At 65.7% G+C, this 111,515-nt stretch carries 114 protein-coding genes, 1 tRNA gene and 4 pseudogenes (2 of these 119 cut by a window edge); 40 read left to right on the top strand and 79 right to left on the bottom strand.

All coding sequences use genetic code 11. The features are described from left to right. The 3 genes from ACWV14_RS04315 to ACWV14_RS04305 all read right to left on the bottom strand — a co-directional run. Positions 1-249 carry the 5' portion of a beta strand repeat-containing protein gene (locus tag ACWV14_RS04315; RefSeq protein ID WP_454906471.1) on the bottom strand. Its footprint begins 4,224 nt before the window's first position, so 249 of the gene's 4,473 nt are visible here — the first part of the coding sequence; its start codon is at positions 247-249; the stop codon falls past the left edge of the window. Between the two features lie 91 nt (positions 250-340). After that, positions 341-1,729, bottom strand: coding sequence for a CsgG/HfaB family protein (locus tag ACWV14_RS04310; RefSeq protein ID WP_454906473.1), 1,389 nt, complete (start codon positions 1,727-1,729; stop codon positions 341-343). 17 nt (positions 1,730-1,746) lie between these two features. Then, the gene (locus ACWV14_RS04305) at positions 1,747-2,328 is read right to left on the bottom strand and encodes a hypothetical protein (protein WP_422084805.1); all 582 of its coding nucleotides are present in this window, start codon (positions 2,326-2,328) and stop codon (positions 1,747-1,749) included. 173 nt (positions 2,329-2,501) lie between these two features. Between ACWV14_RS04305 and ACWV14_RS04300 the strand changes: the two genes are divergently transcribed. After that, positions 2,502-2,870, top strand: a complete 369-nt coding sequence (locus tag ACWV14_RS04300; RefSeq protein ID WP_454906475.1) for a hypothetical protein — start codon at positions 2,502-2,504, stop codon at positions 2,868-2,870. A gap of 53 nt (positions 2,871-2,923) precedes the next feature. On the opposite strand, the gene ACWV14_RS04295 is transcribed toward ACWV14_RS04300, so the two are convergent. After that, positions 2,924-4,258 (bottom strand): aminotransferase class III-fold pyridoxal phosphate-dependent enzyme, encoded by a 1,335-nt coding sequence (locus ACWV14_RS04295; RefSeq protein ID WP_454906476.1) that lies wholly within the window; start codon positions 4,256-4,258, stop codon positions 2,924-2,926. A gap of 70 nt (positions 4,259-4,328) precedes the next feature. Here ACWV14_RS04295 and purU point away from each other — a divergent pair, with 70 nt between their 5' ends. Next, complete coding sequence (gene purU, locus ACWV14_RS04290) at positions 4,329-5,195, top strand: formyltetrahydrofolate deformylase (RefSeq protein ID WP_422084802.1); 867 nt, start codon at positions 4,329-4,331, stop codon at positions 5,193-5,195. Between the two features lies 1 nt (position 5,196). Here purU and ACWV14_RS04285 read toward each other — a convergent pair whose 3' ends face one another. The 4 genes from ACWV14_RS04285 to ACWV14_RS04270 form a co-directional block, all read right to left on the bottom strand. Further along, on the bottom strand, positions 5,197-5,571 hold the full coding sequence (locus tag ACWV14_RS04285) for a YXWGXW repeat-containing protein (protein ID WP_454906478.1): 375 nt from the start codon (positions 5,569-5,571) through the stop codon (positions 5,197-5,199). 124 nt (positions 5,572-5,695) lie between these two features. After that, positions 5,696-6,961, bottom strand: coding sequence for a GDSL-type esterase/lipase family protein (locus ACWV14_RS04280; RefSeq protein ID WP_454906480.1), 1,266 nt, complete (start codon positions 6,959-6,961; stop codon positions 5,696-5,698). Positions 6,962-7,083: 122 nt separating this feature from the next. Then, entirely contained in the window at positions 7,084-10,377 is a 3,294-nt protein-coding gene (locus tag ACWV14_RS04275) for a carboxyl transferase domain-containing protein (RefSeq protein ID WP_454907827.1), read from the bottom strand. Between the two features lie 13 nt (positions 10,378-10,390). Continuing rightward, on the bottom strand, positions 10,391-12,004 hold the full coding sequence (locus ACWV14_RS04270) for an AMP-binding protein (RefSeq protein WP_454906482.1): 1,614 nt from the start codon (positions 12,002-12,004) through the stop codon (positions 10,391-10,393). Between the two features lie 85 nt (positions 12,005-12,089). On the opposite strand from ACWV14_RS04270, the gene ACWV14_RS04265 reads away from it, so the two are divergent. The 3 genes from ACWV14_RS04265 (at position 12,090) to ACWV14_RS04255 (ending at position 17,601) form a co-directional block, all read left to right on the top strand. Further along, positions 12,090-12,782 carry a TetR family transcriptional regulator gene (locus tag ACWV14_RS04265; protein ID WP_454906484.1) on the top strand — a complete coding sequence of 231 codons (693 nt, stop codon included), beginning with the start codon at positions 12,090-12,092 and terminating at the stop codon, positions 12,780-12,782. Positions 12,783-12,807: 25 nt separating this feature from the next. Then, positions 12,808-14,067, top strand: coding sequence for a branched-chain amino acid ABC transporter substrate-binding protein (locus ACWV14_RS04260; protein WP_454906486.1), 1,260 nt, complete (start codon positions 12,808-12,810; stop codon positions 14,065-14,067). A gap of 303 nt (positions 14,068-14,370) precedes the next feature. Then, positions 14,371-17,601: a bifunctional cytochrome P450/NADPH--P450 reductase gene (locus tag ACWV14_RS04255; protein ID WP_454906488.1), complete on the top strand. Its 3,231-nt coding sequence runs from the start codon at positions 14,371-14,373 to the stop codon at positions 17,599-17,601. Positions 17,602-17,655: 54 nt separating this feature from the next. Here the strand turns inward: ACWV14_RS04255 and ACWV14_RS04250 are convergent, their stop codons facing one another. From ACWV14_RS04250 to ACWV14_RS04230, 5 genes are all read right to left on the bottom strand, one after another. Further along, positions 17,656-18,441 (bottom strand): esterase/lipase family protein, encoded by a 786-nt coding sequence (locus tag ACWV14_RS04250; RefSeq protein ID WP_454906490.1) that lies wholly within the window; start codon positions 18,439-18,441, stop codon positions 17,656-17,658. 87 nt (positions 18,442-18,528) lie between these two features. After that, entirely contained in the window at positions 18,529-19,164 is a 636-nt protein-coding gene (locus ACWV14_RS04245) for a TetR/AcrR family transcriptional regulator (protein WP_422084794.1), read from the bottom strand. 25 nt (positions 19,165-19,189) lie between these two features. Then, positions 19,190-19,567, bottom strand: coding sequence for a phasin family protein (locus tag ACWV14_RS04240; RefSeq protein WP_454906492.1), 378 nt, complete (start codon positions 19,565-19,567; stop codon positions 19,190-19,192). 127 nt (positions 19,568-19,694) lie between these two features. Continuing rightward, the gene (locus ACWV14_RS04235; protein ID WP_454906494.1) at positions 19,695-20,252 is read right to left on the bottom strand and encodes a hypothetical protein; all 558 of its coding nucleotides are present in this window, start codon (positions 20,250-20,252) and stop codon (positions 19,695-19,697) included. A gap of 137 nt (positions 20,253-20,389) precedes the next feature. Beyond that, a complete protein-coding gene (locus ACWV14_RS04230; RefSeq protein WP_454906496.1) occupies positions 20,390-22,105 on the bottom strand; it encodes a WS/DGAT/MGAT family O-acyltransferase in 1,716 nt (571 codons plus the stop codon). Positions 22,106-22,323: 218 nt separating this feature from the next. Here ACWV14_RS04230 and ACWV14_RS04225 point away from each other — a divergent pair, with 218 nt between their 5' ends. Beyond that, positions 22,324-24,387, top strand: coding sequence for a prolyl oligopeptidase family serine peptidase (locus tag ACWV14_RS04225; RefSeq protein WP_454906498.1), 2,064 nt, complete (start codon positions 22,324-22,326; stop codon positions 24,385-24,387). After that, complete coding sequence (rocF, locus tag ACWV14_RS04220) at positions 24,384-25,307, top strand: arginase (RefSeq protein ID WP_454906499.1); 924 nt, start codon at positions 24,384-24,386, stop codon at positions 25,305-25,307. Before ACWV14_RS04225 ends, rocF begins: the two co-directional genes overlap by 4 nt. Here the strand turns inward: rocF and ACWV14_RS04215 are convergent. The 15 genes from ACWV14_RS04215 to ACWV14_RS04145 all read right to left on the bottom strand — a co-directional run bounded on the left by ACWV14_RS04215 (position 25,304) and on the right by ACWV14_RS04145 (position 38,305). Next, the gene (locus ACWV14_RS04215) at positions 25,304-25,834 is read right to left on the bottom strand and encodes a DUF805 domain-containing protein (protein WP_454906501.1); all 531 of its coding nucleotides are present in this window, start codon (positions 25,832-25,834) and stop codon (positions 25,304-25,306) included. The two genes, rocF and ACWV14_RS04215, sit on opposite strands and share 4 nt — an antisense overlap. 69 nt (positions 25,835-25,903) lie before the next feature. Next, positions 25,904-27,268 carry a DUF58 domain-containing protein gene (locus ACWV14_RS04210; protein ID WP_454906503.1) on the bottom strand — a complete coding sequence of 455 codons (1,365 nt, stop codon included), beginning with the start codon at positions 27,266-27,268 and terminating at the stop codon, positions 25,904-25,906. A gap of 115 nt (positions 27,269-27,383) precedes the next feature. Beyond that, complete coding sequence (locus ACWV14_RS04205) at positions 27,384-28,379, bottom strand: AAA family ATPase (protein WP_454906505.1); 996 nt, start codon at positions 28,377-28,379, stop codon at positions 27,384-27,386. Between the two features lie 17 nt (positions 28,380-28,396). After that, positions 28,397-29,647, bottom strand: a complete 1,251-nt coding sequence (locus tag ACWV14_RS04200) for a DUF4350 domain-containing protein (protein ID WP_454906507.1) — start codon at positions 29,645-29,647, stop codon at positions 28,397-28,399. Continuing rightward, positions 29,644-30,420, bottom strand: coding sequence for a DUF4129 domain-containing protein (locus ACWV14_RS04195; protein ID WP_454906509.1), 777 nt, complete (start codon positions 30,418-30,420; stop codon positions 29,644-29,646). The genes ACWV14_RS04200 and ACWV14_RS04195 overlap by 4 nt, the downstream gene beginning before the upstream one ends. Then, positions 30,407-31,138, bottom strand: a complete 732-nt coding sequence (locus tag ACWV14_RS04190) for a hypothetical protein (RefSeq protein ID WP_454906511.1) — start codon at positions 31,136-31,138, stop codon at positions 30,407-30,409. The genes ACWV14_RS04195 and ACWV14_RS04190 overlap by 14 nt, the downstream gene beginning before the upstream one ends. Further along, positions 31,128-32,129 carry a stage II sporulation protein M gene (locus ACWV14_RS04185; RefSeq protein WP_454906513.1) on the bottom strand — a complete coding sequence of 334 codons (1,002 nt, stop codon included), beginning with the start codon at positions 32,127-32,129 and terminating at the stop codon, positions 31,128-31,130. Before ACWV14_RS04185 ends, ACWV14_RS04190 begins: the two co-directional genes overlap by 11 nt. Beyond that, a complete protein-coding gene (locus ACWV14_RS04180) occupies positions 32,126-32,869 on the bottom strand; it encodes an RDD family protein (protein ID WP_454906515.1) in 744 nt (247 codons plus the stop codon). Before ACWV14_RS04180 ends, ACWV14_RS04185 begins: the two co-directional genes overlap by 4 nt. 6 nt (positions 32,870-32,875) lie before the next feature. Then, positions 32,876-33,394, bottom strand: coding sequence for an RDD family protein (locus tag ACWV14_RS04175; protein ID WP_454906517.1), 519 nt, complete (start codon positions 33,392-33,394; stop codon positions 32,876-32,878). 56 nt (positions 33,395-33,450) lie between these two features. Beyond that, entirely contained in the window at positions 33,451-34,485 is a 1,035-nt protein-coding gene (locus ACWV14_RS04170) for an FUSC family protein (protein ID WP_454906519.1), read from the bottom strand. Further along, positions 34,482-34,958, bottom strand: a complete 477-nt coding sequence (locus ACWV14_RS04165) for a MarR family winged helix-turn-helix transcriptional regulator (RefSeq protein ID WP_454906521.1) — start codon at positions 34,956-34,958, stop codon at positions 34,482-34,484. The genes ACWV14_RS04170 and ACWV14_RS04165 overlap by 4 nt, the downstream gene beginning before the upstream one ends. 41 nt (positions 34,959-34,999) lie before the next feature. Next, entirely contained in the window at positions 35,000-35,689 is a 690-nt protein-coding gene (locus ACWV14_RS04160) for a DUF2242 domain-containing protein (RefSeq protein ID WP_454906523.1), read from the bottom strand. Between the two features lie 97 nt (positions 35,690-35,786). Continuing rightward, a complete protein-coding gene (locus ACWV14_RS04155) occupies positions 35,787-36,440 on the bottom strand; it encodes a nucleoside/nucleotide kinase family protein (RefSeq protein ID WP_454906525.1) in 654 nt (217 codons plus the stop codon). A 25-nt stretch (positions 36,441-36,465) separates the two neighbouring features. Next, the gene (locus tag ACWV14_RS04150; protein ID WP_454906527.1) at positions 36,466-36,987 is read right to left on the bottom strand and encodes an alpha-ketoglutarate-dependent dioxygenase AlkB family protein; all 522 of its coding nucleotides are present in this window, start codon (positions 36,985-36,987) and stop codon (positions 36,466-36,468) included. A gap of 43 nt (positions 36,988-37,030) precedes the next feature. Then, positions 37,031-38,305 (bottom strand): Glu/Leu/Phe/Val family dehydrogenase, encoded by a 1,275-nt coding sequence (locus ACWV14_RS04145; protein ID WP_409194383.1) that lies wholly within the window; start codon positions 38,303-38,305, stop codon positions 37,031-37,033. A 230-nt stretch (positions 38,306-38,535) separates the two neighbouring features. On the opposite strand from ACWV14_RS04145, the gene ACWV14_RS04140 reads away from it, so the two are divergent. Together ACWV14_RS04140 and ACWV14_RS04135 are read left to right on the top strand one after the other, a co-directional pair. Beyond that, positions 38,536-38,958, top strand: coding sequence for a hypothetical protein (locus tag ACWV14_RS04140; protein ID WP_454906529.1), 423 nt, complete (start codon positions 38,536-38,538; stop codon positions 38,956-38,958). A 143-nt stretch (positions 38,959-39,101) separates the two neighbouring features. Further along, the gene (locus ACWV14_RS04135; protein ID WP_081266040.1) at positions 39,102-39,569 is read left to right on the top strand and encodes an Lrp/AsnC ligand binding domain-containing protein; all 468 of its coding nucleotides are present in this window, start codon (positions 39,102-39,104) and stop codon (positions 39,567-39,569) included. Between the two features lie 4 nt (positions 39,570-39,573). Here the strand turns inward: ACWV14_RS04135 and ACWV14_RS04130 are convergent, their stop codons facing one another. Next, positions 39,574-40,284 (bottom strand): YggS family pyridoxal phosphate-dependent enzyme, encoded by a 711-nt coding sequence (locus ACWV14_RS04130; RefSeq protein ID WP_454906531.1) that lies wholly within the window; start codon positions 40,282-40,284, stop codon positions 39,574-39,576. A gap of 51 nt (positions 40,285-40,335) precedes the next feature. On the opposite strand from ACWV14_RS04130, the gene ACWV14_RS04125 reads away from it, so the two are divergent. Beyond that, positions 40,336-41,379, top strand: coding sequence for a type IV pilus twitching motility protein PilT (locus ACWV14_RS04125; RefSeq protein ID WP_081266042.1), 1,044 nt, complete (start codon positions 40,336-40,338; stop codon positions 41,377-41,379). Between the two features lie 136 nt (positions 41,380-41,515). Continuing rightward, entirely contained in the window at positions 41,516-42,652 is a 1,137-nt protein-coding gene (locus tag ACWV14_RS04120; protein ID WP_454906533.1) for a PilT/PilU family type 4a pilus ATPase, read from the top strand. On the opposite strand, the gene ACWV14_RS04115 is transcribed toward ACWV14_RS04120, so the two are convergent. Together ACWV14_RS04115 and ACWV14_RS04110 are read right to left on the bottom strand one after the other, a co-directional pair. Further along, entirely contained in the window at positions 42,649-44,199 is a 1,551-nt protein-coding gene (locus tag ACWV14_RS04115) for an MFS transporter (RefSeq protein ID WP_454906535.1), read from the bottom strand. The two genes, ACWV14_RS04120 and ACWV14_RS04115, sit on opposite strands and share 4 nt — an antisense overlap. Then, positions 44,196-44,678, bottom strand: coding sequence for a MerR family transcriptional regulator (locus ACWV14_RS04110; RefSeq protein WP_422084771.1), 483 nt, complete (start codon positions 44,676-44,678; stop codon positions 44,196-44,198). The genes ACWV14_RS04115 and ACWV14_RS04110 overlap by 4 nt, the downstream gene beginning before the upstream one ends. A gap of 87 nt (positions 44,679-44,765) precedes the next feature. On the opposite strand from ACWV14_RS04110, the gene ACWV14_RS04105 reads away from it, so the two are divergent. Beyond that, positions 44,766-45,674: an NAD(P)-dependent oxidoreductase gene (locus tag ACWV14_RS04105; RefSeq protein WP_454906537.1), complete on the top strand. Its 909-nt coding sequence runs from the start codon at positions 44,766-44,768 to the stop codon at positions 45,672-45,674. Positions 45,675-45,716: 42 nt separating this feature from the next. Here ACWV14_RS04105 and ACWV14_RS04100 read toward each other — a convergent pair whose 3' ends face one another. The 3 genes from ACWV14_RS04100 to ACWV14_RS04090 form a co-directional block, all read right to left on the bottom strand. Then, positions 45,717-46,505: a BON domain-containing protein gene (locus tag ACWV14_RS04100; RefSeq protein WP_454906539.1), complete on the bottom strand. Its 789-nt coding sequence runs from the start codon at positions 46,503-46,505 to the stop codon at positions 45,717-45,719. Next, complete coding sequence (locus ACWV14_RS04095; RefSeq protein ID WP_081266048.1) at positions 46,502-47,146, bottom strand: SIS domain-containing protein; 645 nt, start codon at positions 47,144-47,146, stop codon at positions 46,502-46,504. The genes ACWV14_RS04100 and ACWV14_RS04095 overlap by 4 nt, the downstream gene beginning before the upstream one ends. 86 nt (positions 47,147-47,232) lie before the next feature. Further along, positions 47,233-47,601 (bottom strand): YraN family protein, encoded by a 369-nt coding sequence (locus ACWV14_RS04090; protein WP_422084768.1) that lies wholly within the window; start codon positions 47,599-47,601, stop codon positions 47,233-47,235. Between the two features lie 46 nt (positions 47,602-47,647). Here ACWV14_RS04090 and rsmI point away from each other — a divergent pair, with 46 nt between their 5' ends. Beyond that, positions 47,648-48,595, top strand: coding sequence for a 16S rRNA (cytidine(1402)-2'-O)-methyltransferase (gene rsmI, locus ACWV14_RS04085; protein WP_454906541.1), 948 nt, complete (start codon positions 47,648-47,650; stop codon positions 48,593-48,595). Here the strand turns inward: rsmI and ACWV14_RS04080 are convergent. Together ACWV14_RS04080 and ACWV14_RS04075 are read right to left on the bottom strand one after the other, a co-directional pair. After that, on the bottom strand, positions 48,592-49,128 hold the full coding sequence (locus ACWV14_RS04080; RefSeq protein ID WP_454906543.1) for an RNA 2'-phosphotransferase: 537 nt from the start codon (positions 49,126-49,128) through the stop codon (positions 48,592-48,594). The two genes, rsmI and ACWV14_RS04080, sit on opposite strands and share 4 nt — an antisense overlap. Further along, positions 49,125-50,021: a LysR family transcriptional regulator gene (locus tag ACWV14_RS04075; protein WP_454906545.1), complete on the bottom strand. Its 897-nt coding sequence runs from the start codon at positions 50,019-50,021 to the stop codon at positions 49,125-49,127. The genes ACWV14_RS04080 and ACWV14_RS04075 overlap by 4 nt, the downstream gene beginning before the upstream one ends. Positions 50,022-50,118: 97 nt before the next feature. Here ACWV14_RS04075 and ACWV14_RS04070 point away from each other — a divergent pair, with 97 nt between their 5' ends. Next, on the top strand, positions 50,119-50,616 hold the full coding sequence (locus tag ACWV14_RS04070; protein WP_454906547.1) for a hypothetical protein: 498 nt from the start codon (positions 50,119-50,121) through the stop codon (positions 50,614-50,616). A gap of 15 nt (positions 50,617-50,631) precedes the next feature. On the opposite strand, the gene ACWV14_RS04065 is transcribed toward ACWV14_RS04070, so the two are convergent. Both ACWV14_RS04065 and ACWV14_RS04060 read right to left on the bottom strand, forming a co-directional pair. Then, positions 50,632-51,360 (bottom strand): glutathione S-transferase, encoded by a 729-nt coding sequence (locus ACWV14_RS04065; RefSeq protein ID WP_454906549.1) that lies wholly within the window; start codon positions 51,358-51,360, stop codon positions 50,632-50,634. 90 nt (positions 51,361-51,450) lie between these two features. Continuing rightward, on the bottom strand, positions 51,451-52,254 hold the full coding sequence (locus tag ACWV14_RS04060; RefSeq protein ID WP_454907828.1) for a sulfite exporter TauE/SafE family protein: 804 nt from the start codon (positions 52,252-52,254) through the stop codon (positions 51,451-51,453). Positions 52,255-52,389: 135 nt separating this feature from the next. Here ACWV14_RS04060 and ACWV14_RS04055 point away from each other — a divergent pair, with 135 nt between their 5' ends. After that, a complete protein-coding gene (locus tag ACWV14_RS04055) occupies positions 52,390-53,157 on the top strand; it encodes an AraC family transcriptional regulator (protein WP_454906551.1) in 768 nt (255 codons plus the stop codon). A 27-nt stretch (positions 53,158-53,184) separates the two neighbouring features. Here the strand turns inward: ACWV14_RS04055 and ACWV14_RS04050 are convergent, their stop codons facing one another. Next, a complete protein-coding gene (locus ACWV14_RS04050) occupies positions 53,185-53,412 on the bottom strand; it encodes a hypothetical protein (protein WP_454906553.1) in 228 nt (75 codons plus the stop codon). A 254-nt stretch (positions 53,413-53,666) separates the two neighbouring features. On the opposite strand from ACWV14_RS04050, the gene istA (ACWV14_RS04045) reads away from it, so the two are divergent. Further along, on the top strand, positions 53,667-55,256 hold the full coding sequence (gene istA / locus ACWV14_RS04045; RefSeq protein WP_454901620.1) for an IS21 family transposase: 1,590 nt from the start codon (positions 53,667-53,669) through the stop codon (positions 55,254-55,256). Further along, the gene (istB, locus tag ACWV14_RS04040; protein WP_454901618.1) at positions 55,246-56,049 is read left to right on the top strand and encodes an IS21-like element helper ATPase IstB; all 804 of its coding nucleotides are present in this window, start codon (positions 55,246-55,248) and stop codon (positions 56,047-56,049) included. The genes istA (ACWV14_RS04045) and istB (ACWV14_RS04040) overlap by 11 nt, the downstream gene beginning before the upstream one ends. A 71-nt stretch (positions 56,050-56,120) precedes the next feature. Here the strand turns inward: istB (ACWV14_RS04040) and ACWV14_RS04035 are convergent. The 11 genes and pseudogenes from ACWV14_RS04035 to ACWV14_RS03985 form a co-directional block, all read right to left on the bottom strand. Further along, positions 56,121-56,270, bottom strand: a pseudogene (locus tag ACWV14_RS04035) (endonuclease); the annotation flags it as partial. A gap of 135 nt (positions 56,271-56,405) precedes the next feature. Continuing rightward, positions 56,406-57,371: a DUF932 domain-containing protein gene (locus ACWV14_RS04030; RefSeq protein WP_454906555.1), complete on the bottom strand. Its 966-nt coding sequence runs from the start codon at positions 57,369-57,371 to the stop codon at positions 56,406-56,408. A 121-nt stretch (positions 57,372-57,492) separates the two neighbouring features. Beyond that, complete coding sequence (locus ACWV14_RS04025; protein WP_454906556.1) at positions 57,493-57,840, bottom strand: DUF2958 domain-containing protein; 348 nt, start codon at positions 57,838-57,840, stop codon at positions 57,493-57,495. Positions 57,841-57,891: 51 nt separating this feature from the next. Beyond that, positions 57,892-58,308 (bottom strand): hypothetical protein, encoded by a 417-nt coding sequence (locus tag ACWV14_RS04020; RefSeq protein WP_454906558.1) that lies wholly within the window; start codon positions 58,306-58,308, stop codon positions 57,892-57,894. Between the two features lie 894 nt (positions 58,309-59,202). Beyond that, positions 59,203-59,703 (bottom strand): cupredoxin domain-containing protein, encoded by a 501-nt coding sequence (locus tag ACWV14_RS04015; protein WP_454906560.1) that lies wholly within the window; start codon positions 59,701-59,703, stop codon positions 59,203-59,205. Positions 59,704-59,762: 59 nt separating this feature from the next. Next, positions 59,763-60,497 carry an amino acid ABC transporter ATP-binding protein gene (locus ACWV14_RS04010; protein WP_454906562.1) on the bottom strand — a complete coding sequence of 245 codons (735 nt, stop codon included), beginning with the start codon at positions 60,495-60,497 and terminating at the stop codon, positions 59,763-59,765. 9 nt (positions 60,498-60,506) lie between these two features. Further along, positions 60,507-61,196, bottom strand: a complete 690-nt coding sequence (locus tag ACWV14_RS04005; protein ID WP_454906564.1) for an amino acid ABC transporter permease — start codon at positions 61,194-61,196, stop codon at positions 60,507-60,509. After that, positions 61,196-61,933 carry an amino acid ABC transporter permease gene (locus ACWV14_RS04000; RefSeq protein WP_455342648.1) on the bottom strand — a complete coding sequence of 246 codons (738 nt, stop codon included), beginning with the start codon at positions 61,931-61,933 and terminating at the stop codon, positions 61,196-61,198. Before ACWV14_RS04000 ends, ACWV14_RS04005 begins: the two co-directional genes overlap by 1 nt. Positions 61,934-61,990: 57 nt before the next feature. After that, entirely contained in the window at positions 61,991-62,917 is a 927-nt protein-coding gene (locus tag ACWV14_RS03995) for a transporter substrate-binding domain-containing protein (protein ID WP_454906568.1), read from the bottom strand. A gap of 22 nt (positions 62,918-62,939) precedes the next feature. Then, positions 62,940-64,039, bottom strand: a pseudogene (locus tag ACWV14_RS03990) (trans-sulfuration enzyme family protein). A 99-nt stretch (positions 64,040-64,138) separates the two neighbouring features. Then, entirely contained in the window at positions 64,139-64,591 is a 453-nt protein-coding gene (locus ACWV14_RS03985) for a hypothetical protein (protein WP_454906572.1), read from the bottom strand. Positions 64,592-64,687: 96 nt separating this feature from the next. Here ACWV14_RS03985 and ACWV14_RS03980 point away from each other — a divergent pair, with 96 nt between their 5' ends. The 16 genes and pseudogenes from ACWV14_RS03980 (at position 64,688) to ACWV14_RS03905 (ending at position 77,143) form a co-directional block, all read left to right on the top strand. Continuing rightward, positions 64,688-65,626, top strand: a complete 939-nt coding sequence (locus ACWV14_RS03980) for a LysR substrate-binding domain-containing protein (protein ID WP_455342647.1) — start codon at positions 64,688-64,690, stop codon at positions 65,624-65,626. Positions 65,627-66,074: 448 nt separating this feature from the next. Then, a pseudogene (locus ACWV14_RS03975) lies at positions 66,075-66,307 on the top strand (IS630-like element ISCARN39 family transposase); the annotation flags it as partial. Between the two features lie 288 nt (positions 66,308-66,595). Then, entirely contained in the window at positions 66,596-67,042 is a 447-nt protein-coding gene (locus tag ACWV14_RS03970; protein ID WP_454906576.1) for a hypothetical protein, read from the top strand. 114 nt (positions 67,043-67,156) lie between these two features. After that, positions 67,157-67,639, top strand: coding sequence for a hypothetical protein (locus ACWV14_RS03965; protein WP_455342646.1), 483 nt, complete (start codon positions 67,157-67,159; stop codon positions 67,637-67,639). A 13-nt stretch (positions 67,640-67,652) separates the two neighbouring features. After that, the gene (locus ACWV14_RS03960) at positions 67,653-67,925 is read left to right on the top strand and encodes a DUF5676 family membrane protein (RefSeq protein ID WP_455240255.1); all 273 of its coding nucleotides are present in this window, start codon (positions 67,653-67,655) and stop codon (positions 67,923-67,925) included. Positions 67,926-67,951: 26 nt separating this feature from the next. Then, a complete protein-coding gene (locus tag ACWV14_RS03955; protein ID WP_454906582.1) occupies positions 67,952-68,248 on the top strand; it encodes a DUF2933 domain-containing protein in 297 nt (98 codons plus the stop codon). Further along, complete coding sequence (locus tag ACWV14_RS03950) at positions 68,245-68,907, top strand: methyltransferase family protein (protein ID WP_455342645.1); 663 nt, start codon at positions 68,245-68,247, stop codon at positions 68,905-68,907. Before ACWV14_RS03955 ends, ACWV14_RS03950 begins: the two co-directional genes overlap by 4 nt. 25 nt (positions 68,908-68,932) lie before the next feature. After that, positions 68,933-69,175, top strand: coding sequence for a heavy-metal-associated domain-containing protein (locus ACWV14_RS03945; RefSeq protein WP_455342644.1), 243 nt, complete (start codon positions 68,933-68,935; stop codon positions 69,173-69,175). Next, positions 69,172-70,041 carry a polyphosphate kinase 2 gene (gene ppk2, locus ACWV14_RS03940; RefSeq protein WP_455342643.1) on the top strand — a complete coding sequence of 290 codons (870 nt, stop codon included), beginning with the start codon at positions 69,172-69,174 and terminating at the stop codon, positions 70,039-70,041. Before ACWV14_RS03945 ends, ppk2 begins: the two co-directional genes overlap by 4 nt. Before the next feature lie 23 nt (positions 70,042-70,064). Continuing rightward, positions 70,065-72,551 (top strand): heavy metal translocating P-type ATPase, encoded by a 2,487-nt coding sequence (locus tag ACWV14_RS03935; RefSeq protein ID WP_455342642.1) that lies wholly within the window; start codon positions 70,065-70,067, stop codon positions 72,549-72,551. 83 nt (positions 72,552-72,634) lie between these two features. Then, positions 72,635-73,330, top strand: a complete 696-nt coding sequence (locus tag ACWV14_RS03930; protein WP_455342641.1) for a DUF6629 family protein — start codon at positions 72,635-72,637, stop codon at positions 73,328-73,330. Beyond that, entirely contained in the window at positions 73,327-73,959 is a 633-nt protein-coding gene (locus ACWV14_RS03925) for a LemA family protein (protein ID WP_455342640.1), read from the top strand. Before ACWV14_RS03930 ends, ACWV14_RS03925 begins: the two co-directional genes overlap by 4 nt. Before the next feature lie 23 nt (positions 73,960-73,982). Then, complete coding sequence (locus ACWV14_RS03920) at positions 73,983-74,828, top strand: TPM domain-containing protein (RefSeq protein ID WP_455342729.1); 846 nt, start codon at positions 73,983-73,985, stop codon at positions 74,826-74,828. Between the two features lie 2 nt (positions 74,829-74,830). After that, entirely contained in the window at positions 74,831-75,325 is a 495-nt protein-coding gene (locus ACWV14_RS03915) for a TPM domain-containing protein (protein ID WP_454906595.1), read from the top strand. A 44-nt stretch (positions 75,326-75,369) separates the two neighbouring features. Next, a complete protein-coding gene (locus tag ACWV14_RS03910; RefSeq protein WP_454912746.1) occupies positions 75,370-75,816 on the top strand; it encodes a hypothetical protein in 447 nt (148 codons plus the stop codon). 91 nt (positions 75,817-75,907) lie between these two features. Further along, complete coding sequence (locus tag ACWV14_RS03905) at positions 75,908-77,143, top strand: MFS transporter (RefSeq protein ID WP_455342639.1); 1,236 nt, start codon at positions 75,908-75,910, stop codon at positions 77,141-77,143. 427 nt (positions 77,144-77,570) lie between these two features. On the opposite strand, the gene ACWV14_RS03900 is transcribed toward ACWV14_RS03905, so the two are convergent. The 16 genes from ACWV14_RS03900 to ACWV14_RS03825 all read right to left on the bottom strand — a co-directional run bounded on the left by ACWV14_RS03900 (position 77,571) and on the right by ACWV14_RS03825 (position 91,133). Beyond that, the gene (locus ACWV14_RS03900; protein ID WP_455342638.1) at positions 77,571-79,745 is read right to left on the bottom strand and encodes a copper-transporting P-type ATPase; all 2,175 of its coding nucleotides are present in this window, start codon (positions 79,743-79,745) and stop codon (positions 77,571-77,573) included. Further along, entirely contained in the window at positions 79,706-79,885 is a 180-nt protein-coding gene (locus ACWV14_RS03895; protein ID WP_455342728.1) for a YHS domain-containing protein, read from the bottom strand. Before ACWV14_RS03895 ends, ACWV14_RS03900 begins: the two co-directional genes overlap by 40 nt. 230 nt (positions 79,886-80,115) lie before the next feature. Then, complete coding sequence (locus ACWV14_RS03890) at positions 80,116-80,307, bottom strand: heavy-metal-associated domain-containing protein (RefSeq protein WP_454902675.1); 192 nt, start codon at positions 80,305-80,307, stop codon at positions 80,116-80,118. 100 nt (positions 80,308-80,407) lie between these two features. After that, on the bottom strand, positions 80,408-82,411 hold the full coding sequence (locus ACWV14_RS03885) for a DUF4396 domain-containing protein (protein WP_455342637.1): 2,004 nt from the start codon (positions 82,409-82,411) through the stop codon (positions 80,408-80,410). A 123-nt stretch (positions 82,412-82,534) separates the two neighbouring features. Beyond that, positions 82,535-82,921, bottom strand: a complete 387-nt coding sequence (locus tag ACWV14_RS03880; protein WP_454902673.1) for a DUF305 domain-containing protein — start codon at positions 82,919-82,921, stop codon at positions 82,535-82,537. Positions 82,922-82,943: 22 nt separating this feature from the next. Then, positions 82,944-83,273, bottom strand: a complete 330-nt coding sequence (locus tag ACWV14_RS03875; RefSeq protein WP_454902672.1) for a four-helix bundle copper-binding protein — start codon at positions 83,271-83,273, stop codon at positions 82,944-82,946. A gap of 565 nt (positions 83,274-83,838) precedes the next feature. Continuing rightward, on the bottom strand, positions 83,839-84,498 hold the full coding sequence (locus ACWV14_RS03870; RefSeq protein ID WP_454902671.1) for a c-type cytochrome: 660 nt from the start codon (positions 84,496-84,498) through the stop codon (positions 83,839-83,841). Between the two features lie 62 nt (positions 84,499-84,560). Further along, the gene (locus ACWV14_RS03865) at positions 84,561-84,977 is read right to left on the bottom strand and encodes a hypothetical protein (protein WP_454902670.1); all 417 of its coding nucleotides are present in this window, start codon (positions 84,975-84,977) and stop codon (positions 84,561-84,563) included. A 58-nt stretch (positions 84,978-85,035) separates the two neighbouring features. Continuing rightward, positions 85,036-85,848 (bottom strand): methyltransferase, TIGR04325 family, encoded by an 813-nt coding sequence (locus ACWV14_RS03860; protein WP_454902669.1) that lies wholly within the window; start codon positions 85,846-85,848, stop codon positions 85,036-85,038. Positions 85,849-85,897: 49 nt separating this feature from the next. Beyond that, positions 85,898-86,272, bottom strand: coding sequence for a copper-binding protein (locus ACWV14_RS03855; protein ID WP_454902668.1), 375 nt, complete (start codon positions 86,270-86,272; stop codon positions 85,898-85,900). 75 nt (positions 86,273-86,347) lie between these two features. After that, the gene (locus ACWV14_RS03850; protein ID WP_454902667.1) at positions 86,348-86,839 is read right to left on the bottom strand and encodes a cupredoxin domain-containing protein; all 492 of its coding nucleotides are present in this window, start codon (positions 86,837-86,839) and stop codon (positions 86,348-86,350) included. A 45-nt stretch (positions 86,840-86,884) separates the two neighbouring features. Then, on the bottom strand, positions 86,885-88,300 hold the full coding sequence (locus ACWV14_RS03845; protein WP_454902666.1) for a multicopper oxidase family protein: 1,416 nt from the start codon (positions 88,298-88,300) through the stop codon (positions 86,885-86,887). Positions 88,301-88,336: 36 nt separating this feature from the next. Further along, positions 88,337-89,761 carry a TolC family protein gene (locus ACWV14_RS03840; protein WP_454902665.1) on the bottom strand — a complete coding sequence of 475 codons (1,425 nt, stop codon included), beginning with the start codon at positions 89,759-89,761 and terminating at the stop codon, positions 88,337-88,339. Continuing rightward, positions 89,758-90,084, bottom strand: coding sequence for a hypothetical protein (locus ACWV14_RS03835; protein ID WP_454902664.1), 327 nt, complete (start codon positions 90,082-90,084; stop codon positions 89,758-89,760). The genes ACWV14_RS03840 and ACWV14_RS03835 overlap by 4 nt, the downstream gene beginning before the upstream one ends. A gap of 161 nt (positions 90,085-90,245) precedes the next feature. After that, positions 90,246-90,671 (bottom strand): hypothetical protein, encoded by a 426-nt coding sequence (locus ACWV14_RS03830; protein WP_454902663.1) that lies wholly within the window; start codon positions 90,669-90,671, stop codon positions 90,246-90,248. 66 nt (positions 90,672-90,737) lie between these two features. Further along, the gene (locus ACWV14_RS03825) at positions 90,738-91,133 is read right to left on the bottom strand and encodes a hypothetical protein (RefSeq protein ID WP_454902662.1); all 396 of its coding nucleotides are present in this window, start codon (positions 91,131-91,133) and stop codon (positions 90,738-90,740) included. 191 nt (positions 91,134-91,324) lie between these two features. Between ACWV14_RS03825 and ACWV14_RS03820 the strand changes: the two genes are divergently transcribed. Together ACWV14_RS03820 and ACWV14_RS03815 are read left to right on the top strand one after the other, a co-directional pair. Continuing rightward, positions 91,325-92,008 (top strand): heavy metal response regulator transcription factor, encoded by a 684-nt coding sequence (locus ACWV14_RS03820; protein WP_454902661.1) that lies wholly within the window; start codon positions 91,325-91,327, stop codon positions 92,006-92,008. Continuing rightward, positions 92,005-93,414: a heavy metal sensor histidine kinase gene (locus ACWV14_RS03815; protein ID WP_454902660.1), complete on the top strand. Its 1,410-nt coding sequence runs from the start codon at positions 92,005-92,007 to the stop codon at positions 93,412-93,414. Before ACWV14_RS03820 ends, ACWV14_RS03815 begins: the two co-directional genes overlap by 4 nt. Positions 93,415-93,458: 44 nt before the next feature. Here the strand turns inward: ACWV14_RS03815 and ACWV14_RS03810 are convergent, their stop codons facing one another. Both ACWV14_RS03810 and ACWV14_RS03805 read right to left on the bottom strand, forming a co-directional pair. Next, positions 93,459-95,102, bottom strand: a complete 1,644-nt coding sequence (locus ACWV14_RS03810) for a Fic family protein (RefSeq protein ID WP_455342635.1) — start codon at positions 95,100-95,102, stop codon at positions 93,459-93,461. Between the two features lie 78 nt (positions 95,103-95,180). Further along, entirely contained in the window at positions 95,181-95,345 is a 165-nt protein-coding gene (locus ACWV14_RS03805; protein WP_455342731.1) for a hypothetical protein, read from the bottom strand. On the opposite strand from ACWV14_RS03805, the gene ACWV14_RS03800 reads away from it, so the two are divergent. Beyond that, a complete protein-coding gene (locus ACWV14_RS03800) occupies positions 95,313-96,575 on the top strand; it encodes a type II restriction endonuclease (RefSeq protein ID WP_455342634.1) in 1,263 nt (420 codons plus the stop codon). The genes ACWV14_RS03805 and ACWV14_RS03800 overlap by 33 nt on opposite strands. Before the next feature lie 51 nt (positions 96,576-96,626). Further along, on the top strand, positions 96,627-97,154 hold the full coding sequence (locus ACWV14_RS03795) for an AAA family ATPase (RefSeq protein WP_454902657.1): 528 nt from the start codon (positions 96,627-96,629) through the stop codon (positions 97,152-97,154). On the opposite strand, the pseudogene ACWV14_RS03790 reads toward ACWV14_RS03795, so the two are convergent. Next, positions 97,082-97,356 (bottom strand): annotated as a pseudogene (locus tag ACWV14_RS03790) (leucine zipper domain-containing protein); the annotation flags it as partial. The gene ACWV14_RS03795 and the pseudogene ACWV14_RS03790 sit on opposite strands and share 73 nt — an antisense overlap. A gap of 177 nt (positions 97,357-97,533) precedes the next feature. On the opposite strand from ACWV14_RS03790, the gene ACWV14_RS03785 reads away from it, so the two are divergent. After that, positions 97,534-98,343: an ImmA/IrrE family metallo-endopeptidase gene (locus ACWV14_RS03785; protein WP_454902656.1), complete on the top strand. Its 810-nt coding sequence runs from the start codon at positions 97,534-97,536 to the stop codon at positions 98,341-98,343. A gap of 97 nt (positions 98,344-98,440) precedes the next feature. Here the strand turns inward: ACWV14_RS03785 and ACWV14_RS03780 are convergent, their stop codons facing one another. From ACWV14_RS03780 to istA (ACWV14_RS03770), 3 genes are all read right to left on the bottom strand, one after another. Continuing rightward, entirely contained in the window at positions 98,441-99,064 is a 624-nt protein-coding gene (locus tag ACWV14_RS03780; RefSeq protein WP_454902655.1) for a helix-turn-helix domain-containing protein, read from the bottom strand. Positions 99,065-99,634: 570 nt separating this feature from the next. Further along, the gene (gene istB / locus ACWV14_RS03775; RefSeq protein WP_454901618.1) at positions 99,635-100,438 is read right to left on the bottom strand and encodes an IS21-like element helper ATPase IstB; all 804 of its coding nucleotides are present in this window, start codon (positions 100,436-100,438) and stop codon (positions 99,635-99,637) included. Next, entirely contained in the window at positions 100,428-102,017 is a 1,590-nt protein-coding gene (gene istA / locus ACWV14_RS03770) for an IS21 family transposase (protein ID WP_454901620.1), read from the bottom strand. Before istA (ACWV14_RS03770) ends, istB (ACWV14_RS03775) begins: the two co-directional genes overlap by 11 nt. 92 nt (positions 102,018-102,109) lie before the next feature. Here istA (ACWV14_RS03770) and ACWV14_RS03765 point away from each other — a divergent pair, with 92 nt between their 5' ends. After that, positions 102,110-102,403 carry a hypothetical protein gene (locus tag ACWV14_RS03765; protein WP_454902654.1) on the top strand — a complete coding sequence of 98 codons (294 nt, stop codon included), beginning with the start codon at positions 102,110-102,112 and terminating at the stop codon, positions 102,401-102,403. A gap of 89 nt (positions 102,404-102,492) precedes the next feature. Beyond that, a complete protein-coding gene (locus ACWV14_RS03760; protein WP_454902653.1) occupies positions 102,493-103,743 on the top strand; it encodes a TniQ family protein in 1,251 nt (416 codons plus the stop codon). A 170-nt stretch (positions 103,744-103,913) separates the two neighbouring features. Here the strand turns inward: ACWV14_RS03760 and ACWV14_RS03755 are convergent. The 7 genes from ACWV14_RS03755 to rpoC form a co-directional block, all read right to left on the bottom strand. Next, a tRNA-Phe gene (locus tag ACWV14_RS03755) sits at positions 103,914-103,989 on the bottom strand. A gap of 25 nt (positions 103,990-104,014) precedes the next feature. Beyond that, a complete protein-coding gene (locus ACWV14_RS03750) occupies positions 104,015-104,716 on the bottom strand; it encodes a response regulator (protein WP_237678458.1) in 702 nt (233 codons plus the stop codon). A gap of 88 nt (positions 104,717-104,804) precedes the next feature. After that, positions 104,805-107,135: an ATP-binding protein gene (locus ACWV14_RS03745; RefSeq protein WP_454902652.1), complete on the bottom strand. Its 2,331-nt coding sequence runs from the start codon at positions 107,133-107,135 to the stop codon at positions 104,805-104,807. Continuing rightward, positions 107,132-107,770, bottom strand: a complete 639-nt coding sequence (locus ACWV14_RS03740; protein WP_454902651.1) for a DUF4390 domain-containing protein — start codon at positions 107,768-107,770, stop codon at positions 107,132-107,134. Before ACWV14_RS03740 ends, ACWV14_RS03745 begins: the two co-directional genes overlap by 4 nt. Next, positions 107,751-109,082, bottom strand: coding sequence for a 16S rRNA (cytosine(967)-C(5))-methyltransferase RsmB (gene rsmB, locus ACWV14_RS03735; protein ID WP_422089087.1), 1,332 nt, complete (start codon positions 109,080-109,082; stop codon positions 107,751-107,753). The genes ACWV14_RS03740 and rsmB overlap by 20 nt, the downstream gene beginning before the upstream one ends. A 116-nt stretch (positions 109,083-109,198) precedes the next feature. Next, the gene (locus tag ACWV14_RS03730; protein ID WP_422088470.1) at positions 109,199-109,789 is read right to left on the bottom strand and encodes a LemA family protein; all 591 of its coding nucleotides are present in this window, start codon (positions 109,787-109,789) and stop codon (positions 109,199-109,201) included. A 101-nt stretch (positions 109,790-109,890) separates the two neighbouring features. Continuing rightward, on the bottom strand, positions 109,891-111,515 hold the end of the coding sequence (gene rpoC, locus ACWV14_RS03725; protein WP_422088471.1) for a DNA-directed RNA polymerase subunit beta'. Its footprint extends 2,611 nt past the window's final position; only the last 1,625 of its 4,236 coding nucleotides appear in the window; the start codon falls outside the window, past its right edge — the gene reads right to left on this strand; it ends in the stop codon at positions 109,891-109,893.

The raw sequence follows: 111,515 nt of genomic DNA, 5'->3' as shown, positions 1-111,515 counted from the left end.
GGTCGTTCCCGGCGCGCCGATGGTGGTGACACCCACCGTGGCGTTGGTGATGGACGCGTTGGCCGGGCCGCTGTTGGTCTGCGGATTCACCTCGGTGCTGGTCCCCGTGACCGAGGGCACGAACGCGCCACTGACCGCCGTCTCGGCCGCGTGCGCGCCGGTGGCGATCAGGACCATCGCAACGGCCGAGCCGATGCTGCTGAGTGCGGGCCTGCGTGCGGCCCCGCTGCGGATCTTGCGTGTTTTCATGACATGTTTCCTCGGATTTTTGAGAACGATGGGGCGAAGCGTGTGGAACAGATTTCAGGGGACTCGACTTGCTGGATGAATGCGCGGCGGCTCAGCCCCCTTTGCCGGCGCCTTCGGAAGGAATGGAGGTGGCGCTGCCGACCGCCACGCTGCCGATGCGCAGCTTGGCGATCTCCTGCAGCCCCGGGCCATCGCGGTGGATCGACGTATCGGCCGCATCGGGCCGCCAGGTGATGCTGATGGCGCCCGGTGCCACGCCGCGGTTGGCCAGCGCCGAAGTGACTGCGGCAATGCGCTGATCGGTCAGCTCGTCGCGCTTGCGGGCGTCCCAGTTCTCGGTGTCGCGCGCCACCAGCACGATGTCGGTCGCGCCCTTCTTGGCCAGGCCAGCGATCTGGTCGATCAATGCGAGCGAGCTGCCGCCGAGCGTGGTGGCGCCGAAGTCGAACGGCACCTGCGTGGCCGTGCCGGTCAGGCGGGCGCCGCCAGGGCCGCCCGCGTTGACGGCCACGCCGCCCTGCACCACCGGCGAAGTGACCGCCGCGCCGCCCGCCGTGGCATCGCCCGGGTTGTCGACCTTGCGCAGTTGGTCGGCGGGCACGGTCGGAATCGGCTCGCCGCCGCCCGGGCGCATCGTCATGCAGGGCCGATGGTCGACCTGCGTGACGGCCGCCATGAGCCGCACCACGCCTTCTTCCAGCGCGGCACGCACGCCCATCTGCACCGGCTCCTGGCCCTTGGCGCCGATGTCCACGTCGTACAGCTTGCTGCCGAAGAAGCGGAACACGTTCAGGCCCACTTCATAGCCGTTGAACTGCTTGGTGAGGCTCACCGTGCGCACCACCATCAGCGACTTGGTGTCGACGATGCGCAGGTCCACGCTCACCGACTGGCTGAAGGTGCGCGCCTTCACGCCCACCTGGTTCACCGCGAACTCGGCGCCGCCCGAGTTGATGTTGTAGTTGAGCTCGGTGATGCCGCCGACGATGAAGTAGTCGGACTTGTTGATGGTGCCGCCGAAGTACGGCATCCACGGCACGGTCTGCCCGCCGTTGGGTCCGCCGAGCTGGTGCGTGCGGCCGTCGCCGAGCTGGCGGCGGTCTGCATACGCGAGCTCGCGCTCGGCGATCACCGGGTCGAAGCGCTCCGCGATGCTCACCGCGCCGCCGAGCTTGCCGAGCGCCGAATACACCATCAGCGCGCCGCCCTGCGTGATGGCATTGCCTTCGTTGATGCTGTACTTGCCGGTGTAGTCCTTCACGTCGCCCACGCCGACGACGATGGGCGGGCGCCGCGTGGCCGCGATGTGGTCGGCGTAGCACGCGAGCACGGCCTCCATCGGCGTGACGTTGTCGCGCACCGAGGGTCCGAGCACCACGGGTGCTTCGTTGGGCGCAAAGCGCTGCTGTGGCGCAGAGACGCAACCGGCGAGCGCCACGGTCGCGACCGCGGCGAGTGCGAATGTTTGGGTGATGTGCATGTCGCTTGCCCCGGTTTTCAATTGAGCACGCCGAAGGCGCACGCCGAGCTGCCGCCCACGCTGGCCGTCTGCGCGCCGGTGTTGCCCTGCGTCGAGTTCAGCGCCTGGTTGGCCGCGCCCTGCACCTGCGTGCTGGTGCCGCCGACGACCGCCGAGCCGACCGCACCGCTGTTGGCCTGCGAGGTGCCTACTGTCGCGCCGCCCTGCGAGCCCACGGCGCTGCGGCTGTCGTTGCCCGAGGCGTTCGAATTCGCGCCCGCGTTCGACGGCGAATTCGCGACCGTGCTGTTGTTGCCGTCGTTGCCGGTCGAGGTGGCCGAGACGTTGCAGTTGTATTGCCGGCCGATGGTCGTGTTGTAGACCGGGGCGGCGTAGTAGCCGCTCTTCTGCTTGCGGATCATGTCCTGCACGGCCGCCTGGTTGACCTTGTCGGCGCTCGTCTGGAATTGCCACGCAGCGTTCTCGCCGACGTTGTTGGCCAGCGCCATCGAAGAAGACGCGCAGCCGCAGGCCGCGAACGCAAGTGCGATCAGCCTCGGAACCCGACGGCGACGACGGCCGGCCTCAACGAGACCGGCATGGAAAAAGACGCGCTGCATGACTGCTCCTCTCTGGAATTCGCTCGCCTTGAATCCGCAATTGAATTCACGGGCGAGGCGTTTCGCGAGAGGGGATGCTAGAAACGGCAAGAAGCTGCCGGTATCCCGAGAATCGGTAGAAGTGGTGGGAACAAACCCGTGCATGCGCGGGCGCGCTGCGACAGAATCCGGCCATGCCGCGCAACGCCATCGCACCCCATCGCCGCCTTCATTTCGCGGGCATCGCGATCCTCGTCGCGGGCTGGATCTGCGCTGTGATGGTCTACATCGTGGCGAGCGGCAACGACGACGCGACAGCGGCCGATCGCCGCGTCATCGACGGGCAGGTGTACGTGGTACCGCTCGAAACATCGAAGCGCGAACAGCAGGAAATGGAACGGCTGGGCGGAAAAGCGACCGTGTGGATGGCCGAGTCGGCGACCTGGCTGGGATCGCTGTGGCACGGCAAGCGCCTTGCCTTCACGCTGGCGCTGCTGGCTACCGTTATCGGTGGGTCCTGCGTGTACCTCGCGGGCCTTGCCGCGGAAGAAGTGGACGGGTAGCCAGAGTCCGGTTCACGCCGCCGCGGTGCCGCGGCGGCGTATGCGGGCAGCCGTCAGGCGTGCGCCTTGATCGCGTCCGCCAGCGTGTTCACCAGCGTGTCGATGTGCGACTTTTCCGCGATGTACGGCGGCGCGATCACCAGCACGTCGCCGGCGGGGCGCACCAGCGCGCCCTTGTGGAAGCAATCAAGGAAGACTTCGTAAGCGCGCTTGCCCGGCGAGCCTGCGATGGGTGCGAGCTCCACCGCAGCGGCCATGCCCAGGCTGCGAATGCCGATGACGTTGGGCAGGCCCTTGAAGGCGCTGTGGAAGGCATCGCCCAGCACCTTGCCCATTTCGCCTGCACGCGCGAACAGGTTCTCCTGCTTGAACAGGTCGAGCGTGGCAATGGCCGCGGCGCAGGCCACCGGGTGGCCCGAGTAGGTGTAGCCGTGGAAGAACTCGACCACGTGCTCGGGCGCATCGGTCTTCATCATCGCGTCGTAGAGCTTGTCGCGGCAGATCACGCCGCCCAGCGGAATCACGCCGTTGGTCACGCACTTGGCGAAGTTCAGCATGTCGGGCACCACGCCGAAATAGTCCGACGCGAAGTTGGTGCCCATGCGGCCGAAGCCGGTGATGACCTCGTCGAAGATCAACAGGATGCCGTGCTTGTCGCAGATCTCGCGCAGGCGCTTGAGGTAGCCCTTGGGCGGCAGGTACCAGCCAGCCGAACCGGCCACCGGCTCGACGATGATCGCCGCGATGTTGCTCGGGTCGTGCAGCGGCAGGATGCGGGTTTCGAGCTCCACCAGCGGGTCTTCGGCCCACACCGGCTCCTCGTTGTGGATGTAGGCGTGGTTCACCGGATCATGGATGAAGCGCATGTGGTCCACGCGCGGCAGGAAGGCCGAGCCGAACACCTTGCGGTTGCCCGGAATGCCGCCCACCGACATGCCGCCGAAGCCCACGCCGTGGTAGCCCTTCTCGCGGCCGATGAACACATTGCGGTGGCCTTCGCCGCGCGCGCGGTGATAGGCCAGCGCCACTTTCATCGAGGTGTCGGCGGCTTCCGAGCCCGAGTTGCAGAACAGCACCTTGTTGAGGTCGCCGGGCGCCAGCGAGGCAATCATTTCCGCCGCCTTGAACGCCTTGTCGTTGCTGACCTGGAAGGCGGTGGCGTAGTCGAGCGTGTCGAGCTGCTTCTTGATGGCCTCGTTGATCGGCTTCCTGTTGTGGCCCGCGCCCACGCACCACAGCGACGAGATGCCGTCGATCACCTTCTTGCCGTCGTGGGTGGTGAATTCCATGCCGTCGGCCGCGACGAACACGCGCGGATCCTTGCGGAAATGACGGTTGGGGGTGAAGGGCAACCACTGGTTGTCCATGTTGAAGTCCTGGAAGGCCATGTCTCGCTCCTGCGGGTTGTGGGGTCGGGGAAAATCGCGATTCTGGCACCCCTGCGACAATTCCACCCAGATGACGACCTCTACGCCTACCTCGCCCGCCTACATCCTGAACCTCTCCTGCCCCGACCGGACAGGCATCGTGCACGCCGTCTCGGGCTTTTTGCTCGAGCGTGGCGCCAACATCGAAGAGGCAGCCCAGTACAACGACCACGGCACCGGCCTGTTCTTCATGCGTGTGCGCTTCGCCTGCGGCGACCACAGCGAAGCCGCGCTGCGCGAAGAGCTGAAGACCTTCGCCGCCGGCTTCGGCATGACGCTGCAGCTGCACGCCGCCGCCGAGCCGATGAAGACCGTGCTGCTGGTCAGCAAGGAAGGCCACTGCCTCAACGACCTGCTGTTCCGCTGGAAGAGCGGCCTGCTCGCCATCGACGTGCGCGCCATCATCTCGAACCACCGCGACTTCTACCAGCTGGCCGCCAGCTACAACGTGCCTTTCCACCACATCCCGGTGACGGCCGCGACCAAGGCCCAGGCCGAGGCGAAGCAGCTGGAAATCATCGAGGCCGAAGGCGCCGAACTGGTGGTTCTCGCGCGCTACATGCAGATCCTGAGCAACGACCTGTGCCGCAACCTGGCCGGCCGCGCGATCAACATCCACCACTCGTTCCTGCCCAGCTTCAAGGGCGCCAAGCCCTACTACCAGGCGCACGACCGCGGCGTGAAGCTGATCGGCGCCACCGCCCACTACGTGACGGCCGACCTCGACGAAGGCCCGATCATCGAGCAGGACGTGACCCGCGCCGACCACACCGACACGGTGGAAGACCTCACGGCACGCGGCCGCGACACTGAAAGCCAGGTGCTGGCCCGCGCGGTGAAGTGGCACAGCGAGCACCGGGTGCTGCTGAACGGCCACCGCACCGTCGTCTTCCGCTAGTTCAGTTCCTGTAGGGGTTGTTCGGCCGGCGGTCGTAGCGGTCGGGCACGCCGTCACCGTCACGGTCCCAGCGGCCGGCGCTGTACACCCAGCGGCCGCCGTCCTGGCGCCATTCCGGCGCACGGTATGCATAGCCCGGACGGGCACGCACCCAGCCGCCGCCCACCCACACGTGGCGGCCACCACGCCATTCATAGTGCCCCGGCGCCCAGACGAAACCGCGGCGCGGCGGCGGCACGCGTTCGAAGCGCGGCGGAGGCGGCGCCACCTGGACGGTCACCACGGGTTGCGCCTGCGCGGCGGTGGGAACGGTCAACGCGCCTACCGACAGAAGCGAAGCCGTACCGATGGAAAGAGCCAATGCGATTTTTTTCATGAAGGACTCCTCATGAGTTGTTGGAGGAGCCTTCATGCTGCCGGGCTCATGTGAACCGCCTGTAAGCGGGACACGAAGTCTTATGTAGAGCTGTTTCGCGATCCACGCTGCGAATCGCGCATGCTCACTCGAGCAATTCCTTCAGGTCGACGGCCGCCGCCATCGCCGCATGCCCGGCCTTGTTCGGGTGCAGATGGTCGCCGCTGTCGTACTTCGGGTTCAGCGCGAGCGGATCGGCGGGGTCGCGCAGGATGGCGTCGAAATCGATCACGCCGTCCACGTCCTGCCGGCCGCGGATCCAGGTGTTGACCGCGCCGCGCATGGCCTCGGTCGCCTGCGTCCAGTAGGGCGTGTTCCGGAACGGCGGCACGGTGCCGATCATCAGCTTCACGCCCTTTGCGCGTGCCTGCTTGATGAGCTGCTCGAGCCCTTCGGTGATGCGCTCGGCGGTGGGCGCCTCGGACGCGGTGTGCGGGAACCCCGGCACGTCGGCGAACGCTCCGCGGCCGATGTCGTTGGTACCCATCAGCACGATCACATGCGTCACGCCGCTTTGCGCCAGCACGTCCTTCGCGAAGCGCGACATGCCGCTGGGCCCCGAGCTGTCGAGCAGCAGCCGGTTGCCGCCGATGCCCATGTTGATCACCGACAGCCCCGCTGGCACCTGCGGGCTGTCGCGCAGCCGCGTGGCCAGCATGACGGGGTAGGAGCCGCCGCTGGCGTCGTTGCCGCCCGCAGTGATCGAGTCGCCGAAGGCCACCACGACGCGGGCCGGCTGGCTCGTCATCACGTCGAGGCCGGTCACGATGTGGTTGAGCGCCAGCGGCGCCGCGCCTTGCAGCCTGGGTGTCCCGGTGCCGTTGCCAGGGGCGACCCAACTCGTGCCCTGGCCGTTCTGGTGGATGGTCGCGAAGGGCGTCGGCTGGTCGAGGTAGGTGCTCACCGCCAGTGTTTGTCCGGCCTCGGCCTTCAGGTCGATGCCGTCGCTCCAGGCATCCGCGCCCGGGGCAATGGTGAGGCTGCCGCGGCCACCGAAGCGCAGCACGCCCAGCGTGGCCGGAGACACCGCGTTCCCGCCGGTGACCAGCCCCACGCTCGCCGCGGCGATGCGCAGCGGCGCCTTGCCGAAGCGGTTGGAGAAGCGCACGCGCACGCGGCTTCCGTCCAGCGCGGGCTGCACCAGCTGGCGCAGCGTCTGGCCGCGAAACACATGCTTGCCGGGCCCTGCCAGCGGTGCGGTGGTGGGGTTCGCCATGAGTTCGCTGAACGCCATGGGCGCCGCCGCCCAGCTTGCGACCCAATGGGCCTCGGCGGGCTGCCGGGGCGGCTGGCCGGCGGATGGCAATGCCCACACGCCGGCACCCACCGCGGCAAGGAGCAATGCGACCATCCAATGCGTTGCGGCGCCCGCGCAAGACCGGGCCCGCCAACGTGAAATCAATTCCATGCGCGCAAAGCCGCCCAGTTTACGGAGCCGCCTTTACCCCGGTCGTTACGAGGTCTAGCGTGCGGTTACCAGGTGTCCACGTAGGGCGAGACCGGTTCGTGGCGCCCCGCGGCCGAATCCAGCCCGCGCACCAGCCAGGTGCGCGTGTCCGCCGGGTCGATCACCGCGTCGATCTCCAGGGTCTGCGCCATGTGGATCGCCTCGCCGTTGGCGTACTGCTGCGCCACGAGCTTCTTGAACAGCGCGTCGCGCTCGGCACCTTCCGGCACGGCGGCCAGTTCCTTGCGGAAACCCAGCCGCACGGCACCTTCGAGGCCCATCGCCCCGAACTCGCCGGTGGGCCAGGCCACCGTGAAAACCGGTGCATCGAAGCCGCCCGCCGTCATCGCCTGCGCGCCCAGGCCGTAGCCCTTGCGCAGCACCACCGCGAAGAACGGCACGCGCAGATGCGACGCCACCATGAACATGCGGCACACATGGCGCACCTGTGCCTGCGCCTCGATTTCAGGGCCGACCATGAAGCCGGGCGTGTCGCACAACGAAACAATCGGAAGCCCGTGCGCATTGCAAAGCTGCATGAAGCGCGCGGACTTGTCTGCCGCCTCGACGTCGATCGCGCCGCCCAGGTGATGCGGGTTGTTGGCCATCAGGCCCACCGGCCTGCCCTCGATGCGCGCCAGCGCGGTGACCACACCCGCGCCGAAGCCCGCGCGCAGCTCGAGCAGCGAGCCGGTGTCGGCCACGCCGCGCATGGCCGCGCGCACGTCGTAGACGCGCAGGCGGTTCTCGGGCACCACGTGGCGCAGCATGCGCGGGTCGGCGCATTGCCAGTCGGAGGTCGGGCCCTGGAAGTACGAGAGATATTGCTTCGCCGCCGCCACGGCAGCCGCCTCGTCGTCCACCAGGATGTCGATCACGCCATTGCGCGACTGCACGCTGCTCGGCCCGATCTGCTCGGGCGCGAAGGTGCCGAGACCGCCGCCCTCGATCATCGCGGGGCCGCTCATGCCGATGTTGCTGCCCTTGGTGGCGATGATCACGTCGGCGCAGCCCAGCAACGCCGCGTTGCCCGCGAAGCAGCGACCATGCACAATGCCGACCACCGGCACCTTGCCCGACAGCGCCGCGAACTGGCTGAAGGTGTGGTTGTTCAGGCCCGCGACGATCGGCATGTCTGTATCGCCCGGCCGCCCGCCGCCACCTTCCGCGAACAGCACGACCGGCAGCTTCAGCTGGTGTGCCACCGCCAGCAGCCGGTCGGTCTTGTGGTGGTTGCGCATGCCCTGCGTGCCGGCCAGCACCGTGTAGTCGTAGGCCAGCACCGCGCAGCGCGATGCCTCGGGGCCGAACTGCTTCGCGTTGACGCTGCCCAGGCCGGTGACCATGCCGTCGGCGGGCGTGTTGGCGATCAGGTCTTCCAGCGTGCGGCGGCGCGTCTGCGCGGCGATGGCGAGCGCACCGTACTCGATGAAGTTGCCGGGGTCGGATGCGGTGTCGCACAGGTCCGCGATGTTCTCGCGCGCGGTACGGCCGCCCTGCGCATGGCGCTTGTCGACGGCGGCCTTGCGGTTGATGTCCAGCGTGGGCGCGTGGCGGTCGATGACCTTCTGCAGGTCGGGGCGGATGGTGTCGAGGTCGTGCTCGGTGCGCGCCTCGGCCTCGACCGCCTGCGCATCGACGGCTTCGAGCTGCACCAGCGACTGGCCTTCGACGAGGTAGTCGCCGGGCGCGGCCAGCAACGCGACCACGCGGCCGGCGACGGGCGCATGCAGCAGGTGCTCCATCTTCATCGCCTCGAGCACGCCTAGCTGCGCGCCGGCCGGCAGCACGTCGCCCACGGCGACTTCGAACTGCACGAGGCGCGCGGGCATCGGCGCCTTCACCGTGAGCTCGTCAGCGCCGTCGTCCGTCATGGCGGCTTCGGCTGCAGGCGCGACGACCGCCTTCCTTGCCAGCTTTTCAAACGATGCCGAGGCCGCGAGCAGATCGCCCAGGTGCGCCTCGACGAAACGGGTGTGCACCGCCTGCGTCGCGAACTCGGGCCGCGCGGCAATGGCACGCAGCAGCGACAGGTTGGTGGCGATGCCTTCGATGTGGCATTCGTCCAGCGCGCGCAGCGAGCGCCGCAGCGCATCCGCGAAACGTGGCGACGGCGAATGCACGATCAGCTTCGCGAGCAGCGTGTCGTAGTGCGGCGAAGGCGCGAGCCCGGCATAGCCATGCGTGTCGACGCGAACGCCCGGCCCCGCGGGCAGATCGAAGCGCGCCAGCGTGCCGCCCGAAGGCCGCGCATTGCCCTGCGCATCGAGCGTCTCCGCATTGATGCGCCACTGCACCGCAAAGCCGCGCTGCGGCGCCGTGCGATCGGCCTCCACGCCCAGCACGCCGAGCGGCTCGCCCGCCGCCACCGAAATCTGCAGCTGCACGAGGTCCAGCCCCGTCACCGCCTCCGTCACCGTGTGTTCCACCTGCAGGCGCGGATTGGCTTCGATGAAGACGAAGGGCAGCGTCGACGATTCCGCGTCAACCAGAAATTCGAAAGTGCCGAGCCCGCGATAGCCCACCGTCTTCGCCATGCGCAGCGCGGCCTGCGTCACCTGCGCGCGCAAGGCTTCGGGCAGCGAAGGACTGGGCGCGATTTCCACCAGCTTCTGGAAGCGCCGCTGCAGCGTGCATTCGCGCTCGCCCAGGCTGGCCACCGACTGTCCGTCGCCCAGCACCTGCACCTCGATGTGCCGCGCGTTGCGCATCAGCCGCTCGACATACACGCCCTCGATGCCGAAGGCCGCCTTGGCCTCCGACATGCAGCGCGCATGCGCCTGCGCAAGCTCCTGCGCATCCAGCACCGCGCGCATGCCGCGCCCGCCGCCGCCGCCGATGGCCTTGACCATCACGCCCGCGCCCTGCGCGTGCTGCTCGGCAAAGAAGGCCTGAGCCTGAGCGAGCGTCACGGCGCCGGCGCTGCCGGGCATCACCGGCACGTCGCATTGCGTGGCCAGCGCGCGTGCACGCGCCTTGTCGCCGAACAGGCCGAGTTGCTCCGGCGTGGGGCCGATGAAGACCAGGCCGGCGTCCGCGCAGGCCTGCGCGAAGTCGGCGCGCTCGCTGAGAAAGCCGTAGCCGGGATGCACCGCATCGCAACCCTGCGCCTTCGCCACCGCGATGAGTGCCGCGACATCGAGATAGGCGGAAGGCCCGGTGGCATCGAGCGCCACCGCCACGTCGGCCAGTTGCACGTGCAGCGCCGCCGCGTCGTCGCGCGCATGCACTGCCACGCTGGCGATGTCCAGGTCGCGCAGCGCGCGCACCAGCCGCACGGCAATCTCGCCGCGGTTGGCAATCAGAACTTTGGAGAACAGCAAACGGAACCTCTCAGCTTTTGTCTTTGAGCAGCCGGCGCAGCACCTTGCCGGCGCCGGTGGTCGGCAGTGCGTCGATGAAGCTCACGGCGCGCGGCGCCTTGTAGCTTGCCATGTTGTCTCGCGCCCAGGCCACGAGCGCGTCGGCCTCCAGCGAGGCGCCGGGCTTGCGCACGATGAAGGCTTTCACCACCTCGCCCTTCTCCGCATCGGGCTGCGCGATGACCGCCGCCTGCGCCACCGCCGGATGCTTGATGAGGATGGTCTCGACCTCTTCCGGGAACACGCTGTAGCCCGAGACCTTGATCATTTCCTTGAAGCGGCCGATGAAGGTGAGGTAGCCGTCGGCGTCGATCTTGCCCATGTCGCCGGTGTGCACCCATCCGTTGCGCAGCGTGGCGGCGGTGGCCTCGGGCTTGTTCCAGTAGCCCTTGAACGAGCCCTTGCTGGTCAGCACGATCTCGCCGACTTCACCCACCGGCAGGTCGGCCTGGGTCTCGGTGTCGATGATGCGGATGGTCACTCCCGGCACCGCGATGCCCTGCGTGCCCCAGCGCGGCGCATGGTGCGGCGTGTAGGTGTCGCAGGTATGGGTCTCGCTCAGGCCGTAGGCGGCTTCGAACGAAGTGCAGTTGGGCGCGTGCGAGCGCCACTGCTGCGCCAATGGTTGGGTGAAGGTGATGCCGAAGCTGGTCACCGGGTTCATCTTCAGGCTGCCCAGGTCGAAGGCCGCGATGTCCGGCACCTGCATGCAGGCCACGTTCATCGGGGCGATGCTGTACCACCAGCTCACCTTGTATGTTGCGATGGCCTGCAGCACGGCGCGGGGGTCGAAGCGATGCAGCAACACCGAGGCCGCACCGCTGAGCACCGGCACGTTGACGCCCATCAGCATGCCTGCGATGTGATACAGCGGCGCGATGGACAGCAGCACGTCGGCGGGCCCCACGCCGTTGCAGTCGGCCGCCGCGCGCGTCTTGAAGAGCGCGTTGGCGTAAGTGAGCATCGCGCCCTTCGGCAGCCCCGTGGTGCCCGAGGTGTAGGTCATGAGCGCCACGTCGTCCATGTCGATGGCCACGGGCTGCGGCCTGGCATCGGCCTTCATCACGGCGAGGAAGTCTTCGCAGCCCTCGGGCACGGTGCGCGCCGTGTTGCGTTCAGCGGCGAGTTCGGCGGGCAGGTCGAGCGTGGGCTCCGCGGGCAGCAGGTCGGCGTAGTGCACGGCGAACACATGCGCGAGTGCGCTCTCCGGCTGCACCTTGCGCACCACCGGCAGCAGCGGCGCAGCCGCGACGATCACCCGCGCCTTCAGGTCGTTGACCTGGTAGGCCAGCTCATGCTCCTTGTTGAGCGGGCCGCTCGGGCAGACGATGGCGCCGATCTTCTGGATGCCGAAGTGCGCCACCAGGTACTGCGGGCAATTGTTCAGGAACAGCACCACAGGCTCGCCCTTCTTCACGCCCAGGGCCTGCAGCCGCGCCGCGAAGGCGTCGCTCGCGCGGTCGAGCTCGGCCCAGCTCATGGCGTGGCCGTACCAGATGCAGGCGGGGCTCGCGCCGCGTTCGCGCGCGTGGGTGCGCAGGTACTCGTGCAGGGGCTGCTGGGGGCGGTCGGGCAATGTCTCCATGGCGTCACTTTCTCAGGGTTATCGATAGCCGCCCATGCAGGGCGGGCGCTTGCCAATGCCGCATGGTGCACGAACAATCCTACCCATGGGTATAACTTCCGCGACACGGCAAAAACCCTCTGGAGACCAGAGCGAGACAACGACCACGCAGCCGCACCTGCCGCAGGGCACCGGCCGGCAGCGCGCCGCCACGCAAGGCACCGACCTTCAGCGCGAGCGCATCCTTCAGGCGGCGGCGCAGCTGTTCGCGGCGCAGGGCTATGCCAACACGACCATGGCGCAGATCGTTCGCGCGCTGGGAGTGACCAAGCCTTTCGTGTACTACTACTTCCGCGACAAGCAGGAGATCTTCGAGACGCTCTCGTGGGCCCCGGCGGTCGACTGCTTCACCGCGCTCGACTTCGCGGCCACCGACCCGCGCCGCGCCAGCGAGAAGGTGCTCGAAGGCATCGAGCGGCTCATCCGCGCGACCATCACGCACCACCCGGCAGCCTTCTTCGCCTACCGCGAGCCGCAGGTGTACCGGCCCGAATACCTGGCCGCGCAGAAGAAGCTGGCGCACCACTTCTACGACCTGCTGTGCCCGCTGCTCGAAGAAGCGCGGCGCGACGGCGACCTCGACTTCACCGAGACCAAGATCACCGCGCTCGCGGCCTGCAGCCTGCCGGGCTTCCTGTACAGCTGGTACCGGCCGGGCGGACGCCTGTCTCCCGACGAGGTGGTGGCCGAGCTCACCAAGCTGGCCAGCCGCGTGATCGGGCTGCGAACGAAGAACTGAAGACAACACCCTCCGGAGACAAACCATGAAGTTCAACCGTGCGCCATTGGCGCGGATCGCCCTTGCCTCTGTGCTTTGCATCGCGGGCGCCGCGCATGCTCAACAGCAGCAGACCTACAAGATCGCCTACATCGACCCGCTCTCGGGCCCCTTCGCCAATGTCGGCGAGCTGATGCTGATGCACACGCAGTACGCCATCGAGGACATCAACACCAAGGGCGGCGTGCTCGGCGGCACCAAGCTGCAGCTGCTGCAGTTCGACAGCAAGCTGTCGGCGCAGGAAAGCCAGAGCGCGCTGCAGGCGGCCATCGACCAGGGTGCGAAGGCAATCGTGACGGGCGGCTCGGGCTCGTCGGTGGTCACGGCGCTGGTGCAGTCGGTGGCGCGCTGGAACCAGCGCAACCCGGGCAAGGAGCTGATCGTGCTGAACCACTCGTCCATCGACCCGGAGATGACGGGCAAGGCCTGCAGCTTCTGGCACTTCCAGACAGAGGCGAACACGGCGATGAAGATGAAGGCGCTGGCCAACTACATCAAGAAGACGCCCGACGTGAAGAAGGTCTATCTGCTGAACCAGGACTATGCGCACGGCAAGCAGTGGGCCAGCTATGGCCGCCAGATGGTGGGCCTGGCGCGGCCCGACATCCAGTTCGTCGGCGAGACGCTGCACCCCATCGGCCGCGTGAAGGACTTCGCGCCCTACATCGCCAACGTGAAGCAGAGCGGCGCGGACTCGGTCATCACCGGCAACTGGGGCCAGGACATGACGCTGCTGCTGAAGGCCGCGGGCGACGCGGGCTACAACCTACGTTACTTCAACCACAGCGCGGGTTCGGTGCCGGGCACGGTGACCGCGGTGTCGCAGGCGAAGCTGGGGCAGCTGACGTGGGTGGCCGAATGGCATCCGGGCGAGGCCGACACGCCGAAGGTGGACGCGCTGGCCAGGGCGTACAAGGCCAAGACGGGCAAGGACTTTCTGGCGCCGCGCATCGACATGACGCCGCGCCTGCTGGCTGCGGCCATCAACAGGGCAGGCTCTACGGACACGGTGAAGGTGGCGCATGCGCTCGAGGACCTGACTTTCGATTCGGTGGTGGGGCCGGTGCGCATGCGTGGCGAAGACCATCAGTTGCTGTTGCCGCAGGTGGTCAACACCATTGCGCCGGTGGACGGCAAGACCGTGAAGGTGGGCTGGGAGGGCACGAACTACGGGTTTCGCACTGACGCGGTCTATACCGGGAACGAGCTGGCCCAGGGTACCGAGTGCAAGATGGTTCGGCCCTGACTCTTCCCAGGGGCTCCAGGTTCAGGGCGTGTGCGCAGGCCACCGGTTTGCGGCCGATCAACAAGTGCTCTGAACGCTTACGACGGCGGGGTGCCTTGCGCAGCGAAATAAAGGAGGAGGCCGCAGGCCGGGGGACATTCGCGGAGCAAGGTACCCCGTCGGCGTGAGCGCGCCCTGAATGAACCCGAGAAACGAACCAGAAGCTAAGGGAAACCCCGTCCTCCCTGCCCCCGTGCCGTCGGGATACTCCGGTTGTTACACCCCGGACATCCGAAGCGGGTCCAACCCAAAGGCACAACAACGATGGCAGGCAAAAACTCGCTCCACCCGATCCCGCATCCGGCGAAGAAGCCCTTCGTCGGCAACCTGCTGTCGATCGGCTCCGATTCTCCCGTGCTCGACATGTGGAAGATCGCCCAAGACCTCGGTGGCATCTACTGGCTCGACATGCCGGGCATGCCGGTGATCGTGGTGTCGTCGCCCGCGCTGGTCGACGAACTGTGCGAGGAAGCCCGCTTCGACAAGAGCACGCGCGGTGCATTGCGCCGGTTGCGTGCCGCGTCGCATGGCCTCTTCACATCAGACACGCACGAAGAAACCTGGTCGAAGCCGCACAACATCTTGCTGGCCAACTTCAGCCAGCGCGCGATGCAGGCCTACCACCCGATGATGCTGGACATTGCCGGGCAACTGGTCACCAAGTGGGAGCGCCTGAACTTCGACGAGGAAGTGGACGTGGTGCGCGACATGACCGCGCTCACGCTCGACACCATCGGCCTGTGCGGCTTCGGCTACCGTTTCAACTCGTTCTACCGCGAAGGCTTTCATCCCTTCGTCGATGCGATGGTTCGCACGCTGGAGACGGTGCAGAACCGCCGCGGCCTGCCGCTGGAAGAGCTGATGCTGAAGAAAGAGCTTGCGCAGCAGCGCAAGGACATCCGCTACATGCACAAGATGGTGGAAGACATCATCGAGGAGCGGCGCGCGAGCGGCGCCGACATCGCCACCAAGCCAGACCTGCTGAGCTACATGATCGCGGGCGTGGACAAGAAGAGCGGCGAGCAGCTCACCGACAAGATGATCCGCGACGAGTGCATCGAATTCCTCATCGCGGGGCATGAAACCACCAGCGGCCTGCTCTCGTTCGCCATCTACTTCCTGCTGAACAACCCCGAGGCCATGGCCAAGGCGCAGGCCGAGGTCGACAACGTGTTCGGCCCCGACACCACGCAGAAGCCCACCTACGCGCAGGTCAACCGCCTGCAGTACGTGATGCAGGTGCTGAAGGAATCTCTGCGCCTGTTCCCCACGGCGCCTGCCATCTCGATGCGCGCCAAGGAAGACACCAAGATCGGCGGCCAGTACACCATCAAGAAGAACAACATGATCATCATGCATGCGCTGGCGCTGCATCGTGACAAGGGCATCTGGGGCGAGAACGCCGACCAGTTCAACCCCGACAACTTCAGCCGAGAGGCCGAGCGCGAGCGGCCGGTGAACGCCTTCAAGCCCTTCGGCAACGGGCAGCGCGCCTGCATCGGGCGGCAGTTCGCCCTGCAGGAGGCGGTGCTCACGCTGGGCATGATCCTGCAGCGCTTCAACCTGGTGGACCACACGGGCTACAAGCTGAAGATCAAAGAGGCGCTCACCATCAAGCCCGAGGGCTTCAGGATCAAGGCGCTGCTGCGCGACCCGGCCACGCGCCCGCGTGGCAACATGACCGACGCGGCGGCCGCTCCGGTGCAACCCGTGCAGGCCGCTGCAGCGCGCAAGCCGCAGGCCGCGCGCCACGGCACCTCGCTGCTGGTGCTGCAGGGCTCGAACCTCGGCACCGCCGAAGACCTGGCGCGCCAGCTGGCCGAGGCGGGCGAGATGCGCGGCTTCTCCACGCAGCTGGCCTCGCTCGACGACTATGCCGAACGGCTGCCGGCCAACGGCGCGGTCGCGATCGTCTGCGCTTCGTACAACGGCGTGGCGCCCGACAACGCGGCCGAGTTCCACCGCTGGCTCGACAAGGCAGACGACGCGCTCAACGGCGTGCGCTTCAGCGTGTTCGGCTGCGGCAACACCGACTGGGCCGCCACCTACCAGGCCGTGCCGCGCCGCATCGACGAACGGCTCGAGGCACTGGGCGCCACGCGCGTGCATCCGCGCGGCGAAGGCGACGCGCGCGAAGACATGGATGGCGCCTTCCAGGACTGGAGCGACGCGCTCTGGCCCGAGCTGGTGAAGGCCTTCGACATCAAGACCGGCGCCGACACGCCCGCGCAGAGCGAACCGCTCTACACGCTGGAAGAGCTGCCGCCGCCGCAGAAGAACGCCATCGTCGATGCGCTGGGCGCGGTGGCGCTGCGGGTGATCGAGAACCGCGAGCTGCAAAGCGGCGCGAGCGAGCACGGTGGCGAAGCCGGCCGCTCCACGCGCCACGTCGAGCTGATGCTCCCCGAGGGCCTGGTCTACCGCGCCGGCGACCACCTCAGCGTGGTGCCGCGCAACAGCCCGGCGCAGGTCGAGCGTGCAATGGCGCGCTTCGGCTTTGACCGCACGGCGCATGTGCGCCTGCATGCCGTCGCGGGCCGCAAGGCGGCGCTGCCGGTCGAGCAGGTGATCGCGGTCGACCGCCTGCTGGGCGACTACGTCGAGCTGCAGGACGTGGCCACGCGCAAGCAGATCGCCACGCTCGCCGCCTACACCGAGTGCCCCTTCACCAAGCCCAAGCTGCTGGCCCTGTCAGGCAGCGACGAGGCTTCGCAGGCGGCATACAAGGCCGACGTGCTCCACAAGCGCAAATCGCTGCTCGACCTGCTGGAAGAGCATCGCGCCTGCCAGGTGCCGTTCGCGGTGTTCCTCGAAATGCTGTCGCCGCTGTCGCCGCGCTATTACTCCATCTCCTCGTCGCCGACGATGACGCCGGGCAAGTGCAGCGTGACGGTGGGCGTGGTGAGCGGCCCCGCCAAGTCGGGCATCGGCACCTTCGAGGGCGTGTGCTCCAACTTCCTGGCGCGCGCCGAAGCCGGCGACACGGTGCACGGCGTGGTGCGCGAGACCACGGCCGAAGGCTTCAGGCTGCCGGAAGATGCGAGCCGCCCGCTCATCATGATCGGCCCCGGCACCGGCCTCGCGCCATTCCGCGGCTTCCTGCAGGAACGCGCGGCGCAGATAGAGGCCGGCAATGCGCTCGGCGAGGCGCTGCTGTTCTTCGGATGCCGTCATCCCGAGCAGGACTTCATCTACGCCGAAGAACTCCAGGCCTGGGCACACCGCGGCGTGATGAAGCTGCACACCGCTTTCTCTCGCGCGGGCGAGCGCAAGGTCTATGTGCAGGACCTGATCCGCGAGCAGGCCGTGCACGTGTGGAAGCTGCTGGAAGCGGGCGCGGTGGTCTACGTGTGCGGCGACGGCTCGCGCATGGAGCCCGACGTGCGGCGCACGCTGAGCGACCTGGCGCGCGAGCATGGGCACGACAGCGCGGCATGGATGGACAAGATGATCGCGGACCAGCGCTATGTGCTGGATGTTTGGGCCGGCAGCTGATGAGAAATAGAAAAGCCGGCGATTGCCGGCTTTTCTTCGATCTCGACGCCCCGCTCAGATGTCCCGATCAGGGTCCGGATAAACCAGTGGCCCCAGCAACCCGCGATTGAACGGCTTCCACTGCCCTTCCGGCTGCGCCAGCCGGTCAGCCACCGCATAGAGCACCGCCGGATGCCCACCCAGGCCCAGGTGGCTGGCCAGCACCTCGATGTTCTCCGACTGCGGGCCGGTCTTCTCGATGCTGCAGCGCCATGCCACCACACCGTCGGTGCGGCTGAAGATCGAGGTAGTAGGCACCGGTGGCGTGGGCTGCACGAACTTCATGCGGCGCGGGTCGTGAGAGCTCTGTCCGCTCACGCCTTCGTACACCCGCCATGCGTTGGTGGCGCGCGGGCTGCCGGAGAACGGGCTGCCCAGGGTGATGACGTTGCGGATCATCGGCGCGTATGACGACGCCAGCAGCCGTGCATACACACCGCCCAGGCTCCAGCCGATCACGCTGACTTTCTTGCCGCTCTTCTCGTGCAGGGTCTTGAGCAACTCGACCATGCCGTCTTCCACGCCTTGGCGCGGACCGAGGTTGCGACCCAGGCCCCAGCCGTGGGCATCGTAGCCGCGGCTGCGGAGGTAGCGGCGCAGCAACAGCGTGGAACCGTCGCCCGCCACCAGCCCAGGCAGCACCAGCACCGGGTGGCCGTCGCCGCGCGGCGTGAGCTGAAGCAGCGGCCACATGGCGATGCCCGCGCCGGTCTCCCAGAGCGCACGGGCTTCGGCAAGCAGCAGCAGGCGCGACGGCGGCGCGATGGGATCGTTGGCTCGGGCGTGGGTGGCGGTGGTCATGATGGAGGGCTCCTTTTTGGTTTTTTATCTTCTTCAATGCGAAGTTGGGGCTGCAGCAGCCAATGCCCCGTCGGACAACAACGACATTTATCCAAGGTATTTGCCCCTCAGGTAATCGAGGTAAGCCCTCGATTCGCTCGAAACATACGGAGAAACCAGCGTGAGCGTGTAGAAAGCCGCCAGGCCGGGGTCGGCCTGCGCCAGGGCGTCGCGCCCCGGCACGAGCCGCTCGAACGACAGCCAGCAGGTGGTGGTGAACACCATCTGAAGCGCCAGGATGCGGGCCTGCTCGGCGCTGGTCTCGATCACGCCCGATGCAACCAGCCCTTCGCACAGCGCCTGCGCGGCCAGAAGATTCTGCGCCGTCAGGGCCTGCGCGCGCTGGCCGAGCGCGGGGTATTCGCTGGCCAGGAAGGCCATGTCGCGGTAGATGAAGCGGTACTCGTCGATGGCCTCGAAGCGCAGGTGCAGCGCCAGCCACAGGTCGTCGATGGCGGCGATGGAAGCAGACGAGCCGTTGAGCGCTTCCATGCGCTGCTCGAAGCGCCGGAACAGCCATTCGACGATGAGTTGCTTGGCCTTGAAGTGGTAATGCAGATTGCCGGGGCTGATGCCCAGCTCTGCCGCGATCTTGTGCGTCGACACGGCCGCGAGGCCTTGCGCGTTGAACAGCGCAAGGCTGGCCTGCAGGATGCGGTCGCGCGTGGTGTTGGAGCTGGCCACAACCGGGGCGTTGCGTTGTGGCCGCTCAGCGTTTGCCGCGTCCGCGCGGGGCGGCTGTGGCCACAGTAGCGGTGCCTTCGAGTTGCGCCACGCGTTCGCGCAGTTGCGCAACCTCGTCGCGCAGGGCCTGCACTTCGTCCGCGCCGGGCATGCCCAGGCGCTGCATGGCGGTGGCGACGCGCTGGTCGAACACGTCTTCGAACTTGCGGATGCCGAAGCTGTCAAGGCCGAGGCTGGGCACCTTGCCCTGCCCGATGCCGAGCAGGCCTTCGATCACGTTGGCCTGGCGCTTGGCGACGTCGTTGCGCACGTTGTCCAGCGCCTTGAGGCCGGCACGCAGCAGGCCTTCGGCCTTGCCGGGCTGCGCCGCGGGCTTTTTGGCGGTGGGCGCTTTCTTCTTCACGGCTGGCACCCTCTTCTTGCCAGGCGCCGCCCTCTTCTTCGAGTTTGCGGTTTCGTCAGGACGGGTCGCCATGCAAGTGCTCCAGATGCCGGAAAAATGAAAAGGGCGCCGCTAGGCGCCCCGGGGGTCAGGCCGCCTTGCGGGCAGCAGCGCGGCGAACCGGCTTCTTGGCGACGGCGGCCTTGGCCTTCACCGTGCGGACCGGCTTGGCAGCTTCTTCGGCGCCGCTCACGCGGGCTTCGATCTGCCTGGTGCCGGCGACGATCTTGTCGGCGATCTGCACCGAGACGGTGGCGATCGGCTGGTTGATGGCGCTCAGCGTGTTGATGACCGAGGTGGCCACCGGCGATTCGACGCGCGCCACGCGGCCGGCGACCGTTTCGATGCCGGTCGTGGTGCCCGCGGCCACGCGGTCCATCACGTTCACGATGCGGCTGGTGTCGATGTCCAGGCGGTTGGCCAGGAAGCCGTTGATCTTCTCTTGCGCGCCGATCAGGTTGGCCTTGACCTTCTCGCTCACCATCGGGATCTGGCGGCTGCCCAGGAAGTCGCTGTAGCGCGAAGCGGCGCCGTTCAGCAGGCGATGCACGCCGGTGCGATAGGCGCCGACCAGGGTCTTGCCCGCGTCGTTGTACTGGCCGACGACGTGAACGGCTGCGGAAGCGATGGTGGTTTGCGTGGACATGGTGTGGTTTCCTTGAAGTTGAAAGGTTCGCGAAGGAAACGGGGTGTCTTTCGCGATGGACCCATCTTCTTCCGCAAGGCCTAGGCCTGGAAAACTAGAACGGTCGGAAAACTAGTCCAACTGCCCCAATTTTCTTTTCATGCCGCCGCGGCCCGCGAAGTGCCGGAACGCTTGGCCGGGGCTGCCTTGCGCGCCGGCGGCCTGGGGGCGGGCTTGGCCTTCTTCGCCACCGCCTTGGGAGGCGCCTTGGCGGGTGCCGTCGCCTTCACCGCCTTCACAGCCTTCACCGCCTTCTGGGCCGCGACCTTCACCGGTGCTTTCTTGCGCGCGGCCGGCTTCTTCTTCGCGGCAACCGGCGCGGCGGCCTGGGCGTCGTCCGAAGGCGCCTCGACCGTCTTCGGCGGCACCGGCGCAGGCGCGGCGCCGGCGGCGGCCGGGTGCTTCTGCGTCAGCTCCATCAGCAGTTTGTGCTCGGCCAGCAGGTAGTCGCCGATCTCGGTGATGTCGGGCACGGCGCGGCGGCAGGCGATCAGGCCGTAGTCCATGCGGCCGTTGTAGCTCTGTACCGTCACGTTCAGCGCCGTGCCGTGGCTGGCGATCGACACCGGGTAGTAGCAAGTGACGAGCGCGCCGGCAAAGTACATCGGGAACGGCGCGCCGGCCACGTTGGAGATGGCCACGTTGGCCGCAGGGGGCAGCAGGTTGACGATGCCCGAACGCCCCACCATCGACGCGATGCCGGACACCAGCCAGGGCGCGGCGAAGGTCGGGAAGTCGTCGAGCACCACGGCCTTGAAGCGGTTCATGGTCGACTTCGACGAGGTCGACGAGGCATTGATCGCCTTCAGCCGCTGCAACGGGTCGGTGATGTCGGTGGCCAGGCTCACCAGGATCATGCTGGCCTGGTTGTTGGCCGTCTGGTCGCCCGCCTCGCGCAGGCTCACCGGCACGCCGGCCACCAGCGGCTTGGCCGGCAGCTCGTTGTTGTCGGCCAGGTAGTGGCGCAGCGCACCGGCCACCGTGGCCATGACCACGTCGTTGAGCGACACGCCGAAGTGCTTGGCGATGTACTTGGTCTCGGCCAGCGAGATGGTGCGCCCGGCGAAGGTGCGCTGGTTGGTGATCGACACGTTGAGCGAGGTGCGCGGCGCGAAGAGGTTGAACTTCTTCGGCGCGGCGGTCGTGTTCTTCTCGGCCGCCTTCTCGTCGGGCTTGGCCAGGCCGCCGATGGCGCGCGCGATGGCGGGCGCCATCTTGAAGAGCTTCACGTACTGCTGCGCGGTGTTGCGCAGCGCCGCGGTCGCCAGCTCGGCCATGCCCAGCTGGTAGCCGCTGCTGCGCGGACGTGAACGCGGCGGCTTCACCACGCGGCCGGTGGCCTCGAGGTCGAAGATGGCCTTGCCCACCTCCACGCCCGCCTGCCCGTCGATGCCCGCATGGTGCACCTTGGTGTAGAGCGCCACCTGTCCGCTCTTGAGGCCGTCGATGATGAAGAACTCCCACATCGGCCGGCTGCGGTCGATGAGCGTGGAATGCAGCCGCGCCACGTATTGCTGCAACTGCCGGTTGGTTCCGGGCTTGGGCAGGGTAATGTGGCGCACGTGGTAGTCGAGGTCGATGTCGTCGTCCTCGACCCACACCGGGTTGGTCATGTCGAAGGGCATCAGCGCGAGCTTGCGCGTGAACACGTCGGCCAGGTGGATGCGGCTGGCCATGAAGTTCTTGGCGTCTTCGTAGAAATCGCCCTTGTAGCCCTTGGGCAGGTCGAGCACGTTCAGGGAGCCCACGTGCATCGGCATTTCCGGCGTTTCCAGGTGCAGGAAAGTGGCATCAAGTCCGCTCAGGTGTTTCATGTGTTGTGTCTCCTTGGTGGGGCATGCGCCGCTAGGGTCTGGGCAGGATAGCGCGGGCGTCGCGTTCCCGGGCCTCTGGTTATTCAGTGTTTCCACCGGGGGGACGGCACCCGCGCGACAGGGGTTTGCCCGAAGTAGCGAAAAAGTGCCAGGCGCTGGCGGGCAGGGCCACGATGGCTCACATCGCCCGTTTCACACAGGCTCCGTACACTGAGGCCATGACATCCAGCCTCCCCCCGCAGCACCCCCAGGACGACCACCTCTGGCTCGAAGACATCGACGGCGACAAGCCGCTCGACTGGGCCCGCGCGCAGAACGCACGCACCGTGCAGGCCTATGCGCAGTCGCCCGCGTTCGATGTGCTCCAGAAGGGCATCCTCGAGGTGCTCGACTCGGACGACCGCATCCCGATGGTGCGCAAGATCGGCGCGCGCTTCTACAACTTCTGGCGCGACAAGGATCATCCGAAGGGCCTCTGGCGCCGCACAACGCTGGACGAGTACCGCAAGCCGCAACCCGCCTGGGAGACCGTGCTCGACCTCGACGCGCTGGCCGCGGCCGACGGCGAGAACTGGGTCTGGCACGGCGCCGACTGCCTGGAGCCCGATTACAGGCGCTGCCTGATCTCGCTCTCGCGCGGCGGCGCCGACGCCGACGTGGTGCGCGAGTTCGACCTGGAGACCGCGCAGTTCGTCGAAGGCGGCTTCTCGCTGCCCGAGGCCAAGAACCACGTGGGCTGGAAAGACATCGACCACCTCTACGTGGCCACCGACTTCGGCCCCGGCTCGATGACCAGCTCCAGCTACCCGCGCATCGTGAAGGAGTGGCGCCGCGGCACGCCGCTGGCCAATGCCGTGACGGTGTACGAGGGCCTGCACGAGGACATGTCCGTCAGTGCCTGGCGCGACAACACGCCCGGCTTCGAGCGCGACTTCGTCACGCGGCAGATCGACTTCTACGAGAGCGAAACCTGGCTGCGGGGCACCGGCGGCCGCCTGGTGAAGATCGACGTGCCCGACGATTCCAACACCGACATCACGCGCGAATGGATGCTGATCGAGCCGCGCGAGGACTGGACGGTGGGCGGCCGTACCTACGCCTCAGGCTCGCTGCTGGCCGCGAAGTTCGACGACTACATGGCCGGCAGGCGCGAGCTGACGGTGCTGTTCGAGCCCGACGACACCACCGCGCTCGACGACCACTCGTGGACGCGCAACCACCTGATCCTCAATGTGATGCACGACGTGGTGAACCGCCTCGAGGTGCTCACGCCGCCTGCCGATGGAAAGGGGCCGTGGAAGCGCGAGAGCCTGGGCGGCGCGCCCGCGCTCTCGACCATCTCGGCCGGCGGCATCGACGAGGACGAGAACGACGACTACTTCCTCACGGTCAGCGGCTTCCTGCAGCCGACCACGCTCTACATCGGCACCATCGGCCAGGGCGAGCCCCAGGTGCTGAAGCACAGCCCCGCCTTCTTCGACGCCTCGCGCTACAGCGTGAGCCAGTATTTCGCCACCTCGAAGGACGGCACCCGCGTGCCCTACTTCGAGATCGCCGCCAAGGACCTGCAGGCCAACGGCAGGAACCCCACGCTGCAGTACGCCTACGGCGGCTTCGAGATTTCATTGCAGCCCAGCTACAGCGGCAGCATCGGCCGCGCATGGCTGGACCAGGGCGGCGTGTACGTCATCGCCAACATCCGTGGCGGCGGCGAGTACGGCCCGCGCTGGCACCAGGCCGCGCTGCAGGAGAACCGGCTGCGCACCTGCGAGGACTTCGCGGCGGTGTCCGAGGACCTCATCGCGCGCAAGATCACCTCGCCCGCGCACCTGGGCGCGATGGGCGGCAGCAACGGCGGCCTGCTGATGGGCAACATGCTCACGCTGTACCCGCAGCTCTACGGTGCGATCGTGAGCGAGGTGGCGCTGCTCGACATGCGGCGCTACACGCAGCTTTCGGCCGGCGCCTCGTGGATCGCGGAATACGGCGACCCGGAGCAGCCCGATGAGTGGGAGTTCATCCGTACCTTCTCGCCTTACGAGAACGCGATGCCGGGCCAGGCCTACCCGCCGACGCTCTTCACCACCTCGACGCGCGACGACCGCGTGGGGCCGGTGCATGCGCGCAAGATGCACGCGAAGATGCTGGCACTGGGCCACGACAGCAGCTTCTACGAGAACATGGAAGGCGGCCACAGCGCGGCAGCGGACAACAAGGAATCGGCGTTCATGGATGCGCTGGGCTATGCATATCTGTGGCAACACCTGAGGAAGCCGGCATGACCAACAACAACACCACCACCCTCGAACTGATCGGCGCGCCGACCGACATCGGCGCCAGCGTGCGCGGCGCCGGCATGGGGCCCGACGCGCTGCGCGTGGCAGGCCTGCCCGAGGCGCTGGCGGGACAGGGCTACGCGGTGATCGACCGCGGCAACCTCGCGGGTCCCGCAACGCCGTGGGCGGCGCCAGCCAACGGGCTGCGCCATCTGGACGAGGTGGTCACGTGGAACCGCTCGGTCTACGCCGCCGTCGACAGCGCGCTCGGCGCCGGCCATGTGCCGCTCATGATGGGCGGCGACCACTGCCTGGCCATCGGTTCGATCAGCGCGGTGGCGTGGCATGCGCGCAGGCGCGGCAAGAAGCTGCGCGTGCTGTGGCTCGATGCGCACTCCGACGTCAACACCGAAACCACCAGCCCCAGCGGCAACCTGCATGGCATGCCGGTGTCGTGCCTGCTGGGCCACGGGCCGGCGGTGCTCACGGGCTGGAGCGGCGAGCGCGCGGCGCTGGCGCACGAGGCCATCCGCTTCATCGGCATCCGCAGCGTGGACAGCGACGAGAAGGAAGCCATTCGCACGCTGGGCCTGAACGTGTTCGACATGCGCCACATCGACGAACACGGCATGCGCACCACCATGACCGAGGCGCTGCAGGACGTGGATGAAGACACGCACCTGCACGTGAGCTTCGACCTCGACTGCCTCGACCCCGGCATAGCGCCCGGCGTGGGCACCGGCGTGCGCGGCGGGCCGACCTACCGCGAGATGCAGCTGTGCATGGAAATGATCTCGGACACCGGCCGGCTCTGCTCGCTCGACGTGGTGGAGCTGAACCCGGCCCTCGATGTGCGCAACCAGACGGCCGAGGTGGCCGTGGAACTCATCGAGAGCCTGTTCGGCAAGTCGACGCTGGTGCGCTAGCGGGTGGCCGGCATCGCGATGGCCAGCACGATGCCGATCAGCGCGACCACGGGCAGCAGCCATGCGCCGATGATGACGCCCAGGCCATTCGGCGGCGGCGGCGCGCCGAAGCGGTTGCGGCCATTGGTGCCGCCCTTGAAGACCCAGATCAGCCCGACGAAGGGAATGAGCGCCAGCAGCAGCATCCAGCCCGACCAGTCCATGTCGTGCGTGCGCTGGATCGCCACCAGCACATAGAAGATGAAGTAGGGAATCAGGGCCAGCACGGTCACGATGCCGATGCCGGTCGGCGTGGCCAGGCCTGCGGCGCCGATGATGCCGCCCAGTACGCCTGCGCCCAGGACGCACAGCAGGTACGAATACATCATGTACGCCAGGAAGCGCACCCGCCCGATCCGGCCCTTGGCGGACCACAGCTTCACGGGCTGGACGCTCGCGTTGTCGTCGTAGACGTCGTCCACGGCAGCGCGGGGCGCTGCATAGGGGTTCGGGTTGAGGTTGGGATTGGCGTTGGTCAATTCCGTCATGTGCTTCTTCTCCTCTGACTGTTGGTAGTTGAACGATTAACTGAACGCAAACATTGTGGACAGGGATGGCTACAAAAGACCAGCCCTTTTGACGGCGTGATAGCGGTTCACCAACGCCACCGCCAGGTCGGCCGGCTCGACGTCGACCGACAGCGGATCGTTGCCGACCACGCGTGCGAAGGCGTCGCGCCTCGACTGGTCGAACAGGTGCGCAGCCGCCACGTCGACCGCGTCGCGCGGCTGCGCCAGCGGCTGGCTGGCGATGCGTCCGAGCACGCGTTCGCGCAGGCTCGCGACCAGCACCAGGTGCTTGCGGCGCAGCAGCTTGATGGCGGGGCGCAGCTCGGTGGCGTCTTCGTCGCGGAAGTTGGTCAGCACGATGACGAGCGCGCGCCGCTTCTGCGTGATCAGCAGTTGCTGCGCGGCCAGCAGGTAGTCGGAGTGGGTGGCGCCGGGCTGGATGTCGTGCAGCCGGTTCATCAGCGCATTGAGCGTGGCCGTGCCCTTGCGCGGTGCGAAGTCGCGCCGTTCCTCGGGCGGGCAGCCGAAGGTCATGGCGCCGACCTCGTCGCCCTCCTTCAGCGCCACGTAGCTCAGCAGCATCAGCGCGTTGAGCGCCTCGTCGAAGTGGCTGTTGGCCCTTTGTGCCTGCGCGCCTTCGTCGGCGCGCATGCGGCGGCCGCAGTCGAGCAGGAAGAGCACGCACTGGTCGCGGTCGTCCTGGAACTCGCGCACGATCGGGCGGCGCTGGCGCTGCGTGGCCTTCCAGTCGATGTGGCGCAGCGAGTCGCCGGTCTTGTAGTCGGCGAGCTGCCGGAAGTCGGTGCCGAGCCCGCGCTGCGCATAGGTCTTGATGCCGATCTGCGCAAGCCGCCGGTCGCCCGACAGCCATGCATAGCGCGCCAGCGCTGCGAAGTTGGGGTACACGCGCAGCCGGCGCGGCTCGCCGAGCGTCTGCCTCACCTCGAAACAGCCGAGCCGGGTGCGCCAGCGCAGCTGGGTGGCGCCGAATTGCGCCACGCCGCGCTGCGTGGCCGTGGCGGTGTAGCGCAGCACGGCGCGCGAGCCCCCGGGCACGGTGACGGACTGCGGCAGCCCGTCGAAGCTGAAGTGCGCGTCGAGCTCGTCGAACACCGCCACCCGCCACGGCTGCGCGCCTTCATTCACCAGCGCGAGCGTGAGCACCGTAGGCACGCCCAGGGAGAACGCGCCCGGCAGGTTGCGCTCGATGCGCAGCGGCGCGGCGCGCCAGAGGCGCAGGCTCTGCCACAGGTCGAGCGCCGCGAACGCGAGCCCCAGCACGAGCAACACACCCGCCGCGACGGCCACGTAGCCCAGCGGCGCGCCCAGCAGCAGCGCCACGGCGGCGGACACGGCCAGGCCGGCCAGCGCCAGCACGGCCGCGCGCGCGGGAATCGGCAGCGCGCAGGTCATCGGGGCGCGGCTCCTTCGGGAAACACCGCGGAACCGGCTTCGCCGGGCCGCAGGTGTTGCCCCCGGCAGGGGGTTGGCGCAGCGACACGAAGTGCGCGAAGCCTGGGGGCGAGTGTCATAACCTCGGGGCCTCTACGCTGTCGCGGGCGGCGCGCAGCAGCGCGTCGACGCTGACGCCTTCGAGCTGCGCATCGGGCGAGATCATCACGCGGTGGCGCAGCGCGGGCAGCGCCTGGCGCGCCACGTCGTCGGGCGTGATGAAGTCGCGCCCGGCCATCAGCGCGGCGGCGCGGGCGGCGCGCACCAGCGCCATGGTTCCGCGCGGCCCGGCGCCCGAGGACAGGCCCGGCCAGTCGCGCGTGGCGCGCGCGATGCGCACCGCGTAGTCGATCACGCGCTCGTCGGCCTGCACCAGGCAGGCCAGCCGCTGCAGTTCGAGCACCTGCGCCTCGTCGAGGCAGGGGCGCACGGCCTCGAGCGGAAACTGATTGCCGGCGCGCTGGTTCGTGGTCAGCTGCACGATGGCGTTTTCTTCGCTGTGGCTGGGAAAGCCGATGTCGATCTTCAGCAGGAAGCGGTCGAGCTGCGCTTCTGGCAACGGGTAGGTGCCTTCGGTGTCGATCGGGTTCTGCGTGGCCATCACCATGAAGGGACGCGGCAGCGGCATGGCCGTGCCTTCGAGCGTGACCTGGTACTCCTGCATGACTTCGAGCAGAGCGCTCTGGGTCTTGGCCGGCGCGCGGTTGATTTCGTCGGCCAGCAGCAGGTTGGTGAACACCGGCCCCTGGTGCACGCGCAGGGTGCCGAGGCTGCCGTCGCCGCGCGAGGCGATGTCGAGCACCGCGTGGCCGGTGATGTCAGAGGGCATCAGGTCGGGCGTGAACTGCACGCGCGCATAGCGCAGCGTCATGGCCTGCGCGAGGGCGCGGGCGAGCAGCGTCTTGCCCAGGCCCGGCACGCCTTCGATCAGCACATGGCCCGACGCGACCAGCGCCACCAGCGTCTGGTCGACCGCCTCGAGCTGGCCGACCACGGCCTGGCCGACCTCGGCGCGCAGCGTCTGCAGCAACTGGGCTGCGCGCGTCAGTTCTTCGGGTTGGATGGCTTGCATGGGCGTCGTCTCTCGGTTCAGGGTGTGGAAGGGGAAGAAGAAGCGGAGGAAGGCGAAAGCACGAAGGGCCCGTTGGCATCGAGCCGCCGGCGCGCGGTTTCCAGCACTTCCAGGTCGAGGGCCATGGCCCCGGGGTTGCGGGCGCGATCAGCCATCGCACGCACGACCATGGCCGCTTCCAGGCTGGTGGCCTTGGCGATGGCGTCGGCGCGTGCCGCCGCGTCGCGGTGGGCATAGCCGCGCAGCTGGCGGGTGGCGGATTCGTTCAGCGCGCGCAGTTGCGCCGCGTGCAGGGCATCGCTGCCGTGCATGTGCAGGAAGCCGGCGGTGCCGCGCACCTGCTCGGCCATGGAACGCCGGTGCGTGCTGGCCGAAGGCGCGAGCGGGCCGAAGCGCACGGCCGCGCGCCAGAGCGCTGCAGCCAGCGCCAGCAGGCCCACGACCCAGACCACCCAGCTCTTTTGCCAGAGCCAGCGCAGGAAGGGCTCGCGCGCCTCCTTGGCAACGAACCAGACCTGCGAACCGACGGTGCGCAGCTGCAGCGCGGCCACGGCGAACAGCGCGTTGTCGCCGCGCAGCAGGTTCTGGTTGTGCCACACGCCGGAGGGCAGCAAGGTGACGGTGCCCTGGCCGACGCGCACGCGGATCGCCTCGGCGCCGCGTGCGCCGCGCGCCATCCACAGCGGCGGCTGCCGCTTGTCGGCGGAGCTGAACTGCACGGGCTCCGCCCAGGTGCAGATGCGGAAGCCCCGGCCGCCAGGGAAGCTCGCGGGCACGGTGTCGGGTTCGGTCAGCATGCGGCAGTCGGCGTCCTTGGCGCGCTGCTCGTCGCGCTGCGAGCGGGACTTTTTCTTCTTCGGCGTGGCGGATTCCTTGGGCTCGTCCGGCCGCACGGTTTTTTCGCGGACCAGGGGAATCCAGCTCTCCAGCATGTCTCTGCTGGCCAGATCGCCGGGCATCACGAGATGGCCGCCCTGCTCGACCCAGCGGCGCAGGCGCTGCTCGCGCTCGGGGAACATGTCCCAGTAGCTGGAGGCGAGCACCAGCCGCGCCTGCGCGGGCGGCAGTTCGTCCAGGCTCTCGCGCCTGACCACCTCGGCGCCGAGGTGGCGCAGCAGCGACTGCACGGCATAGAAGGAGTTCTTCTTGACCTCCTCGCTCGCGGGCGTCGGCACTTCGGTTTCTGCCCATTCGGTGGCGGAAACCAGCCAGGCGCCGGCCAGCACCAGTACGAGCACCGAGACGATGCGGACCACCCAGGTCTTCATGCGGCGGCCTCCTGCGCGAAGCCGGGCAAGGGCGCGGCGACTGCCGGCAGGAGCAGGTCGAACTCGCCGCAGATCGCCAGCACCTGCGCGGTGGAAGGCAGGCGCCCGCCGTAGGCCGCCAGTTGCCAGGCATCCACCAGCCGCACGAAGAAGGCCTGTGCCTGCGGCTGCAGCCGGCTGGCGGCAAGGGCCACGCACTCGCCCTCGGTGCTCGCTGCGCGCACCGGCACGCCGTGCGCATGCACGAGGCGCGACAGCGCGCCGCGATACAGCAGCGACAGCGCCGGCCGGTTCTGGCCGCGCTGCCAGAGCGCCGCTGCGGCATTGCCGACGTCGTCGGGCAGGCTCTCGGGCCGGATGTCGAGGCTGCCGACATGGCTGGGCAGCGGCGCCTTGCCGGGCCGCGCGCCGCCGGCACGCACCCGCGCCCATCGGTGGATGCGGATCGCCAGCCAGGCCAGCGCCAGCGCGGCCAGCCCCCAGATGAGCCAGCGCGCACCTTCGGCCACGGTCCTCACGAAGTCGCGCAGCCAGTCGAGGCTGTCGGCCTTCTTCTCGGGCTCTTCTTCCTCGTCGTCGTCGCGCTCCTTGAAGCGCAGCTTCTTCTCGGTCTTGACGCCGGGCATGTTGGGGTCGGCGCGCACTTTCTCGGCGGCCGCCCTGACCTGCTCGCGCGTCAGGGCTGCGTCGCTCGCGGCCGAGGCCGTGCCCGCCGCGCAGCATACGGCCAGCACGGCAGCGAACAGCCATCGCCGGATGTCAGCGGAACCCACGGCGGAACTCCTGTTCGATGTCCCAGGCCTCGAGTTCGACCCGGCGGTTGAGGTACATCGCAAAACCGGCGCCCACGTAGAACGGCTCCAGCACGCCGACGACGATTGCATAGGCGCCCGCGGCCAGCAGGCTCTGCAGCGGTGCGTCCGACTGCGTGAGCCAGCCGAACAATTCGCGCGAGCTGCCTTCCGGCGCGAACCAGAACAGCAGCGACAGCAGGCAGATGTCGAGCGCCATCTCCACGTTCGCGAACACCAGCTGCATGCCCGTGGCCGCGCCGCGCCGCCCGCGCAGCAACTGCGCGCGCCGCTTGCTGCGTGCGCCGCCGCGCTGGCCTTCGAGCTGGTCGATTGCCTGGGTGAAAGAGCGCCAGGGCGACAGCCGCCGCCACAGCAGCGTGCGCAGCAGTTGCCCGCCCCACACGGCGCGGCGGTTCTGCCACAGGTCGGCCCAGCGCGTCTCCTGGCCGAACACCGCGCGCGAATGCACGAAGAGCAGGCTGCGGTCGAGCCAGGGCTTGAGCCAGAAGATCAGCAGGCTCGGCAGCCAGCCCGCGATCTCGACGGTGCAGAACGCCAGCAGCACAGTGACCACGTACACCGGCAGGAAGGTGCGCCAGACCGAGCGTGCATGGCTGCGCACGAGCTGCGCGCCCAGGTCCGCGGCCTCGGCCATGGGGCGTGGCCGCAGCGCGATGGCAAGGCCGTCAACCTGCATGGCCAGGTTCCTTTTGCGCAACCATGTCGGCGGTTCCACGCGGCCGGCCCTGCCAGCCCAGGTACGCCAGCACCAGCACCCAGCAGGCGCCGCCCACGCCGTACTTCACCGCCGGCGCGATCCAGCGCGCCGAAGACCAGAAAGCCTCGACCGCGGCGGCGATCAGCAGCAGCCCGATGACGCCGTAGACGATCACCACCGCATGGCGCGCGGCCAGCCGCAGGGCCTCGAGCCGGGTGTGGCGCCCGGGCGCGATCCACGCGTAGCCCAGCCGCAGCCCGGCCGCACCGGCCAGCACGATGGCCGTGAGCTCGAAGGCCGAATGCGTGACGACGAACGAGAGAAAGTTCTGGGCATGCCCCGCGCCGATCAGGTAGCCGCCGACCGCGCCGATCTGGATGCCGTTGAACACCACCAGCGCCGCGCTGCCCACGCCCGCGAAGATGCCGGCCGCGAAGCAGCGAAAGCCGATGCCGATGTTGTGCATCACGTAGAAGCCGAACATCTGCCAGTCATCGCCGGCGCTGCGCGTGCGGCCGAAGGCATCGGCGTCGTCGCTGTACATCGAGTCGAACTGCTGCACGTTGTCGGCGTCGAGCAGGTGCAGGATGAAACCGGGGTCGCGCCAAGCGGCCCAGCCCGCCACCAGCAGCGGCAGCACGAACATCAGCGCCGACACCCACAGGTAGACGCGGTGTGCCCGCACGGCTTCGGGAAAGTCGACCAGCGCCAGCCGGGCGAAGCGCGCCAGGCCGTAGTCGTGCTGCCGGTAGATCAGCCGGTGCGCGCTCTGCGTCAGGCTTTCGAGCCGCTGCGTGAGGTGGATCGGATAGGCCCTGGCCTGCGCCAGCGCGAGGTGCTCGCACACGCGGCGGTACAGCGTGGCAAGCCGCGCGCCGTCGAACTTGCGCTTGGTCTCGGCCACGCCGATCACGGCTTCGAGTTCGGCCCACAGGGGCGCGTAGGCGGCTTCGAAATCCAGCGGCGTCATCGCGTCGTGCTTCCTCTCGTGTCGGCTGCGTTGCCACCGCCGCCGCGCCGGCCCAGCACCCACTGCGCCACGCCCAGCAGGCGCTGCGATGCGGAGGCACCGCCGCCCGCGGAGATGTCGGGGCCCAGCACCGGCTGCGCGATGCGGGCGAGTTCGTCGAAACGCTCGGGCGTCAGGCGCGTCGCGCGGCCGGCCCACGAGACGACGGCCATCTGCTCGCGCGCGGTCAGCGGCCGCGCGGGCGCCTGCGGCTCGGCGGCGGGCACGCTGCCGTGCAGGCTCACCTGGTCGCTGAAAACCACCAGCGTGCCGGCGGCCAGGTCACCCAGCCGCTTGCTGTCGCGCCGCCACAGCATCGACACGATGCCCGCGCCGTAGAAGGAAGGCACGAAGTCGGCCGCGCGCAGCAGGTTGCGGGTGAGCGAGGCGGCGGGCGTCACGGGCAGGCCGGAGTCCATCACCACGCGCAGGCCCATCACGCGCTTGCCGGGCGTGGCCGCCGCGCGCGTGAGCTCGAAGATCACCGGGTAGAACCACTCGAGGCAGAAGTAGCTGACCAGCAGGATGCCGAAGCCCATCTTGCCCAGCATGCCGACCGTGATCGAGATGCCGACGAAGATGCCGAGCCGGATCGCGAAGTCGATCAGGTAAGCCAGACCGCGCGCGACCAGCCCGGCCGGGCGCAGCGAGAGCGCGATGCCTTCCGGGGTCTCGGCGGTGTAGAGGGTGTCGAGGCGCACCAACGCTCAGGCCTGCAGCACGACCGTATCGGCGATCTGGTCGTGCAGGCAGCGGCGTGACTCACGGAAGATGAAGAGGCTGTCGACCAGCACGAAGATCTGCCCGAGCATCGGCACGATGTTCGCCAGGAACAGCGGGCTCTCGCGCAAGCCGAGGATGCGGCCGATCGACGGTTTCGAGCCGTCGGGCCGCGCGATGCGGATCTTGAACAGTGCCTTGCCGATGGTCTGGCCGCGCGTGGCCAGCAGGTAGCCGTGCAATGCGAGGTAGAGAACGATGCCGATGGCGGTGTCGGCAATACGGGGTGTCCAGAGGCTGAGGCCGTCATCGCTCCAGACGTCGTAGGGCGTGAACATCGACAGCAGCCACAGCGCGCCGACCGCGATGCCGCCGTCGACCATGGCGGCCAGAAAGCGCTTGCCGCGCGTCGCGGGCTGCCCCGGCTGCGGCTGGCCGGTTTGCTGCACGTCTTCCACATGGGATTGCGGCGGCGCGTAGCGCGCGTCCTGCGTCTGGTCTTCCATGCCCGTCCCTCTCCGAAACGATTGATTTCCGGAAGATTCTAGGGTGAATCGCCAGTTCAGCCGGCGCCGGACGGGTTCTGGCGGGCGGGTTGGAGCGTGTGCTGCAGGTGCCGGAGGTCGTCGAGCAGCAGGTTCAGCGGCGCAGCCAGCATCGCGTTCGACGGGGTGCCGTGCGACGCTTGCGCGCAGCGTTCGAGTTCCGCCAGATCCGGCGGCGCGCACTTGACTTCGAGTGCGTCGGCCATTCCGGCGATGGCCTTGGCGGCTGCTCGCGCAGCGTCATGCCGGAACGAGCCGGGTGCTTCGTCGCCCTTCGCCAGCCGGAGTACGCGGTCCAGCACGACGGCATCCTGGAAGATGCGTGCCGCCAGCCGCGCCCTGTTGCGGTAGGTACGGGCAGTGCCCGCAGCCGCGCCGCGCCGCCACCATCGCGCTTCCATGTCGGCGCTGCCCGCCAGCACGGCCAGCCTCCCCAGCGCCGCGCGCGTGCCGATGTCGATGCGCTCCCGCTCCGCATCTGCGGGCCGGGTAGTAGCCGCCATGCGCTTCGCGATGCCGCGCAGCAAGGCGGCACAGCCTTCGTCGAAACGCACGCCCGCGTGGTATTCGGACATGACGGTAGAGACCGCCAGCGCCACGCCCACGCCGATGCCGATCTGCACCATGCGCAGCAGCGCCACCTGCAATGCCGAGTGGCCGGGGATGCCGCCGGCCGACAGGATGATCAGCGCCGCCACGGGCGCGCTGCGCAGGCCCGGCACCGCCGCGCCGGCAAAGGCCAGCAGCATGACGACGGCCAGCGTGACCGGCAGCACAGGCGCGCCGTGATGCTGCAGGTAGACGCCCGCAAGGCCGCACAGCGCGCCGGCCGCGGTGCCGCGCACGCGGTCCCAGCCGGCATCGAGCGTGGAGCCAGCGCTCGGCCGCATGACGATCAGCACGCTCATCACGGCCCAGAAGCTCTCCGGCAGATGCAGCGCGACTGACACGATCCAGGCAAGCGCCACCGCGGCGGCCAGTTGCACGCCGGGACGCCAGCGGCCGTGACGCCAGAGCCCCGTGAAATGCTGCAGCGCCGGCACCGCGTTCATGGCTTCGTCGGCCCGAAGGCATCGAGGAGGGCCAGCGTGGCGCTGAGGCCGTCGATCAGTTCGCAGGCCTGCAGCAGCACGGCGCGCTGCTGCGCATCCAGCGTGGCGCCGATCGCCCCGGCCAGCGCCGATTCGCGCGACCGCATGATCGCCTTCAGCCGCTTCGTGCCTTCGGGCGTGAGCGACAGCACCGACTGGCGCCCGTCGCTGGCATGCGGGGCGCGCGCGATCCAGTCTTCGGCTTCGAGTTCGGCCAGCAGCCGCGTCAGCGACTGCGGCTTGACGCGCTCCAGCGCCGCCAGCGCGGTCGAGGTGTTGGGGCCGTGGCGGTGCAACTGGCCGAGCACGCTGAGCTTGGCCACGCTCGGGCCGTCAGGTGTGGCGCTGCCGCTGCGCAGTTGCCGCGACAACAGCGCGACGGAGTTGCGAAGACGCGTGGCGCACTGCGCCGGATCCGGGGAGGTCGAAGCCATGCCCGGATTGTAAGACTCATCTTATTATTTGACGACCCGCGTCAACCCCGGTTCGGCGACGAGTTCACGGGGTAGGTGGTGGCAGGCCCTTCGGCGGGCAACGGCGCCGCGGCCGGTTTCTCGGGCTTTTCTTCCTGGGGGGCATCGGCCTCGTCTTCCGGGCCTTCGAGGAAGCGGTCGAGCAGCGCGAAGAAGCGGTCGTAGAAGCGCTCGTCGGTCAGCGTCTCGCTCGCGACCTTGACCATCGCGTCGTCGCTGCCAGAGAACGGCAGCGAGAGCGAGCCGATCGCGCCCACGCCGAGGCTGGCCGAGTTGTTGACCTTCTTGATGCCGTACCGGTCCTGCAGCGCCGTCGCGAAGGCCACGGTGTTCTTGCTGGCCTTGCCGCCGCCCCGCGCGCTCTCGCGCGCGCAGACCACGCGGAACTCGACCTCCACATGCACCTCGGCCGCCGGCTGGAAGCTCTTGCGCCCGGTCACGAGGTCGGCGTTGGCCGCGGTGATCATGTAGCCCTGGCTCAACAGCGCGCGGCGCGCGGCTTCGCAGGTCTCGGCCTCGGTGGCCTGGTAGTCGCGGGTGTGGGTGGTGGTCGAGCCGAAGGCCTCGGGCTCGTAGTTGACCTTGCGCTGGACGACACCGCCGCAGCCGGCCAGTACGAGTGCGGACGAAAGGCCCAGCCAGAGGACCGGTGCGCGAAGAGAACGGAAGTGCATGGGGTGCATGAACGGCATGGAGCGGCGAATGCTAACCGGCGCTAGTGCCGGCAAGGCTTCGAGCGCGCCGGCGCGCCGGCGTTCCCTGTCCGGCGTGAAAGTTTTACCGGCGGGCTCAGGCCCAGGGCAGCACGTGGTGGGCGCGCACCCGCGTGGCCGCGATCAGCCGCGCATTGGGCGCGTCGGTGCTGGCGACCCACGCGCGCGCCTCTTCGAGGCTGCGGCCGAACTGCTGGTGGCGCCGCACCAGCCGCTCTTCGCGCAGCGCATCGTCGATGTCCACGTACCAGACCTCGTCGAGCATCGCCGCCGCGCCGGCCCATGGGCCGACGTCGTGCAGCAGGTAGTTGCCTTCGGTGATGACCAGCTGCGTCGCCGGCAGCACAGCGATGGCGCCGGCCACCGGCTCCTCGATCTCGCGTCGGAATTCGGGGGCATAGACGATGTCGCCTTCGGGCCGCTGCTCGCGCAGGCGCTGCAGCAGCGCGACATAGCCGGCGCTGTCGAAGGTGTCGGGGGCGCCCTTGCGGCCGGCGCGGCCGAGCCGCTGCAGTTCGACGTTGGCGAGGTGGAAGCCGTCCATGGGCACGACCTGCGCACGGTCGGCGCCCACCAGCGCGAGCAGTGCCGCCGCGAGCGTGGACTTGCCGGCGCCGGGCGCGCCGACCAGGCCCAGGAGCTTGCGCTTACCGCCGGCCATCAGGGCCTGCAGGCGGGCTGCGCTGTCGAGCGGGAGGGGAGGAAGGATCTGCGCGGAATGGGTAGTCATTGCCGGAGCGTAGCGTCCCGCGGCGCTATTTCAGAATCTCGCGGAACGTCAGGCTGATGCGCTCCCCCGCGCCATCGGCCTTGGGAATCGCGTGCAGCCAGTCCTGCTGTACGGCCGCCGACATGTAGAGCATCGATCCGTGCGGCAGCGGGTAGTCGAAGCGGGCGCTGCTGTCGGACTTGCTGCGATACGCGATCGACCGCGTGGCGCCGACGGACACGATGGCCACGCCCGTGCCGGGCGCCAGCGCGTCTAGAGCGTCCGAATGGAATCCCATCGACGACGCGCCGTCGGCATAGCGGTTGAGCAGGCAGTTGTTGGGACGAAAGCCGAGCGCGGCTTCGATCCGGTCGCACAGCGCTTCGAGCTGGGCGGGGATCGGCACGGCCTCGTAGGCGATCTGCGAATAGTCGTACGGCACGCCGAAGCTGGCGGTCTGGCGTGCGCGCATGCGCTCGTCCCACGTCACCGCGGACCGGAGCCATTCGAGAAGGGCATCGGGCGACGCGACGAACGCGGGATCGAGGTGAATTGGCGGACCGCTCATGGGTCCGCAGGATACAAGGAACGGCGCCCTGCGATCAGGGAGATCAGGGATACAGGCCGCGTTCCTGGCGCGCCATCAGGATGCGCTCGCAGGCCACTGCGTACGTCGCGGTGCGCAGCGTGATCTTGTGCTTGTCCGCCGTGTCCCAGATCTGGTTGAGCGCGTTCATCATGATGCGGTCGAGGCGCACGTTGATCTCGTCCTCGTCCCAGAAGAAGGACGAGAAGTCCTGCACCCATTCGAAGTAGCTCACGGTCACGCCGCCGGCGTTGCAGATCACGTCGGGCACCACCAGCACGCCGCGCTCGGCGAGGATGTCGTCGGCGGTCGGCACCGTGGGGCCGTTGGCGCCTTCGAGCACCAGCTTGGCGGTGGTCTTCTGCGCGCGCTCGGCGGTGATCTGGCCTTCGAGGGCGGCCGGGATCAGGATGTCGCAGGCGACATTCCAGAAGTCTTCGTTCGGCACGATGTCGCCGCCGGCCTTGAAGGCGACCACGCCTTCCTTGTTGGCCACGGGAATCAGCTTGGCCAGGTCGAGGCCGTTGCTGTTGACGATGGTGCCGGTGTGGTCCTGCACCGCGACGATCTTGGCGCCTGCTTCGGCGAAGAGTTCGGCAGCGACGGAGCCCACGTTGCCGAAGCCCTGCACCGCGATGCGCGCACCGCGCAGGTCCATGCCCAGGCGCCGCGCCGCTTCGCGGCCGGTGACGAACACGCCGCGGCCCGTGGCCTTCACGCGGCCGAGCGAGCCGCCCAGGTGCAGCGGCTTGCCGGTGACGACGCCGGTGGCCGTGCCGCCGACGTTCATCGAGTAGGTGTCCATCATCCACGCCATGATCTGCGCGTTGGTGTTGACGTCGGGCGCGGGGATGTCGGTGTGCGGGCCGATGATGATGCCGATCTCGCTGGTGTAGCGGCGCGTGACCTTCTCCAGCTCCTGCAGCGACAGCTTCTTGGGGTCGACGCGGATGCCGCCCTTGGCGCCGCCGTACGGCAGGTTGACGGCCGCGGTCTTGATGGTCATCCAGGCCGACAGCGCCATCACTTCCTCGAGCGTGACGTCGGGGTGGAAGCGCACGCCGCCCTTGCCCGGGCCGCGGCTCATGTTGTGCTGCACGCGGTAGCCCTCGAAGTGGGCGATGGTGCCGTCATCCATCTCGATAGGCACGTCGACGATCAGCGCGCGCTTGGGGCGCTTCAAGGTTTCGACCCAGCGGGCCAGCGGGCCGAGGTACGGCACGACACGGTCGACCTGCGAAAGATAGGTGCCCCACGGGCTGTTGGCGGTCGGGCTGACGAAGGAGAGTTTTTCGCTCATGAGAGATCCCTTGGTTGAACGGGTGCCCGCAACGATAGACCTCCGCCGCGCGTTGCGCCATGGCTTATGCGCGCCGCGCTGGCGGTTATGCAAGAGACGTTAGGGCGCCTCGCGCGAGGGCGCTGCGCAGATGACAAAACCGTCATCGACGGGTTATCGATCCGGCGGATGCGCTTCGTAGAGTTGGCCTCACTGATCAACACACAAGCAACCACCTCAAGGAGTTACGCATGAAGAAGCCATCGTCCACCGCCCGCCTGCTGGCCACCACCGCTGTCGCGGCCCTGCTCGGCGCAGCCGCCGCGCCCAGCCTTGCCGGCAACTACGCAGAAGGCGATCCGCGCCCGGTGCCGATGGCTTCGTCCACCACCCGCGCCGCGGTGACCGCCGACGCACAGCAATGGCTGAAGGCCGCGCCGACGCAGGGCTACACCGACGCCATCGCGCAGGCGCCGGCCATGGTGTCGACGAACACGCGCGCCGCCGTTGCGGCCGACACGCAGCTGTGGCTGCAGTCGGGACTCGCGGCCAAGCAGAACAGCGAAGCCGGCGCCGATGCCGCGCAACCGGGTTACCGCCAGGCCGCCGCCGACTACAGCAACCGCAAGGCGGCGGCGCAGGCCCAGGCACAACCGGGCACCACGCTGCGCTGACCGGCGACAAAAATGCCCACACCCTCAGGGCAAGGGTAGGCAATGGGTAGGCCGAGGCATTTCCTTGGTTCTATCTCCTATAGCCGGCTCGCACAGGCCGCACTTTCTTCACGAAATACAGGTGCGAGCCGGATAATCCTCCGATGCTCGACCTCGACCGCATCGATCTGCGCCTGCTGAAGATTCTTCAGGAGGACGGCCGCATCACCAACCTCAAGCTGGCCGAGGCGGTGGCGCTGTCCCCCACTGCGGTGCTGGCGCGGGTGCAGCGCCTGACGCGCGACGGCTTCATCCAGGGCTACGAGGCGCGGCTCGATCCGCAAAAGCTGGGGCGCGGCTTCACCGTGTTCGTCGAGGTGCTGCTCGACCGCACCACGCCCAACGTGTTCGACCAGTTCAAGGCCGCCGTGCAGGTGCGCGACGAGATCATGGAATGCCACATGGTCGCGGGCGGCTTCGACTACCTGCTCAAGACCCGCATGGCCGACATGGCCGCCTACCGCGAGTTCGCGGGCACCGTGCTGTGGCAGTTGCCCGGCGTGCGCGAGACGCGGACCTACGCGGTGATGGAAGAAGTGAAAAGCAGCGCGCGGCTGCCGCTCGGGATCTGAGCTTTCAGGCCGGGTCGGCGGGCTTGCGCGCCCGGCCACCGAAGATGGCCGTGCCCACGCGCACCATCGTGCTGCCGGCGCTGATGGCAGCTTCGAGGTCCGCGCTCATGCCCAGAGAGAGCGTGTCGAGTTCGATGCCCGCGTTGCGGATCGATTCGAAGAGCGCATGTGCCCGCAGGAACAACTCGCGCTGCGCGGCGAAGTCGGGCGCCGGCTCGGGGATCGCCATGAGCCCGCGCAGCCGCAGCTGTGGCAAGGCCGCCACAGCCTGCGCCAGCGGCAGTGCCTCGTCGGGCGTCACGCCGGACTTGTTGGCGCCGCCGTCCACATTAACCTGAAGGCATACATTCAGCGGCGGCAGGTGCGCCGGCCGCTGGGCCGACAGGCGCTCGGCAATCTTGAGCCGGTCGATGCTGTGGACCCAGTCGAAATGCTCCGCCACGGGCCGTGTCTTGTTGCTCTGCAGGGGGCCGATGCAGTGCCATTCGAGGTGGGCGCGCAAGTCGGCCAATGCCTCGATCTTGTCCAGCCCTTCCTGCACGTAGTTCTCGCCGAAGGCCGACTGGCCCGCCGCATGCGCCTCGCGCACGGCCTCCGCCCCGAAGGTCTTGGACACCGCCAGCAACCGCACCCCGGCCGGGTCGCGGCCGGCCGTTACACACGCCTGCGCGATCCGGTTGTTTACTTGCTGGAGGTCGTCGCCAATCATCGTCATAATCGTCCAAAATCGTATCAAAACGTCACCGAACTCGATTCGAGGAGCCCCGTGGACATCACCCAACTGCTGGCATTCAGCGTCAAGAACAAAGCCTCCGACCTGCATCTTTCCGCGGGCCTGCCGCCCATGATCCGCGTGAACGGCGACGTGCGCCGCATCAACGTCGACGCGCTCGACCACAAGGGCGTGCATGCCATGGTGTACGACATCATGAGCGACACGCACCGCAAGCACTACGAAGAGTTCCTGGAGGTCGACTTCTCGTTCGAGATCGACGGCCTTGCGCGCTTCCGCGTGAACGCCTTCAACCAGGCGCGCGGCGCGGCTGCGGTGTTCCGGACCATTCCCTCGAAGATCCTGACGCTGGAGCAGCTGAACGCGCCCAAGATTTTCGGCGAACTCGCGCTCAAGCCGCGCGGGCTGGTGCTGGTGACAGGCCCCACCGGTTCGGGCAAGTCGACCACGCTGGCAGCCATGGTCAACTACCTCAACGAAAACGAGTACGGCCACATCCTCACGGTGGAAGACCCGATCGAGTTCGTGCACGAGTCGAAGAAGTGCCTGATCAACCAGCGCGAAGTGGGACCGATGACGCTGTCGTTCTCGAACGCGCTGCGCTCCGCACTGCGCGAAGACCCGGACGCCATCCTGGTGGGCGAGCTGCGCGACCTGGAAACCATTCGCCTGGCCATGACCGCGGCCGAAACGGGCCACCTGGTGTTCGGCACGCTGCACACCTCGTCGGCCGCCAAGACCATCGACCGGATCATCGACGTGTTCCCGGGCGAGGAAAAGGAAATGATCCGCGCCATGCTGTCGGAGTCGCTGCAGGCGGTGATCTCGCAGACGCTGTGCAAGACCAAGGACGGCCAGGGCCGCGTGGCGGCGCACGAGATCATGCTGGGCACGCCGGCCATCCGCAACCTGATCCGCGAGGCCAAGGTGGCGCAGATGTATTCCACCATCCAGACCGGACAGGGCCAGGGCATGCAGACGCTCGACCAGAACCTGACGGATCTGGTGCGCCGCAATACCATCTCGGCTGCGGAAGCCCGTGGCAAGGCGAAGATCCCCGAAAACTTCCCCGGCTAGTCATGAGGCCCCCCGGCTTTTCACTTCGCTGCGCTGCGTGCAACTCCACCCCCCAGCGGGGAGGCGCGGCCGCCTTGGGGCGGCCCGGCGGTCGGCCGCCAGCGAGTTCAATCTAAACAGATCAAGGAGCGCTCTCATGGAACGCGATCAAGCCAGCCAGTTCATCAACGACCTGCTCAAGCTCATGGTGAGCCGCGCCGGCAGCGACCTGTTCATCACCGCCGACTTCCCGCCGGCCATCAAGGTCGACGGCAAGGTGACCAAGGTGTCGCAGCAGGCGCTGGGGGCGCAGCACACGCTGGCGCTCACGCGCTCGATCATGAACGACCGCCAGACGGCGGAATTCGAGCGCACCAAGGAGTGCAACTTCGCGATCTCGCCCACCGGCATCGGCCGCTTCCGCGTGAACGCGTTCGTGCAGCAGGGCAAGGTCGGCATGGTGCTGCGGACCATTCCCGCCAAGCTGCCGACCATCGACGGCCTGGGCATGCCGCAGGTGCTGAAGGAAGTGACGATGAGCAAGCGCGGCCTGTGCATCCTGGTGGGTGCCACGGGCTCGGGCAAGTCGACCACGCTGGCCGCGATGATCGACTGGCGCAACGAGAACTCGTACGGCCACATCGTGACGGTGGAAGACCCGGTGGAATTCGTGCACCCGCACAAGAACTGCGTTGTGACGCAGCGCGAAGTGGGCATCGACACCGACAGCTGGGAAGCCGCGCTGAAGAACACGCTTCGCCAGGCGCCCGACGTGATCCTGATGGGCGAAATCCGTGACCGCGAGACCATGGAACACGCGGTGGCCTTCGCCGAGACCGGCCACCTGTGCATGGCAACGCTGCACGCCAACAGCGCCAACCAGGCGCTGGACCGCATCATCAACTTCTTCCCCGAAGAGCGCCGCGCGCAATTGCTGATGGACCTGTCGCTGAACCTGCGCTCGCTGATCTCGCAGCGGCTGGTGCCTACCGAGGACGGCCTGGGCCGCGTCGCGGCCGTCGAGGTGCTGCTGAACACGCCGCTGATTTCCGACCTGATCTTCAAGGGCGAGGTGGGCGAGATCAAGGAGATCATGAAGAAGAGCCGCAACCTGGGCATGCAGACCTTTGACCAGGCGCTGTTCGACCTGTTCGAGAGCCACTCGATCACCTTCGAGGACGCGATCCGCAACGCCGATTCGGCCAATGACCTGCGGCTGCAGATCAAGCTCAACAGCCAGCGCGCGCGCAGCACCGACCTGGCCGCAGGCACCGAGCATTTCGCGATCGTCTAGTCGATCGTCTTCTGCCACGCGGCGAACAAGCCCGCCGCCAGCGCAATCACAGCCATCGCGGTGAAGCCGTCGAGCGAGGCCATGAAGGTGGCCTGCTGTTCGAGCGTGCGCCAGAGCGTGCCCAGCGCCATTGCATGGGCCTCGCCCGCCGCATGGCCGGCCGCGGCGAAGCCGTGGGTCAGCGACTCCAGCGCCTGCATGAAGCTGGCGTTCGCGGGGTTGGCCGACTCGCTCAGGCGCACTTCGTGCAGCGCCAGGCGGTGCTGCTGCAGCGCGATCACGCTCGACGTCGCGAATGAAATCGCCAGCTGGCGCACGAGGTTCTTGAGCCGGTAGCCGTGCGCGAACTCCTCCGCCGCGAAAGGCCTGAAGGTGAGGTTGGCAACGGGCAGCACCACGAAAAGCATCAGCAGGCCGCGCAGCAGCAGCGGGGCCAGCAGGGCCTCGCGCCCTGCCTGCGGCGTGACCCGCGACAGCCACCACGCCGCCAGCGCCGCGATGCCGAAACCCGCGACGATGAGCCACTTCTTGCGCGTCAGCCGCGCCGAGTAGCGCAGGTAGACGAACACCAGCAGCCCGGTGGCGAGCGAGGCGGCGCCGGTGAAGTAGCCGGTGTTGCCCACGGTAAAGCCGAGCCCGCCTTCCATCAGGCGCGGCAGCAGGTAGCTGAAGGCCGTGGAGAGGTAGTAATAGACGACGTAGAGCGCGAGCCCCACGCGGAACGACGCGTTGCGCAGCGCGTGCAGACGCACCAGTGGCGCCGGGTGCCGCCACTGCTGCCATCCGAACCATGCGAGCCCCGCGACGCCGGCGAGCGTCAGCCCGATCAGCGCGGGCGAGCCGGTGAACAACTCGAAGTGCGAGCGCGTGAGCACCACCTGCAGCGCGGCCTGCGCGAGCGCGAACACCACGTAGGCGATGTAATGCGGCTCGGTGCGTTCGTGCGGCGCGACGTCGCCGATGTCGGGCAGCGTCCAGAGCACCAGCACGCCGATCAACGCGGCGGCCGGCGCGGTGCTGGCGAACAGCCAGCGCCAGTCGAAGTTGGTGACGAGAAAGGCGCCGGCAATGGGCGCCAGCGCGCCGCCGAACACGATGAGCACCATGAAGGCCTTCAGCGCCTGGGCCCGGCGCGCGGGCGCAATGCCGATCTGGATCAGGATGCGGCAGGCGCCGAGCATCGGCCCGACGAAGTAGCCCTGCACTGCGCGCGCGGCCGTGAGTTGCATCGAGCTGTCGCAGAGCGCGGCGCCCACGCCACCCAGCGCAAAAGCGAACATGCAGACCGCGAGGTAGCGCCGGTAACCCAGCCGCTCGACCCACGCATGCTGGTGCAGGATGCCGAGCACCGCGCCTAGCGCATAGGCGCTGGAGGCCCACACCAGTTCGTCGGGCGAGGCATTGACGCCGCCGGCGATGTAGCTCGCGAAGAACGCGAACAGCGCGTTGTCGAAGTAGTCGATGGCCGTGACGAGGCCGATGGCCCAGGGCAGCAGCGCGACCGCGGCATTGCCGCGCGAAGGCCACGCCAGGGCCGGGGAGCTCATGGCGCCGGCCGCTCCTTGCGGCGTTGCTCCAGCGCCTCTTCCACCGGCTCGCCGGCGAGGCGGCGCTCCACGTAGTCGAGGTCGCGCCGCAGCTGCGCCTGCAGCGATGCGGCCTCCTTGAGCTCGCGGCGCACCTGGGCCACGCGCGCATCCAGCGTCGAGAGCTGCCCGGTCAGGGTTTCGCGCAGGGTCTTGAGCGATGCGTTCGACAGTCGCGGGCGGCCGCCTTCGGCCGGCGCTTCCATCGGCTGCTGCAGCATCGTGGTGATGGCCGTGAGCGAGAAGCCCAGCGAACGCATGCGCAGCACGCGTGCGAGCTTGTCGAGGTCGGCCTGCTCGTAGAGGCGGTAGCCGCCTTCGCTGCGCTCCGGCACCACGATGCCCAGCTCTTCGTAGTACTTGAGCGTGCGCGGCGTGACCTCGAGCCGGGCCGCGGCATCGCGCACGGTGATGGTCCTGGCGGAGTTCGGCGTGGTCATGATGGCACCATTCTACTTAAACCTGTACGTTCACGTACAGGTTTGGGCCGTCGCACCGGTCGCGGAATGGCTTTAAGCTGTCGTCCCATGAGCAGCATCAACACCCGCACCTACGAATCCGTCCCCGCGCAGACCGTCGCCTTCCTGGGCCTCGGCGTCATGGGCGGCCCCATGGCCGGCCACCTGGCCAAGGCCGGCCACAGCGTCACGGTCTACAACCGCACGCCAGCCAAGGCCCAGGCCTGGGCCGCCGAATTCGGCGCGCCCGGCCGCCACGCCCCGACCCCGCGCGAGGCCGCCGCAGGCGCCGACATCGTGTTCTGCTGCGTCGGCAACGACGACGACCTGCGCTCGGTGGTGCTGGGCGACGACGGCGCCTTCGCCGGCATGAAGAAGGGCGCGGCCTTCGTCGACCACACGACCGCCTCGGCCGACGTGGCGCGCGAGCTGGCGAAGGCGGCGCAGGCGCTGGGCCTGCACTTCATCGACGCGCCCGTCTCGGGCGGCCAGGCCGGCGCGCAGAACGGCGCGCTCACCGTCATGTGCGGCGGCGACGCGGCCGTGTTCGAGCGCATCAGGCCGGTGGCGATGGCTTTCTCGCGCGCGGTCACGCTGCTGGGCGAGAGCGGCGCCGGCCAGCTCGCGAAGATGGTGAACCAGATCGCCATCGCGGGGCTGGTGCAGGGCCTGTCGGAAGCCATTGCCTTCGGCCAGCGCGCCGGGCTTGACATGGAAGCCGTGCTGGGCGTCATCAGCAAGGGCGCGGCCCAGAGCTGGCAGATGGAAAACCGCGGCAAGACCATGATCGAGGGCAAGTTCGACTACGGCTTCGCGGTCGACTGGATGCGCAAGGACCTGGGCCTGGTGCTCGACGAGGCCAAGCGCAACGGCGCGCGCGTGCCGGTGACGGCGCTGGTCGACCAGTTCTACGCCGACGTGCAGCAGGCCGGCGGGCGGCGCTGGGACACCTCGAGCCTCATCACCCGCCTCAAATAAGAAAAGCCCGCTGAGCGGGCTTTTTCAATTCAGCGCTTTTCTTCAGCGAATCGGTGAGGTCGTCGCGCCGCTGGCGGGCAGCGGCTCCATCGGCGGCAGCGGCACGCGCGACGATGAAGAAGACGCCGGCGCCGACGGCGTAGCCGACGTCACCGGCGCGGGGCCCTGGCCACCGCGTTGCGCCGCGGCCTGGTTCGCCGCCTGGCTGGCGGCCAGGTCGGCCTCGGAGACGACCTCGACCACGCGCACCACCTTCACAACACCCGTCACGCCACGCGTGATTTCAGTGGCGCGGTCGGTTTCGCGGCGGGTGGCGATGCCCATCAGGTAGACCACGCCGCGCTCCGTCACCACCTTGAACGAGTTGGCGAAGATGTCCTTGGCGTCGAGCAGCGAGGCCTTCACCTTGCCGGTGATGTACAGGTCGTTCGAGCGGTCCTGGAAGGTGCTCGAGCTGCCCACGGTCAGCTCGTTGACCACCGAGCGCACGTTGACGACGCGGCTCACCTCGTCCTCGACGCGTCGGCGGTCGGCGTCGCTGCCAACGGCGCCGGTCAGCAGCACCTGGCGGTTGTAGCTCGTGACGCTCACGTACATCTGGTCGTTGGCGATGTCGCGTACCCGTGCGGCGGCGCGAAGCTCGATGCCCTGGTCGTCGAGTTGCGCGCCCGAGCTGCGGCGGTCGGTCGCCACCATGCCCACGCCCACTACCGCGGCGCCGCCCACCACCAGCGGCACACAGGCGGAAAGGCCCGCGACCAGCGCGCCCCCCAGGGTGAGCGCGATGGCGAAACGTCGGGCCGGTGTCGTTTTCATGGTTGCGAGGTTCATGGGGAAACTTCCTGTTCTCCGAGTAACTGGGCATCCACGCCGTCGCACAGGCAATGCAGCGCGAGCAGGTGGACTTCGTGGATGCGTGCCGCACGCTCGTGCGGCACGCTGATCTGGACGTCGGTTTCGCGCAGCGCGCGGCCGATGGCGCCGCCGGTGCCGCTGCTGCCGGCACCCGGCGCCGAAGGCGCGCCCGAGGCGGCGTTGCCCAGCAGCGCGACCACGGTCATGTCGCGTTCGTGCGCGGCCGTCACGGCCGCGAGCACCGCCGCCGATTGGCCGCTGGCGCTCAGCGCGAGCAGCACGTCGCCGGCCTGGCCGAGCGCGCGCACCTGGCGGGCGAAGCGGTCGGCGTCGATGGCGTTGGCGCTGTCGGCATTGGGGTCGGTGGTGTCGCCGGGCAGCGCGATGGCGCCGAGCTCGGGCCGCTCGCGTTCGAAGCGGCCCACGAACTGCGCGGCGAACTGGGCCGCCAGCAGCCCCGACACGCCGGCACCGCAGGCGAGCACCTTGCCGCCGCTGGTCACGCAGGCCAGGATGGCCTGCATTGCCTGAGAGATGGGTTTGCTGAGGACCGGTCCGGTCTGGTATTTGAGGTCGGCACTATCGATGAAGTGCTGCTGAATCCGTTGCTCGAGCATGAGGCGGGATGATAACTGGGGGCTGTGAAACAAGACGTGTGAGTTGTGGAGCCTTCAAGAGGGCTTCAGTTCCCGCGAAGAAGGCATCAGCCGGCATCGAAGGCCGCCTGCAACCAGGTGATTTTCTCCTCGACCAGCACCACGTCGAAGCGGCACGGCGGCAGCGTGCGCAGCTGGTTCAGGTAGTGCCGCGCCGCGAACACGATGCGCCGTTGCTTCAGGCCCGTGATGCTGCCGCCCGCGCCGCCGTGCGTGCCGGTGCTGCGCTGGCGGACCTCGACGAAGACCAGCGTGTGGTCGCGCGGATCGCGCATGATCAGGTCGATCTCGCCGCCGCCGCGCCCGGGCGTCCGATAATTGCGCGCGACCAGCACCAGGCCGGCGTCCTGCAGATGTTCGAGCGCGGCGTCTTCCGCCGCATCGCCGCGATGCTTCGTTGTGGTGTCGGTCTTCATGGCTCCCTGCCTGCAATCTTCTTGTTCGATCTGACGGAGAAACCTCTTGGCTTCACTCGCCCCTGCTTCTTTCGGCGCCGCCCTCGCGGCCGCGCACGACGCCGCGGGTGCGCAGCATTATCCGCAAGGCACCCTCTACGTGGTCGCCACGCCGATCGGCAACCTGGCCGACATCACCTTGCGCGCGCTGCATGTGCTGCAGCTGGTCGACGCGATCGCCTGCGAGGACACGCGCCACACCCAGAGCCTGCTGCGCGCCTACGGCATCGACCGGCCCGGCGCGCGGCTGCTCGCGGTGCACCAGCACAACGAGGCCGAGGCCGCGCAGGCCGTGGTCGCTAGGCTCGCGCAGGGCGAGCGCATCGCCTATGTCAGCGATGCCGGCACGCCCGGCGTGAGCGACCCCGGCGCCCGGCTGGCCGCCGCGGTGCGCGCGGCCGGCCAACGCGTGCTGCCTTTGCCCGGCGCCAGCAGCGTGACCACGCTGGTCGGCGCGGCGGGCCTGGTGGCCGACGGCGGCGACGGCAATGCCAGCAGCGCCTTCGTATTCGCCGGCTTCCTGCCGAGCAAGGCCGGCGAACGCGACACCGCCGTTCAGGCGCTGTCGCAGGAGCCTCGTGCCGTCGTGCTGCTGGAGGCGCCGCACCGCATCGAAAGCCTGGCGCGCGCGCTCGCGACGCTGGGCGAACGCCGCATCACCGTGGGCCGCGAGCTGACCAAGCAGTTCGAGGAAATCGCGACCGTTGCGGCCAGCGCCCTGCCCGACTGGTTCGGCGCCGACCGCGACCGCACGCGCGGCGAGTTCGCGCTGGTGCTGCACCCGGTGGCGGTAAGCGGCGACGGCGGTGCCGAGGGCGAGCGGGTCCTGCGGCTGTTGCTGGCGGAACTGCCGGTGAAGACGGCGGTGAAGCTGGCCGCGGAAATCAGTGGTGCACCGCGCAATACCTTGTATGAATTGGCGCTGCGCATTCGCAATGGCGCGGAAGACGCCTAGCCCGACAGAAACTCCGGCGGCACGGCTGCGGTCAGCCAGACACCGTTCTCGGCGCAATGAAAGGAGTGCCCCAGCGCATGCATGCGGCCTGCGTCGACCACGAGCACATGAGCCTTGCCATGCCGGCGCCCGACTTGCACCGCGGTGGCTTCGTCAGCCGACAGATGCACATGCTGCCGGGCGCCCGGCAAGAGCCCCCGCGCGCGGATCGCGTCGAGAAAACGCGTGGCCGTGCCGTGAAAAAGCAATGCTGGCGGTGCCAACGCTTCGAAGCCGCGGCTGACTTGCTGCGTCGAATGGCCTTGCAGGGCGCGGATGCGGCGCCCATCGGCGGACAGCTCATAGCGCTTCTTCGTGCCCGAGTCGACCGCCTGCACGACGTCCGCCCGCGCGAGGTCGCGCCCTCCGGCTACGGCGCCCGCCACCAGCGCATCGATGTAGGCCCAACCTTCCGCATCGAGCCGCAGGCCGACCGATTCCGGCGCGTGACGCAGCACGTAGGCGATGAACTTGCTGGCGCTCTCGGGCGTCATGGCGCGGCCTTCCAGTGATCTCGATGCGTCAGAAGCGCGTCCATGAGCCGCTGTGCGTGCGGTGTCGGAGGGCGATCGGCACCGTGGAACATGTGATATTCGAGCGGTGGATAACCCTGCAACGGAATCGCCACCAGCCCCTTGGGAATTCGGCAGCAGGCGTTGACCACGGCAAGCCCGAAACCCAGCTGAGCGAAACGCAGCATCAGTTCCCAGCCATTGGCTTCGAGCGACGGCTGCCACGGCACCGACTCCGCCTGAAGCAGCCGGCCCAGCATCTCGCGGTGCGGCCGCCCTTCCGGTGGCACGATCAGTTGAGCGTCTTTCAAGTCCCGCAGTCGCACCGATTTGCGTGAAGCCAGGGCATGCGTGCGCGGTACGACCAGCACCTGGCCCACGGCCGTGAGGCGCACCGCCGCCAGGTCTTCAGGCGCGGCGCCCAGGGGCGCAATGCCTAGTTGCGCCTGTCCGGCCCGCACGGCCTGGATCGCTTCGTCCCGGTTGCGCGTGAGCAATTGCAGGTGCGGCGAGGCGCCAGGCCCCGAGAACTGCGACAGAGCCTTGCCCAGCAGATAGAGATAAGCCCCCTCGCCCGCAGCCAGCGTGACGACCGGCTGGTCTCGCCCAGCGGCAAGGCCTTTCACGAAGCGTTGGTTGAGAGCGAGCAGCTCCCGCGCATGCCGTGCGACCTGCTCACCCGCGCTGGTGAGCTCGAGCGCGCCACCGATCCGCATGTACAGCCTTGCATCAAGCTGTTCGGCCAATTTGCGCACTTTCGCATGCAGGGCCGGCTGGCTGATGTGAAGCAGGCGCGCCGACTCGCTGAAGTTCAGCGTGTCCGCGAACACTGCGAAAGACTGAAGGGCGTCGAGATTGGTGCGAGGAACATCCATCTATCCATTTTATGGATAGCACATCCAATATCAGTAGTTCCTGATGATTGGCTTCATTTCTACGATTCGCCTGCTTCAAACACAAAGGGAATCAGAAATGCAAGACTCCACTCATCTCCCCCGGCTCGGCATCGACATCGGCCGCGTGCTCATCGCCGCCGAAGGCGCCGGCGGCGCGGACACCTCGTTCATCGGTGGCTCGTTGCAGGACGCGCTGGAGACGCCGCCGTACGAAGGCATGTTCGACGCCGTCGCGCCGCTGGTCGAAAGGTTCGAAGGCCGCGTCTGGCTGGTCTCGAAGTGCGGCCCCAGCGTTCAGGCAAAGAGCCGTGCATGGCTGCAGCACCACCGCTTTTTCGAACGCACCGGCATCGCGCCCGCCAATCTGCGCTTCTGCCTTCAGAGGCCGCAAAAGGCCGATCACTGCCGCGACCTTCGTATCACGCACTTCATCGACGACCGCACCGACGTGCTGCACCATCTGGAGGGCATCGTGCCGAACCGGTATCTCTTCGGCCCGCAGAGCAAGCCGGTCACAGTCGCCGCGCTGGTGCTGCTGCCGTCTTGGAAGGATGCGGCGGCACTCGTGGCCTGAAGGTCCCGGCGCTGGCTAGCCGTCCAGCTCCGCATACCGCCTGAAGATCCCGTCTTCATTGAACGCTATACGCCGTGGACTCTGCAGGTAGTCGTGCACCCGCTGGCGGCGCTTGACGTTGCCATGCAGTTTCTCGACCGCCGGCGTTGCATCCAGCGCGCGCGCCGTGGCCTTGGGGAACGCATAGCGAAGGCCACCCACCAGCTGGAACAGCGACAGGTCTGCGTAGGTCAGCGTGTCGCCGACCAGGTGCAGGCTGCCTGAGGGGTTGCGCTGCAGCACCTGTTCGAACCAGTTGAGGAACTTCGGGATGCGCTCTTCGCGAAAGGCCTTGGCGCGCTGCATGGCGGCGTCGCGCTGGTCTTCGTAGTAGGCGCCGGTCGATATGGGATGGTGCGTGTCGTGCGCCTCCGCCACCGCGTCGGCGATGGTGAGCTGCAGCTGGTGCGTCCACAGCCCGTCGGACTCGCCCACGCCCGACAGGCCCAGACGTGGCCCGAGGTACAGCAGGATCGCAGCGGTCTGGCCGACCACGATGTCGCCGTCGACAAGGAACGGCGGCGCGAACGCGGGGCGCGCGTTGCCCGCATCGCCGAGGCGGCGGCCCAGCGCGGACTCTCCACCGCCTTTCGACTCGGGCAGCCGCGCCACGTCGACGTAATCGGCACCGGCCGCCTCGAGCGCGAGCCGCACGAATTCACCGCGGCCCTGGATGGTGGGCCAGTAATGGAGTTGGTATGGCATGCGGCCATGGTGTCATGGCTCGGCGGGCCGCCGCAAGCCTTTGGCACGAAGCAGCGACTTCCGCTGACAGGCACGCTTTGGCATGCACGCTCAGCGCAGCACCATGCCCGCCAGCACCGCCACCAGCAGGCCCAGGTAGACCCAGGTGTGGATGCGGTCCGGAATGCGGCCGATCAGCGGCGCGGCCGCGCGCACGCCAACCAGCGAACCCGCCACCAGCGCGGCGAACGCGAGCACGTCCACGTAGCCGATGTGCCACCCTTCCAGCGACGAGGCCGAGTTCCATGCGAGCCCCATGTAGGTCGCGGTGCCGGCCAGCGCAACAGGCAGCGACAACGGGTTGGCCATGGCTGTGGCATGCGTCATTGCGGCGCCCCGGCGGCGCATCAGCGGCACGGTCATGACGCTGCCGCCCACGCCGAGGAACGCGGCAATCAGCCCGATGACGAAGCTGCCGAAGGTCGCGACTTTCCCCGACAGCGGGCGCGCCACGACAGGTGCGGTGTGCGCGATAAAACCGGGGCGGAACACGCAATCGAGGATGGTCGCACCGAGGTACGCGATGAAGGCCCAGCGCACGAACTCGCCATCGGCCGCAACAGCCGCTGCAGCTCCCACCACGGCACCTGCGCCGATGGGCCGCAGCAGCGGGCGCACCTGAGCCCAGTCGAGCGTGCCGGCGCGCTGGTGCCGCCGCGTGGCGAGCATGGCGCTGACGATCATCACGCAGGTCGAAGTGGCCACGGCGATGTGCATGGCGGACTGGCCGGTGGCGCTGTCCGCGCCGTACTCCGCGATCAACGCCCGGTAGAGCAAGGGAACGACGACGAAGCCGCCGCCAAAACCGAACAGCACGGTGGTGACGCCCGCCAGGCAACCGAAGCCGGCAAGCATGAGATAGATCGACACGAAACGCTCCTGTGCATTGAGGACAAGGCCGTCACGATAGGTCGGCACGGCTTGGCGCGCTTGCGCATGTAGGCCAATAATGTTTGCGTTCCGGCCAACCTTCTTTTCTGCCACCACGCCATGCGCAATGTCCCGCTCGACTCCGTGGATGCCATCGCCCGCGCGGTGCTGGCCATAGGCACCGACTACCCGCCGGGCACGATGCTGCACACGCACAGCCACCGGCGCGCGCAGTTGCTGTACGGCGCCACCGGCGTGATGGAAGTCGGCACCGACGATGGCGCCTGGGTCGTGCCGCCGCAACGCGGCGTGTGGATTCCGGCCGGCAAGCCGCACCGGGTGCGCATGCTCGGGGTGAGCACGCGCAGCCTCTACATCGAGCCGCGCGACGTGCCGCGCAAGGGCGACCAGTGCGAGGTGCTGAACGTGTCGTCGCTGCTGCGCCAGCTGCTGATGGAAGCCATCGAAGTGCCGGCCGAATACGACAGGCAAGGCCGCGACGGTGTGCTGATGCGCCTCGTGCTGCATGAGGTGGCGCGCGCCGAGGCCTTGCCGCTGCTGCACGTGCCGCTGCCGCGCGACAAGGCGCTGGCGGCGCTTTGCGTGGAATTTCTCAGGCGGCCCGACATCCACGCGGCGCCGTCGACATGGGCCGCGCGGCTGAACGTCAGCGAACGCACCTTCAACCGCCGCTTCAGCCTCGAGACGGGCATGGCTTTCGGAAAGTGGCGCCAGCGCGCCTGCGTGCTGGTGGCGCTGTCACGGCTCGCGGCGGGCGAGCCGGTGACGGTGGTGGCGCTGGATATGGGCTACGACAGCCCGGGCGCGTTCTCGACGATGTTCCGCAAGACGCTGGGGCGCCCGCCCTCGCATTTCACGATGGCGTAGCGGCGCTTCGGGGGCCTGAGCGCTGGCTCACCAGAACTTCCACCACGGCCGCGGCGGCTGGCGCAGCGCCAGCGGGCGGGTGTCGAGGTCGTCGGTGTTCTGCGGCGCGATGGTGTCGCCCGAGCGGCGCCGCATTTCGGTTTCGAGGGCATGTGCGATGCCGCGCGCCTTTTTCTCGCCGCGCAACGCGCGCCGCCGCCATTCGGCGGCATGCGCTGCCAGGCTGGCCTCGTCCAGATCAGTCAACTCCGTCATGGGTGGGGAAAAAGAAAAACCGGAAGCTTTTGGGAGCTTCCGGTCTGGTATGTGGTCGCCGCCAGGAACCGAACTCTTGGCGCCAGGCCGCATAACTCCTTGCTATTCTAACGTTCGATTTTGGCGTATACCCCGAAAAATACCCCGACTGTTGATTTCCATCCAGAAGTGACCCACTTGGCCCGGTGATTTCCATCTAAATCTGACCCACGTGATAACCCTAACCTGCTGCTTTTAGCAGCAGGAGCACAGGAGTGATTGACGTGGCGACACTGAGTGTCATCAGGCGTTGGGCACTGCGAGAGCAACTGTCCATCCGAGAGATAGCCCGGCGCACGGGCTTGTCTCGCAACACCATCCGCAAGTACCTTCGCGAGGGCGAGGCGGCGCCCAGCTACGCGAAGCGCATCAGCCCGAGCAAGCTCGACGCGTTCGCCGAGAAGCTCGGCGGCTGGCTCAAGAGCGAGGCGTCTAAGTCACGCAAGCAGCGGCGCACGCTCAAGCAGATGCACGCCGATCTGGTGGCGCTGGGCTACCAGGGCTCCTACAACCGCGTGGCGGCCTTTGCACGAGCGTGGCATGCGCATCTCCACGAGGTCCAGCAGACGACCGGGCGCGGCACCTTCGTGCCTCTGGCCTTCGGTCCCGGCGAGGCATTCCAGTTCGACTGGAGCGAGGACTGGGCCGTCATCGCTGGTGAACGCACCAAGCTGCAGGTGGCGCACTTCAAGCTCAGCCACAGCCGTGCGTTCATCGTGCGCGCCTACCTGTTGCAGACCCACGAGATGCTGTTCGATGCGCACAACCGGGCCTTCGAGGTACTCGGGGGCGTGCCTCGGCGCGGCATCTACGACAACATGAAGACCGCCGTGGACAAGGTACGCCGCGGCAAGGAGCGCGACATCAACGCGCGCTTCAGCGCCATGGTCAGTCACTACCTGTTCGAGGCCGAGTTCTGCAACCCGGCCTCGGGCTGGGAGAAGGGCCAGGTCGAGAAGAACGTGCGTGATGCGCGCCACCGGTTGTGGCAACCTGTGCCGGCGTTCGCCACGCTGGCGCTGCTCAACGACTGGCTGGAGGACCGCTGCAAGGCGCTGTGGGGCGAGATCGTCCACGGCAAGCTGCCAGGGACCGTAGCCGATGTCTGGGCGCAGGAACGGCCACTACTGTTGCAGATCCCCAGACCCTTCGATGGTTTCGTGGAACACACCAAGCGCGTCTCGCCCACCTGCCTGGTGCACTTCGAGCGCAACCGTTACAGCGTTCCGGCCTCCTACGCGAACCGGCCAGTGAGCCTGCGCGTGTACGCCGAACGCCTCGTCGTGGCGGCCGAGGGCCAGATCGTGTGCGAGCACACGCGCATCATTGACCGTCGCCACGACACCGCAGGTCAGACCGTCTACGACTGGAGGCACTACCTGGCAGTGCTGCAACGCAAGCCAGGAGCGCTCAGGAACGGAGCGCCCTTCAGCGAGCTGCCGCAGGGCTTCCGGCGGCTGCAGGCCGCGCTGCTGAAGCAGCCAGGCGGAGACCGCGAGATGGTGGAGATCCTGGCGCTGGTGCTGCACCACGACGAGCAGGCAGTGCTGACCGCGGTCGAACTGGCGCTGGAAGCCGGCGTGGCCAGCAAGACTCATGTGCTGAATGTGCTGCACCGACTGCTCGATGCCAAGCCCATTGCGCCGGCGCCTGTCACGGCACCGCAGGCACTGCGCCTGATGAACGAGCCGAAGGCCGATGTGCTGCGCTACGACACGCTCCGGGGGCGTGCCAGCGCTGCTGGCGGCCTGCGCGGGCCGCTGAACTCCAAGTCGAGTAGCCAGGAGGTGCGCCATGCGACATGACCCTGCCAGCGGCGCCATCGTGATCATGCTGCGCGAACTCAAGATGCACGGCATGGCCCAGGCCGTCGCGGAGCTGGCCGAGCAGGGATCGCCGGCCTTCGAGGCGGCCCAACCGATGCTCTCGCAGTTGCTAAAGGCAGAGACAGCCGAGCGGGAGGTACGCTCGGTGGCCTACCAGTTGAAGCTCGCTCGCTTCCCAGCCTATCGCGATCTCGCTGGCTTCGACTTCGCCAACAGCGAGGTCAACGAGGCGCTGGTGCGTCAGCTACACCGATGCGAGTTCATGGACGATGCGCAGAACGTGGTGCTCGTGGGCGGTCCGGGCACCGGCAAGACCCACATCGCCACGGCGCTGGGCGTGCAGGCCATCGAGCACCAACACCGCCGGGTGCGCTTCTTCTCGACGGTAGAACTGGTCAACGCACTCGAGCAAGAGAAGGCCAGTGGCAATCCCGGCCACATCGCGCACCGACTGATGTACGCGGACATGGTGGTGCTCGATGAACTGGGCTACCTGCCGTTCAGCGCATCAGGTGGCGCGCTGTTGTTCCATCTGCTGTCCAAACTCTACGAACGCACGAGCGTGGTGATCACAACCAACTTGAGCTTCAGCGAGTGGGCCAGCGTCTTCGGCGACGCGAAGATGACGACGGCGTTGCTGGACCGGCTCACGCATCACTGCCATATTCTGGAGACCGGAAACGACAGCTTCCGCTTCAAGCACAGCTCGGCTCAACCCGTTCAAGCAGTCCAACCTAAAAAGGAGAAAGCCAAGAACTTATCCACACCGTGAGCCGGCTGGCTCGCAAAGAGGGTGGGTCAATATTCGATGGAAATCGCGGGTCAGGATTCCATGGAACTCAACAGACCGACGGCTGCTGCAGCGTCGGAGCTGCCGATGCCGCCCTTGCGGATGTCGAGCCATTGGTCGCGGCTCAGTGCCTGTGTCTTGACCAGCTTTAGGGCTGGCCGGCGTTTGGCGGGCGAGGTGCCCGCCACTTGAAGTTCCGCCATCGCGGTGTCCTTTCTTCGTGGTTGGTCAGTCATGTCCTTGGCGCACCCCAAAAGCACAAAGCCCCGGTCCACCGAAATGGGCCGGGGCTTATGCCGTGGTGACGGACGTGCGAGTCGATCTCGGGGCGTGACCGCTCAGGACGCCAGTTGCAGCGCATGGTCGAGGGCCCGTTGCTTGAGGCCCGCCCCTTGGCCGAACCACGCGCTATCCAGGCGGTATTCCTGGCTGCGGGCGCGGCGCTCGTGATCGACGAACTCGGTCACGGCGCACAGCAGGCCCCAGGCCGTGCCCTTGGCCGCGCTGAGCTCCGCGCCGCGGCCACGGCCCTCGTAGAGCTCCTGCACCTTCTTGAGGGCCCGCTCGTTGGTGAGGGCGGGGCTTTCGGAGTGGCCGTCGGCCTGGCACATCACACGCAGGAAGTAGTTCATCGACTCGTGGCTCTTGACCTTGCGTTCGGACAGCGTTTTCATGCGGTACATGAAGGTGTCCCAGCCCGAGACGGCGATACCGAGCTGCCGCTTGACCGCCTGTGGATCGAACGTCGTGCTGTGCGGCACACGCACGGCACTGCTGGCGCCATTGAGCGCGATCGACAACGTGTTGTTGCACACGACCCGCACGGTGGTTGGTGTGGCGGTGGTGGCCAGGGTGCCGTCGCAGGAGGTGGCAAGCAGGATGTAGCCCTTGACGTTGTCGTTGCCCTTGAGCACCGTTTCTTTGCCGGTGCGCGCGAGCGCCCAGAACTTCTTGCCGGCCTTGAGAACGCCGGCGGTCTCCAGCTCGAAGCCGGAGACCTCGGTGAGGTCACGGTAGAACTCGAGCACTTCACGGGGCTGCACGATCTGGTAGCGACCACCGACGACCGACAGGGGCGCCTTGGTGTCGCTGCGATAGAGCACCTTCTGGTCCTCGAAGGTCATGATGGAGCCGAGCGCGCCGGCCTGCTCGGCCATGTAGCGCACTGGCGTCTCGCAGATGCGCCAGTCCATGCCGGCTTGCCGGGCCCAGACTTCGAGGGGTTGCTTCGGGGGCAACTGGTTGCCCAGTTCGTGCCACGGGGTTTGGCCGACGTAGGCCATTTGCTGGAGGAGGTGTGCCATGGGAATGGTCCTTGTGGAAATGGAGAGATGAAGGAAAGCGGGAGCGGAAAAGACGAAGCCCGCACGAGGCGGGCTTCCGGAGGAGTTGCCGGTGTGCGGCAGGAGGGAGTCATTGGCGGATTCAACTGACGATGCGGCCGGCAGACCGAGCCAATCGCAGGTAGGCGCTCAGGGGTTTGTCGGCGCGCCAGTGCGGGTCGCGTTCGATGCCCAGTGCGCCGCGCATCAGGCGGATGGAGGACAGTTCGCGCACAGACACCTGGCCCGTCTCGGGGCTGCCCAGGCCCAGGTCCGCGAGGCCATAGGCCAGGTCTTCGTCGTCGGGATCGAGTTCGGTGATCAGCCAGGTAGCGGAGCCGCACGGGTTGAACCACTTGAGCACGGGCCAGGGATCGAAGTGCGGGGTGTCGCGCGCGGTGTGGCCGTTGGCCAGCAGCAGGATGCGCAGCTCGGGGGTGATGAGGTCCAAGGGAAGTCCTGAGTGAAAAGGGGTGGGGAAGAAGAAACGGCGCAAGGGCAATCAGCGGCGCGAGACGGAGAAGGTGTGGCCACAGCCAAGGCAGCGACGGTTGCGCAGGATCGCGTCGTCGACGGCCTCGCCGAGTGCTGCACCGACGGCGCAGCCGGCGATTCCGCCGCTCAGGCCACCGAGGATGGCGCCGGCCACGAGGCCCAATGGTGTCGTGGCTGTCACGGCGGCAGCGGCCATGGCCATGCCGATCTCGGCGCCCGTGATGGCGCCAGACAGCGCACCGGAGATACCTCCGGCCGCGCCAGCGACAGTGCCGATGGCGGCACCGGCCTTCTTGCCGGTGTCGCGTGGAACGGTTCGCGGTGATTGGCAGGCCGGGCAGGCAAGATTCGCTGATGTCGCGAATGTCTCGTGGTGTTGAAAAGTTTCATCGTCGAAAGTGGTGGATGTGAAATCGTGGTCCATGAGGTAGGGGGCGATAGAAAACGAGGAACCCCTTGGAGAAGAAAGAACACGCCAGGCGGGGCCAGACGGCACAAAGCCCAGCGCGGCGGTGAGGCCGAGCTGGGCTTTGTTGGACGGGATAGACGTTCTACCGTCTATCCAATGCAGTCATATGGGGCTGAAAATTTCTGGAATCGTCGCGACGGCCGGAACGCGCACCCCGTGCGCGGAGAGCCTCCGGGCGATCGGCAACCGCGCTGATGGCTACACTTTGGGAGCGCGTTCGCGAGGTCCTACGGGCGCACATCGGCAAGGGAGGCTTCGTGAAGCAAATTTGACTCTGCTGGACGGACCGGGTCAGTCATCTCAAACACGAAATCCAGACGACGGCGAATTGGACGCTCGCGACCCCGTACCTACGTCGAGACTACGAAATCATGGTTCGAGCCGGCAACGAGGTCTTCGGGGATGGGACTCATTGGATCGAAGAACGGGAGGTGCCCGAACAAGAACCCGATTCCTCGGCACAATGCATTCCATGGTGGAGCCGGAAACATCGCCCGATGGGCAACTGGGCGCAAGGGCGGTCGAATGGTGCGGAAGAGATTGCAGGGTGACCTGAGTGCCCGCGACGCAGCTCACCAGTTGGAAGTGGAACTGCGCCGATGAGCTGGCTCTTCTTTTCCGGACTGCGACAGCCTCGATTTGAAGTCACTGGAGCTCAGGCAGGAAGGGCGGTGGGACTGGTCTTACGCCCCTCGGCACACGGCCCGCAATCATGGATGACCTGACGAGGTGCTCGAATGCTACGTCCTCACGATGCGATGCAATGTTGAAGCAGCGGGGGCGCCGGACCAGGAGCTCCAGCGGCAAGGCTTTTCGTCTACGTCCTCCAAGCGTCCTCCGCGGATACCCTCAGAACCCTGAGGTCGTGGCGACCTCGACCTTGCCGAGCATGCCGGCTTGGTAGTGCCCCGCGATGAGACAGGCGAAATCGAACTCGCCCGCACGGTTGAAGGTCCAGACGATCTCGCCAGTCTTGCCAGGAGCGACATGTGCCATGTAGGGCTCGGAATGCTCCATGCCCGGGAACTTCATCATGAGCGCGGCATGTTCGTCGAGCTCCTTCTTCGTGCCGATCACGAACTCGTGCATGACCTGTCCTTCATTGCGAATGGACAGCCGGACGGTCTCACCCTGCTTGACTTGGATGCGATCAGGTGTGAAGCGCATGCTGTCGCTCATCTTGAATTCCAGCGTCCGCTTGGCCGCGCTCGCATCGCCCGCGATGCCCCAGCTCTTTTGTTCCTTGCGTACCGGTCCGCTCGACGCGCTGTGATCCTCATCGCCGTGTGCAAGGGCCAGGCCCGAGTACGCCAGGGTGCTGGCGAGCACCAATGTCTTGATCGATTTCATGTGATTCCTCGGGGGGTGGTTGGGCTTGTCTGGAAATGGGTTCAATGATTCTTCGACCCTCAGTGCGCGAGGATCTTGGAGAGGAAGTCTTGCGCGCGCGGTGCCCGGCTCTCGGGACGCCCGAAGAACTCTTCGCTCGAGCAGTCCTCGACGATGCGCCCTTGGTCCATGAAGATCACCCGATCGCTGACCTGCCGAGCAAACCCCATCTCGTGGGTCACCACCATCATCGTCATGCCTTCGCGTGCGAGCTTCACCATGACGTCGAGCACCTCGCCCACCATCTCCGGGTCGAGCGCCGAGGTCGGCTCGTCGAACAGCATGACGATCGGGTCCATCGACAGAGCCCGCGCGATCGCGACGCGCTGTTGCTGGCCACCAGAGAGCTGCCCCGGGAACTTGTCCTTGTGAGTCGACAAGCCCACACGATCGAGCATGCGCAGCCCGCGTTCGACCGCTTCTGCACGCGAGCGTTTGAGCACCTGAACTTGCGCCAGTACGAGGTTCTCCATCACGCTCAGATGTGGAAAGAGCTCGAAGTGCTGGAACACCATGCCGACCCGGGAGCGCAGCTTCGGTAGGTCGGTCTTGGGATCGGAGACTTGGATGCCATTGACCCTGATGCTGCCGCGTTGAATGGGCTCCAGTGCGTTGACCGTCTTGATGAGCGTGGACTTGCCGGAGCCGGAAGGGCCGCAGACCACGACCACCTCACCCTCGCGAACATGGGTGCTGCAATCCGTGAGCACCGCGAACTGGCCATACCACTTGGAGATGTCGTTGATTTCGATCATTGTGTTCATTCAGATCGCCGCTGCGGCCTTGCGCCGCTGCAGCCAGGTGACCCACCAGGCGCCTGCCGTGCACAGCACCAGGTAGACGACGGCGACCAGGATGTAGACCTCGACCACGCGTCCGTCACGTTGTCCCACCTTGCTGGCTGCCCCGAGGAAGTCGTTCAGGCTGATCACGTAGACCAGCGACGTGTCCTTGAGCAGGGCGATGGTCTGGTTGATGAGCGAGGGCGTCATGTTGCGAAACGCCTGCGGCAGGATCACATGCCGCATGGCCTGCCACGGCGACATCCCCAAGGACTGCGCCGCCTGCATCTGGCCTGCGCGCACGCTGCCGATGCCAGCGCGGATGATCTCGCAGTAGTAGGCGGACTCCGCGAGCACGAACGCCACGAGTGCGGCATAGATCGGACCGACGCTGAGGTTGGGATCACCGGTCACGCTGCGCAGCACCACCGGCATCAGGAAATAGATCCACAGGATCGTGAGGATCAGCGGGATCGAGCGGAACAGGTTCACATACCCCGCCACGAGGGCCGCCACCGGCCGTGGCGCGAAGATTCGAGTGATCGCCAGCAGGGTTCCAAGACCGATACCGGCCGCCATGGCGACCACTACAAGGAAGGCAGTCATCTGCAGGCCCTGCAGCAGGTAGGGCCAGGCGCGCTGGAGGGAGGCCCAGTCGAAGTCGTAGCCCATCACGCGGCTCCCAGCAATCCGGGCACCCGAACCCGGCGTTCGATGTGACGCATGAGAACAATCACGCCGTAGGTGATCGCCATGTAGATGAACGTCGCCGCAATGAAGGCCTCGAACGGATGGGCGCTGAACTCACTGAGTTGGCGCGTCTGCCCGGTCAACTCCATGAGCCCGATCGTGAGCGCGACGGCCGAGTTCTTGAAGACATTCAGGAAGTCCGAGGTCAGCGGCGGGATGACGATGCGAAGGGCCTGTGGCAGGACCACATGCCGATAGGCCGCCGCGGTCCCTAGGCCCAGTGCCATGGCCGCCTGCTTCTGGCTGCGCGGCACCGACTCGATGCCGGCGCGCACCTGCTCGGCCGCCTTCGCCGCCGTGTACAGGGTGAGACCGACCAGCACGGTCAGGAACTGGTTCGTCGTCGGGTTCATCTGCTTGAGCGCATTGCCCCACTCGAGGGGCAGCAGTTCCGGCACGACGAAATACCAGAGGAACAGCTGAACGAGCAGCGGTGTGTTGCGAAAGCAGTGGATGTACACCGTCGACAAGTACCGTGCAGCGCGGTTGGGCAACGTCCTGGCGACCCCGGCGATCAGACCAAGGCCCAGTGCCAGTGTCCAGGCCAGCAATGACAGCGCCACTGTCCACAGCAGGCCGCGCAGCAGCATCAAGCCGTACAGGCCCTCGCCTGTGACCGATGGTTTGAAGAAGATCAGCCAATCCCAGTTGTAGTGCATCGAGAAAACTACTTAGACGGTTCGTGAGACGGTCGTCGAACGTGCGATGTCGTCGCCTTACAGCGGCTGGTCGTTCGGATGACGCAGGAGCTCTTGCATGTCAGGCGACATCGGGAAGTTGACCGTCACGTTGCCCTTTACGGCAATGGGCTTCAGGAAGTACTTCTCGTACAGCGAGGCGAACTCGCCGGAGCGCATCATCCCGGTGATCACGCCGTCGACCAGCTTCTTGAAAGCCACGTCCCCCTTGCGCAGCATGCAGCCGTAGGCTTCCTTCTGCTGCGGCACGCCGACCACCTCCCAGTCCGCCGGAGTTCTGGCGCGAGCGATGTTGCTGAAGAGGATGATGTCGTCCTGCGTCGCGGCCACCGCGCGCCCCGTCTCCACGGTCAGGAAGTTCTCGTTGATGTCCTTGGCCAGGATGATGTTGATGCCCCACTTGTTCTTCTCGTTGAGCTGGCGCAGCATGCGCTCCGCGGTGGTACCTGCACTGACCACGACGTTCTTGCCGACCAGGTCGGACCAGTGCTTGATGCCGGAGTTCTTGCGCACCAGAAGCCGCGCGCCCACGACGAAGAACGTCGTCGAGAACGACACCTGGTTCTGTCGCTCCGCGTTGTTCGTCGTCGAACTGCACTCCAGGTCGACGGTCTGGTTGGCCACCAGCGGAATGCGCGTCTGCGGCGTGACTTCCAGGGTCTTGACCTCCAACTTCGCGAGCTTGAGGTCCTTCTTGATCTGGTCGACCACGCGTTGCGCAATCTCCCAGGCAAAGCCCGCCTGCTTGTTGTTGTCGTCCAGGTAGTTGAACGGGATGGAAGCGCCACGCGTGGCCACCGTGATCGTCCCGGTGTCCTTGATTTTCTTGAGCGTGCCATCCAGCGGCGGCGCGGTTTGCGCGGCGACACTGGCGCACAGCGCGAGGCCGACAACAGCGAGGAAGGGGCGGATCAGCGCAGTGTGAATGGTCGGCTTGAGGGTCATCGCGTGCTCCAGGTGTCGTGAATCAGAGGTTGAAACTCGTTTCGCAGGCGCTCAAGGCGCCCTGCAGTTCGTCAAGCAGCGCTTGGGGATCATCCAGGCCGATCGACAGGCGGATGACCGGGCCTTGAACGTCACAGAAGTTTCGTTTGGCCAGCTCTTCCGCTGGGTAGAAGGCCGCGATGCTGCGCACGCCGCCCCAGCTCGCGCCGATCGAGAACAGCTTCAGGTGCCCGAACAGTGCCCGGTAGGCGTCGTAGGGTCCATCGACAAGCTGCAGCGACATCACGCAGCCGGACTGCTTGAAGTCACGCGCCCAGAGCACATGGTCCGGCGCGCCGGGCAGCGCCGGAAAGAGCATCCGACGCACCAGACGATGCGTTGCGAGTCGCTCGGCGATCAATTGCGCGCTGGTGGCTTGGCGCTCCATGCGAACCTGCATCGTGTCCAGCCCGCGAGCGACCAGGAAGCAGTCCTCCGGGCTCACGGCCAGTCCCATCTGCGACTGCAGTCCGCGCAAGGACTTGTACAGGCCTTCGTCGTTGGTCGCGATGCTGCCCATCAACACGTCCGAATGACCCCCCATGTACTTGGTGCAGGCGTGAATGCACAGGTCGACGCCATGTGCCAAGGCCGCGAATCCCAGCGGACTGGCCCAGGTGTTGTCGATGGCCGTGAGTACGCCGCGCTCACGCGCCACGGCGGTGATGGCCGGCACGTCTTCCACTTCCATCGTCACCGTGCCGGGAGACTCCAGCCAGATGAGGCGCGTGTTGGGACGCACGAGCCGATGTCCGCGCCGATCCGCGGCGGATAGAACTCGACCTCGATGCCGAGCGCCTGCAGCCGGTCGACGGCGAAGGACTTGGCCAGGCCGTAGGCGGCGTCGGTCATCAGCAGGTGATCACCCTTCTTGAGCAACGCCAGGAGCGCACTGCAGATCGCTGCCTGCCCGGAGGGAAAGACGACGCAATGTGCGGCGCCATCCAGTTCGGCGATGCGTGTCTCCAAGGCGCGCTGCGTCGGCGTGCCCGTCGTGCCATAGCTGAAGCCATCCGGCAGGCGGGTGCGGCGATTCACGAAATCGTCGAGCGAATCGAAGACGACGGTGGAGGCACGCCACACCGGTGGGACCAGGCTGGCGAATGCGCCCCGAGGAGAGGCGTCGAGATTGGAAATGGGAGAGTTCACGATGGAAGACGGAGCTGTTCGTTGGACGTGCGATCAGTTGGCGGGTGCGGATTCGATGAGCTGCAGCGCTTGCTTCATCTGATCGACGGCCATGTTCTCGAGATCGGTGTAGACCTTCATCTCCACCGACAGGCGGGCGAAGGTTTCCTTGGCCGCGGCGATCTTGGCCGGGTCGCTGGTCTTGGGGTTGGCCAGTGCAGCTTCCAGGCGCTTGTACTCGCTGGTGAGAAAGGCCGGTTGTTCGCCGATGGCGCGCAGGCCTGCGTTGGTCATCGAGCGGATGCGCAACACCATCTTCACATCCGACTGCTCCATCTCGCCCTGCGCGCGCTCCAGCGCGAGCTTCGCTGCAAGCGCTTGCTGGCTGTCCGGCTTCTTGGTGGCGGCGATGGTCTGGAATTTGGCGATGTCGCCGGAAAAATCGTGCGCCCACGCAGGCGCGGCACATGCCAGGACGGTCACTGCAAGAACTGTTTGAAGTTTCATGTTGCTTCTCCGGAAGGTGGCTGAAGACGCCAACTTTAGAACGACGGGGATAATCTGAATCGCGCTCGAAATTCTTCGTCCATAAGTGGTTGTTATATGTTGCTCCGAGAGATCGAGGTGTTCCGTTCCGTGATGTCCGTGGGCTCCGCGAGCAAGGCGGCTGCGCTTCTGGGCGTTACGCAGCCCGCCATCAGCCAGTCGCTGCGCAGACTCGAGGAGGCGGCTGCATTCCCGCTGTTTCGTCGGCTGAGAGGCCGTCTGCAGCCGACGCCCGAAGCGCAAGCCTTGCTGGTCGAGGTCGAGCGTGTCTTCGTGGGTCTGAGCAGCATCGAGCACCGCATGCGCAGCCTCAAGCGCTTCGGCGTGAACACACTGCGCATGGCGGTCTACCCGGCGTTCGGCCTGACCTTCGTCCCTCGGGTTCTGTCGCGGCTGGTGGCCGAGCGCCGCGACGCCGACGCCCGGCCGCAGATTTCGTTGCAGGTACTCAGCTCGCGGGAGGTGCACGAGGCTGTGCTGGGGCGTCAGGTCGACTTCGGATTGATGGCCGACGAGATGCCGACGACAGGCCTGGAGCATTCCGAGTTCGCTCGCTTCCCGGGTGTGGTGGTAATGCATGCGAAGCACCGACTGACCAAGGCCAAGACCATCCAGCCGCATCAACTCGCGGAAGAGCCGTTCCTCGCGCTCAACCCCGAGGATGCGTCGCGGCGGCGCCTGGAGCGGGCATTGGCGGAGTGCAACGTCGGGTTGAGCGTGCTGGTCGAGACGCCCTACGCGGCGAGCGTGTGCGAAATGGCGCTGAGCGGAATGGGCATCGGTTTCGTCAATCCGGTCACCGCCATGGAGTACGCCCAGCGCGGCCTGGTCATCCGTCCGCTGTCCCTGGAGGTCTCCTTCGCGGGGGTGCTGGTGCTGCCTCCGGGACAGCCGCTGTCCGGCCTTGCCTCGCGAGTGCTTCAGCTCATGCGCATCCAGCTGGCCGAAGACCAGAAGGCCCTTGCAAACCTTCTCAAACCCCGCGCCAAAGGCTGATCACCAGCCTCAATGGCACTTCCAGCGCCCCCACAGCGCCGCGCCTTTCAAAAAATTCTGTGGCGCCATGACGCTCTCTGACATTGTTGTCGGCGCCAACTACAGCCATCCGACCGAGAAGTATGGAGGGGTCCGAATCGTCGATGCCATCTTCAAGCGGACCAAAGATGAAAGGGCGTTGACGGACCAGCACCGTTTCACGACGCGTGCGCTCGGGCCACGAAGGCGGCGTTTCGATGGCGCGGCTACCTTCGCGCGATGGTTGACGCGCGCGTCAACCAATGACACCTTACGAAACGGCGGCGCACGAGCGGCGCGCTACTCAGCATGCCCTCATTCAGGGGAAGTACGGCTCGGAGGTTCGAGCACTGATCTCCCGTCGAGATCGACAACTGCAGAAATAGAGTCAACTGAGACATCGCAGCAGTGACACGTAAGGCCATCGCATGCGCAGCTCAAGCAAAAGCTGCTCATCGCCTGGGACAGTGCTGCCCAGCACAGAAGCGGCATTCAGATGGCGTTGCTGCACGGCTATTCACCGTACCTCAACCCGCCGAATACCAGTGGGCCTGGCTCAAGAGACATGCGCTGGCGAACTTCTCCTCGGCCGAGCTCAGGGCCACTGCGCGCAACAAGCTGCGCTGCGGTCAATGCCGCCAGTCGATCATCACCTCTTGCTAGAAGCAAGGCAGAGTTGTGGTGATGTCATGTATTGCGTAAAGCTCAATAGGGTCGGAAGCATGGCAATGGGGCGATGAAACGCGAGAACACTTTGCGTACGCCAACGCACAGACGCATGCGTCACGGCAAGGCCAAGCTGCCACATGGCTTCCTTTACCGTTCAAGCATGTCGTGCGGGCATCGCGCATTGGGTGCGCGCATCGCCTTTCGTTCTGCGCTGCATTTGATGCAGATCAAGGTCTTCTGGTGGTGTCCGCATAGCATGAATTGCACGTAAATCGTACGAGTATGAAGCCCTTTTCAAATCATCGCACCAAGCGCAACACCATATTCATGGCGATGCTGGTGTGGGTGTTTGCTCTGGCTTCTGGAATGGTGAATGCCTGCCTACTTGAGGCGCCTGGCAAACACGCCCATACCGGTGCGAGCTACTCTTCGGGCGCTCATCACGCTCATTCCAATGAGGCACTGTCAGGTGATTCCATCGCCGTTGACCATGACGACGACGCGAACGCGTCGAAGGAATCGTGCTTGAAAGCTTGCGACGATGGTTTGAACGCACAGATCAAACTGCAGGCTGGCGTCGATCCGACCGATCCAGGTCTGGCGCCCTTCGTTGTGTTCGCGTGGAATGCAGTGACCCCCATCGCCTCGGCGCCAAGTCGCCTAGATGATCTGCAGATCCGCGTGGTGGGACCGCCTTTCAGACTGCGCTATTCGCGTCTGACGTTGTAGCCGTCGTCTGATGATGACTGACCCAGAGCTCCGTGCTCTGCGGTCCGGGTCGATGCCGTCGTTTCGGCTCCGCTCCAAGGTGGGCGGCCGATCACGACACCAGGTGATCCACCGATGCCTGGCGGCGACTGCCCGGCTTTCCAACTCGGCCATCCGCACAAGGAGTCCCCAATGAAATTCGCTCATTTGCTTTCGCTCGCTCTTGCTATTTCCGCCATGGGGGCGCCAGTCTGGGCCGCCGATGCGGACCCGCATCGGGACCATCACCCGGCAGGGACTGCTTCGGTGCCCGCCACCAAGGCAATGCCCGGCAAGGCCCGCATGGAATCCCAGATGAAGGCCATGCTCGAAATGCACGACAAGATGATGGCCGCGAAGACCCCCGCGGAGCGAGATGCACTGACACCCGAGCACATGAAGATCATGCAGGATGGCATGACCATGATGAACGGCATGTCCTCCGGCGGGATGGGTGGCATGGGCGGCACGAAGGGCGACATGGCCGCGCGCCATCAGACGACGGAAGCGCGCATGGAAATGATGCAGGCGACGATGCAGATGATGATGGATCGTCTGCCCGCGGCGTCGGCGAAGTAACGGGAGCGCCGACATGACACCGGTCGCCCGCCCTTTCAGCACCGGGATCGCCTTGGCTGGCACCGTCGGTGTGTTCTACGCCCTGTGCACCCTGGTGTGGGTGCTGGCGCCTGGCCCGTTCCTCGGCTTCATGAACAACCTGTTCCACGGCATGGACTTCAGCGGCGTGGTGCAGCCGCGGCCGTTCGCGTGGTCAGGGTTTCTCGTCGCGCTGCTGCTGATGAGCAGCTGGGCGCTGATCGCGGGGACGTTCTTCGCCTGGCTGCGCAATCGACTGGCGGTGTGACCCACACCCGCCTTCTGGAGCAACGAATGAATCACGAACTTTCCCACCACGACGCCGAACCTCCGCCGTTCTGGCGCTCTCGCTATGCCGTCGGCTTGGTCATCATGGGCGCCATCGCGACGTACTTCCTGCTGAGCGAACACCGCGCCCACTTTCTCGGCGCCTTGCCGCTCTTGCTTCTGCTGTCGTGTCCGCTGGTGCATGTCTTCATGCACCGCGGCCATGGGGGTAACGGCGGTGGTCACGCACACCACCACGGTGGCGAGCCCACCTCCAACCCGCCGGCAGAAGCACGGCTGCCACCCGCGGGAGACCGACCATGAATCACGATGCGCCGGCCTACGGACTATGGGCGCTGGTCGTCTTCAACTCGGCCATCTTCCTGATGTTCGCGTTCAGTTTCTTCAAGCCGCAGACCGCTCGGGACTGGCGAACTTTCGGGGCTTTCGCCGCCTTTATCGTCGCGCTCTTCGTCGAGATGTATGGCTTTCCGCTGAGCATCTACTTGATGTCCGGCTGGCTACAGACGAAGTATCCGAGTCTCGACCTGATGTCGCACAAGAGCGGCCACTTGTGGTCAACGCTGCTGGGTGAAAAAGGGGACCCACACTTCGGTCCGCTGCACATCGCGAGCTATGTGCTCCTGGCCTTCGGCTTCTACCTGCTGTCCAGCGCATGGAATGTCCTGTATCACGCACAGCGTCGCAATGCACTGGCCACCTCTGGCCCCTATGCACGCATCCGTCATCCGCAGTACGTGGCTTTCGTCCTCATTCTGCTGGGCTTTCTGCTCCAGTGGCCAACGCTGCTCACGCTGTTGATGTTCCCGATCCTGCTCGTCATGTACGGGCGGCTTGCGGTGACAGAAGAAGCGGAAATGCGAAAGCAGTTCGGCGCCGACTTCGATGTCTACGCGGCTCGCACGCCTCACTTCTTTCTTGGCTGGCAGAAATCGAACGTCGGCGCAGGCCTGAAGAGCTGAACCCTGTCACCTAAGGAGAACTCACATGCAAACCCTCAGCTTCGATGTCAGCGGCATGTCCTGTGGAGGCTGCACCGGCAGTATCCAACGTGCGCTCAGCAAAATCGACGGTATCAGTCGCGCCGAGGTCACTTTGAGTCCCGGCATCGCTACGGTGGTGGTCGATCCCACGCGCGTCACGCCCACCCAGATCGAATCGGCAATCAGCCGTCTGGGCTACCCCGCCAAGGCGCGGCCGGCAACGCACGGCGAGCAGGCCACTCAATGAGCAAGAGAAAGCACAAGCACCGCGACGAGGTGCGAGAAGCGGAAGCTACCGCCGTCGGCGGTGCCTCGGGTGGGCGAACGCCCAGGACAGGATCGGCGACGCTGTCGATCTCGCGCGAGGACTACGAAGCCCAGTTGCATCTGCTTCAGGTCGAGCTGGTCAAACTGCAGCGGCACTTCATCGGTTGCGGCGACAAGATTCTGGTGGTCGTCGAAGGGCGCGACGCCGCAGGGAAGGACGGCGGCATCAAGCGCGTCGTCGAGTACCTGAGTCCGCGCGAAACGCGGGTCGTCGCCCTGGGCAAGCCATCCGACCGCGAGCGCCGTGCCTGGTACTTTCAGCGCTATGTCGCCCAGTTTCCGATCGCCGAAGAATTCGTACTCTTCAATCGGAGTTGGTACAACCGCGCCGGCGTCGAGCATGTGATGGGCTTCTGTTCGAAGGACGAGCATGAGGAGTTTATGGCCTCGGTGCCGAAGTTCGAGGAGATGCTCGTCAACTCGGGCATCAAGCTGTTGAAGTATTACCTCGATGTCAGCAAAGACGAGCAATCGCGACGTCTGGCTGAGCGCAAACGCGATCCGCTCAAGCAGTGGAAGAGCAGCCCGATCGATGCGGTGGCCATCAAGCACTGGAAGGCGTATTCCGAAGCACGCGACACGATGCTGCTGCGAACGCACACCGCCGTTGCACCGTGGCACATCGTGCGGGCCGACGACAAGCGTCTCGCGCGCCTGAACCTGATGCGCGACATTCTGTCGCGGCTGCACTACGCCGGCAAGAAAGCCAAGCTCGTGCAGCCCGACCCGGACGTGGCGTTTGAGTTCACGCCGGACTGCATCGCCGCCCAGCGACTCGCCCGTTGAGCCTTGCGCTTTAAGGAACTCTCATGAAAACAATCACCATCGAAGTCGGCGAACTGGTCTCGACCCTGAGCGCGGCGGGTGTCGAACGGCAGCTCTCGACACTGCCGGGCGTGCATCACGCCGACGTGAACTATGTCGCCGGCAGCGCGACGGTGCAGTACGACGAGTCACTGGCGACCCTCGAAATCATCCAGCAGCGCGTGACCGACTGTGGTTATCACTGCAGGGGTGAACTCGTGCCCGCACACGTCTGCGACCCGGCGAGTCACAAGTCGTTTGCAGGTGTTCACGCCGGCCACCCCGACCATCGGGCGCACAGTACCGCAGGTGAGCACGTTGCAGGAAAAGATACAGAGATGAAAGGGGCGACCACACCGGCGAAGAACGCCCGCGCCGCCCCTGGAGATCACGGCTCGCACCAAGAGCACAGCGGTTCGTCTGCCAAGGACAAAGCCGACATGATGCATGACATGGGTCATGCTGCGGGCATGTCGACGGAGGACATGGCGCACGACATGCGCAACCGCTTCTTGGTGGCGCTGGTGTTCGCCATCCCCGTCTTCCTGTACTCGCCAATGGGTCGAATGTTCGGGGACTTCCCGACGCCCTTCGGATTGGAGCGCAAGCTCTTTCTGTTCATCGTGGCCACTGGCGCCATCGCCTATCCGGTGTGGCCGTTCCTGGTGGCCGCGTGGCGGGCGGCCCGCAACAAGATCGCCAACATGGCGACGCTGATCGTGCTCTCGGTCGGCACCGGCTACGTGTTCAGCGTGGGCGCCACCTTCTTCTATGACGGCGAAGTGTTCTACGAAGCGTCTGCCGTGCTGTTGGTGTTCATCCTGCTGGGCCACTGGCTGGAAATGCGGGCGCGTGCTGGCGCTTCGGACGCGATCCGCGCCTTGATGGACCTGGCGCCGCCGATGGCCACGGTCGTACGCGCCGGGGTCGAGACGAAGATTCCAACGTCGCAAGTCCGCCCCGGTGACACCGTCGTCATCAAGCCGGGCGACAAGATCCCGGTCGACGGCGAGGTCCTGGAGGGCAGCTCGCAGGTTGATGAGTCCATGTTAACCGGCGAGTCGATGCCGGTGAAGAAGGTCGTCGGCAACGCCGTCATCGGCGCCACCATCAACAAGAGCGGCAGCTTTCGCTATAAAGCCACCAAGGTCGGCGCCGACACGGCGCTGGCGCAGATCGTGAAGCTGGTCCAGGAGGCTCAGAACTCCAAGGCGCCGGGCCAGTTGCTCGCCGACCAAGCGGCGCAGTGGCTGGTGCTGGCCGCCATCGCCGTTGGCCTGCTCACGTTCGGCGTGTGGTTCTGGGTCATGGGCCAGCCCTTGCTGTTCGCGCTGACGCTGACCATCACCGTGTTCGTCATCGCCTGCCCCGACGCGCTCGGACTGGCCACGCCAATGGCCATCATGGTCGGCACTGGCCTGGGGGCGATGAACGGCATCTTGTTCAAGAACGCTGCAGCGCTGGAGAACGCTACGAAGCTGACCGTCATCGTCTTCGACAAGACCGGCACGCTCACGCTCGGACAGCCCGATGTGGTCGAGATCGTCACGGCACCGGATGTCACCGAAACCCAACTGCTGGCCGTTGCGGCCGGTGTCGAGAAGTTCTCTGAACATCCGCTGGCTCAGGCCGTGCTGAAGCGTGCGGGCGGCGCCCCGACCGAGGTCGCATCAAATTTCAGCAACGTCGATGGACAAGGTGCCCGTGCGACCGTCGGCGCCGAAACCATCCTGCTGGGCAACCGCAAGCTGATGCAGTCCGAACAGGTGAACCTCGATACCTTGGCAGCGCAGGCGACGCGACTTGAGGGCGGCGGCAGGACCGTCGTCCATGTGGCCCGCGCCGGCAAGCTGATCGGCCTGATCGCCATCGCGGACGCAGTGCGCTCCACGTCGAAAGCGACGATTGCCAAGCTGCAGGAACGCGGTGTCAAGGTGGCGATGTTGACCGGCGACAACCAGGCAACTGCCGATCGCATCGGCAGGGAATTGGGCATCGACATCGTACTGGCCGAAGTGCTCCCCGGCCAGAAGGCCGCCAGGATCAAGGAATTGCAGGACCAGGGCAACAAGGTCGGTATGGTTGGCGATGGCATCAACGATGCCCCGGCGCTGACGCAGGCCGATGTGGGATTCGCGATCGGCGCTGGCACTGACGTGGCCATGGAGAGTGCCCAGGTCGTGCTCATGAAAAGCGACCCTTACGACGTCGTCGGCGCGATCGAGCTGTCACGCGCCACGCTGCGCAAGATGCATCAGAACTTGTGGTGGGCGGTCGGCTACAACGTGATCGCGTTCCCCTTGGCCGCCGGCGTGTTCTATCCGTTCACGCTGTCGCCGGAAATCGCGGCGTTGTCGATGTCGGGCAGTTCGGCGGTTGTGGCTATCAACGCGCTGATGCTCAAACGTACCCGGCTCGATGGCATCAAGAGGGCGCGATCGACGGCTGCGCCGCCGGTCGATGCGAACGCTCCCACGGGCGTGGCCGCATGAGCAAGTCGACACATCCTGCGGGCAGCGCATTGCTCGCGGCCACGCGGCCATTCGTGACGCGCCATCGCGACGAGGTGAGCTGAATGTGCTACTCCGCCACGGCCAGTTTCTCGGCGGGTGTCTTGCTGCTCGGGGTCGGAGCGCTCACGCTTGCGTCGGCGCGCCGGTCTCGCGAATGGCCGTTTGCCGCAATCCCGCTGATGTTCGCGATCCAACAACTGATCGAGGGCGTGATCTGGCTGACCTTCAGCGCTGACGCGCCGGTGCTGAACACCGTCATGACGCATGCGTATTCGTTCTTCTCGCACGTGCTGTGGCCGGTCTACCTGCCGGTGGCCGTGTTGATGATCGAGCCGCCCGGTGGGCGCCAGCGCACACTGAGCGCGCTGGTGGTCGCGGGCGCCGCGGTGGGCGGCTACCTGCTCTACATCCTCGTGGCGTTCCCGGTGGTATCGCGACCGACCGGCCAGCACGTCGAGTACGACTCGCCGCACTTCTTTGCGGCTGCGGTGATGACGCTGTACCTGATCTCGACCACGGTGAGCCCGTTGCTGTCCACGCTTCGAAGGGTTCAGGTCTTCGGCGCTCTGGCGCTCCTGTCGTTCGGCGCGGCTTACTACTTCTATGCAACGTGGTTCATCTCGGTGTGGTGCTTCTTCGCAGCCCTGCTGAGCACCGTCATCTACCTCCACTTTGTATGGCGACCCACCGAACGCGGTGGCTCGCAACAGATGCGTGGAGTCCCCGGTCAATCTGACACTTTGGAGAAGACATCATGAGAAAACTATTGACAGCCCTGACCGTAACCGCAGCGTTGACCCTCACCGGCTGCGGCTACAACACATTTCAGACGACCGATGAGCAAGTCAAAGCGAGTTGGTCCGAGGTCGTCAACCAGTACCAGCGGCGCGCGGACCTGGTGCCCAACCTTGTTGCCACTGTCAAAGGTGAAGCGAAATTCGAGCAAGACACGTTGACAAAAGTGATCGAGGCACGCTCCAAAGCCACGTCCATCCAAGCCACACCGGAGTTGGTCAACGATCCCGCGGCGTTCCAAAAATTCCAGGCCGCCCAAGGCGAACTGACCGGTGCGCTGTCCAGGCTGATGGCCGTCTCGGAGAACTACCCCAACCTGCGTGCGAACCAAGGCTTTCGTGCCCTTTCTGCGCAACTGGAGGGCACCGAGAACCGCATCACGGTTGCCCGCAACCGCTACATAGCGTCAGTGCAGGCGTACAACGTGACGGTACGTTCCTTCCCGTCCAATCTCACAGCCAAGGTGATGGGCTACAAGGAAAAAGCCAACTTCGCGACCGAGAACGAAAAGGAAATCTCCAAGCCGCCGAGCGTTGGGTTCGATACGACACCGGCTAAGCCTGCCGGCACCGCGTCTGGGGTGTCCAAGTGACCACAGGCCGGACAGTGCGCGACATTGGCAGAGCACTGCTTCTGGCGTGCGCGTTCGGTTGGTCCGCTTTAGTCGCGGCGCAAGTACCGGTCCCTCCGCTCACAGGGCGAGTCACAGACCAGACTGGAACGCTGACTGCAGAGCAGAAGGCCACTCTGGAGCAAACGTTGACGGCATTCGAAGTCAGAAAAGGAAGCCAACTCTCAGTGCTGATGGTCACTTCAACGGCGCCAGAGGATGTCGAGCAATTCGCCCTGCGGGTCGCGGAGAAGTGGAAGCTTGGCCGCAAGAAGGTCGATGACGGCGCCATCCTGGTCGTCGCGAAGGGCGATCGCACCGTCCGCATCGAAGTGGGATACGGCCTGGAGGGAGCGCTCAACGATCTCACCAGCAAACGCATCATCAGCGAGACCATCCTGCCGCGATTCAAGGTGCAAGACTTTTACGGGGGTATCACGGCCGGCGTTGGGCAGATGATCACTGTCATCGACGGTGAGCCCTTGCCTGACCCGAGCAATGCACCCTCCAGGAGTATCGGCAGTGCTCAACAGTACGCGCCCGTGCTCTTCATTCTCGCCCTCGCCGTGGGCGGCGTGCTGCGCTCCGTGCTCGGAAAAATTCCAGGTTCCCTGGTCACGGGCGGTGTAGTTGCCCTGATTGCCTGGTTCGTCGTTGGTGCAGTGTCGATGGCTCTGGGCGCGGGGGTAATCGCGCTGTTCGTCACCTTGCTCGGTGGCGGGATGCGCGGGCACGGTATGGGCGGTTTGGGCGGCTACTACGGTGGAGGCGGTCGAGGCGGCGGCGGTGTCGGTGGATTCAGCGGTGGCGGTGGTGGCTTTGGTGGCGGCGGTGCGTCGGGGAGGTGGTGATCATGAGAACCCAACGCATCCTGAAGCACTTGCTGACCACACGTGGTCAGGTCACTCGGTGCTTTCCCCGCAGCGCATTGAACGCGATTGAGAAGGCGATCAAGGTCAGCGAGACCGCGCATGCTGGGGAAATACGCTTCGTGGTCGAGGGCGCATTGGATGGCATGCCGCTGTTCAAGGGGCAATCACCCCGGGAGCGAGCCCTCGAACTCTTTGCGCAGTTGCGCATCTGGGACACCGAGCACAACAATGGCTTGCTGATCTATCTGTTGCTCGCGGATCGCGCAGTTGAAATCGTGGCGGACCGCGGCATCCATGCCAAGGTCGGCTCCGAAGAATGGCGCAAGGTTTGCAATCAAATGGAAACGGCGTTCAAGCAATCGAACTATGAAGCTGGTGTGGTCGGCGGCGTGCAGGCTGTGATGCGGCACCTCGTACGTCACTTTCCTGCCGACGATCGCGGGAACGAGCTGCCGGACAAGCCGGTGGTACTGTGAAAAGCACGGATCGAAGCCAGCGCAGTGTCGTTGACGACATTCCCTTGGCCGCGACCACCATGAGTGCGCGCATCTCACCCCGCTACGCCGCGACCTGGATGCTGACGGGTTGCGGCCTCTGGCTTGTGGCGCTAGGGCTCTACTTCATCTTTCTGCGACCGCCCTTGTTGCCGGAAGACACGCGCTTCATGGGCAGCTCGCTGGCTCAAGTTCGGTCTGCGCTGCCTGGCCTGGAGGGATGGCTGCAGCGGGTGTTTGCGGTCATGGGTGGATTCATCGCAGGCGCGGGTGTGTTCACGGTGTTCGTGGCCTGGGCTGCGATGCCGTCAGGATTGAGGGGCACGTCATGGGTCATCGCATTGACCGGGGCGCTGACGGTGGCACTCATGAGTGCAATCAACTTCGATCTCCACTCTGATTCCAGATGGCTGTTGCTCGTTCCTGCGCTGGCCTGGCTCGCGGGCTTGGTGTTCCATATCGCGAGGCGATAGCGACATCGTGACTGACACTGCCGGCCAAGTCGAGTCGAGCGCTACTGCCGCCGAGCCCATGAGAAGAGGCGCGCTGGCGTTGCTGGGCGCCATGGTTTTCATCGTGTCGCTAGGTTACGGTGCGGGACTGCCGCTGATTCGGCTCTATCTGTTGCGCTACCTCGATGCTGTGCCGGCGTCCACGGTGGCCTGGCATGTCGGCATGCTGGGCGGCGTCTACCTGTTCGCCTTGTTCCTGTTGGCGCCGCTCTGGGGTCGACTCTCGGATCGGCGCGGACGCGTGGGGGTGCTGCTAATCGGCTTCGCCACGTTCCTGGTCGGTAGCACCGCCACCGCGCTGGCCCCGAGCCTGGGCTTCGTCTACGCCGCGCGTTTGCTGGCCGGCGCCGGTGCCGCCGCGATCGTTCCGACAGCGCAAGCCTATATTGCCGACAGCAGCACGACAGTCGATCGCAGCCGCCGCTTCGTGCTGCTGGGGAGCGCGTCCTTCATCGGGTTCCTCGCTGGGCCGGCGTTCGGCACCTGGCTGGCCGGTCCGGTGATGGGAACCGTTGTTGGTGAAATGGGAGGCATGCTGAACTGGCCCGCATTAGCCGTCGCTGTGGCCGGTGTACCGCTACTGCTGTTGACTCGGTTGTGCCTCGGTCGAAATCACGACATCGTCGCAACGCAGGCTGTGGAAGGGGACGAGGCTGGGGACGCTCCGCGCCGGCACTTCGTGCACGCGTCGATGTTGCTTGCGGTACTGGCCTCGTTCGCGGTCGGTATCTTTGAGGTGGGCTTCAACCTGTTCGGCAGTCAGACGCTTGGCCTGACCATAGCGACGATGGCTGCGATGTTCATCACCTGCAGCTTGGCGATGCTGGCAGCGCAGTCAATGCTGCTGCTGTCGTCAGTGCGTCGCCGTGTCGATCAGCGCTGGGTGGCCGCCGCGTTCGCCGGCTCGGCGCTCGCCCTGACGTTCATCTCACTGGTGCCTGGTGCGGGCTCGCTGGGGCTAATGATCGCCGTGGTGGCCACCGGTGCCGGAATGGTCGGGCCGGTGCTGTCGTACGAGTTGCTGGAGCGCAAGGCGGGCGCAGCGGGCGCGCTTCTCGGGCGCCAGGCCGCCGCGGGCAATCTTGGCCAAGCGCTCGGCTCGATGGGCGCGGGCTCATTGTTCACGCTAGCGCCGATGGCACCGTTCTGGGCAGCTGCTGCCATTCTCATGCTCGGGGCTGTGCTGTCGCTGGTCTGGTGGGGTCCGACCCGAATCCGCGAAATCGCTGCCAGGAAACTGACAGATGCCAGGGGCGGTGCAACGGCCGCGGGTTCGTCTGCCCCTTGAGGCTACCGTCGGAGCAATGACCAGCTTTAACTTATTTCCGTATGCCGCATCCATGACAACCTGAAGCGCGCTCACGCGCTATCCGATCAAGTGCTTGATCGGAGATTGGTTACATCGCCAAGATGGACGAGGCCCTGCGCAAGCGGGTGCGCGCTGGACGCCTGATGTTGGTGGGCATCGACTTGCCAACTCAACCTGTTGTAGCCAGTGCCACGATGTGCGCGGCGATCTGGCTGCGATGCGTATCCTGCGCTGTGAAGCCAGCCCAGCCTCATCGGTTCTTCAGTTCAATGCACTGCCCACAACCAGCTGAGCGACGGTCAACGCCGTCAGTCGAGCATCACGGCCTGCTGGAAGCAGGCAGCGATATGGTGATGTCGTGGCTACGCAATGCTCCAGCGAGCGGAAACCGGTGGTGCTTGCTGAGCTATTCGGTGACCACCGCAGACTTCGCTCCGGCGCCCGCGTCACGGCCTCTTCTCAAGCGTAAGGCATTGGTGATGACGGACGCAGAACTCAGGCTCATCGCCAACGCCGCGATCATCGGTGACAGCAGCCAGCCCGTGAACGGGAACAACACGCCCGCGGCCAACGGCACGCCGAGGGCGTTGTAGAGGAAGGCGAAGCCGAGGTTCTGCTTCATGTTGGCAATAGTCTGCTCGGAGATGACACGCGCCTGCGCAATGCCTCGCAGATCGCCCTTGACCAGCGTCACCTGGGCGCTGTTCATCGCGACGTCCGTGCCGGTCCCCATCGCCACGCCGACGTCGGCCTTGGCGAGCGCGGGGGCGTCGTTGATGCCGTCACCCGCCATCGCGACGATGCGGCCTTCGCGCTGCAGCTTGTCCACCAGCGCGAGCTTGTCGGCGGGTTTGACTTCTCCATGGACCTCATCGATGCCCAACCTAGCCGCGACGGCCCGGGCCGTGGTCAGCCCGTCGCCGGTCGCCATGATGACCCGCATGCCCGAGGCCTTGAGCGCAGACAGCGCCTCCATTGAGGTGGCCTTGATCGGGTCCGAGACTGCAAGCAAGCCGGCAGGCTGGCCTTCCACCGCCAGGAACATGACGCTGGCGCCCTCAGCCCGCATCGTCTCGGCCTGCGGCTTGAGGTCGTCGGCCCGCACGCGCAACTGTTCCATGAGCGCCGTGTTGCCGAGCGCCAGCTTCCTGCCGCCCACGGCGCCGCTCACGCCGATGCCGCTGCTTGATTCGAAACCGTCGGGCGTGTCCAGCGTCAGGTTGCGCTCGCGCGCTGCCCGCACGATGGCATCGGCCAGGGGGTGTTCGCTGCCCTGGTCCAGGCTAGCCGCGAGGCGCAGCACCTCGTCCTCGGTGAAGCCCGGCGAAGGCACCGCGCGTTCGAACTGGGGGCGGCCTTCTGTCAATGTCCCCGTCTTGTCGACGATCAGGGTGTCCACCTTGCGGAAATTCTCGATTGCGGCGGCATCGCGGAACAGCACGCCTTGCGTCGCCGCCTTGCCTGTGGCCACCATGATCGACATCGGCGTCGCCAGACCGAGCGCGCAGGGGCAGGCGATGATGAGCACGGCCACCGCGTTGATAAGACCGTAGACCCAGCTTGGCTGCGGTCCAAACAGTCCCCAGGCGAAGAACGTCAGCACCGCGATGCCGATGACGGTCATGACGAAGTAGCAGGCGACCTGATCGGCCATTCGCTGCATCGGCGCCCTGGAGCGCTGAGCCTGCACGACCATCTGCACGATGCTGGCGAGCACGGTCTGGGAGCCGACTTTTTCCGACTGCATGACCAGTGCGCCGTTGGTGTTCAGCGTCGCGCCGATGAGCTTGTCGCCAACGCGCTTGGTCACAGGCAGCGGTTCGCCGGTGAGCATCGACTCGTCTACCGCGCTGCCGCCTTCGATCACCACGCCGTCCACGGGCACTTTCTCCCCTGGCCTGACGCGCAGCTTGTCTCCGACGTGCACGTGGCTGATGGGTACGTCTTCCTCGGTGCCGTCGGCGCCGATCCGGCGTGCTGTCTTGGGCGCGAGACCCAGCAACGACTTGATCGCTGCGGAGGTTTGCGAGCGTGCCTTAAGTTCGAGTATCTGGCCCAGCAGGGTGAGCGAAATGATCACCGCGGCCGCTTCGAAGTAGACCGAGACACGTCCCATCGACACGAACGACGCCGGAAACACACCGGGCGCGACCGTGGCCACGACGCTGTAGACAAAGGCTGCGGCCGTTCCAAGACCGATCAGGGTCCACATGTTCGGGCTGCGATTCGCGACGGACTTCACCGCGCGCTCGAAGAATGGCCAACCGGCCCACAACACGATCGGCAGGCTGAGCACGAGTTCGATCCAGCTCTGCGTGCCCATCTCGAACCACTGCAGTCGGTGGCCGGCCATCGCAAGCAGCGTGACGATGACGGTGAGCGGCAATGTCCAGATGAAGCGTCGCTTGAAGTCTTTCAGCTCGGGGTCTTCACCCTCGTCGAGGGTCGGCATCTCGGGTTCCAGCGTCATGCCGCACTTGGGGCAGTTGCCTGGGTGGTCTTGTCGGATCTCCGGGTGCATGGGGCAGGTGTAGATCGTGCCTACGGGGGCGGGTTGCGTGGGTTCTGCAGGTGCAAGCACGAGCGGGCTGTCCGCGGTGCGCTGCGCTTCGCGTACTTTGCCGGGTCGGCCGCGAACTTGGCCTTGCAACCCGCACTGCAGAAGTAGACCGGTTCGCCTTCGTGCTGCAAGACGTGCGGTGACTGCGCAGTCACTGTCATCCCGCAAACGGGATCCTTCAGAACCGCATCGGTCTCATGTGGAGGTTCTCCAGCGGTGTTCGGGTGCGCGCCATGATGCCCTTCGTGGTGCTCATGCAGGTTGGAAGGCGTAGGGTTCATTCGAGTTCTCCAACGAAAAATTGGCCGGATGCGCGCCCTCGGCGCGTCCAGTCCACAGGGGCGTGCACGAGACATCAGCCGATTGAGGCCGGTGTCCCATGCGTGGCGGATCAATTCGGCGGGTAGCCCGCTTCCGTCAGGGCCGCAGTCACGGACGCGCGGTCCTCGGTGCTGTCGACGCGAACAGTCTTGGTCGGCAGGTCGACCTCGATCTTCGCCTGGGCGTCCAGATTCTTGACGGCCTGGGCGATCCGGCTCGCGCAGCCGCCACAGGACATCGACTGGATGATGAACTCTTGCATGAGGGACTCCTTGTTTGAAAGTGATTCCAGTGTCAGGCTTGACATCATGTGAAGGTCAAGCGGTCGCCGCCCAATCCCCAAACAGTGTGGTTCCTTGCATTCAGGTTTCCACCTCCAGGACCATCATCAGGCCACCGCCTCCGTCCTGCTCGACGTTGTTGTTGGTCGTGTGATGCGGTATGTGGCAGTGGACCAGCCACTTGCCAGGCCGGAGTGCCTTCCAGATCACGTCGTAGCGCTGGCCCGGTCCGACATTGACGGTGTCGGCCTGGAAGCGCGCCGATTCCGGCAGGACGTAGCCGTCCCTTGCGACGACGGTGAACGGGCCGCCATGCACGTGCATGGGGTGTACGAAGTTGTTGTTGCTTCCAACGAAACGTAGCTTGATGGTCTCGCCAACCTTCATCTTCACGGTGTCGGTGGCGGGAAAGGCCTTGCCATTGATGGTGAAGTAGTTTGGCAAGCCGCCTTCCATCAGCATTGCCGGGTACGTCAGGCCTTCGCGCTTGAGCCATTCCTGCAACTGCAGCACGTACTCATGGTCCGTCTTCGGCGCCTGTTCGGCATTCTTGGGGTCGATGATCAGTGCGCCGTACAAGCCGAAGGCCTGTTGACGGTCCACATGGTCGTGCGAGTGATAGAAAAACGTTCCCGCCTGCTCGGTCGTGAACTCGTAGGTGTAGGAGCCGCCCGGGGGAATCGGCTTCTGCGTGATCTTGGCTGGCCCGTCCATCTCGTTGGGAAGAATCAGCCCATGCCAATGCACGGTGGTGCTTTCGGGCAGCCGGTTCGTCACCTTGATGCGCACCCGATCGCCTTCGATGACGCGAATCCTCGGGCCCGGGATCGTCGCGTTGAATGCATAGCCCTCGACCGTCACATCCGGCAGGATGTTCCACCGGATAACGCTGGTCTCGAGGTTGAAGACCTTGACACCGTTGTCCAGCGTGGGGACCAGGTCCACATCGCCGCGGGCTTGGGCCCCGGCGATGTGCGCGACCTGGCGCGGGTGGATGGCCGACATGTCGCGCATCGCATCGCCCGGTGTGTCCCACCCCATGATCATGGACGGCGGCATGATGGCGCCGCGCACATCCTTGTTCGACAGGCGCATGTTCACGAACATCGCGGGCATCGTCATGCCGGCCAAAAGCATGAGCGTCGTGGTCATCGTCACAGCCGCCAATTGCGGCCGGGTCACGTTCGGCCGCATGCCGTGACTCGCATGGTCTGATTTGTCGTGCGATTTGTCTTGCACGGGTTGAGCGCTCTTTTCGTGGCCCGCATGCGCCGTGTGGCCCTGATCGGCGTGTCCGCCATGAGCGCTGTGCTGGACTGAGGGAGCGGCAGCTGCGACAGGGGCTTGGCCATGCGCATGGACTTGTGCGTGGTCGGGCGCCGTGCTCGCGCCGGATTGCGCCTCTGTTTTTTTCTCGGGTCGGCGTTCGGTCATCAGCCCGTGTTTCAGCTTCCTGGACACCATCCAGACGTTCACCGGATAGGCCACCGCAAATCCGACGGCCACACCCAGCGACATCACGCCCCAGAAGATGAGCTCGGTGGGATCCATCGCTCGCATGTCGCGGCCCATCATCAGCAGTGCCATCACGGGGGCCATGCCCGCCATCATCGCGTTCATGCTGATGAATTCGGGCATGAACGACTTCTTGACGTTCTCCCAATAGGTGCCGCCCATCATGTTCTTCATGAAGAGCGACTGAAAGATGAAGAGGCCGAATGCGAAACCCGCGATGTACTCCACGATCAGGTCGATCCACATCGGAAGGCCCAGCACCGCGGTCACAACGGCCGCCAGGATGATCCCGGTCGCATCGCCCGCAACGCAGTGGATCGTCGAGCCCACACCCTGTTTCCACAGCGGCTTGACGAACTCCTCGTGCTCTCCTGGGGCCGGCTCCTTGTCCGCCATCACGTACAGCAGAAGGCCCACGGGGCCCAGGTACAGGGTGACGAGGATGAACCCCCACTTCATCACCACAGGCTCAGGGTTGTTCCTCAACTGGTCCCAAGCCACGTAGGCCGTCGATAGCGCGGCCAGAGCGAACCAGACGGCCAGGAAGTAGTCGATGGGTTGAACGAACATGGTGTTCCCCGGTGTGTGGGTTCAGGCGCGCACGATGCTGCTGCCGGTCACCTTGCGCCATGCGGACCGTGCGAGTTCTGGAATTGATAAGTGCGGGCCCTGCGTGAGGGCACCACCTACCGTTCAGGGGTTCTTTTTCATCCACGCATCCAGTTGCGCGATTTCCTTGGTTTGATCCTTGATGATCTTGCGTGCCATCGCTTTGAGTTCCGGTGATTTTCCGTGTGCGATCTCTGGCTTGGCCATCTCGAGCGCTTGCTGGTGATGCATCTTCATCAGCATTGCGAAGTCCTTGTCGGTGTCGCCCGACATCTGCATCTTTTGCATGCCGTCCATGCCACTCATCATGGACTTCTTCATCTCGTCCGATCCGCTGCCCTTTTGCATTTGTGCGGAAGACATGGCCATTGGCGCCGGTGAAGTGGGGGGTTGTGTTTGCGCCGTCGCAGTCAGCGCAAAGGCCGCGAGCGCAGAGGCGTTCGCCAAGGTCTTGAAAGACAGGGAGGTCATGGTTTTCCTTGGTGGTGTGAAATCAATGCGCCATTTCCAGGCACGCGACCGCGCAGGCTCGACAGGCCTTGGCGCAGGCTTGGCAGTGCGGCGCCTGGTGCTTGTCGCATTCCTGCGCACAGGCTTCACAGATGTCGGCGCACAGCCCGCAAACTTCTGTTGCGCACTCGCTGCCGCGGGCGATCGCCGCGGCGGCGAACTGACAGATTGCCGCGCAATCCATGTCCAGCGCGATGCACCGGGACATCATCTTGACGTTGTCCTCTTTCAAGCAGGCGGCCGCGCAGCGATTGCACGCGACGGCGCACTCGTTGCACGCCTCGATACAGGCAGAGTCGGTTTCATGTGACATGGCTGTCTCCTTTGCGTAGCGGCCGACGATCGGCGAAGCGGGACGATGCAACCGCCCCGGCGTGCGCGACGCGACGGGTCGCGGGTGAAAGAGCTCCAATCAAACGATCGGCGTGCGAATCGACGTGACGGCGATGCGGATGTCGACCGTGCGAGAGCCTGAGCTTGTGTGCAGGGTGCCGAAGACGCGAGCAGCCGTCTGTCGGACGCCAGCCCGGTCACGGTTGCGAATTGCCGACGCTTCATCGTTTGCTCCGCCTGGACTTCCTGGATGCAGTCGAGCGGAGGGTTCCCCGACCTCTGTGCCCGTTCGATCGGTTTTTCCGGTGTTTGCGGCGCTGCCAGCACACGATCACCGCGAAAACGATCACTCCCAGGATCCATGCGATGAACATGGTGCTCACCACATTCTCGGAAACCCACCGGCCTGTCACGTACATGCGTCACCTCGTTTGGCTTGTCGGCCACTGGCAGGTACGCGAGGTACGCGCGCGGCGGCAGCAGAAGTGGGATAGGACGTACTGAATAGGCCGCATGGTGATTTCAGGCAGGTTGCCGGCCAAGGCTCAGTGCAGGCCCGCGATGTAGTCGGAAACGGCCTTGATTTCGCGATCATTGAGCTTCGCTGCAACGCCACTCATCGGCACGCTGTTGAGTCGTCCCCCATCGCGAAACGCGGTCAGCTGTGCCGCGATGTATTCGGCGTGCTGTCCGCCCAGTCGTGGGTACTGAATCGGGATGCCCGCGCCGTTGGGGCTGTGGCAGCCCGCGCAGGCCGGCACACTGCGGTCTCCAATGCCGCCGCGGTAGATCTTCTCGCCTAGCGCCACGAGATCCTTCTCTTTTGCAAACCCGGGCTTGATAGGCTTGGAGCCCAGGAACCAGGCAACATCGCGCATTTCCTGCTCGGAAAGCATCGCGGCCATGCCGCTCATGACTGCGCTTTTTCTTTTGCCGGATTTGAACTCCTGCAATTGCTTGAGCAGGTACTCGGGATGCTGCTGAGCCAGTTTGGGGTTGGCGGGGATGGCAGAGTTGCCGTCCGCCATGTGACACGCGGCGCACGACTTGCCATTGAAGACGGCTTCGCCGTTCGCAATGTCGGGTTTCGCCGATTTGGCGGGGGCTCTTTCGGTCGGCACCGGTGCGGCAGGATCGGCAGCGAAAGAGAAGCCGGAGGAAAATCCACCGAGAGCGGCTAGCAAAAGAGGCACGAACAATTTCATGGAGTTCTTAGGTTTGTGGGTGGGCTGGCTGCAAAGATGGCGGGGATCGTGTGGAGGCCGCGTCAGTCGCGCGGCGCTCGTGCATGCGACAACACGCGAACGGGTGTGCCGCACCTGACGACGTTGGTCGAAACGATGTCGCCCAACTCGACGGATGTCGCGGGATCCAGCATCACGATGTGCGCGTGGCGCTGGCCCGTGGAACGATCGAGCAGGATGGCGAAGCGCTGTACCGCAAGTTCGTCGGCGCTGGCCGTCTTCCTGCAATCCGTGCGCCCACCGCGCTGAATCTCGTTCGCGCGGCCGATTTCGACAATCTCGCCTGTACGCCAGCCGTCCTGAAAATCGCGGTGCTGCCGGTAGAAATCGGCGCAGCCCGTCAGACCGGCGGAGATCGCCACAACGAGAATCCCGCTCGCAACAGCATGCGCCATCACGACGGTGCGATGCCTCGTCTTCTCCGTGTCGACGGCAGGCAACGTCGATCCCGATCCGCCAGGACTGGCCAGGGCGCATCGACGCTTTGGCTTGTGTCGCTCAAATGGCAAAGTAGAGGCCACTGAACGTCGGAATGCAGCGCTCGGAAAACCCCGGCAGGTATATCGAGCGCTCAGGAACCTGCCACTGGTCGCGCAGGGTGTACCCCCGCGCTTCGATTTCCTTGATGAAGCGCTGGCGGTTGTAGACGTGCATCGGCGCAAAGCAGCCAGCGCCGATGTTCTGTGCCGTGACGTAGTCCTCGCCGTCGTACAGCGGAAGCTTGTTCAGCAGGACATGCCGGGGTCGCGTGTCGCACTGTTGAAGCAGATCACCGGGACGCGAATTCTCGACATAGTGCAGGGCGCCGGCAGACAGCCAGATGTCGTTGCCGTGCAGCGCCTGCGACAGATCCTCGGCGAAGCTCAGTCCAGTGGCCTCGGCCTGGCTGGCTATTTTTCGCCCGATGGCCGTGATCGCAGGCACTTCGACGACGCGCCAGGACAGGCCCTGCGGCATTTCGAAATAGCGGCGATAGGCGTAGAAGTGAACTCCCACCGAGCCACCGATGTCGAGCAACTTGGTGGCACCGTCTCTGAACGCGCGTTCGAGCCACCACATCACGGGGTAGTCGTACGCAAACACCTTCTTCGTGCGGACATTCACGTACTCTTCCGCCAGGGCTGCGTGGTCGAATTCCGGACTGTCAGGCAGCCAATCCCGGGCTTCGGAAAAGTTCTTGAACAGACCGAAGTAGCTGCCGAACCCGGCCTCGGAAAAGAACTGCTGGCGTCGCCAGCGCTGCAACGCTGGCCGGGTGACCGGTCCCTCCAGGATCTGCCGAACGACTTGCGAAGCACTTGAGTAAGCCATTCCTTCTTCCATCCTTTCGATAGTCGCCGCCCGTTTATTTTTTACGCGCTCAGCGGGCTGATTCGATCTTCGTGACGACGATCTTGCCGTCGATCTTTTCCGCCTGGAAACGGACCTTGGCGCCAGTCTCGAGCTTGTCGAGCATGGCGTCGTCCTTGACCCCGAACACCATCGTCATGCCGGGCATGTCGAGGTTCTTGAGCGGGCCGTGCTTGATCGTGAGCTTCTTGTTGTCCTTGTCCACCTTGCGAATCTCGCCTTCAGTGAGGTCCGAGGCTGCGGCCGCATCCGAGCCGCCGGCTGCCGGTGCCTTTTCGGACATGCCCGGCATGTCTGCTGCGGATTTGGAGGACTGCGCACCGGCTGCGCCGGCGAACGAGAGTGCGGCAACGAATGCCAAGAGTGCGATACGGGTGTTGGTCATGAGGATCTCCTCTGCTATGAATGAATTTGGAGTCCCGCCGCGTTCCGATGGAAGTGCGCGGCGGGAGCGTCGCGCTTACTTCCCGGTCTTGGTCACGTTCACGGCGCCCTTCATGCCGGCGTCGTAGTGGCCGGGCTGCAGGCACGCGAAGTCGACCTTGCCGGCCTTGGTGAATTGCCAGACGATCTCGCCGCTCTTGCCCGCGGCCAGGGTCACCATGTTTGGATCGGAGTGCTCCATCTCCGGGTTCTTCTTCATGACTTCGTAGTGCTCCTTGAGCTCCTTCTCGGTCCCGATCACGAGCTCGTGTTTGAGTTGACCGGAGTTCTTGATGACGAAGCGCACGGTCTCGCCCTGCTTGACGCTGATGTTCGCCGGCGTGAAGCGCATGCTGTCGGTCATGTCGACGTTGATCGTGCGTGTCGCCTTGGTGAGCACGCCGGGCTTGCCGATCGCCTCGTCGGCATCGTGGCCGTGACCACCGGCATGGGTGCCGGATGCCGAAGCGCCAGCGGCGGCCAAGGCCACGAGTGCTGCGAGAGCGGTGTTGCGGAAGGTGTGTTTCATGGGTTTTCCTTTGAGAGTTGGAGGTTGAAACGGAGGGTGAGAAAACTAGTGATTCGAATGGCCGCTGGCGGGCTTTCGAATCTGAACTTCGATGTTCTTGGCGGGCATGTTCTGGGCAGGCATCGCGGCTGCGCCGGCACCACGTTGGCGCGAGGTCTCCGGCGGCGGCCCATCCAGTTCGTAGGCGACGGTGCCCTTCGGGTGCTTGAACCAGCCGGGATTCGAGTAGTCGCCGGCCTTCTGGTTTTTGCGGACCTTGACCATGCTGAACATGCCGCCCATCTCGACCGAGCCGAAGGGGCCTTCGCCCGTCATCATTCGCGCGGTGTTGTCGGGAATCGGCATTTCCATCTCGGCCATGTCGGCCATGCCGCGTTCGCCCATCACCATGTAGTCGGGCACCAGGCTTGTGATCTGCTTGGCCACGTCCTTGTGGTCCAGACCGATCATGGTCGGCACGTCGTGGCCCATGGCGTTCATCGTGTGATGGCTCTTGTGGCAGTGGAAGGCCCAGTCGCCTTCCTCGTCGGCAAGGAACTCGATCTGGCGCATCTGGCCGACGGCTACGTCGGTGGTCACCTCGTACTGGCGCGATGTCTTAGGTGTAGGGCCGCCATCGGTGCCCGTGACCAGGAACTCGTGCCCGTGCAAGTGCATCGGGTGGTTCGTCATCGTCAGGTTGCCAATGCGAATGCGCACCTTGTCGTTGAGCCGGACATTGAGCGAGTCGATGCCCGGAAAGATCCGGCTGTTCCAGGACCACAGGTTGAAGTCCAGCATCGTCATGATCTTGGGCGTGGCGCTGCCGGGCTCTACGTCGTAGGCGTTGAGCAGGAACACGAAGTCGCGGTCGACCTTCTCGATCAGCGGATGCTCGGCCTTGGGATGCGTCACCCAGAAGCCCATCATGCCCATGGCCATCTGCGTCATCTCGTCCGCATGCGGGTGGTACATGAAAGTGCCAGGGCGGCGCGCGACGAACTCGTAGACGAAGGTCTTGCCTGGGTTGATCGGTGGCTGGTTCAGCCCGACAACGCCGTCCATGCCGTTGGGCAGGCGCTGGCCGTGCCAGTGGATGCTGGTGTGCTCGGGCAGCTTGTTGGTCACGAAAATGCGCACGCGGTCGCCTTCGACCACCTCGATGGTCGGTCCGGGCGACTGGCCGTTGTAGCCCCACAGGTTGGCCTTGAAGCCGGGCGCCATCTCGCGCACCACGGGTTCGGCCACCAGGTGGAATTCCTTGACGCCGTTGTTCATGCGCCAGGGCAGGGTCCAGCCGTTGAGCGTGACCACGGGGTTGTAAGGGCGTCCGCTCGAAGGCATCAGCGGCGGCATGGTGTTGGGCGTGGTCTGGAGCACGGGCTCGGGCAAGGCGGCCATTGCCACCTTGCTCACGCTGGCCGCGGCGATGGCGCCCGTGATGGCACCCGCACCGCTCAGGAAATTGCGTCTGTTTGTCATGTCGTTCAAATCGGTTGGAGAACTCTGAGGGCGGGCTCAGTGCGCCGCACCAGCGGAGGCGCCTTCGCCACCCGAGCTGGCCATCGAGGCCCCTGCGGACGTGGGCTTGCCCATCACCGAAGCCGCCAGCGCGGCATCGGCCAGCCAGAACTGCTGCTGGGCATTGATTGCGTTGGTGACGCTCGCGATCTGGTCACGCGCTTCGGCCAATAGCTCAAAAACGCCGATCAGCATGCCGTTGTAGCGAAGGACGTTCTCGTCGGCCATCGCCTGGCGCAGCGGCACGATCTCGTCGCGGTAGTGCCGCGCGATGTCGTAGGCGGTGCGGTAGGCCGAGTACCCCTCACGCAACTGCGAAGAGGCGCCGCGCACGGTGGCGTCGTAGCGGTTGGCCGCGGCCAGCGATTGCGCGTTCAACATGTCGCGCTGCGCTGACCCCCAGTCGAACAGAGGCAGGCGGATGTCGAGCTCGAAGCCCCGGCGGGTGCTCTTTGTGTTTTCCGCGTTGTCGAACACCGTGTCGCGCCGACCGCCCACCTCGACGTCGATGAAGGTCGACAGCAGATTGATGCCTTGCGATTTGCCTGCGACATCCAGTTGGGCGCGTGCCAATTGGACATCCAGACGCTGTTCGGTCGCAGTCGCTGCGACTTCCTTCGCCTCGCGAGGGGCCTTGGGCAGATCAGGCAAACGTTCGGGCAAGGTCAGTTTGGTGGCCTGCTCATCGTTCAACCCCAGGACACGAACCAACTCTTCGCGCGCAGCGGTGGTGGTGTGCTGTGCCGAGGCGAGCTGGGTCGTCGCGTCGGCGTAGAAAACCTGCTGGCGTGCACGCTGCAGCTTGGAGAAATTCCCAATCAGCTGCATCCGGCGCGCGAGTTCGGCGCTGGCCTGGGCCGACTTGTTGACCTGCTCGGCATACTTCAGCGACTGCTGTGCAGCGACTGCACGGACCCAAGCCTGTTTGACCTGCGTAACCTGGTCGACCACGGCACCGGTCAGTTGGACTTTGGCCTGGGCGGCCTGGCTCCTGGAGATCGACAGGCGTTGTGGCAACAGGATGAGGTCCACCAGCCCGAATGACAACAGGCGATCGAGCTCGAGTTCGCTGTTCAAGCGGGTTCGTGCGAACGACAGGATCGGGTTGGGTAGCCTGCTGCTCTGGTTGGTCGCGGCGATGTCGCCCCAGCTCTGGGCGATCAGGGCCTGGACGGATGGGCTGTTGGCCAGCGCGAGTTGGACCGCGTCACTCTGCGACAGCGGTTTGGCGAGCAGTTCCTGCGACAGCGCGGCGCGACGGTCGCGCTGCTCCTGGGTCCGGCTGAGTTCGAGCTTCCCACCGGTGAACTGCTGGGCATTGGTATTGGTGTCGCTCAAGGCGTCGTCGATGCTGACGGACGCGCATCCGGCGAGGACAGCCGTCGCGACGGCAATGGCTGTCAAACGAAGGGCGCGCTTCATGGCTTCTCCTTCTTCGCAGGCATGGGCATCGAATGGCCTGGCTGCGCGGCCGGCGCAGCGGCTGCGCCCTTGGGCGAATCGGCCTCGGCTGCACTGGAGCCTGACGCCTCCTTGGCGTAGGCCTGCCAGCCACCGCGGCGGTAGACCGTCTCGTTGGCTTCTTTCCAGGGGATGGGCTTTTCGTCGGCAAAGGGCTGATAGCCCTCGAGCGCGGACTTGTAGGTCAGGACGGTGAGCGCCGCAGCCTCAGCGGATTTCGCGGGCGCGGGCTGAGCCACCGCGACAGCGGCACTCAGGGTCGCCAAAGCGGCGAACGCAGCCAAGGCGGGAAAAGCTGCCAACCGACGGGTCGGCGATGAATGGAACATGGAGTCCTCGCAAGTTCATGAACGGAGTACGTCAGAGCTGCCCGAAAAGGCATGACGCAGGCGATGCATGAGCGTTCGCGGCGGCCCGTGACGAGAGTCACGGGCGCACGAACGCGTTAAGCGCGAGGAGGTTTGTCGAGGACGCGCGGAGCGAGCGTGACCACCGTGATGGCAGGCTCCGCCAAGTCGGCTTTGGGAAGGTCGTGGAAGACGGCCACGTCCATCGTGCTGGTCAGCGCCGTGGCATGGCATGCGCCGCAGGTGCCGCACTTGTGCATCGCATCAGGCTCGGCACTCGCTGTCTTGGCGGTGCTGTCCTTTGTGGGAGGCTTGGCAGCCTGTGCCGCCTTGTGCTCGTGATCGCCGTGTCCGTCCGCATGAGGGTGGCGGGCATGGTCGTGCGCGCCGGGCTGTGCGAGCGACACTTCGGCCGCCGCACCGGCGTGACCCGGTCCGCAAAAGACCATGGCTGCCGCCGCGTACCCCTGGAAGGGCACGGCGAACATCATGATCCAAAGGACGAACAGGCGAACCCGGTGCATGTGGCGAATTCTAAGTCGAGCGGTGTGTCAAGAAGCCTGTATGGACATCCAGTTTGTACGCAACCCTCAGGGCTGCGCTTGTGCGCGAGCCTTGCTCGCATCACCTCTGGGCGCTGGCAGAGGCGCACCGAGCCTTGCTGCGGCATCCCAGTTGGGTTGCTTCTGCGCGGCTTCCAGTTCGGCCACCACTTCGGCGCGCGACTTGGCGGCTCCGACCTTCGGCGTACTCATCGACCCCCAGCGCAGCATGCTGGCCCCGGCAGGGGTTTTCTGCGCATCCGCGAGTTCAGCTGATACCTGGGCCTGGGATTTGGCCTGTCCCGCTTCACTCGGGTGATAGACCACACCGGCTTCGTTGGGCGCAAAGTGGGACGGGCCTTCTGCGTAGGCTGCAAACGGCGCGATGAATGCAGCGCCTGCACCAACGGCAAGTGCGAGCGAGAGGATTTGACGGTTCTTCATGATAGGTCTCCTTCAACGAATTGCTCGACTTCGCGAGCTGCACTGAACACGTCGGCATCGACCACCGAGCCGGCGATGCCAGTCAACTGGCTGGCATGCAATGACTCTAGGAAGCCAGCCCGCCAATCACCCACCATGTGGATTACAAAGAAGTAATCCACGCCTGCGACCCCGCGCCGTAGCATTCGACGATGCGCATCCTGGTCATCGAAGACGAACACAAATTGGGCGACTACTTGGTCAAGGGCCTGACCGAGAGCGGCTTCGTGGTAGACCTCGCGCGCACGGGCATCGAGGGGCGCAGTCTCGCGCTCGATGGGGACTACGACCTGCTGGTGCTCGACGTGATGCTGCCGGGCATCGATGGTTTTGCCGTCCTGGAGGCCGTACGCAAGGCCAAGTCGATGCCCGTGCTGATGCTCACGGCCCGCGACGAGGTGGCCGACCGGGTGCGCGGACTGCAAAGCGGCGCGGACGACTACCTTGCCAAGCCTTTTGCGTTCTCCGAATTGCTCGCGAGGATCCAGGCCCTCCTGCGGCGCGGCAAGCTCCATGAGGTGTCCAACTACGCGCTCAGGGACCTGAGCCTCGATGTGGTGGCGCGCAAGGCGACGCGCAACGGGCACCGCCTGGAGCTGACCGCCAAGGAGTTCGCGTTGCTGACCTTGCTCATGCGCCGCCAGGGCAATGTACTGTCGCGCACGCAATTGGCCGAGCAGGTGTGGGACATGAATTTCGACAGCGACACGAACCTTGTGGAAGTGGCGATCCGGCGATTGCGCAGCAAGATCGACGATCCTTTTGAAGAGAAGCTGCTGCACACGGTGCGCGGCATGGGGTATGTGCTGGAGAGCCGGCAGGGCAGCGGATCGTGAGCGCCGCCAAGACCGCCGTGGAAGGACTGGGCCAAGCCACCGAGATCGTGGCAGTCGCGCCAGAGGGGGCCGTCACCGCGCCTGCGCAGGGCACTGGATCCATCCAGGCCGCACTGTCGCGCTGGTTTGCAGCCCAGGCCTTCATCGGTCTCAGCCTGGTGTGTGTGGGGATCTATGCCGTCACCGCCTGGAGCTTCCAGGTCAAGCAGGCCAGCGAATTCGAGCGACAGTCGGAGCTCATCAAGCACCTGATCCAGGAGTCGCGCGATGACCCGGGGCGTGACGGACTGCGCCACAAGCTGGATGACTTTTTCTCGACCCATGCGGAGATCAGTCTCGTGTTGCGCCTCGGCAACGAGATCGTCTATTCGTCCGCGCCGGTTCGGACCTCGGGGCGCTGGGTGTGGATGCCGACGCAGGAGCAGCCGATGCCGTCGGGCGACGCCGCGATGCAATTGCAGCTTGGCATCGACGTTCAGGAGGACGCGAAGCTCCTGGCCCGGCTGGCCTGGACCTTGGTGGGCGCGGTCGTCCTCGGCTCGGCGGTCATCTCGCTGACCGGTGCCTTGCTGGTGCGTCGGGGGATGCAGCCACTGAAGAAGCTCGTTCTGCAGACCGCCGCAACCGGACCCGCGCATCCGGGACGGCGGATCGATCCCTCCCCGTATGCCTCTGAAATCACTCCCTGGGTCGCACAGTTCAACGCGGTGCTTGACCGGGCCGAGCAGGCCTATCAGCAGTTGGAATCGTTCAACGCGGACGTGGCGCACGAACTGCGCACGCCGCTGGCCAACCTGATCGGGATGGTGGAAGTCGAGCTGGCGCGGCCAAGATCGGTCGAGGAACTGCACGACGCCTTGTTGTCGGCGCTGGAAGAAGCACGGCGTGTCTCTGCGATCGTGATCGACATGCTTTTCCTGTCCCATGCGGACCGCGGCGCGGTGGCCCGCCGCTCGGCGCCGGTCAGCCTGGCCGACCAGGTGCGCACGGTGCTGGATTTTCATGAGGCGACGCTCGAGGAGGTAGGGCTGAAGGTCCAAGTCAGCGGCGACGCGCGCATAGGCGTCGACGCCGGTCTGGTGCGCCGGGCACTATCGAACCTGTTGAGCAATGCGAGCCGGTATGCGGCGCCAGGCTCGACCATCGCGGTCGTGATCGACACGCAGCCCGACGGTGTTTGGGTCAAGGTCGCCAACCGGGGCGAGCCTGTCCCCGCCGACGTGCTGCCCAATCTTTTCAAACGCTTCTTCCGGGCGGAGCGCTCCCGCACCGACTCGTCAGAGCACCATGGGCTGGGCTTGGCGATCGTCGCCGCGATCGCGCGCATGCACGGCGGGCAGACCCGCGCCACCTCCCGATCGGGCGTCACCGAAATCAGCTTCTCTCTGGGGTTGCCCGAAAGCTGATTCGACCTGGGCCGCGCGCCGCTTTGACGCGCCATCCGCAGCCCTCAACCGCGCGGGCGTTGCGGATCGTCTTCTTCGATGTCAGCGTCCAATGCGCCATCGTCGTGCAGCGGGTCGGCCTGCGCGTCCCTTGCCGCATCCAGACTCTGGGCGACGAACGACGCAAACGGCTTGATGTCACCCTGGCCGCTTGCCGCATTCAGCGCCGCCATGTACCGATCGCGATCCTCAAGGCGCAGTACTGTCCAGGGAAAGCCGCCCGAGGCCAGCATCGTGTTCATGATGAAGCGCCCGAGCCGGCCATTGCCGTCCATGTACGGGTGAATGAAGACGAACATGAAGTGACCCAGCACCGCGCGCACCGCGGTCGAGCGTTCGTCGCGCAGCAGTTCGAAGAGCACGGGCATCATCTCGCGCACGGCTTCGCGCGGCGGTGGCACATGTTGCGCGTTGCGAATGTAGACCTGATGCCCGCGGTAGCCCGCCAGGTCCGTCGCCGCCAGAAGCCCAGCGGTAACGCTGGGCGCGAACATCGCGCGAAACCAGGCGCCATGATCGCCCTTGAGGACATCACCGGCGTTTGCGCCGTCGAGGATCTTCCGGATGGACACCTTGACCTCGTTGTGCGCCAGCCAGTAGCCGTGCGCCGCCATCGCATCTCTGGACTGCCGGTCCTGCTCGTGGATGTCCTCGTTCCAATCCCCGCCCGCCACGCGACGGATCAGTTCCGGCGTGACTCTGTAGCCTTCGATGGACAGCGAATGGTAGGCATCGGTGACATAGACATCTTCGACCGCCTGCATGAATGCGTCGACGTCGCCCGGCGACCCGGGCTCCTGCTGCGGGAAGTCACCCATCACGTCGTCGCGCATCGAAGCCCACATGAGTCGCAGTCTGGAGACATAGGGAGACTCGATGCGGTCGCCCGGGACAATCCTCGGCGGGATCTCGAACGGATTGAATTCAGTGACCTGGTTGCCCAAAGCGCGCATGAATCCCAGGATGTCGTCCGCGATCGCACCTCGGCCCACCGCCCGGAACGCGCCGGCAAGCCGCCCGGCGATCGTGCTGTGGTTGCCCTCGGCGAGCAGCCGGCTGAGTTCCGATGCATCGCTGATGGACAGCAGCGCGACCTGCGCGTCCTGGGCGGAAGCCCTGAAGAAGTTCTCCGGCGCCTTCAAGAGAGCTTGGGCCAGCGTCATCGTGCGGATGTTTCCGACGCTGTCGCGTCGGTCGGGCCCAGGAAAGTCTCTCGCCTGATAGTCCATCAGCGAGAACCCGTTCGGCAAATCCAACACGCCGTTCTTGCCCAGTGGCGAGTGAATGACAACCTGTTGGGGCAGCAAGGTCGTGCCGGCGTGCAGTTTCAGCGAGTACTCCGCCGATACGCACCAGTCGGCGCCGAACCTGGCGTTGCAATAGGCGGCAATGAAGTCCTTCATTCCAGCAATCCAGGGCGTCGTGTCGCCGGCCTTGGCCGAAGGGCTGGCGGACATGTACCAGCCCTGGATCACCGGCTGGAGATACCTCGCGGCGAGCAGCGCCTCGCGGTCGGTGCGGGAAAACTGGCTCGTGTTGAACACGCCATGGCCCTGCGCCTGAAGCACATGCAGCGCTTCCAGGGCCGTGGCCAACCGCCGCTGCGCAGGGGTGGCTTTACGCGAAACCGAGGTCGGATGGGTTGCCATGTTTCATGCTCGCACAGTCGGCGGGAGGCGCCGATGGCGCTCGATTGCTAGATTCTTATGCCCTTTGGGCGCTAGATTTCATTGTATATTGATTGCTAGATTAAGTTGCTTTTCGAATGCCAGAGATTTATGAGAAGGCGTCGCACCTGATTTCGGCGCCCCGTGCTTCAATCGCAGCGTCGCGCCATGCGCCCCCATCTCATCCTGTCCATGTCCATCGGTCTTGAAGTTCTCATCGGTCACTGGAAGACCGATCCCTTGAGTACCTACAACTCCTGGTTTCTGTGGGAAGAGCGACTGAAGAATTTCCGCTCCATCCGCCGCGGCTTGGCCCAGGTGGTCAAGGACATCGATGCAGGAACCTTCGGCAGTGCATTTCGCGGCTCTTCGCTGGAAACGGTCGTCGGGTCGGTGGCGGAGCAGCGCCAGATCTTCAAGGGCGCCGACCACGCGTTTCTCTGGAAGCCGAAGCTGCGCATTCCCGACATCTACGAGAACGCCGCCAATCAGCATGCCTTCGCCCGACTGCTACATGCCTGCGACTGCTGCGACAACGCCGAAGAGGTGGTCGAGGCCATCCGCCGCATTGATGCGCATCGGATCAAGGGCCTCGGGCCGGCTGTGGCGAACCTGCTGTACTTCGTCCATCCCACGATCGTGATGCCGTTCAACACGGCGATCGTGAAAGGCTACAACGCCGTCACAGGCAGCAACGTCAAGCTCGGCAAGTGGGACCACTACCTTTCCATGCGCGAGGGCTGCCTTCGGCTGAACGCGCAGCACCGCCGGCTGTTGTCCAACGACATGGGAGCACTGGCGGGATTGCTCTTCGACATCGGCTCGGGCCGATACACGGCGCCGCCGCGCGGCGACGACGTCGCAGCCGTTCAGGGCTGGGAGGCCGACCTCGAGAAGGTGCGTGAGGAATCGGCCGCTGCCCACAAGCGCTGGGCCGCGGAGCGTGAGAGCGACGCAACCCATACCGAGATCCAGGGATGGCTGCGAGACCTGGGCAAGGCACTCGGCTACGGTGTGTGGATCGCCTCCAACGACCAGGGCCGCGGCTATGCAGGCGGGCGGCTCGGCGACGGCTGCCTGACGCAATTGCCTTCGGGCGCCCAGCCCGGCCTGGAGTCGGTCCGTTTGATCGACGTGATCTGGGTGGAGGCCGACAACTCGAAGATCACCGCGGCCTTCGAGGTGGAGCACTCGACCTCCATCTACTCGGGCATCGTGCGGATGCTGGATCTTGCGCTGGGCTCCGAGTTGGGCGCCGGCGTGTCGATGTTCCTGGTAGCCCCTGACGCGCGGCGCGACGATGTGCGGCTCCAGCTGCGCCGCCCGGCGTTTTCGCGCGTTGCCGAACTCGGCATCCGTTATCTGCCTTACAGCGAACTCGGGACGCATCGCGAAGCGATCGGACGATTCGGCTCGGGCTTGAAGCCGTTGAGCGAGATCTCTCACTTGCTGTGATCCAGATTCCTGCTGGCGCGGGTTGCCTACTTTCAGGAAGGGGTAAAGGGCATGTCCTCTGCAAAGCGAGACTTCGAGCAATTCGTCCAGTGGCTGCATGGGCAACCCCGGGGCATCGCCGATGACGTGAAACGCCTGGCGCACTTGGTGCTCGCCAATCTCGATGGCGTCGCACGCACCTCGAACCGTCAGTCGCAGAGAGCGGGTCTCCTGGCAGAACTCTGTCGTCGCGATCTTGCGGGTTCTCTGACCGACATGCCAGACATCGCTGCCAATGCGGCAGCACAGGATTGGGCATGGACACGACTGAATCGTTTACGAGTTGGGCCCTTCAGAGGCTTTCGCCAAGCCGAAGATTTCGATCTCAGCAGGCGTATCACCTTGATGTACGGCCCAAACGGAAGCGGCAAGAGCAGTTTCTGCGAAGCCTTGGAGTACGCGCTGCTCGGCAGTGTTGATGAAGCGGAGGCGACACGCCTTGGCGCTGACGCATATCTGGCGAACAACAGATCGCTCAATCGCGACAGTCCGGCACGACGCAGCACGCGGCTAACAGTGGCCCTGGACACGCCCATGTAAGAGGCGATGCGGGCCTGCAAGAAGAGCTTGCGCCGCAACTCGACAATGGCCAGGGCGACATGAGGTTCGATGGAGCGAGGCGACTTCTCGGGGCGAGAAGACTTGTCCAGCAGGCCAGCCGCACCATCGACCAGTAACGGGCCAGCCACTTGCGGGCAGTGACGGCGCTGACACCGTGCGAGGCGGCGGCATCTGATGCGCTGTCAAGCAGCCGAAGCAAGAGCATCTGGACGATGCTTTTTTTCGCGACTACAACAAGCTGGATGCCTCCGCCAAGAAGCAATTGCATCAGATCCTAGAGACATTCAAGAAAAAGTAGGCCGGCGCGATGCACGCTTTTCCTGGCACACCCCCGGCCGCTGCACATCTGCTGACGCACATGCTGGACGCGCTGGCGGCTTCGGGACAGACCTCCCGATTCCCGGTGGATGTAGCCGACATTGCGCTGCGGGTGTCCGCGCAGTTCGGCTGGAAAGATCCCATTGTTGGCGTGAAGGCGGCACCCATCATGAGCTTTGAAGGCGGGCTTTTCACTGTCGACGGTGGCTGGGTGCTGCTCTACAACGACCAGATCCAGTCAGAGGGCCGGATCAGGTTCACGCAAGCCCATGAGCTTGGTCATTACCTGCTCCACCGGACGCTGAGAAATAGCTTCTCGTGCACCGACAAGGACATGGTGGAGTGGGGCCCGGGTGGTAAGCAGCTGGAGCAGGAAGCCGACGAATTCGCCTCAACGCTCTTGATGCCGATCAATCATTTTCGAGCGCTGGTCAACGATTCGAAGATCGACTTTGAAATGCTCGGGAAGTGCGCCGATCTGTTCGGTGTGTCGCTGACGGCGGCCGCGCTTCGTTGGGTGTCATTTACCAATGAAAGTGCCGTGCTGGTCTTGTCTCGAGACGGGTACATCGACTGGAGTGTCTCGTCCGACAAAGCGCGCAAGAACGGGGCATTCTTTCGAACTCGAGGCAACGTGATCGAGCTGCCTGCTGGGTCGCTGGCCGCTGATTCCACGACCGCATCCAACAAACACGGCTTGCCGGTCGGCACATCGGTGTGGTTCGAACATGCCGATGGCCGAGCCGTGCTCAGAGAGATGAAGATCGGTTGCGACAACTACGGCTACAGCCTGTCGCTGCTGCACCTCTCGTCGGGCGACAAGGTGTGGCCGGCGTGGGAGACACGCTAGCCGGCCGTTCGAAAGCGAATCGAAGACCTGCGTTCGAAGGGCTGAAAGCAGCCTGACCGCCAACGCAACACCGGCCCTCACACAGGCATCTTCCGTATCAGCTGACTGTTTTCTCCATCACTGAGGCGCTTTCGGTCGTTGGCATCGGCGGTGTCGTCAAGGCGCTCAGGCCAATAGACGACTGCATCCGGAAATGGGTGGCCGCAGCAGAGACGAGTTGACGCCGTCTTCGCTGAGTATCTGCCCCTGTGAGATGTCCGTTGTAGAGGGCGGCGGTCAGCCCCAGGTCGCGGTGTTCGAGTTGCAACAATTCGATAAAGGCGGCAAATCTTGGCTCCTGAGCGATTTGCTCGAATCGACCGTCACCCATGACCTGCAGGATCTCGGCAGCCAAGGTGTCGCGCTCGATGATCGCTGAACGGGCGGTCGCCACGACCACCCAAATGGCGTGCAACAGATCGGCTCGGTTTCCTTCGTCGAAGAACATGGCGCCGATGCCGCTGATCAACCAATCCACCGAGACGTTGAGTTCGCGGTGCACACCCATGAAAAAGTCCGCGCCGGGTCGCTTGACGCCTCGGGCAATCTCGCTGACATACCCGGGACTGAGTCCGAGCCGGCGCGCCAGCTCGCCTTGATTCATGTCCATCTCGGCAAGCAAGATGCGCACGCGGCGAGCCATCTCCACACCCGCACTTTCTTCTGGCGCTGAAGGAGCCATAGGTTTACACTGCTGCAAAGTACTCAGGGGCGAACAATTTTCGCCAATGCGAAACTTCCATCGATTTGCTCCGTAACAGGCTACTAGCGCGAACTAATCTTTCATGCGAGGAGGTTAACCCGTCGCTGCGCTTTTGTGAACGTTGATATTGCCAAACCTCACTCGGGCACGCGCGCCCCTGTTCATCTCGTCGATCGGCAGATCCTTTTCGCCAAAGAAAACGGCCCGGGGCGGGCACCCCGGGCCGTGTCAGTGGATACCTGCGCTTAGTACGAGTTCAGTATCTGCCCCGCGTTCCCATGCGTCAAGCCGGGCCGCAATGGGGAAGTGCTGCTCCGTCGTTCTGGGCAGCGCCACTTCGAAATAGCTTCGAGCACAGCCCGGCTCACTTCGAACCGTGGGGTCCTGCCATGCGACGTCGTTCTTTTCCTCGCCTGCTACGCAAGGGCGTCCGAGCCGCCCGGAGAGGCCCTAGCGCAGGAAGACGGAGACTGCACTGTTGAGTTCCATGGAATCCTGACCCGCGATTTCCATCGAATATTGACCCACCCTCTTTGCGAGCCAGCCGGCTCACGGTGTGGATAAGTTCTTGGCTTTCTCCTTTTTAGGTTGGACTGCTTGAACGGGTTGAGCCGAGCTGTGCTTGAAGCGGAAGCTGTCGTTTCCGGTCTCCAGAATATGGCAGTGATGCGTGAGCCGGTCCAGCAACGCCGTCGTCATCTTCGCGTCGCCGAAGACGCTGGCCCACTCGCTGAAGCTCAAGTTGGTTGTGATCACCACGCTCGTGCGTTCGTAGAGTTTGGACAGCAGATGGAACAACAGCGCGCCACCTGATGCGCTGAACGGCAGGTAGCCCAGTTCATCGAGCACCACCATGTCCGCGTACATCAGTCGGTGCGCGATGTGGCCGGGATTGCCACTGGCCTTCTCTTGCTCGAGTGCGTTGACCAGTTCTACCGTCGAGAAGAAGCGCACCCGGCGGTGTTGGTGCTCGATGGCCTGCACGCCCAGCGCCGTGGCGATGTGGGTCTTGCCGGTGCCCGGACCGCCCACGAGCACCACGTTCTGCGCATCGTCCATGAACTCGCATCGGTGTAGCTGACGCACCAGCGCCTCGTTGACCTCGCTGTTGGCGAAGTCGAAGCCAGCGAGATCGCGATAGGCTGGGAAGCGAGCGAGCTTCAACTGGTAGGCCACCGAGCGTACCTCCCGCTCGGCTGTCTCTGCCTTTAGCAACTGCGAGAGCATCGGTTGGGCCGCCTCGAAGGCCGGCGATCCCTGCTCGGCCAGCTCCGCGACGGCCTGGGCCATGCCGTGCATCTTGAGTTCGCGCAGCATGATCACGATGGCGCCGCTGGCAGGGTCATGTCGCATGGCGCACCTCCTGGCTACTCGACTTGGAGTTCAGCGGCCCGCGCAGGCCGCCAGCAGCGCTGGCACGCCCCCGGAGCGTGTCGTAGCGCAGCACATCGGCCTTCGGCTCGTTCATCAGGCGCAGTGCCTGCGGTGCCGTGACAGGCGCCGGCGCAATGGGCTTGGCATCGAGCAGTCGGTGCAGCACATTCAGCACATGAGTCTTGCTGGCCACGCCGGCTTCCAGCGCCAGTTCGACCGCGGTCAGCACTGCCTGCTCGTCGTGGTGCAGCACCAGCGCCAGGATCTCCACCATCTCGCGGTCTCCGCCTGGCTGCTTCAGCAGCGCGGCCTGCAGCCGCCGGAAGCCCTGCGGCAGCTCGCTGAAGGGCGCTCCGTTCCTGAGCGCTCCTGGCTTGCGTTGCAGCACTGCCAGGTAGTGCCTCCAGTCGTAGACGGTCTGACCTGCGGTGTCGTGGCGACGGTCAATGATGCGCGTGTGCTCGCACACGATCTGGCCCTCGGCCGCCACGACGAGGCGTTCGGCGTACACGCGCAGGCTCACTGGCCGGTTCGCGTAGGAGGCCGGAACGCTGTAACGGTTGCGCTCGAAGTGCACCAGGCAGGTGGGCGAGACGCGCTTGGTGTGTTCCACGAAACCATCGAAGGGTCTGGGGATCTGCAACAGTAGTGGCCGTTCCTGCGCCCAGACATCGGCTACGGTCCCTGGCAGCTTGCCGTGGACGATCTCGCCCCACAGCGCCTTGCAGCGGTCCTCCAGCCAGTCGTTGAGCAGCGCCAGCGTGGCGAACGCCGGCACAGGTTGCCACAACCGGTGGCGCGCATCACGCACGTTCTTCTCGACCTGGCCCTTCTCCCAGCCCGAGGCCGGGTTGCAGAACTCGGCCTCGAACAGGTAGTGACTGACCATGGCGCTGAAGCGCGCGTTGATGTCGCGCTCCTTGCCGCGGCGTACCTTGTCCACGGCGGTCTTCATGTTGTCGTAGATGCCGCGCCGAGGCACGCCCCCGAGTACCTCGAAGGCCCGGTTGTGCGCATCGAACAGCATCTCGTGGGTCTGCAACAGGTAGGCGCGCACGATGAACGCACGGCTGTGGCTGAGCTTGAAGTGCGCCACCTGCAGCTTGGTGCGTTCACCAGCGATGACGGCCCAGTCCTCGCTCCAGTCGAACTGGAATGCCTCGCCGGGACCGAAGGCCAGAGGCACGAAGGTGCCGCGCCCGGTCGTCTGCTGGACCTCGTGGAGATGCGCATGCCACGCTCGTGCAAAGGCCGCCACGCGGTTGTAGGAGCCCTGGTAGCCCAGCGCCACCAGATCGGCGTGCATCTGCTTGAGCGTGCGCCGCTGCTTGCGTGACTTAGACGCCTCGCTCTTGAGCCAGCCGCCGAGCTTCTCGGCGAACGCGTCGAGCTTGCTCGGGCTGATGCGCTTCGCGTAGCTGGGCGCCGCCTCGCCCTCGCGAAGGTACTTGCGGATGGTGTTGCGAGACAAGCCCGTGCGCCGGGCTATCTCTCGGATGGACAGTTGCTCTCGCAGTGCCCAACGCCTGATGACACTCAGTGTCGCCACGTCAATCACTCCTGTGCTCCTGCTGCTAAAAGCAGCAGGTTAGGGTTATCACGTGGGTCAGATTTAGATGGAAATCACCGGGCCAAGTGGGTCACTTCTGGATGGAAATCAACAACGAGCAATTCGACCGGGCACTTACCACCGCGCTTGATCGAGGTTTGGACTATTTGACTTGGAACGACATGGTTCGAGCGCGATTGCACACGTCGCAACTCGAAGGCATCCTGAATGATACGATTCAATTCATGAGAGTAATGAAAGAACTGGACGAAAGCCTCAAGGAAAAACGCAAGATATTTTTTGCCAGTGGAGCTGAAGCGGAAAAACCGGTTGCGCCCGCAGTCGTACATAAGCCATTTCAAGCTGCACTTCGTCGCGAGACAGTCGGTCCATGACCATCGCTAGGATTTATCCAACGGACTCAACCCTCCGGCGGTTCACGGGCCACGAACCCAGGAGGAGCGATGAGGCTGGCATCGAGTCCTTGACGAGCTTACTGTGTCGGCTTGCACTCGAACACTGTTGTGCACCCCATCAACTGTATGGCGCGCTTGCAGGAGAGAACTGGGACAAGGAGAAAGCAACCCTCACTAAGATTCGAAGCGCGGAATCTCAATTAATCAATAGTCTCGGACATACTGCAACAAAAGCATCGGAAGCTTTGAGAAAAGAATCAGATATCTCAAACCCCGCAGAGATGACTTTTCTATTTCTATCTAATCTTTGCGACAAGAAAGCCAAACATTTTTTGCATAAAATTCGGCACTGGTGTCCGCAATGCTATTTGGACGCGCGACTCACCAAGATCCCCGCCTGGGATCCGCTTTATTGGGGCCCCTCCACAACGACGGTATGCCTCATACATGAAACCATTCTTCAAAAGACCTGCCCAACATGCACTAAAGTCCAAAGGCATTTACCCAAGTTTCCGTTTCTAGACTTCTGCGAATACTGCGGCGCCGATCTTGCGTTTAAGGGCGAGTTGTCATGTGAGCCGCAGCATTTGGATGAGAGAAGGTGGTTTGCTCGTGCTGCACTCGAACTGATTAAAAGCCAAGACGGAACTTCTCTGAGCCGAGAAAATTTTTCTTCGAACCTTAAAAATGCGATAACCACGCACAGCGCAGGGAAAACTAGTCAATTCGCAAAGATGACCGGCATCAATCTGTGCAGCCTTCGAAATTGGCAACACGCCGCCTCAGCTCCAACTTGGTCAAATTTTATGGATGTCTCTTACCGTTTGAATGTGCCGCCTGCGCAAATTGCCGATCAGGGTGCTGTATTTTTCGATCCGACAAAATTCAACTGCAATCCCTCTCTTTCACTAGACAAGCAACACAATCACCTTCCCAAGAAAAAACTCGAGGAAGCAAGGATTGCTTTTACCCAGCTACTGAACTCTCCCATCGACGTCTGGACGTTCCGGCGCGACACTATATTCGGTATTCTTAAGCGGTTTGACATCTGTTATCAGACCTTCCAGCGAAACTTCAGTGACCTTTTTGAAGAGTTCTCAAAAAAACGGAAAGAAGCTGACGAGTGCCGGAAGGGATTGACGAGGGCTGACCGCGTCAAGCGTGTTCGCATCGCGCGGAGCGCGCTTGCAGATAGAAACTTGACACCTTCAGTTCGAAACCTAAAGAAGTCGGGGATGGTCAAAGTTTCAGACGTTGTTCCACCAACGCGCGCAAAGCGGGAAGCTCCGGGGAGCGAGCAGTCGGGCGTGGGAAGCTAGACGCGCTCAGACCCATGCAGATGGGCACTGAGGGAATGAAAAACCCCTGACTCGAACGATGCGGCGGGATTAACCCATAAGATGACATGATCATCCTATAACCCATAAGGTGTCACTAGATGACATCTTATGGGGTCGCCGGCACCTGGGGAGGAGCAAGGGCTTTGAATTGGTGGCCTGGGGCGGAATCGAACCACCGACACGCGGATTTTCAATCCGCTGCTCTACCAACTGAGCTACCGGGCCATCTGCATTTGTGTGCAGCCTTAAATTATACAGCGCTTCTGCGCCCTCTCGACAGATCCACACCAAGTTGTTTGAGTTTTCTGTAGAGATGGGTGCGCTCGAGGCCGGTTTTCTCGGCCACGCGGGTCATCGATCCGTTCTCCATCGCGAGGTGGAACTCGAAATAGGCCTTCTCGAAGCCGTCGCGCGCATCGCGCAGCGGGCGGTCGAGGTCGAAGCTCTGGGTCGACTGGGGGCCGATGTCGGCCACGGGCACGGAAGCGAGCGACGCCATCAGCAGGCTGTCGCCGGTGGTGGTGATGGCCGTGGCTTGCGCCACGCCCGCGGGCGCGGGGACCACGCCGGCTGCGGCGCGGCGTGCGCTTTCGCGTGCCAGCCCCTGCTCGACGGCCTTGAGCAGCTTCTGCAGCGTGATGGGCTTTTCGAGGAAGGCGAAGGCACCGATGCGCGTGGCGTCTACCGCCGTGTCGATGGTGGCGTGCCCGCTCATCATGATCACGGGCATGCTCAGCAGGCCTGCGGTGGACCACTCCTTGAGCAGCGTGACGCCGTCGGTGTCGGGCATCCAGATGTCGAGCAGGACGAGGTCCGGCCGAGCGCGCTGGCGGGCCGCGCGGGCTTCGGCGGCGTTTTCCGCGAGCTCCACGTTGTGGCCTTCGTCATTGAGAATTTCGAAGAGCAGGTCCCGGATGCCCAGCTCGTCATCGACCACGAGAATGTTTGCCATGAGTGCTGCTTGTTGTGTGCGCTGGTATCTGCAATGGTGTGTAAGGTCCGCCGGTCCGGCCATCGCCTGGGCGACGAATCGTAAGCGCTCAGGCGGCGGAAGATTTCGAATCTTCGGTGTGAGCGACCGCTGCCCGCGGCTCGCTTGCCAGCGCGAATGATAGCGAGACTTGTGCCCCTGCTACAGCCCCGTCGACAACGCGGTTGGAAAGCTCGATGCGCGCACCGTGCTCATCCGCGATCTTCTTCACGACAGCCAGGCCCAAACCGGTACCTTTTGTTTTCGTCGTGACATAGGGCTCGAAGGCCCGCTTGAGAATGTTCTCGGCAAAGCCGGGGCCGCTGTCTTGCACGGTAAGCCGCACGCGCTGCCCCGAGTCGCCGAGGCGCGTGCGGATGACGACCTCGCCCCGCCTGCCAGTGCCGCTGGCCGCGGCCTCGGCGGCGTCCTGCGCGTTTTGCAACAGGTTGTGAATCACCTGCCGGATCTGCTGCGCGTCGCCGCGGATCGGCGGGCAGCGTTCGTCGAGCTCGGAGCGCAGCACGATGGGCAGGCTCTCGGCGTTGTAGAGCTGGAGCACGTCGGCCAGCAGCGCGTTGAGGTCGACCGGCTTGAGGTCGGCCGCGGGCAGCCGCGCGTAGTCGCGGAATTCATTGACCAGCCGCTTCATCGCATCGACCTGGTCGACGATGGTCTTCACCGACTTCACGAGCACGGCCTGCTCGGGCGGCTGCACCTTGCCCGACAGCTTCATCTCGAGCCGCTCGGCGGACAGCTGGATCGGGGTCAGCGGGTTCTTGATCTCGTGCGCGAGGCGGCGCGCCACCTCGCCCCAGGCCTGCGCACGCTGGGCCGAGACGATCTCCGAGATGTCGTCGAACACCAGCAGCCGCGCCGCGCCCGGCAGCTCGGCACCGCGGGCGACGATGTTGATGGCGCCGTCCTGCTGCGGCATGTCGTGCCCCGAGGCATGCAGCTCGAAGGCGTGCTGCCAGTGGTCGAGGCCGTGCTGCATGCGCTCGACCAGGAAATCGTCGAACTGCTGCTGCACCTTGGCGCCGAACTCGGCGAGGCCGGGCACGTCGACCAGCGGCTGCCCCTCGTAGGCCGCGAGCGGCGCACGCAGCACGCGGGTGGCGCCGGGGTTGGTCGACAGCACGATGCCCTTGGCGTCGAGCACGATCACGCCCGAGGTGAGGTTGTCCAGGATGGTCTGCAGGTTGGCACGGGCGGCGTCGAGCTGGCCCATGGTCTTCTCGACCGCGCCGCGCGCATCGGCCAGTTGCTGTGTCATGACGGCGAACGAGCGCGTGAGGCCGCCCAGCTCGTCCTTGCCCTGCAGCACGGCCGTGGGCCGCAGGTCGCCGGCGGCCACCTGGCGCACGCCGTCGGCCAGCACCAGCAGCGGGCGCGCGAGCTGGTTGCCGAACAGCACGGCCAGCAGCACCGCGCCGAACACCGCGAGGAACAGGCTCAGCGTGAGCGTGCCGATGTACATGCGGCGCAAGCCTTCGCGCGCGAGCGCCCGCTCCTGGTATTCGCGGTTGGCCTCCTGCACCGCCAGCGCATTGGCCACCACGGCGGGCGGCAACGGACGCGTGACCTGCAGATAGCGCGGCGCGGTGTCGAAGTCGAAACCGGGGCGCTGCACCATGGCGAGCGCACGCACGCTCGCGACCGGCGGCGTGGCGCCGGGCATGGCGGTTTCGTCCAGGCCTTCGATGTGCGCGACCGCGCGTTCGGGGCGCACCTGGCGGAACTGCTGCGCGGTCGGACGCTCGGGGTTGAGCTGGAAACGCGACGAGCCGGCGCTGGCCACCAGCTGGCCCGAACCGGTCCAGAGAATCACGTCGGTCGCCTCGAGCTGGTCGCGGATGCGTTCGAGGACCAGGCCAGCGCTGGCGTCGGGCACCTGCGCGAGTTGCCCGCTGGCACTGCGCGCCTTCGCGGCGAGGTCGTCGGACAGCGAGTCGAGCGTGGCACGGCCGAGGTTCAGGCCGGCATCGAGCGCCCCTTCGACCTTGACGTCGAACCAGCTTTCGATCGAACGCGCGACGAACTGGTAAGACACCACATACACGAGCGCCCCGGGCACCACACCCACCAGCGCGAAGATGGCCGCCAGCTTGATGAGCAGCCGGCTGCCGAACTTGCCCTGCCGCAGCCGCCGCAGCAGCCGGAACGCGACCCAGCCGATCACCAGCACCAGCAGCACCGCCACCACGACGTTGATGCCGAACAGGCGCACGTAATAGCGCTCGTACAGCGCGCGGTTGTTGGTGGCCTGCGCGAGCAGGAACATCAGCACCAGGCCGATGGCCGTGACCAGCGCGGCTCCCACGCCGATGGCCCAGCGCATCGCACGCGCGCGGCTCGCGGCGGGCGTGGCCGCTGCGCCGCTGCGCGGGGAGGTGCTCACTTCTGCTTCTCCACCGCGAGCCGCGCGGTGCGCTCGACGGCAATGTTCCAGTCGGCCTGACCGACCACGCCGATCTGGAACGGGCGCGGCAGCTGCGAGGTGTCGAGGCGGAAGCGGAACGTCACCTGGTGCAGTGGGTCGTCGCCGATCTCGGCCGCGTCGCCCAGCCGCAGCCGCCCGACGCGCTTGATGGCGTCGAGCGCGTCGCTCAAAGTGTCGAAGTTCTGGTTCAGCGAAATGCCGAGGCCGGCGGCGCCGGTGATCGGCACCGGCGACACGTTGAGCCGCCAGCGCCGCGTGAGCGGCTGGTAGGCCAGCCGCATGTGGCGCTGCACCTGCGCGACCTTGCGGTCGGTCCAGTACCAGCGCTCCTGGAAAAGCTCGGCTTCGGCCACGAAATAGATGGCGATGCCCTTGTCGAGCACCTCCTCGACCAGCGAGGGCAGCTCGAACTGCACGGCCGCACTCAAATAGACGCTGTCATCGGCCTGTTCCAGCCGCATCTGGCTGATGGACGTGCTGGGCCGCCCCTGGGCGGCCGCCGGTGCCGGCAGCCATGCCATCCACATCGCCCACGCCCACAGCAGCACGGCCAGCAGGAGCGGCCCGCGCCGCTCAGTGCGGGCGCTTTTCAAGCAGGGCGTAGAAGAATCCGTCGTGGTCACCAGAGGGATTGTCCGGGACGCCACGGGCATTCGACCCGCTTTGGGGCAGCAAATGGCCGGGCGATGGCAGCAATCGTGCGTCGGTGTTGTGTACAAGAAACGCATCAATTTGTTGCGAACCCTCTTCCCGGAAGACGGAACAGGTGCAGTAAAGAAGCCGCCCGCCGGGGCGCACGAGCGGCCAGAGCGCAGCCAGCAGCGCGGCCTGCTGGGCGGCGAGCTGGGCGGTGTCGCTCTCGCGGCGCAGCCAGCGGACGTCGGGGTGGCGGCGCACGATGCCCGATGCGGTGCATGGCGCGTCGAGCAGGATCGCGTCGAACGGCGTGCGGTCCCACCAGTCGGCGGGGCGCGCGGCATCGGCCACCAGCACGCGGGCCTTCAGGCCGATGCGCGACAGGGTCTCGTCGATGCGGCGGCTGCGCACGGCGTCGACTTCGAGCGCGGTCACGTCGATGGCGTCCGGGCCGGCCAGCTCGAGCAGGTGCGCGGTCTTGCCGCCGGGCGCGGCGCAGGCGTCGAGCACGCGCAGCGGCGCGCCGCCGGGAGTGGCAGTCAGCAGGCCTTCCAGCAGCAGGGGCGCGGCCATCTGCGCGGCAGCATCCTGCACCGAACAGGCGCCTTCGGCGAAGCCGGGCAGTTGCTGCACCGGCCGGGCACGCGCCAATTGAAGGCCGCTGGGGCCCACGCGGGTGGCGGAAAGGCCGGCGGCCTCGAGTTCAACCAGATAGGAAGCAGCCGTCGATTTGCGGGCGTTCACCCGCAGCGTCATCGGCGCCTGCGCGTTGTCGGCGGCGAGCACGCGCTGCCACTCGCGGGGATGGTCGCGCTTGAGACGTTCGATCCACCAGCGTGGATGGTTCCATTGCGCGACCGGCTCGGAGTCGGTCACGGCCACGAGTTCGTCGCGCTCGCGCAGAAAACGCCGCAGGCAGGCATTGATGAAGCTGGCCTGCGCCCGCGTGGCGGGATTGCGCTTGGCGGCCTCGACGGCCTGGTCGACCAGCGTGAACGGCTCGTAGGGTGCGCGCTCGCTGTCCCACGCCAGCGCCAGCGCGGTGCACAGCAAGGCGTCGGGCAGCGGCGGCGGCGTGCGCTTGGCCAGGTGGCGGCGCAGCGCCTCGGCGCGGCCGAGCCAGCGCAGCACCTGGAAGCCGAGCGCCTGCACGCCGGGCCGCAGCGCGGGCTCGACGGCCTCGAAGGCGACGGAGCCCGAGGTGCCGGCGCGAATCGACGCCAGTGCCACTGCGGTCAATTGCAGTTGGCGCCAGAGCGGCGGTTGCAGCGACTGCGGGGTGCCGCTGCTGGGGAGATCGGAAGGTAGTTCAGCCAAGTTGGGGGCGATGGTAACGGGCGGGCGAAAAGCCGGACGCCGTGCAATGGAAAGAAAAAATGACCGCGTCAGAGCAACGGCGCGGCCGGACGCAGACGCACGGCCCATGCCACCAGCACTGCCGGAAACTGCGAAATCGCGGCGTTGTAGTGCTTCACTGCAAGATTGAACTGGTTGCGCGCGATCTCCGCCGCCGCCGAAGGCTCGGGCCAGGCGATGGGCTCGGGTGCCCCCTGAAGAGGCGGTTGCTGCGGCGGCCGCGCGAGCGTGCCGTCGGCCTCGAACATCGTCACCGCATCCGGATGCTGGCGCTGCCACGCGCCGATCCACACCTGCAGCGCCGTCGCCAGCGCGGCCATGCCGCCTGCATCGAGCGGCCGCAGCCGGGTCGCGCCCAGCAGGATGCCCAGTTGCGTGGTCGATGCCTGCAGCGGCGCGATCGACGACAGCAGTTCGTTCGCCGGCGCCTCCGCCGGTGGCGCGGCGGTGATGCTGGCCTGCACGAAATCGAGCTGCTTGCGCAACGCCGCATCGAGCGTGCCGTAGCTCTGCAGCACTGCGGCGCGCAGGCGCACCAGCCGGTTGTAGGCGCCGACAAACCAGAACAGCAGCACCGCGATCACGATCCAGCTGGCCAGCGATTCAGGCAACAGACTCATCGGCGACAAAACCTCATCATCCAGGGCACAAAGAAAAACGCCCCCCAACCGGGGAGGTCGGGGGGCGTGGGGTACCGGTCATGGCCGGTGATGCTAACCAGTTATTCGGTCGCGGCGCCTTCGCTGGCGTCGACCGTGGTGGTCGCTGCATCGCTGTCGCCGGAGCCGGCCAGCTCGGCCGCTTCCGATTCGGCGATGGCGCGGCGCTCGGCCTCGTCCATGGCGTCCTTGACCTTGCGTGCCTGGTGGTACGCCATGCCGGTGCCCGCGGGAATCAGGCGGCCGACGATGACGTTTTCCTTCAGGCCGCGCAGCTCGTCGCGCTTGCCCATGATCGCGGCTTCGGTCAGCACGCGCGTCGTTTCCTGGAACGAAGCGGCGGAGATGAACGAGTCGGTCGACAGCGACGCCTTCGTGATACCCAGCAGCAGGTTGGTGAACGTCGCGGGGATCTTGCCTTCGGCGCGCAGGGCGTCGTTGGTGTTGAGCATTTCGCTGCGTTCGACCTGTTCGCCGGAGATGTAGCCGGTCTCGCCGATGTTGTCGACCACGACGCGGCGCAGCATCTGGCGAACGATCACCTCGATGTGCTTGTCGTTGATCTTCACACCCTGCAGGCGGTACACGTCCTGCACTTCGTCCACGATGTAGCGCGCCAGTTCTTCCGAACCCAGCAGGCGCAGGATGTCCTGCGGGTCCGCCGGGCCGTCGACCACGGATTCGCCCTTGTTCACCACCTGGCCTTCGTGCACCAGGATGTTCTTTTCCTTCGGCACGAGGTCTTCCCAGACCGTGCCTTCCGGATCGGTGATCTGCAGGCGGATCTTGCCCTTGGTCTCCTTGCCGAACGACACAGTACCGGTCATTTCGGCCAGCATGCCCTTGTCCTTCGGCGAACGAGCTTCGAACAGCTCGGCAACGCGCGGCAGACCGCCGGTAATGTCGCGGGTCTTCTGGCCTTCGACCGGAATACGCGCCAGCACTTCGCCGGGACCCACGTCCTGGCCGTCACGCACCTGCACCAGCGCGCCGATCGGGAAGCCGATCGTCACCGAGTGGTCGGTGCCCGGGATCTTCACTTCGGCGCCGGAGGCGTCGATGAGCTTCACCTGCGGGCGCACGACCTTGGCAGCGCCGCGGCGCTTCGGGTCGATGACCACCAGGGTCGACAGACCGGTCACTTCGTCCACCTGCTTCGCAACCGTGAGGCCTTCCTCGACGTTCTCGAACTGCGTCTTGCCGGCGAACTCGGTGATGATCGGGCGCGTCAGCGGATCCCAGTTGGCAAGCACGTGGCCGGCCTTGATCTGCTGGTCTGCCTTGACCGTCAGCGTGGCGCCGTACGGCACCTTGTGACGCTCGCGCTCGCGGCCGTGCTCGTCATGAATGACGATCTCGCCCGAACGCGAAATCACGACCAGCTCGCCCTTGCTGTTGGTCACGTAGCGCATCGTGGCGTTGAAGCCGATCGAGCCGTTCGACTTGGCTTCCACGCTCGAAGCGATGGCAGCGCGCGAAGCGGCACCACCGATGTGGAAGGTACGCATCGTCAGCTGCGTGCCGGGTTCACCGATGGACTGCGCGGCGATCACACCGACGGCTTCGCCGATGTTGATCAGGCCGCCGCGGCCCAGGTCGCGGCCGTAGCAGGTCGCGCAGATGCCGAAGCGGGTTTCGCAGGTCAGCGCGGTGCGGACCTTGACTTCGTCGACGCCCTGGGCTTCCA

The organism is Variovorax durovernensis, assembly GCF_977011995.1.
Note: the sequence above shows the minus strand (reverse complement) of the source record. Positions and strands in the feature narration are given on the sequence as shown.

Coding starts and splice junctions, on each gene's coding strand:
- ACWV14_RS04310 (WP_454906473.1), bottom strand. CDS start 1,729: ATGCACATCACCCAAACATTCGCACTCGCCGCGGTCGCGACCGTGGCG.
- ACWV14_RS04305 (WP_422084805.1), bottom strand. CDS start 2,328: ATGCAGCGCGTCTTTTTCCATGCCGGTCTCGTTGAGGCCGGCCGTCGT.
- ACWV14_RS04300 (WP_454906475.1), top strand. CDS start 2,502: ATGCCGCGCAACGCCATCGCACCCCATCGCCGCCTTCATTTCGCGGGC.
- ACWV14_RS04295 (WP_454906476.1), bottom strand. CDS start 4,258: ATGGCCTTCCAGGACTTCAACATGGACAACCAGTGGTTGCCCTTCACC.
- purU (WP_422084802.1), top strand. CDS start 4,329: ATGACGACCTCTACGCCTACCTCGCCCGCCTACATCCTGAACCTCTCC.
- ACWV14_RS04285 (WP_454906478.1), bottom strand. CDS start 5,571: ATGAAAAAAATCGCATTGGCTCTTTCCATCGGTACGGCTTCGCTTCTG.
- ACWV14_RS04280 (WP_454906480.1), bottom strand. CDS start 6,961: ATGGTCGCATTGCTCCTTGCCGCGGTGGGTGCCGGCGTGTGGGCATTG.
- ACWV14_RS04270 (WP_454906482.1), bottom strand. CDS start 12,004: ATGGAGACATTGCCCGACCGCCCCCAGCAGCCCCTGCACGAGTACCTG.
- ACWV14_RS04265 (WP_454906484.1), top strand. CDS start 12,090: ATGGGTATAACTTCCGCGACACGGCAAAAACCCTCTGGAGACCAGAGC.
- ACWV14_RS04260 (WP_454906486.1), top strand. CDS start 12,808: ATGAAGTTCAACCGTGCGCCATTGGCGCGGATCGCCCTTGCCTCTGTG.
- ACWV14_RS04255 (WP_454906488.1), top strand. CDS start 14,371: ATGGCAGGCAAAAACTCGCTCCACCCGATCCCGCATCCGGCGAAGAAG.
- ACWV14_RS04250 (WP_454906490.1), bottom strand. CDS start 18,441: ATGACCACCGCCACCCACGCCCGAGCCAACGATCCCATCGCGCCGCCG.
- ACWV14_RS04235 (WP_454906494.1), bottom strand. CDS start 20,252: ATGTCCACGCAAACCACCATCGCTTCCGCAGCCGTTCACGTCGTCGGC.
- ACWV14_RS04230 (WP_454906496.1), bottom strand. CDS start 22,105: ATGAAACACCTGAGCGGACTTGATGCCACTTTCCTGCACCTGGAAACG.
- ACWV14_RS04225 (WP_454906498.1), top strand. CDS start 22,324: ATGACATCCAGCCTCCCCCCGCAGCACCCCCAGGACGACCACCTCTGG.
- rocF (WP_454906499.1), top strand. CDS start 24,384: ATGACCAACAACAACACCACCACCCTCGAACTGATCGGCGCGCCGACC.
- ACWV14_RS04215 (WP_454906501.1), bottom strand. CDS start 25,834: ATGACGGAATTGACCAACGCCAATCCCAACCTCAACCCGAACCCCTAT.
- ACWV14_RS04210 (WP_454906503.1), bottom strand. CDS start 27,268: ATGACCTGCGCGCTGCCGATTCCCGCGCGCGCGGCCGTGCTGGCGCTG.
- ACWV14_RS04205 (WP_454906505.1), bottom strand. CDS start 28,379: ATGCAAGCCATCCAACCCGAAGAACTGACGCGCGCAGCCCAGTTGCTG.
- ACWV14_RS04200 (WP_454906507.1), bottom strand. CDS start 29,647: ATGAAGACCTGGGTGGTCCGCATCGTCTCGGTGCTCGTACTGGTGCTG.
- ACWV14_RS04190 (WP_454906511.1), bottom strand. CDS start 31,138: ATGCAGGTTGACGGCCTTGCCATCGCGCTGCGGCCACGCCCCATGGCC.
- ACWV14_RS04185 (WP_454906513.1), bottom strand. CDS start 32,129: ATGACGCCGCTGGATTTCGAAGCCGCCTACGCGCCCCTGTGGGCCGAA.
- ACWV14_RS04175 (WP_454906517.1), bottom strand. CDS start 33,394: ATGGAAGACCAGACGCAGGACGCGCGCTACGCGCCGCCGCAATCCCAT.
- ACWV14_RS04170 (WP_454906519.1), bottom strand. CDS start 34,485: ATGAACGCGGTGCCGGCGCTGCAGCATTTCACGGGGCTCTGGCGTCAC.
- ACWV14_RS04165 (WP_454906521.1), bottom strand. CDS start 34,958: ATGGCTTCGACCTCCCCGGATCCGGCGCAGTGCGCCACGCGTCTTCGC.
- ACWV14_RS04160 (WP_454906523.1), bottom strand. CDS start 35,689: ATGCCGTTCATGCACCCCATGCACTTCCGTTCTCTTCGCGCACCGGTC.
- ACWV14_RS04155 (WP_454906525.1), bottom strand. CDS start 36,440: ATGACTACCCATTCCGCGCAGATCCTTCCTCCCCTCCCGCTCGACAGC.
- ACWV14_RS04150 (WP_454906527.1), bottom strand. CDS start 36,987: ATGAGCGGTCCGCCAATTCACCTCGATCCCGCGTTCGTCGCGTCGCCC.
- ACWV14_RS04145 (WP_409194383.1), bottom strand. CDS start 38,305: ATGAGCGAAAAACTCTCCTTCGTCAGCCCGACCGCCAACAGCCCGTGG.
- ACWV14_RS04140 (WP_454906529.1), top strand. CDS start 38,536: ATGAAGAAGCCATCGTCCACCGCCCGCCTGCTGGCCACCACCGCTGTC.
- ACWV14_RS04135 (WP_081266040.1), top strand. CDS start 39,102: ATGCTCGACCTCGACCGCATCGATCTGCGCCTGCTGAAGATTCTTCAG.
- ACWV14_RS04130 (WP_454906531.1), bottom strand. CDS start 40,284: ATGACGATGATTGGCGACGACCTCCAGCAAGTAAACAACCGGATCGCG.
- ACWV14_RS04120 (WP_454906533.1), top strand. CDS start 41,516: ATGGAACGCGATCAAGCCAGCCAGTTCATCAACGACCTGCTCAAGCTC.
- ACWV14_RS04115 (WP_454906535.1), bottom strand. CDS start 44,199: ATGAGCTCCCCGGCCCTGGCGTGGCCTTCGCGCGGCAATGCCGCGGTC.
- ACWV14_RS04110 (WP_422084771.1), bottom strand. CDS start 44,678: ATGACCACGCCGAACTCCGCCAGGACCATCACCGTGCGCGATGCCGCG.
- ACWV14_RS04105 (WP_454906537.1), top strand. CDS start 44,766: ATGAGCAGCATCAACACCCGCACCTACGAATCCGTCCCCGCGCAGACC.
- ACWV14_RS04100 (WP_454906539.1), bottom strand. CDS start 46,505: ATGAACCTCGCAACCATGAAAACGACACCGGCCCGACGTTTCGCCATC.
- ACWV14_RS04095 (WP_081266048.1), bottom strand. CDS start 47,146: ATGCTCGAGCAACGGATTCAGCAGCACTTCATCGATAGTGCCGACCTC.
- ACWV14_RS04090 (WP_422084768.1), bottom strand. CDS start 47,601: ATGAAGACCGACACCACAACGAAGCATCGCGGCGATGCGGCGGAAGAC.
- ACWV14_RS04080 (WP_454906543.1), bottom strand. CDS start 49,128: ATGACGCCCGAGAGCGCCAGCAAGTTCATCGCCTACGTGCTGCGTCAC.
- ACWV14_RS04075 (WP_454906545.1), bottom strand. CDS start 50,021: ATGGATGTTCCTCGCACCAATCTCGACGCCCTTCAGTCTTTCGCAGTG.
- ACWV14_RS04070 (WP_454906547.1), top strand. CDS start 50,119: ATGCAAGACTCCACTCATCTCCCCCGGCTCGGCATCGACATCGGCCGC.
- ACWV14_RS04065 (WP_454906549.1), bottom strand. CDS start 51,360: ATGCCATACCAACTCCATTACTGGCCCACCATCCAGGGCCGCGGTGAA.
- ACWV14_RS04060 (WP_454907828.1), bottom strand. CDS start 52,254: ATGCTTGCCGGCTTCGGTTGCCTGGCGGGCGTCACCACCGTGCTGTTC.
- ACWV14_RS04055 (WP_454906551.1), top strand. CDS start 52,390: ATGCGCAATGTCCCGCTCGACTCCGTGGATGCCATCGCCCGCGCGGTG.
- ACWV14_RS04050 (WP_454906553.1), bottom strand. CDS start 53,412: ATGACGGAGTTGACTGATCTGGACGAGGCCAGCCTGGCAGCGCATGCC.
- istB (WP_454901618.1), top strand. CDS start 55,246: ATGCGACATGACCCTGCCAGCGGCGCCATCGTGATCATGCTGCGCGAA.
- ACWV14_RS04030 (WP_454906555.1), bottom strand. CDS start 57,371: ATGGCACACCTCCTCCAGCAAATGGCCTACGTCGGCCAAACCCCGTGG.
- ACWV14_RS04020 (WP_454906558.1), bottom strand. CDS start 58,308: ATGGACCACGATTTCACATCCACCACTTTCGACGATGAAACTTTTCAA.
- ACWV14_RS04015 (WP_454906560.1), bottom strand. CDS start 59,703: ATGAAATCGATCAAGACATTGGTGCTCGCCAGCACCCTGGCGTACTCG.
- ACWV14_RS04010 (WP_454906562.1), bottom strand. CDS start 60,497: ATGATCGAAATCAACGACATCTCCAAGTGGTATGGCCAGTTCGCGGTG.
- ACWV14_RS04005 (WP_454906564.1), bottom strand. CDS start 61,196: ATGGGCTACGACTTCGACTGGGCCTCCCTCCAGCGCGCCTGGCCCTAC.
- ACWV14_RS04000 (WP_455342648.1), bottom strand. CDS start 61,933: ATGCACTACAACTGGGATTGGCTGATCTTCTTCAAACCATCGGTCACA.
- ACWV14_RS03995 (WP_454906568.1), bottom strand. CDS start 62,917: ATGACCCTCAAGCCGACCATTCACACTGCGCTGATCCGCCCCTTCCTC.
- ACWV14_RS03985 (WP_454906572.1), bottom strand. CDS start 64,591: ATGAAACTTCAAACAGTTCTTGCAGTGACCGTCCTGGCATGTGCCGCG.
- ACWV14_RS03980 (WP_455342647.1), top strand. CDS start 64,688: ATGTTGCTCCGAGAGATCGAGGTGTTCCGTTCCGTGATGTCCGTGGGC.
- ACWV14_RS03970 (WP_454906576.1), top strand. CDS start 66,596: ATGAAGCCCTTTTCAAATCATCGCACCAAGCGCAACACCATATTCATG.
- ACWV14_RS03965 (WP_455342646.1), top strand. CDS start 67,157: ATGCCTGGCGGCGACTGCCCGGCTTTCCAACTCGGCCATCCGCACAAG.
- ACWV14_RS03960 (WP_455240255.1), top strand. CDS start 67,653: ATGACACCGGTCGCCCGCCCTTTCAGCACCGGGATCGCCTTGGCTGGC.
- ACWV14_RS03955 (WP_454906582.1), top strand. CDS start 67,952: ATGAATCACGAACTTTCCCACCACGACGCCGAACCTCCGCCGTTCTGG.
- ACWV14_RS03950 (WP_455342645.1), top strand. CDS start 68,245: ATGAATCACGATGCGCCGGCCTACGGACTATGGGCGCTGGTCGTCTTC.
- ACWV14_RS03945 (WP_455342644.1), top strand. CDS start 68,933: ATGCAAACCCTCAGCTTCGATGTCAGCGGCATGTCCTGTGGAGGCTGC.
- ppk2 (WP_455342643.1), top strand. CDS start 69,172: ATGAGCAAGAGAAAGCACAAGCACCGCGACGAGGTGCGAGAAGCGGAA.
- ACWV14_RS03935 (WP_455342642.1), top strand. CDS start 70,065: ATGAAAACAATCACCATCGAAGTCGGCGAACTGGTCTCGACCCTGAGC.
- ACWV14_RS03930 (WP_455342641.1), top strand. CDS start 72,635: ATGTGCTACTCCGCCACGGCCAGTTTCTCGGCGGGTGTCTTGCTGCTC.
- ACWV14_RS03925 (WP_455342640.1), top strand. CDS start 73,327: ATGAGAAAACTATTGACAGCCCTGACCGTAACCGCAGCGTTGACCCTC.
- ACWV14_RS03915 (WP_454906595.1), top strand. CDS start 74,831: ATGAGAACCCAACGCATCCTGAAGCACTTGCTGACCACACGTGGTCAG.
- ACWV14_RS03905 (WP_455342639.1), top strand. CDS start 75,908: ATGGTTTTCATCGTGTCGCTAGGTTACGGTGCGGGACTGCCGCTGATT.
- ACWV14_RS03895 (WP_455342728.1), bottom strand. CDS start 79,885: ATGACAGTGACTGCGCAGTCACCGCACGTCTTGCAGCACGAAGGCGAA.
- ACWV14_RS03890 (WP_454902675.1), bottom strand. CDS start 80,307: ATGCAAGAGTTCATCATCCAGTCGATGTCCTGTGGCGGCTGCGCGAGC.
- ACWV14_RS03885 (WP_455342637.1), bottom strand. CDS start 82,411: ATGTTCGTTCAACCCATCGACTACTTCCTGGCCGTCTGGTTCGCTCTG.
- ACWV14_RS03880 (WP_454902673.1), bottom strand. CDS start 82,921: ATGACCTCCCTGTCTTTCAAGACCTTGGCGAACGCCTCTGCGCTCGCG.
- ACWV14_RS03875 (WP_454902672.1), bottom strand. CDS start 83,273: ATGTCACATGAAACCGACTCTGCCTGTATCGAGGCGTGCAACGAGTGC.
- ACWV14_RS03870 (WP_454902671.1), bottom strand. CDS start 84,498: ATGAAATTGTTCGTGCCTCTTTTGCTAGCCGCTCTCGGTGGATTTTCC.
- ACWV14_RS03860 (WP_454902669.1), bottom strand. CDS start 85,848: ATGGCTTACTCAAGTGCTTCGCAAGTCGTTCGGCAGATCCTGGAGGGA.
- ACWV14_RS03855 (WP_454902668.1), bottom strand. CDS start 86,272: ATGACCAACACCCGTATCGCACTCTTGGCATTCGTTGCCGCACTCTCG.
- ACWV14_RS03850 (WP_454902667.1), bottom strand. CDS start 86,839: ATGAAACACACCTTCCGCAACACCGCTCTCGCAGCACTCGTGGCCTTG.
- ACWV14_RS03845 (WP_454902666.1), bottom strand. CDS start 88,300: ATGACAAACAGACGCAATTTCCTGAGCGGTGCGGGTGCCATCACGGGC.
- ACWV14_RS03840 (WP_454902665.1), bottom strand. CDS start 89,761: ATGAAGCGCGCCCTTCGTTTGACAGCCATTGCCGTCGCGACGGCTGTC.
- ACWV14_RS03830 (WP_454902663.1), bottom strand. CDS start 90,671: ATGCACCGGGTTCGCCTGTTCGTCCTTTGGATCATGATGTTCGCCGTG.
- ACWV14_RS03825 (WP_454902662.1), bottom strand. CDS start 91,133: ATGAAGAACCGTCAAATCCTCTCGCTCGCACTTGCCGTTGGTGCAGGC.
- ACWV14_RS03820 (WP_454902661.1), top strand. CDS start 91,325: ATGCGCATCCTGGTCATCGAAGACGAACACAAATTGGGCGACTACTTG.
- ACWV14_RS03810 (WP_455342635.1), bottom strand. CDS start 95,102: ATGGCAACCCATCCGACCTCGGTTTCGCGTAAAGCCACCCCTGCGCAG.
- ACWV14_RS03800 (WP_455342634.1), top strand. CDS start 95,313: ATGTCCATCGGTCTTGAAGTTCTCATCGGTCACTGGAAGACCGATCCC.
- ACWV14_RS03795 (WP_454902657.1), top strand. CDS start 96,627: ATGTCCTCTGCAAAGCGAGACTTCGAGCAATTCGTCCAGTGGCTGCAT.
- ACWV14_RS03785 (WP_454902656.1), top strand. CDS start 97,534: ATGCTGGACGCGCTGGCGGCTTCGGGACAGACCTCCCGATTCCCGGTG.
- ACWV14_RS03780 (WP_454902655.1), bottom strand. CDS start 99,064: ATGGCTCCTTCAGCGCCAGAAGAAAGTGCGGGTGTGGAGATGGCTCGC.
- istB (WP_454901618.1), bottom strand. CDS start 100,438: ATGCGACATGACCCTGCCAGCGGCGCCATCGTGATCATGCTGCGCGAA.
- ACWV14_RS03765 (WP_454902654.1), top strand. CDS start 102,110: ATGGAAATCAACAACGAGCAATTCGACCGGGCACTTACCACCGCGCTT.
- ACWV14_RS03750 (WP_237678458.1), bottom strand. CDS start 104,716: ATGGCAAACATTCTCGTGGTCGATGACGAGCTGGGCATCCGGGACCTG.
- ACWV14_RS03730 (WP_422088470.1), bottom strand. CDS start 109,789: ATGAGTCTGTTGCCTGAATCGCTGGCCAGCTGGATCGTGATCGCGGTG.